Here is a 113,789-nt window from a genome sequence, read left to right as displayed (position 1 = left end):
TCCAGGAGAAGTTCGACTACCAGTACCCGTTCAAGAAGTACGACCAGCTCTTCGTGCCCGAGTTCAACGCGGGTGCGATGGAGAACGCGGGCGCGGTGACCATCCGCGACCAGTACGTGTTCCGTTCGAAGGTGACGGACGCCGCGTACGAGGTGCGCGCCGCCACGATCCTGCACGAGCTGGCGCACATGTGGTTCGGCGACCTGGTCACCATGGAGTGGTGGAACGACCTGTGGCTGAACGAGTCGTTCGCCACCTACGCCGAGGCCGCCTGCCAGGCCGACGCGCCCGGCTCCAAGTGGCCGCACTCGTGGACCACGTTCGCCAACCAGATGAAGACCTGGGCGTACCGGCAGGACCAGCTGCCGTCCACGCACCCGATCATGGCGGACATCAGCGACCTGGACGACGTGCTCGTCAACTTCGACGGCATCACGTACGCCAAGGGCGCCTCGGTGCTCAAGCAGCTCGTCGCCTACGTCGGCCAGGACGCGTTCTTCCAGGGCGTGCAGGCGTACTTCAAGCGCCACGCGTTCGGCAACACGCGCCTGTCGGACCTGCTGGGCGCGCTGGAGGAGACCTCCGGCCGCGATCTGAAGACCTGGTCGAAGGCGTGGCTGGAGACGGCCGGCATCAACGTCCTGCGCCCGGAGATCGAGACGGACGCCGAGGGAGTCATCACGTCCTTCGCCATCCGCCAGGAGGCCCCGGCGCTTCCGGCCGGTGCGAAGGGCGAGCCGACGCTGCGCCCGCACCGCATCGCGATCGGCGCCTACGACCTCGACGCCGGCGGCAAGCTGGTGCGCGGTGAGCGCGTCGAGCTGGACGTGGACGGCGAACTGACGGCCGTGCCGCAGCTCGTCGGCAAGCGCCGCCCGGCGGTGGTGCTGCTCAACGACGACGACCTGTCGTACGCCAAGGTCCGCCTCGACGAGCAGTCGCTGGCCGTCGTCACCGAGCACCTGGGCGACTTCACGGAGTCGCTGCCGCGCGCGCTGTGCTGGGCGTCCGCCTGGGACATGACCCGGGACGCGGAACTGCCGACCCGGGACTACCTGTCGCTGGTGCTGTCCGGCATCGGCAAGGAGTCCGACATCGGCGTCGTGCAGTCGCTGCACCGCCAGGTGAAGCTGGCCATCGACCAGTACGCCGCCCCGACCGCCCGGGAGGCGCTGCTCACCCGCTGGACGGAGGCCACGCTGGCCCACCTGCGGGCCGCCGAGGCGGGCAGCGACCACCAGCTGGCGTGGGCGCGCGCGTTCGCGGCGACGGCGAGGACGCCGGAGCAGCTGGACCTGCTGGACGCCCTGCTGGACGGCACGCAGACGATCGAGGGCCTGGCCGTCGACACCGAGCTGCGCTGGGCGTTCGTGCATCGGCTGGCGGCCGTCGGCCGGTTCGGCGGCTCGGAGATCCAGAGCGAGTACGAGCGGGACAGGACGGCCGCCGGTGAGCGGCACGCCGCGACCGCGCGTGCCGCCCGCCCGACCGAGGCGGCCAAGGCGGAGGCCTGGGAGTCGGTCGTGGAGTCCGACAAGCTGCCGAACGCCGTGCAGGAGGCGGTCATCGCGGGCTTCGTCCAGACCGACCAGCGCGAGCTGCTGGCGTCGTACACGGAGCGGTACTTCGAGGCGCTCAAGGGCGTCTGGGAGTCCCGCTCGCACGAGATGGCCCAGCAGATCGCGGTCGGCCTGTACCCGGCGGTGCAGGTGTCCCAGGAGACGCTGGACCGCACGGACGCCTGGCTGGCCTCCGCCGAGCCGAACGCGGCCCTGCGGCGGCTGGTCTCGGAGTCCCGCTCGGGCGTCGAGCGGGCGCTGAGGGCGCAGGCGGCGGACGCGGCGGCGGCCGAATAGCCGAAAACCCCACCAGTACGCTCCCGGGGGCGCCCGCGCAGTGCGGGGCGCCCCCGGGAGCGTTCGGCGCGCCCGCACCGCCCCGCGTGCGCGCAGCGGCTGCCCCGGGTGGTTCAGGCGCGGGTGCCCGCCGCCGTGTGCAGGGACGTGAGGACGGTGCCGACGGCGGCTCCCTCTCCCGCTCCCCTGCGCACGGCCGCGACGACGTGCCGGACGGGGCGGTCGGCGTGCAGTTCGCGCATCACCACCCCGTCCCGCGGCACGGCCGCCATGCGCGGCACCAGGGCCACGCCCATGCCCGCCTCGACCATCGCGAGGATTGCCGTCCAGCCCGCCGCCGCGTGGGCCTGGTCGGGCCGGAACCCGGCCGCCTCGCAGGCCCCGCGCGTGATGTCGGACCAGGGCCCGCTGCCACCGAAGATCCACGGCTCGGCGGCGAGGTCGGCCAGCCGCAGCCCGTCCGCGCGGGCCAGCGGGTGGTCGCCGGGCAGCGCGACGTCCAGCGGGTCGGCGAGGAGCGGGACACGGGTGAAGCGCGGGTCCACGGCGCTCGGCGCCTGCGCGGCCAGCGACAGCGCGAGGTCCACCTCACCGGCGGCCAGCAGCTCGTACGCCTCCTGCGCCTCGGCCTCCCGCACCCGCACCGCGATCCGGGGGTGCGTCGCCCGCAGCGCGGTCACGGCCGGTACGACGAGGGCGGGCACGGCCGTGGAGAAGGCGCCGACCCGCACCTCGCCGGCCTCCCCGTGGACGTAGGCCGCCAACTCGGCGTCGGCGCGTTCCAGTTGCTCGAACACCGCCTCGGCGTGCCGCAGCACCAGCCGGGCCGCGTCGGTCAGCCGGACCCGTCTGCCCTGGGCCCGGAGCAACTCCACCCCGAGCTGTCTGGAGAGGTTCGTCAGCTGCTGGGAGACGGCGGACGGCGTCATGCGCAGCGCCTCGGCCGTCGCGGTCACCGTGCCCCGTTCCCGCAGCGTCCGCAGGATCTGCAGCTTGCGGATGTCCCAGTCGGCCATGGCGGCAACCTATCCGCGGGCGGCCCCCGTCACCGGCGCGGCCCCGCCCCCGTGGCCGCACCGAGGACGACGCCGCCGAGGATCAGTGCCATGCAGCCCGCCTGCGCCCAGCCGGTCGGCTCGGCGAGCAGCGCCCAGGACAGCAGGGCGACGCACACCGGCTGGAGGTAGTAGACGACCCCGGCGCGGGACGGGCCGATCAGGGAGATCGCCTTGTTCCAGGCGAAGAAGGCGATGGCGGACGAGGCGACACCGACGTAGAGGAGGGGCAGGACGGTGTCCGGGGTCGGGCTGAAGCCACCCTGGACGGCGAGGCTGACGCCCTGGGCGGGCAGCAGCAGGGCCGTGCCGAACAGGAAGGTGGTGAAGAGGAACCCCGCTCCGTCCAGACCGGCGGGCCTGCGGCGCAGCAGGGCGCTGTACGACCCGAAGCAGCAGGCGGCGGCGATCATCCACAGGTCGCCGGCCGAGAAGGACGCCCCGCCCGAGACCAGCAGGAGCACGCCCGCGCAGGCGACGAGCAGCCCGGCGACCCGGCGGGCGCCGAGCCGTACGCCGCCCGCCCGCTCGAAGACCGCCATCAGCACGGGGGACGCCGCCATGATCATGCCCATGGTGGCGGCGGGGGTGGTGACGCCGGCCTGGTTGACGAGAGTGTTGTAGACGGTCACGCCGAGCAGGGAGGCGAGGAGCACGAAGCCGAGGTGGCGCCGGATCAGCGCGCGTTGCCGCCAGGCCCGCCGGGCGCCGAAGGGGGCGACGGCCGCAAGGGCCACCACCCAGCGCCAGAACGCGTGCTGGACGGGCGGCACGCTGTCGCCGAGGGCCCGGGAGGTGACGAAGCTGCCGGACCAGACGAGGGTGGCGAGTACGGCGAGCCCGATACCGAGGGCGACGGGGGCGGGGGGAGTGTGAGCGGGGGTGTGAGCGGGGGTGGTGCTGGTCCGGGGGGCGGCTACGGCCACGGAGGTCCTTTCGGCAGGCGACGATCGCGGTGGAACTACCGTCGCAGCGCCGAACCCGTCAGGTCCATCGAATCTTTTCGACCGTTCTTTGAAGGAGAACTGAAAGGTACGGAGGGCTCGGCCGCCTTCGCGCGCTGCGCGAGCTGACCCGCGGCCGTCGCCCCGAACGCGAGCGCCATGCCCGCCAGTTGCACCGGCGTCAGCGCCTGTCCGAGCGCCGCCCAGCCGACGACGGCGGCGGTCAGCGGCGAGAGCGGGCCGAGGAAGGTGACCTGGGTGGCGGAGAGCCGGCCGATGCCGCGGAACCAGAGCCAGTACGCCACCGCCGTGTTGGCCAGCGCCAGGTAGAGGTAGCCGCCGATCGCCGGGCCGTCCAGCGCGGGCGGGGCCCCCTCGGCCAGGAGGGCGAGCGGTGCGATGAGCAGGCCGCCCGCGGTCAGCTGCCAGCCGGTGAGCGCGAGCGGGCCGACGCCGTCCGGGCGGCCCCACCGCTTGGCGAGGACGGTGCCGGCCGACATGGCGGCGGTGGACGCGAGGGCCGCCGACACGCCAAGCGCGTCCAGCGCCCCGGCCGCCCTCAGCACCACGAGGCTGACGCCGAACGCGGCGGCGACGCCGGTGAGCACGGATCGGGTGGTGGGCCGCTGCCCGAGCAGCAGCGCCGACAGCCCGACGACGAACAGCGGGCCGACCGAGCCGACCGCGGCGGCCATACCGCCCGGCAGCCGGTACGCGGCGAGGAACAGCAGCGGGAAGAAGGCCCCGATGTTCAGCGCGCCCAGCACCGCCGCCTTCCACCACCAGACGCCGCGCGGCAGCACCCGGGCGAGGGCGAGCAGCAGCAGGCCGGCGGGCAGCGCGCGCATCAGCCCGGTGAACAGGGGCCGGTCGGCCGGCAGGAACTCGGTGGTCACGGCGTAGGTGGTGCCCCAGGAGACGGGGGCGAGGGCGGTGAGCGCGATGAGGGCGGGGCGACCGGCGGCCATGGGGCTCCCTTTCGGGAAAGCGAAGGAGACTAAGCTCAGTGGTAAGTAGCTTAGCCCTAAGCAAGTTTCCGTCAACCTACTTTCTTGCGGCCGAGCGGAACCGGTTCGATACTCATGCCATGACTGAACGCCCCGAGCCGCGCAAGGACCCCGTCGACGCGATCGTCGACCAGTGGGCGGCGGTGCGGCCCGACCTGGACACGGCGGCCATGGAGGTGTTCGGCCGCGTCTTCCGGCTCGCCCGCGCGATGGGCGACCGGATGGAGAAGGCGTACGCGCGCTTCGGGATCTCCCGCGGGGAGTTCGACGCCCTGGCCACACTGCGCCGCTCCGGCGAGCCCTACACGCTCTCCCCCCGGCAGCTGTCGGCCACGCTGATGCTCACCACCGGCGGCATGACCGGCCGCCTCGACAAACTCGAACGGGCCGGACTGCTGCGCCGCTCCCCCGACCCGCACGATCGCCGGGGACTGCAGGTCACGCTCACCGACCGGGGACTGGAGCTGATCGACGAGGCGGTCGGCGCGGGCCTCGCCGCCCAGACGGAGGCGCTGTCCGTCCTCGACGACGAACGGGCCGCCCAACTGGCCGCTCTGCTGCGGGACCTGCTCGCCGGCACCGAGAAGTAGGCGGGAGCGGACGCGCCGAGGGCGCCGGTCCCCCTACGCGCACGCGCCGGCGTGCGTACACAGGGGGACCGGCGCCCTCGGTGAAGCTGAGGCGAGCCGTCAGGCCTTGGCGTCGGCCTTGGGCCGGGTCTTGATGTTGCGGGAGGTCACGCGGTGCTCCTCCTTGGACCTGTCCAGGACCATGACCAGGGCCGCGATGACCGCGAACAGCGCGATCGGGGCCACGACGTAGAGGCCCAGCGTCTCGACGACGCTCAGGCGCGGGCCGGGGTCGTCACCGTCGTCGCGGGTCAGCGCGAGCGCGGGGGACGACATGAGGAGCATCATCAGCGTCGTACCGGCTGCCAGGGCGCCGGCGCGCAGGGCGTTCTTCTTGTCCACGGTGCAAAGTTAGCGAACGGCCGGAGGGGCCGCGCGCCCGGGGTGCCGTACGGGGTCCGTGAGCGGCCTCCGGACCGGCCGCTCAGTCGCCGGCGCGGTCCCGTACGACGTCGATCAGGGCGTGCAGCCGGGGCGAGGCGGCCAGGTCCTCCAGGGTCACCGGTCGGCCTTCGGCGTCGGCGACGGGCAGGCGCCAGTTCGGGTACTGGTTCCAGGTACCGGGGATGTTCTGCGGCCGGCGGTCGCCGACGGCGTCCGGGAGCCAGACGCCGGCCATGCGGGCGGGGGTGCGCAGCAGGAAGCGGTGGACGGCCTGGATGCCGGCCTCCTCGGCGGGGGCACCGGTGTCACCGCCGGTGCCGTGCAGCAGACCGAGCCGCGCCAGTACGTCCAGCCATTCCGCCGTGTCCGCCGACGCCTCGGCCCGCTCCTCCTCCAGCGGACGGCCGAGCAGGCCGAGCCGGTCGCGCAGTTCGACGTGTTCGCCGGTGAGGCGGGCGGCGGTGGGCGGCAGGTCGTGGGTGGTGGCGGTGGCCAGGCAGTCGGCGCGCCAGCGTTCGGGCGGCAGGGGGCGGCCGTCGCCCGCCCAGTCGCGCTCGAACCACAGCACCGACGTGCCGAGCACCCCGCGTTCGCGCAGCGCCTCGCGCACGCCGGGTTCCACGGTGCCCAGATCCTCGCCGATCACCACGGCGCCGGCCCGGGTGGCCTCCAGGACGAGGACGGCGAGCATCGCCTCGGCGTCGTAGCGGACGTAGGTGCCCTCGGTGGGCGGGTGCCCCTCGGGGATCCACCAGAGCCGGAACAGGCCCATGACGTGGTCGACGCGCAGGGCCCCGGCGTAGCGGAACAGGCCCCGCAGCAGACGCCGGAAGGGCGCGTAGCCGGAGTCGGCCAGGCGGTCGGGGCGCCAGGGCGGCAGCCCCCAGTCCTGACCCCGGGCGTTGAAGGCGTCGGGCGGTGCGCCCACCGACATGCCGACCGCGAAGTACTCCTGCTGCGACCAGGAGTCGGCGCCCTGCGGATGCACGCCCACGGCGAGGTCGTGGACGATCCCGACCGGCATGCCCGCCTCGCGGGCGGTGCGCTGGGCGTCGGTGAGCTGGGTGTCGGCGAGCCAGGTGACGCGGGAGTGGAAGTCGACGCGGTCCATCAGCTCACCGCGGGCCCGGTCGGTGTCGGCCGAGCGGGGGTCGCGCAGGCCCTCGGGCCAGCTGCGCCAGTCGGAGCCGTGGACCTCGGCGAGCGCGCACCAGGTGGCGTGGTCCTCCAGGGCCGTGCCCTGTTCGGCGAGGTAGTCGCAGTAGGCGGCGCGGCGGCCGGGGCCGAGGGGGACCTCGCTAAGCAGTTCGAGGGCCTCGCGCTTGAGCTCCCACACGGCGTCCCGGTCGATCAGGGCACCCTTCTCCAGCACGGCCTCGCGCAGCCGTCCGGCCCGTTCCCGCAGGGCCCGGGCGCGTTCGTGGCCGGTGAGGTACGCGAACTCGGGCACGTCCTCGATCCGCAGGTGGACGGGGTCGGGGAAGCGGCGCGAGGAGGGCCGGTACGGGGAGGGGTCGGTGGGGGCGCCGGGAACGGCCGCGTGCAGCGGGTTGACCTGGACGAACCCGGCGCCGAGGGCACGCCCGGCCCAGGCGGCCAGTTCGCGGAGGTCGCCGAGGTCGCCCATGCCCCACGAGCGGTGGGAGAGGAGGGAGTAGAGCTGGACGAGCAGCCCGTAGGAGCGCCCCGCGGGGGCGGGCAGCCGGGCGGGCGCGACGATCAGGTGGGCCTGGGCACTGCGGCCGTCGGGCGCGGTGGCGGTCAGGTGGTGGACGCCGGGCGGCAGCCGCCCGGCGCCGTCCCGGGTCTCACCCTGCTCGGTGACGACGCGCAGCCGGGTGCCCTCGGGCAGTGCGGTCAGGGCGGCCGGTGTCGCGCCGTCGCTCCAGGCGACCACGGTGGGCGGCAGCAGGCGTTCGCGCAGCACGGACTCGCGGGCGGCGAGCGCGGCGCGTACGGCCTCCGGCGTGCCCGTCTCCACACCGAGGGCGGCCAGTGCCAGGGTGACGGCGGTGGCCGAGGCGGTGACGGTACGGTCCGGGGACGGGCTGTAGGAGGTGGCGACGCCGTGCAGGTCGGCGAGCCGGGTCAGTTCCTCGGGGAGGTCCTCGGTGGGTGGCTCGGCCGGCCGGGCTGCTGGCATCTGTGACCTCTACGACCTCGTGGGTTCCGGGACGGCGAAGGAGGGGCCGCCCTGCTCCGGCACGTCCGCCGTGAGTTCGGGCGAGGACTCGCTGGTCAGCGGTACGGCGTCGGCGAACGGCGACTCGCTGGTGAGGGGCTCGGCGTCGGGCAGCGGCGGTTCGCTGGTGAGCGGGGCCTCGGCGCAGCTGCCGGTGGCGCCGAAGACGCAGTAGTGCGGGGTGTCGGAGACGGCGGAGGGCTCCGCCCAGGGGGTGGACGGCTCCGCCACGGGTTTGGACGGGGCCGGGAGCAGAAGCGGTGCAAGTGCAGCCACGGGGGTCTCCTTCGTGAAGCTTTGTGGATCGTCGTCGAGCGTCGTCGGGCTCTGTCGAGCTTCGTCGACTTTCGCCGAGCACGCTTTTGGCGGGTTACGGCAGCCCTACCCAGTCCGCGCGAGGACAGACACCCCAGCACCCACATCGTGCTCCTGGTCACACTCCACCCCTGCGAACTCTCGTCGAATCCGGGCAAAACAGTCACCTAACCCGTTCGGCGATCACGCAAACCGGTCATGCGGGCGAGCGTCGTTGACACGTTCACCACACGGGTGGTGGGCTCACTCGTGACACAGACGTGACCCGGACGTGACCCAGGCGGCCGCGGACGCCGGGCGACGACCGGGAGGGCCCGTGCCCGTGCAGCCACGGCACAGGAGGAGGGCGGCCGCCCTCGCGATCGCCGTCCTGGCCGGAACACCGGGGCCCGCGGCTGCCCTGGCGACGGCACCCGCCGTGCTGGCCGGTCCCGGCCAGGGTGCGAGGGCGGATGCGGCGTCCCCCGGCCGGGAGACCACCGGCGACGTGAAGGTCTGGCCGCGCCCGCAGTCCCTGCGGGCGAACGGCGCCGCGGTGCCGGTCACCGACGACGTCGCACTGATCACCGACGCGGCGGCGGACCCGTACGCCGTCGAGGCGCTGCGCGCGCTGCTGCGGAAGGCGGGCGCGCGCCGGATCACGACCCCGGCGGCCGACGGGCGTCCGCCTGCGGGTGCGCTGGTGGTGCGCGCGACGACGGAGGAGTCCCAGAGCGGCTCCCGGCCGGGCCCGCCGTCGGGCGGCTCCCCGGACGGGCTGCCCTCGGGCGGATACCGCCTGAGCGTCGGCCGCGGCACCGTGACCCTCGCCGGGGCCGGCCCGGACGGGCTGTTCCACGCCGTGCAGACGCTGCGGCAGCTGGTGCGGCCGGACGACGGCACCCTGGCGGCGGTGGTGGTCCGGGACTGGCCCGGCACCGCCGCACGCGGTATCGCGGAGGGCTTCTACGGCACCCCCTGGACGCACCGGCAGCGCCTGGCTCAGCTGGACTTCCTGGGCCGCACGAAGCAGAACCGCTACCTCTACGCCCCCGGCGACGACCTCCACCGGCAGGCCCGCTGGCGCGAGCCGTACCCGGACGGGCAGCGGGCGCGCTTGCGGGAACTGGCCGAGCGGGCCCGCCGCAACCACGTCACTCTGGCCTGGGCGGTGTCACCGGGCCAGGCGATGTGCTTCTCCTCGGACACGGACGTACGGGCGCTGACGCGCAAACTGGACGGAATGCGGGAGCTGGGCTTCAGCGCCTTCCAGCTGCAGTTCCAGGACGTCAGCTACAGCGAGTGGCACTGCGACGCGGACGCGGAGCGGTTCGGGTCGGGAGCCGAGGCGGCGGCACGGGCGCAGGCCCACGTGGCGAACGCGGTGGCCGCGCACCTCGCCGAGCACCACCCGGACGGCACCCCCGAGCTGACGGTGATGCCGACCGAGTACTACCAGGACGGGACGACCCCCTACCGCCGTGCGCTGGCCGGCGCCCTGGACGAGCGGGTCCGGGTGGCGTGGACCGGCGTGGGCGTGGTGCCCCGGACCATCACGGGGCGCGAACTGGGCGAGACCCGCGAGGCGTTCGCGCACCCGCTGGTCACCGTGGACAACTACCCGGTCAACGACTACGCCCCCGGCCGTCTCTTCCTGGGCCCCTACCAGGGCCGTGAACCGGCGGTGGCGACCGGTTCGGCGGCGCTGCTCGCCAACGCGATGGAACAGCCGACGGCGTCCCGCATCCCCCTCTTCACCAGCGCCGACTACGCCTGGAACCCGCGCGCCTATCGCCCCGAGGAGTCCTGGCGGGCCGCGATCGACGATCTCGCCGCCGGCGACGGCCGCCTCGAGGAGGCGCTCACGGCGCTCGCCGGCAACGATGCGTCCTCGGTCCTCGGCACCGAGGAGTCGGCGTACCTGCGGCCGCTGATCGAGGCGCTGTGGGACGAGCGCCCGACGGGCGGCGACACGGCGGCGGAGCGGCTGCGCGCGGAGTTCGGAGTACTGCGCGAGCTGCCGGACCGGCTCGGCGGCGACGGGCGCGCCACCGGCCTCGCCGCCGAGGTCGCCCCCTGGTCCGAGCAGCTGTCCCGCTACGGCGAGGCGGGGACGGCCGCGCTCGACATGCTGCGCGCCCAGCGCACCCGTGACCCGGCGGCGGCCTGGACGGCGTACCGGGACCTCGGTGCGCTGCGCGAACGGCTGGGGTCGGCCCGGGTGACGGTCGGTGACGGCGTGCTGGAGCCCTTCCTGCGGCGGGCGCAGCAGGCGTACGAGGCGTGGGCGGGCCTGGACCACGAGCCTGCCGGGCGCACCGGCGGTGCGGACGACGGCCGTACGCTGCGCTTTCCGCGCACCCGCTCCCTGGCGGCGGTGACGGTACTGGCGGAGCCCGGCACGCGCGGGGACGTGGAGATCCGGGTCCCCGGCGGTGACTGGCGGCGGATCGGTGCGCTGGACGCCAGCGGCGCCACGGAACTGACCGTGCGGCGCGACGCCGGAGCGGTCCGCGTCACCGGCCCGGACGCCTCCCGGGTACGGCATCTGGTGCCGTGGTTCGACGACACGGTCGACGCGTCGCTGGAACTGCCGGACGGGAAGGCGGACGCGGAGCAGGACACCGGGGCCGACGCGGAGACGGACCCGACGGCGCATGCGAGGGGGGACGCGGCGACGGACGGGGAGATCGGCGGCACCGAGCGGCTGACGGCCCGGCTCGGCTCCCTGCGGCCGGCGGACGTCCGCGGCACCCTCACGGCGAAGGCGCCGGAGGGCGTGGCGGTCCGCGTCCCCGAGGACCCGCTGACCCTGCCCCGCGGCCAGGAGGTGGCGGTCCCGGTGGAGGTGGAGCTGGCGCCGGACGCCCCGGCCGGGTCGTACGAGGTCCGGCTCGCGTTCGGCGGCACGACCCGCACCCTCACCGTCCACGCCTTCCCGCGCACCGGTGGCCCCGACCTGGCCCGCTCCGGCACGGCACGCTCCTCGGCCGACGAGACGCCGGACTTCCCGGCGTCGGCGGCGATCGACGGCGACCCCGCGACGCGCTGGTCGTCCCCGGTCGACGACGGCGCGTGGTGGCAGGTGGAGCTGGCACGGCCGGTGCGGCTCGGGCAGGTCGTGCTGCGCTGGCAGGACGCGTACCCGTCCGCGTACCGCGTCCAGGTCTCGGCGGACGGCCGCCACTGGCGTACGGCGGCGTCGGTGCGGGACGGGCGGGGCGGCCGGGAGGCGCTCCGGATGGACGAGAAGGACGTGCGGTACGTGCGCGTGCGGGGCGAGAAGCGGGCCACGCGGTACGGGTACTCGCTCTGGTCGGTGGAGGCGTACGCGGTCGCGGAGTGAACGACCGCGTAGGCCTCTTCGGCGGTGCGTTCCCCCGTCCGGCCACCACCCGGCCACCACCCGGCTATTCACTCAGTACATGTACTTGGTGAATACTGGTCGCCATGAGCACCCGTCACATCCTGCTGGGGCTGCTCGCCTCGGGGCCGAGCCATGGCTACGACCTGAAGCGGCGCCACGACGAACGCTTCCCCCAGGCCCGTCCGCTGGCCTACGGACAGGTCTACACGACCCTGCAACGCCTGGTCCGCGACGGTCTCGCGGAGGTCGACGGCACCGCGTCGGACGGCGGCCCGGAGCGGACCGCGTACCGCGCGACGGACGAGGGCGCGCGCGAACTGGCGCGGTGGGCGGGCGAGATCACACCGCCCGCGCCGTTCGTGACGAACGAGATCTTCGCCAAGGTCGTCGTCTCGATCCTCACCGGCGGTGACGCGGGCGCCCATCTGCTGGCCCAGCGCGCCGCCCACATGGGGCGGATGCGGGAGCTCACGGCGGTCAAGACGGCCCCGGGCACGGACCTGACGACCGTGCTCTCGGCCGACTACGCCCTCAACCACCTGGACGCCGACCTCCGTTGGATGACCACCACGGCGGCCCGGCTCACCACCCTGACCGCGGAGGTCCGCACGGCATGAGCAACGGGGAAACGAACGGAACCACGGCGGGGCCGCTGCTCGCGGCCCGCGACCTGGTGAAGTCCCACGGCAGGACGGACGCCCTGCGCGGCGCCTCGGTCGAACTGCGGGCCGGCGAGATCCTCGCCGTCACCGGGGCCAGCGGCAGCGGGAAGTCGACGCTCCTGCACTGCCTGGCCGGCATCGTGCGGCCGGACGCCGGGTCGGTGACGTACGGCGCGGAGCGGCTGGACCGGCTGCCGGAGAAGCGGCTGAGCGAGCTGCGGCGCACCGACTTCGGGGTGGTCTTCCAGTTCGGGCAGCTGATCCCGGAGCTGACGGCGCTGGACAACGTGGCGCTGCCGCTGATGCTGGCCGGTACCGGCCGCACCGAGGCGCGGGCGCGGGCCGGGGAGTGGCTGGAGAGATTCGGGGTGCGCGGGCAGGAGGAGCTGCGGCCGGGTGAGATGAGCGGCGGGCAGGCGCAGCGGGCGGCGCTGGCCCGCGCGCTGGTCACCGGGCCGAAGGCGGTGTTCGCGGACGAGCCGACCGGGGCGCTGGACTCGCTGGCGAGCGAGCAGGTGATGACGGCGTTGGCGCACACGGCCCGGGAATCGGGCACGGCGGTGCTGCTGGTCACGCACGACGCCCAGGTGGCGGCGTACGCGGACCGCGAGGTCCAGCTGCGGGACGGTGCCGTGACGCCACTGGAGGTGACGGCGTGAGCACGGTCGTTTCGGACGTCCGGCTGGCCCGGCAGCTCGTGCGCGGGTCGGACCGGCGGGAGTGGTGGCGGATCATGCTGACGGCGGCGGGCGCGGCCCTCGCGACGGGCTTCGCGCTGGCGGCGGTCACGCTTGCGTCCCTGCGGGGAGGCGTGCGCGTCTCCGTCGGCCACGGCCTGCTGGATCAGCCCGGTACCCGGGCCGGGGTGATCGTCAGTCTGCTGCTGTTGCTGGTGCCGGTGCTGGGCTTCCTCGGCCAGTGCGCCCGGATCGGCGCCGTGCACCGCGACCGACGGCTGGCCGGGCTGCGGCTGGCCGGGGCGACGCCCTGGCAGGTGCGGCGGATCGCGGCGCTGGAGACCGGGCTCGCGTGTCTGGCGGGTTCGGCGGTGGTGACCGTCTTCTCGGTGCTGCTCCTGTTGCGGGTGTGGAGCCGGCCGACCGCGCTGACCTGGGCGGGCATCGCACTGGTCGCCGTCGGCGTGCCGGTGCTGGGCGCGGTGGCGGGGGCGCTGGCGCTGCGCCGGGTGGTGGTGTCGCCGCTGGGCTGGGTACGCCGGGCGCGCCCGACGACGGGCCGTGGCCCGGGGCTCCTCTTCCTTGCCGCGCTCCTGCTGGTGGCGGTGATGGCGCCGCTCGCCGTGACCACGACCGGCGCCGGTTCGGGCGGGCGGGACCACCGGCAGGGCCCGCTGACCGTCTTCGCCCTGGTCATCGCGGTCGGCGCCGGAGCGGTGTGGCTGTCCGGGGCGACCGCGCGGCTGACCGGACGGCTGCTCGCCGGCCGGGCCCGGAGCGCGGCGCCGCTGATCGCGGCGGAACGGCTGCGCGCCGACCCGTGGGCCCCGGCCCGCACGCACGCCGCGGTACTGCTCGTGACGGTCGCCGGTACGGCCTTCCTGTGCGTCCGGCACGCGATGCTCATCGAGCTGCGCTCCCGGGAGCAGCACCTCGGCGCCGACCTGGACTACTACACCACCGGCCTCGGCCTGGCCGGCGCCGCCGTCCTCGTCGCCCTCGCGATCACCCTTTCCGGCCTCGCCGTGGGCACCGCCGAGTCCCTGACCACCCGCCGCCGGGCCCTGGCCGCCCAGGTCGCGGCGGGGGTGCCGCGTACGGTCCTGAACCGGGCCCTGCTGCTGGAAACCGCCGTCCCGCTGGCGCCCGCCCTGCTGCTGGCCGGTGCCGGAGGCCTGACGGTCGGCGTCTGGTACTCCGCGCTCAGCAGCGACGGCTCGATTCCGTGGGCAGCCCTGCTGGTCGCACCCGCCGTGTACGCGTCGTGCCTGCTGGCGGCGGCGACGGCACTACCGCTGCTGGGTCGCTCGGTACGGCCGGGGGAGCTGCGGTACGCGTGACGGCGCCCGGTTCCGAAAAGCGTGAGCAGTTGGTGGGAAAGTGTCATGCGGGCGCTCGGATGAGCGGGGTGAGGACAGTGGGGGTGGGAGTGTTCACGGTTTGGGGGCGGTGGGTGGGGTGAGGGAGGTCGTGAACTGCCGCCAGGCTTCCGGCCCGAGGTGGAGTATCGGGCCATCGCCGGGGGCAACTTTGGAGTCACGAACGCCCACAGTCTCCGCCACGTTGAGGGCGACCTCGACGCATTCACCAGAGGTGTTGCTATAGCTGGACTTCACGAAGTCGAATTCGTACACCGGTCAAATCTCCTGTCGGATGGCCTCGATGAGGCGAGTGGAGTCACGCTGAGCAAGGCCCCGTCGGGCCGTGCGATCGAAGAGGTCGCCGTACTCGCTGCTCGCCGCTTCGTTCTCCACCCACACGCTGGACGCGATGGTGTCGGCCTGGACCACATCCACCGCCTCGGTTTCATTGAACGACAAGATCGTGAACGGACCCGTGATACAGGGGTGACCCCCAGCATGGAACGGTAGGACTTGAAGGCGGACATTCTCCAGCTCGGCGACTTCCAGGAGCCGTTCGAGCTGTCCTCGCATCGTCGCAGACCCGCCGATCAACTGCCGCAACGCCGCCTCCCAGACGACGGCATACACCTCAAGCGGGCGCTCACCCACCAAACGATCCTGCCGACGCATCCGGATGTCGACGATCCGCTCGATCTCCGCAGGGTCCTCCCAGGAGCCGACGCCTTCACTGACCGCCAGCGACCGCGCGTATTCAGGGGTCTGGAAAAGACCCGGCACAAGCGAGAGCTGCCATGTGCGTACGCGGCTGGCAGCGTCTTCCATGGCGAGGTACTCGGTCAGCGCGCCAGGGTGCGGGGAGTCCTGCCACCACCCCTTCGCCTTGCGCCTCTCACGGTCCAGCCCGGCCAGTTCCAGTAGCTGGGCCACGGCTGTCCGGTCGGCCCCATAGAACTCGCACAGCGCCCGGATATCCGGATCACGCATCGGCACCCAGCCGCGCTCCATCTTGACGATCTTCGAGTTGGTCGCGCTGATGACCTCGGCTGCCTGCTGCTGGGTCTTGGCCGCAGCGTCCCGCAAGCGCAGGAGTTCACCACCGAGCCTGCGCCCGAGCACAGTTGACGTCCGATTCCCGAGTTGCGTGGTTCGAGTCACTCCCACATGGTGCCGGACTCGAAGCCATGGAGACGTCACGGAGACAAATGTCTCCGAACCAGTTGCACCTACGACACACGGGCCACTACGTTCAGTATCCAGCCGCTCACTCTGTGGCCCGCTCCGGGCGGAAGTGCACCGCCCTGCCATCACGGCGGTGCGGCAGAGCCACCGCCCCCAATCAGGAGGCACCTCTCCATGACAGAACCCGTGCCCTTGCCCGTGCCGCTCCTCCACGAGGACCGCCTCGACTACACCCCCACCCAGCGCAGCGTCCCCCTCGCCCGGCGCCGGACCGCGCGGCTCGTGGCCGAGTGGGGGCAGCCGGGCCTCGCCGGGGACATCGCCCTCGTCGTCTCTGAACTGATGACCAACGCCCTGCTGCACGGCAGCCTCCGGGGCCGGCTCATCCGCGTACGCGTCACCCACAGTCACCGCACCCTGCGGGTCGAGGTCAGTGACCCACGGGGTGAGCGGCTGCCGAGCCCGCGCCCGGCCGGGGGCGTCGACGAGCAGTTCGGGCGGGGACTGCAACTGGTCGGGGCGCTGGCCGACCGGTGGGGCTGGGAGCCGCGGACCGTCGGCAAGACCGTGTACGCCGAGTGGGACATCCCCACGCCCACCGGAGCGGTGGCAGCCCGTTTCGAGGAACGCGCCCGTCACGCCGCCCGGACCAGGGAAGGCGCACAACTGGAACCATCAACGATCGCCCGGGCGAGAAGGCGTGGCCGGACGGAACCCGGGGGCGCGTCATCCAGTGGCTCACGCGTGTCTGCCTGTCACAGCGCCCTGCACGGTGGCTCGCTTCCCCACAGGGCCTGGCCGTCGGCGCCCACCGCGAGGGCCGTGCCCGCCCCGACGGCTCGCCGCCCCCCTCCCCCCAGCCACGCCGGCGCCGGCGCCGGCGAACGGACGACGCCACTCCCGTCCTCATGGTCGTCGAGGTCACCTCGTGCGACTCGGACACCGAGCCGCTGAAGAACCGGGTGCGCCGACCCACCGCCCGGCCCCCCGGCATGCGGAGACCCGGACCGTCAGGCTGAAATGCCGTCGATCCGGGCCATCGCGTCCTCCGCGCCGTACGGCTGCAAGTACGGCAGCCAGCGCGGGTCCCGGTGGCCCGTGCCGATGATGCGCCAGGCCAGACCGGTGGGCGGGGCGGGTTTGTGGCGCAGGCGCCAGCCGATCTCGCCGAGGTGCCGGTCGGCCTTGACGTGGTTGCAGCGGCGGCAGGACGCCACGACGTTGTCCCACGCGTGCAGGCCCCCGCGACTGCGCGGGACGACATGGTCGACGCTGGTGGCGACGGCGCCGCAGTACATGCAGCGGCCCCCGTCGCGCGCGAAGAGCGCCCGCCTGGTGAGCGGGACGGGCCCCCGGTAGGGAACGCGCACGAATCGCTTGAGCCGGACCACGCTGGGTGCGGGCACGGTGACGGTCGCACTGTGCAGGTAGGCGCCGGACTCCTCAAGGCATACGGCCTTGTTCTCGAGAACGAGGACGAGCGCGCGGCGGAGCGGTACGACGCCGAGTGGCTCGTACGACGCGTTGAGAACCAGGACATGCGGCACGGATGCCTCCTTGTACGCCGGCGGCGCGTGGCTCGCGCCGGGACGATCCGTAGTCAGTCTCCCCTCATGGCTGGTGGAAGCGCCACCATGTCCCGGTAACGGGCTGGGAGTGTTTTCGACCACACGGGCCGCGTCCCCGCGACCGTGACCAGTTCAGGCGCGGGTGAGTACCGTCTCTCCCGCCCTTTTCGGGCCGGTCCGTGTCCGGTGCCCCGTTAGTGTGGTGCATCTGCCCGTCCGGTGACCTTTCCGTGACCTTGGACCGGACCTTCGGCCGGACCCGTGAGGACGGGCCGCCGCACCTGGAGGTATCCGCCGTGTCCCTGTCAGCCGCCGTCCTGCCGGCCGCCGGTTCGTCGCCTTCCCCGTCGCCGTCCCCGACGGCCCCGGCGGTGCCCTCGCTCCAGGACGCCCAGAAGAGCGCGACGAACGCCGCCGGGTGGGTCGAGGAGAACTGGTCGACGTGGCTCGCGATCGGGCTGCGGGTGCTGCTCATCGTGGTGATAGCGGTAGTGCTCCGGGCGGTGGTGCGGCGGTCGATCACCAAGCTGGTGGACCGGATGAACCGCAGGGCCGGGACAGGCGCCAGCACCGCGCTGAGCGGCCTGCTGGTCAACGCCGAGCGGCGCCGTCAGCGCTCGGAGGCCATCGGCTCCGTACTGCGCTCGGTGGCCAGCTTCCTCGTCCTCGGCACCGCGGGCCTGATGGTGCTCGGCACCTTCCAGATCAACCTGGCCCCGCTGCTCGCGTCCGCCGGTGTCGCCGGCGTGGCGATCGGCTTCGGCGCCCGCAACCTGGTCACCGACTTCCTCTCCGGCGTCTTCATGATCCTGGAGGACCAGTACGGCGTCGGTGACAGCATCGACGCGGGCGTGGCCTCCGGCGAGGTCATCGAGGTCGGGCTGCGGGTGACCAAGCTGCGCGGCGACAACGGCGAGATCTGGTACGTCCGCAACGGCGAGGTCAAGCGGATCGGCAACCTCTCCCAGGGCTGGTCGACGGCCGGCGTGGACGTCACCGTCCGCTCCGACGAGGACCTGGACAGGGTGAAGGAGACCATCGCCGCCGTCGGCGAGCGGATGAGCAAGGAAGAGCCCTGGAACGAGATGCTCTGGGGCCCCATCGAGGTGCTCGGCCTGGACTCCGTACTGCTGGACTCCATGGTGGTGCGGGTGTCCGCGAAGACCATGCCCGGCAAGTCCCTCACCGTCGAGCGCGAGCTGCGCTGGCGCGTCAAGCGGGCCTTCGACGCGGCCGACATCCAGATCGTCGGCGGTCCGGAGCTGCCGGGTCAGGCGGGCGCGGCCCCCGACCCGACGGCCGGCGTCGCGGCTCCGTCGGCGTACGCGAGCACCGTGTCGCCGCAGTCCATCGCGGCGTCCCCGATCCCCCCGACGAGCACCACCAAGTAGCGGGCCCCGCGCTCGCGCCGCCCCCGAGGTGACGACCGCGTCGCCTCGGGGGCGGACGGTCTCTTGACGCCCCCGACCCGGCGGCCCTACGTTTCTCAGCCAACAGGAAACTTTCCTAACAGACACTGCCCGCGGCCCGGGGACGGGCAGTGGACTTCCCCCACCGCACACTGAAAAGCTGAGCGGCCGAGAGGCAGGTGTGGACACGCATGGCAGGAACCGCCGGCACGCCGGGCACCCCGCGCGTCCTGCGCGCCATGAACGACCGGGCCGCCCTGGACCTCCTGCTGGAGCACGGGCCGCTGTCCCGCACCCGGATCGGCAAGCTCACCGGCCTGTCCAAGCCGACCGCCTCCCAGCTGCTGGCCCGCCTGGAAGCGGCCGGGCTCGTGCTGGCCGGCGGCACCACGGAGGGCCGCCCGGGCCCGGGCGCCCAGCTCTACGAGGTCAATCCGGCCGCCGCGCACGCCGCCGGGCTCGACGTCACTCCGGACCGCGTCCTCGCCGCGGTCGCCGACGTGACGGGGCGCACGATCGGCCGGTACGAGCTGCCCACCCCGGGCAGGCGCGCCGCCACCCCCGTCGTCCGGCAGGTCACCGACGCCCTCGACGGCGCGGTGAAGGCGGCCGGACTCGTCCGGGACGACGTCCGCCGCCTCGTCGTCGGCACCCCGGGCGCCTTCGACCCGGGCACCGGACGGCTGCGCTACGCCTCCCACCTGCCGGGCTGGCACTCCCCCGCCCTCCTCGACGAACTCGCCGCCGCCCTGCCGATGCCGGTCGAGTACGAGAACGACGTGAACCTCGCCGCCGTGGCCGAGCAGCGCCTCGGCGCGGCCCGGGGCCACGAGGACTTCGTCCTGCTGTGGAACCAGGAGGGCCTGGGTGCCGCCCTGGTCCTCGGCGGCCGGCTGCACCGCGGCTGGACCGGCGGCGCGGGCGAGGTCGGGTTCCTGCCGGTGCCGGGCGCCCCGCTGGTCCGCAAGGTCAGCCGTACGGGCAGCGGCGGCTTCCAGGAGCTGGCCGGTTCCCAGGCCCTGCCGCAACTGGCCCGGGAGCTCGGCGTCGCCTCCGTGCCCTCCGGCTCGCACCCCGAGGCCGCCGCCGCCCTGATCGCCCGCGCCGCGCGGAGCGAGGACGACAACGACCCGCACCGCCGGCTGCTCCGGACCTACGCCACCCGCCTCGCCACCGGTCTCGCCTCCCTCGTCTCCGTCCTGGACCCCGAGCTGGTGGTCCTGAGCGGTACCTCGCTGACCGCCGGCGGTGAGGCGCTGCGCACCCTGGTCCAGGACGAACTGGAGGAGCTGGCCGCGTCCAGGCCCCGGCTCGTCGTCGGTGACGTGACCGGGCATCCCGTACTGCGCGGCGCGCTGGAGAGCGCGCTGGCGACCACCCGCGACGAGGTCTTCGACACCTCTCGCTGAAGCACCCCGCGCACGCTCCCCTCCTTCCCGACCTCGCCCCAGGGAGATCCGCCATGCCCGGAATATCCAGAAAAGCGGCCCTCGCGGTCGCCGCCTCAGCCTCCCTCAGCCTCCTCGCCACCTCCTGCACCGGCCAGTCGGACACCGGCGCCACGGACGACCCGAACGCCGAGACGACCATCACCTTCTGGCACGGCTGGAGCGCCCCCGCCGAGGTGGAGGCCGTACAGGCGAACGTGGACCGCTTCGAGAAGGCGCACCCCAACATCAAGGTGAGGGTCGTCGGCAACATCAACGACGACAAGCTCAACCAGGCCCTGCGCGCGGGCGGTTCGAAGGGCCCGGACGTGGTGTCGTCGTTCACCACCTCCAACATCGGCAAGTTCTGCTCCTCGGGCGCCTTCCTGGACCTCAAGCCCTTCATCGAGAAGTCGAAGCTCGACCTGGACGCGCTCATCCCGAAGCCGATGCTGGACTACACGCAGTTCGAGGGCACCCGCTGCGCCCTCCCCCTGCTCGGCGACGCCTACGGCCTCTACTACAACAAGGACGCCTTCGAGGCGGCCGGGATCAAGGCACCGCCGAAGACCTGGTCCGAGTTCACCGAGGTGGCGAAGAAGCTCACCGAGCCCAAGGGCGACGGCTACGAGCAGCTCGGCTTCATGCCGAACTACCACGGCTACGAGACGGTCGTCGACCACTACATGTCCCAGTGGGACCACTCCTACTTCGACGAGAACGGCAAGTCGAACGTGGCGAAGGACCCGGCCTTCGCGGAGATGTTCAGGTACCAGAAGAAGCTCGTCGACGACCTCGGCGGCTTCGAGAGGCTGGAGAAGTACCGCAACACCTTCGGCGACGAGTGGGGCGCCGAACACCCCTTCCACACCGGTCGGGTGGCCATGCAGCTCGACGGCGAGTGGCGGCTCGGCATGGCGCAGGACGCGGGCGTGGGCTTCGAGATCGGCACCGCGCCGATGCCCGTCGCCGACGACGAGGCGGACGAGTACGGCAAGGGCTTCCTCTCCGGCACGGTCATGGGCATCGCCCCGCGGAGCGAGAAGCAGAACGCCGCGTGGGAGCTGGTGAAGTACATGACGACCGACACCGGGGCCGTCGTCGCCTTCGCCAACGCCATCCGCAACGTGCCCTCCACCCTCCCGGCCCTGAAGTCGCCCGACCTGAAGACGGACCCGGCGTTCAAAACCTTCCTGGACATCGCCCGGCACCCCGAGTCGAACACCCCGCCGGCCTCCGTCAACGGCTCCACGTACCAGCTGACGCTCCAGGACTTCGGCTACCGGTACGAGTCGGGCAAGGTGAAGGAGAAGGACCTGAAGGCCGGGCTGGAGAAGACCGCCGCGCAGATCGACCGCGACATCGAGCAGACGAAGTAGCGGTCCATGACGTTCATGACCGCGAACACTCTCCGCGCGAAGCGCCGGTCCTCGGCGCTTCGGACGGCGGCCTTCATGTCACCGTGGATCGTCGGGTTCGGTGTCTTCTTCGCCTACCCCATGGTGTCCACCGGGTACTTCTCGCTGATGAGGTACGACGGCTTCGGTGTCCCCGAGTTCCGGGGCCTGGACAACTGGGCGTACGTCTTCCGGGACTACCCGCTCTTCTGGCCGGCCCTGCGCAACACCCTGTGGCTGGTCCTGGTGATGGTGACCTGCCGGGTCGTGTTCGGACTCGGGATCGGCCTGCTCGTCACGAAGATCAGGACCGGGGCCGGTGTCTTCCGCACCCTCTTCTACCTGCCCTACCTCGCCCCGCCGGTCGCCGCCACGCTGGCCTTCGTCTTCCTCCTCAACCCCGGCACCGGCCCGGTCAACTCCGTGCTGGAAGGCCTGGGCGGGCCGGCGCCGGGCTGGTTCACGGACTCCGCCTGGTCCAAACCGGCGCTGACCGCGCTCGCGCTGTGGGGCGTGGGCGACCTCATGGTCATCTTCATGGCCGCGCTGCTCGACGTGCCGAAGGAGCAGTACGAGGCGGCCGAGCTGGACGGGGCGTCGGCCTGGCAGCGGTTCCGGTTCGTGACGCTGCCGAACATCTCGCCCATCGTGCTGTTCGCCGTGGTCACGGGCGTGATCCAGACGATGCAGTACTACACGCAGCCGCTGGTCGCCGGGAAGGTCGCTTCCGGGATCATCGGCGGCTCCGGCCAGTCCTTCGAGCCGGGCTACCCGGACAAGTCGACCCTCACCCTCCCCCAGCTCGTCTACAACCTCGGCTTCCAGCGCTTCGACTACGGCTCCGCCTGCGTGGTCGCACTCGTGCTGTTCGCACTGGCCATGGCGTTCACGGCGCTGCTGATGCGCCGCCGGGGCGGTCTCCTCCAGGCAGGTGAACGATGACCCGGGTACGGGAACGGCCCGTGGTGGCCGGTACGCCCCCCACCGAGCAGCGCGCCGCCCGCCGCCGTGTCCTGCTGGAGTGGATCGCCGTCCACTCCCTGGGCGTCGCCGCCGCCCTCTTCTTCACCCTGCCGTTCGTGTTCGTGGTCCTCACCTCCCTGATGAGCGACCAGCAGGCCCTGACCCGCGACCTGTGGCCGCACACCTGGGAGTGGGGCAACTACCGCACGGTGCTGGACACGCCCGGCTTCCTCACCTGGTGGAAGAACACGCTGCTCTACGCGGGGCTCGGCACCGTCCTGACCGTGGTGTCGTCGGTCCCGGTGGCGTACGCGCTGGCCAAGTTCCGTTTCCGGGGCCGGCATCTGTCCCTGATGCTGGTGATCTCGATGATGATGCTGCCCCCGCAGGTGGTCATCATCCCGATGTACCTGTTCTGGGCGAAGCAGCTCGACCTGTCCGGCACACTGTGGCCGCTGATCATCCCGATGGCGTTCGGCGACGCCTTCTCCATCTTCCTGCTGCGGCAGTTCCTGCTGACCATCCCGGACGAGTACCTCGACGCCGCGAAGGTGGACGGCTGCGGGGAGCTGCGCACCCTGCTGAGGGTCGTCCTGCCGATGGCGAAGCCGGGCATCGCCGCAGTGGCCCTCTTCCAGTTCTTCTACGCCTGGAACGACTACTTCGGACCGCAGATCTACGCCTCCGAGAACCCCGGCGCCTGGACCCTCTCCTACGGCCTGGAGTCCTTCAAGGGCGCCCACCACACCGACTGGAACCTCACCATGGCCGCGACCGTGCTGGTCATGGCCCCCGTGATCCTCGTGTTCTTCTTCGCGCAGAAGGCGTTCGTCGAGGGCGTCACGCTGACCGGAGTCAAGGGATGAGCAAAGGGTTGATGACTGCATGAAACTCACCGTGGTCGGCGGCGGTTCGACCTACACGCCCGAACTCGTCGACGGCTTCGCCCGGTTGCGGGACACCTTGCCGGTCGAGGAGCTCGTCCTCGTCGATCCGGCGCCGGACCGGCTGGAACTGGTGGGCGGCCTCGCCCGCCGTATCCTCGCCCGGCAGGGTCATGACGGCCGGATCGTCACCACCTCCGACCTGGACGCGGCCGTGGACGGCGCCGACGCCGTACTGCTCCAGCTGCGCGTCGGCGGCCAGGCGGCCCGCGAGCAGGACGAGACCTGGCCGCTGGAATGCGGCTGCGTCGGCCAGGAGACGACCGGCGCGGGCGGCCTGGCCAAGGCGCTGCGCACCGTGCCGGTGGTGCTGGACATCGCCGAGCGGGTCCGCCGCGCCAATCCGGACGCCTGGATCATCGACTTCACCAACCCGGTCGGCATCGTGACCCGCGCCCTGCTCCGGGAGGGGCACCGGGCGGTCGGCCTGTGCAACGTGGCGATCGGGCTCCAGCGCAAGTTCGCCACGCTGCTCGGGGTGGCACCCGCCGACGTCCACCTGGACCACGTGGGCCTCAACCACCTCACCTGGGAGACCGGCGTCCGCCTCGGCGGCCCCGAGGGCGAGGACGTCCTGCCCCGGCTGCTGGCCGAGCACGGGGACGCGGTCGCCGCCGACCTCCGCCTGCCCCGCCCCCTCCTGGACCGCCTGGGCGTCGTCCCCTCCTACTACCTGCGCTACTACTACGCGCACGACGAGGTCGTCGACGAGTTGCGCATCAAGCCGTCGCGGGCCGCCGAGGTGGCGGCGATGGAGCGGAAGCTGCTGGAGATGTACGGCGACCCGGCCCTGGACGAGAAACCCGCCCTGCTGGCGAAGCGGGGCGGCGCCTACTACTCGGAGGCGGCCGTGGACCTGGCCGCCGCCCTGCTCGGCGGCTCGGGCTCCCCCTGCCAGGTGGTGAACACGTACAACCGGGGCACATTGCCCTTCCTTCCCGACGACGCGGTGATCGAGGTGCCGGCGGCGGTGAGCCCGAAGGGCGCCGCTCCGCTGCCGGTGCCGGCCGTGGACCCGCTGTACGCGGGGCTGATGGCGAACGTGACGGCGTACGAGGACCTGGCCCTGGACGCGGCCCTGCGCGGCGGCCGGGACCGGGTGCTGCGGGCGCTGCTCGCCCACCCCCTCGTCGGTCAGTACGGGTACGCCGAGCGGCTCACCGACCGGCTGGTCGCACACAACCGGGAGCACCTGGCGTGGGCCTGACCGCGAGCCTGCTCGCCGTCGACGCGGGCAACAGCAAGACCGACGTGGCCGTGGTGACGGCCGGCGGGGAGGTCCTCGCCACGGCCCGCGGCGGGGCCTTCCGGCCGCCCGCCGTGGGCGTCGAGCGGGCGGTGGACGCCCTCGGGGAGACGGTGGCGCGGGCCTTCGCCGCGGCGGGCGTCAGCTCCGTCGAGCACGTCTCGGCGTGCCTGGCCAACGCCGACCTGCCCGTGGAGGAGGAGCGGTTGGCCGCCGCGCTGCACGCGCGCGCGTGGGGTGCGCGTACGGACGTACGCAACGACACGTTCGCCGTCCTGCGGGCGGGCGTCGACGAGCCGCTCGGTGTCGCCGTCGTGTGCGGGGCGGGCGTCAACTGCGTCGGCATGCGCCCCGACGGCCGCACCGCCCGCTTCCCCGCCATCGGGCGCCTCTCCGGTGACTGGGGCGGCGGCTGGGGGCTGGCCGAGGAGGCGCTGTGGCACGCGGCGCGGGCGGCGGACGGGCGCGGGGAGCCGACGGAACTGGCCCGTGCCCTGCCCGCCCACTTCGGGCTCGGCTCGATGTACGCCCTGATCGAGGCCCTGCACCTGCGGCACATCCAGCCCGTCCGGCGCCACGAGCTGACCCCCGTGCTGTTCGCCACGGCGGCAGGCGGCGACCCGGTCGCCCGGTCCGTCGTGGACCGGCAGGCGGACGAGGTGGCCGCCATGGCCACGGTCGCGCTGACCCGGCTGGACCTGCTGGCGGAACGGACGCCGGTCCTGCTGGGCGGCAGCGTCCTGGCGGCCCGGCATCCGCAACTCGACGACCGGATACGGGAGCTGCTGGCGGCCGGCGCCCCCAAGGCCGTACCGCGAGTGGTGACGGCACGGCCGGTGCTGGGCGCGGTGCTGCTGGGGCTCGACCGGGCGGGGGCGGCGCCCGGGGCCCACGCGCGAGTGCGTGCGCACTTCGCCGTCTGAGGCCCCCGGGAGGGCCCCGTGAGGCCCTGAGAGTCCCTGTGAGGTCCCGTGAGGCCCCGTGAGGCCGGGTCCCGGAAGTCCCGGTCTCCGGGAACCGAGCCGGTTCCGGTGGCGTATTCATGGGCAGGGGTGGTGCGTTGCACCGGTTCGGAGGACCGGTGCGGAACACCGGATCCCGGCAGCGGGTCCTGGCACCGGATCTCGGCGGGCGGTCCCGGCACCGGGCGCGGTTCAAGATCGGGTGAAGTCCCGTGCGGATACCGGTGCGGGCAGCGATACTTGCGGTGACGGATGACCATGGGGGAGGTCAGCAGTGAACCAACCGCCGAAGGGCAGCGCGGCGCCACCGCAGGGCACGGTCGTGCCCGCCCTGCCCGCCGTACCACCGCAGCCCGGGCCGGGGCCCCGGCGGCGGCCGGGCGGCGCCCCCGCCGGGCCGCCGCCCGCGGAACCCCGCCGCACCGCGTTCGCCGAGGGCCTGGACCGGCTGCGCGCGGCGGCCGTCACCGAGCCGGGGCGGCTGCGGATCATCGGCGCGCTGCTCGCCGCGCTCGTCGTCGCCTTCGGCGCCGTCACCGCCTGGCAGATGAACGAACGGTCCCAGGCCGCCGCCGACGTGCTGCACCGCAGTCAGCCGCTCACCTCCGACGCGGCCGACATCTACCGCTCCCTCGCCGACGCCAACACCGCGGCCTCCAGCGGGTTCCTGGCCGGCGGCCAGGAGACCAAGGAGTCACGGGACCGGTACGAGAAGGGCGTCCGCACCGCCGCCGAAGGGCTCGTGAGGGCCGCCGCCGACGCCGACGCCGGCTCCCCCTCCAGAACGACCATCACCAAGCTCAACCGCCTCCTGCCCGAGTACAAGGGCCTCATCGAGCGCGCCCGCACCTACAACCGCCAGGGCTTCCCGGTCGGCGGCGCCTATCTGCGCTACGCCAACGAGAAAATGCAGCAGGAGATGCTCCCGGCGGCGGAGGATCTCTACAAGACGGAGAACCGCCGGCTGCGCGCCGACTACGCCGACGCCAGGCCCTACCCCTGGGCCGCGCTGGCCCTCGGCGTGCTCGCGCTCGCCGCGCTGGTCTGGGCGCAGCACCGCAACTACCGGCGCACCAACCGGGTCCTCAACCACGGCCTGGTCGCCGCCACCACCGCCACCACGGTCGTCCTGCTCTGGCTGGCCGTCGGCCACAGCGTCGCGCGGTCGAACCTGGGCGACTCCTACGACCACGGCGTGCGCTCGCTGAACGTGCTGCACGACGCGCGCATCGCCTCCCTCAAGGCCCGGGGCAACGAGAACCTCACCCTGGTGGCGCGCGGCGCGGAGACGAAGAAGGTCGGCGACGAGACGTTCGACGCCTACGACTTCGAGTTCGAGAGGAACATGGACGCGCTCGGCAAGGGTCTGGCGGAGGCCGCCCGGCTCGCCGACGACGAGGCGGGCGAACGGCCGGTCGCGGCGGCGAACGGCAACATGGCCGAGTGGAAGAAGCGCCACGACTCGGCCCGCGAGCAGGACGAGAACGGCAACTACCAGCAGGCGCTGGACCTGGTGATCGGCGGCAAGGACAGCGGCGTCGAGCCCACGGTCGAGTGCTTCGACGGCGTCGACACCTCGCTGGCCGCCGCCCTCGGCCACGAGGAGCGGGAGTTCGAGCGGGCGGCGGGCGACGGCCTGGACGCGATGGGCTACCTTCCGCAGGGCGCCGGCGTCCTGGCCGGGCTCGGCGCGGCCGGCGCGCTGCTGGGCATCGGCCGCAGGCTCTCGGAGTACCGGTGAGGCGGCGCGCGGACCCGCCCGGCGAGTGGGAAGGAGTACCCGTGGAAGGAGGAGCGAGGATGCGTGCACGACGACTGCGGGCCGGCCTGAGGGGCTGGGGCGGCGTGGGGGCGATGGCCGTCGCCTGTGCCCTCGCCGTGCTCTTCGCGCTGCTCCTGCCGGTGGTGCGGTCCCACGGCGAGGACGGCGGCACGGGCACCGGCGGCCACGGCGTCGCCCACGGCAGCCAGGCGCGCGCCGCCGAGGAGTGCACGGACCCGGAGAAGCAGACCCTGTCCCCGGACGACGCCGACGGTCCCACCATCGACGAGATCCAGAACCGCGAGGGCGCGAAGCGCAAGCTGATCGTCGGCGTCGACCAGAACAGCTACCGCTGGGGCTACCGGGACCCCAACAGCGGCGGCGACGCCGAGCTGGAGGGGTTCGACATCGACCTGGTGCACCGCATAGCGGAGGACATCCTCGGCGACCCGGACGCCGTGCAGTTCAAGGCGATCCCCACCGACCAGCGCATTCCCGCGATCCAGGACGGCCGGGTCGACATGGTGGTCCGCACGATGACCATCAACTGCGACCGCCTGGAGGACGTCGCCTTCTCCGCTCCCTACTTCAAGACCGGCCAGCAGGTGCTGGCGCCCAAGTCCTCGGACGTCACGGGGTACGACGAGACGCTGGCCGGCAAGAAGATCTGCACGGCCGCGGGCTCCACGGCGTTGAGCACACTGGAGCAGGACCGGAAGGACGGCAGGCTCGCCGCCGACGCCGACCTGAGCACCACCGTGCCCAACCAACTGGACTGCCTGGTACGGCTCCAGCTGGGCGAGGTCGACGCGGTCGTCACCGACGGCGCGCTCGCCGCGAGCCAGGCCGCCCAGGACCCCACGGTCGAACTGCAGGGCGACGCGTTCACCACCGAGTACTACGGCGTGGCGATGAAGAAGGACGCCGACGATCTGGTACGCCGGGTCAATCAGATCCTCGTGGAGTGGCGCGCGGACAAGGCCGAGGGGTGGCGGCACTCGTACGAGGAGTGGCTGTCGGAGACGATGGGCGACGCGGCGAAGTCACAGCCGCCGAGCCCGCCGCAGTACCTGCGCACGAGCTGAGGGACCGCCGCACCGCAGGAAGACGAGCACGCACAAGTCCGCGACAGCGAGGGGTGATCGATGGGCGACACGGGACCCACCGGGCCGGTGATGGACCGGGACGAGGTGGACCGTGCGCTGGCGCGGCTCGGCGCGGAGCACGAGGCGGTCGAGACCTCGCTCCTCGCCCTCCAGGACCACGCGGGCCGCAGACTCCTCGAAGGCGCCGAGCTCACGGGCGTGACCGGCGAGCGCTGGGCCGCCGCGGAGGCGTCGATCACGCTGCTGTGGACCTACTTCGACGCGTACTCGGGCGCGCTGCGCACGGCCAGGGAGATCCGCTCCCGGCGCCGCTGGTCCAGCCGCGAGGACCTGGCCGAGCTGACCGAGCTGCTGCGCGGCGAGGCCGTCACAGTGGCCGGCAGCGCCACCGCCACGGCCGGCGCGCCCACCCTGACCGGCGGTCCGGGCCGGCTCAGCGAGCGCTACTCGCTGGCGGCACTGGTCGACCGGATGAACCAGCTCTACGCGTCCTCCCTCGACATGGTGGTCGCCGCCGACGCGGTGTGGTCGGCACTGCCCGCGCGGATCGATTTACTCGCCGCCGAGCTCCAGCGCACCCGCCGCCTCGCGCACTCCGTGGGCGTCCGCCCCGGCGAACACCCGGCCGGTGACGACCTGGAGCGGATCACCCGCACTCTGACGAGGCTGCGCGAGCGGGTGGTGTCCGACCCGCTCGCCTTCTGGCTGCCCGCCGAGGGCAGTTCGGCGCCGGGCGGCGGCCGGCCGGACACCACGGTGTACGACCGGGAAGCGCGCGCCCTGGAGGACGTGCGCCGCGAGATCGACGCCGTGCTGGCGGTGCGCCAGGACGCGGAGCAGCGGATCGTGCGGCTGCGGGACGTGCTCTCCCGCGCGGACCGCACGCTCGCCGAGGCCCGCACCGCGCGCGGCGAGGTGCTGGCGAAGATCGCGGCGACGGAGGTGCCGGTCGTCAGCGGGCCGCCGACGGTGCTGCAGGAGCAGCTGGCGGCGGCCGCCGAGTACCGCAGACACGCGCAGTGGCACCGCCTGTCCCCGCTCCTGGAGTCCCTGGAGGAGAAGGCGGAGGACGAACTGCTGCGCGCCCGTGAATCGCTGACGGCGGTCACCGCACCCCTCGCGGTCCGCGCGGAGCTGCGCGGCCGCCTCGACGCGTACAAGGCGAAGGTGGCCCGGCTCGGGTACGCCGAGGATCCCGAGCTGGTCGAGAAGTACGAGAAGGCGCGCCGCATGCTGTGGAGCGCGCCCTGCGACCTGCGCGTCGCCGAGCAGGCCGTGCTGCGCTACCAGCGCGCGGCGGCCGACCTGCTCGGCTCGGCCCCGCGGGTGCCCGGTCAGGGCGGGCCGGTGGACCGCACGGGGCCCGGCGTATGAGCGACAAGGGGGAGGCAGCGTCATGAGTGAGGCACAGCGGACGTGTCAGCGTCCCGGCTGCGGCGGGACCTACGAGGACATGGGCGGCGGCGAGCTGTACTGCGACACGTGCGGTCTCGCGCCGGTCGTCGCCTCCAACGGCATGGTGGGCTCGACGCCGACCGGGGTCACGGGCGGCGGCAAAGGGTCGCGCGGCTCGGCGGGCAGCGGGAGTTCCCGGTCCGGCAGCCGCAGTTCGCGTACGTCGTCGCAGTCGTCGAAGTCCCGGCGCTCGGTGTCGGGACGGCTCTCGCGGTCGGTGTCGGGACGGTCGACGGGCCGGTCGGTGTCGGTGCGCAGCTCGGGTTCCCCCGCCGGCTCCTCCGCGCGCGGGCGCCTCGGCGCCGGCCTGGTCGAGGTCCCGGCGATCCCGCGGCCCGACCCGCGCGCGATGGTCCTGGACAACCCCGAGGTGCCGGAGCGGAAGCGATTCTGCTCGCGCTCGGACTGCGGGGCGCCGGTCGGGCGGGCGCGTGGCGAACGGCCGGGGCGCACGGAGGGCTTCTGCACCAAGTGCGGCCACCCGTACTCGTTCGTGCCCAAGCTGAAGGCCGGGGACGTGGTGCACGGCCAGTACGAGGTGGTGGGCTGCCTCGCGCACGGCGGGCTCGGCTGGATCTACCTCGCCGTGGACCGGGCGGTATCCGACCGCTGGGTGGTCCTCAAGGGCCTGCTGGACACCGGCGACCAGGACGCGATGGCGGCGGCCATCTCCGAGCGCCGGTTCCTCGCCGAGATCGAGCACGCCAACATCGTGCGGATCTACAACTTCGTCGAGCACCTCGACCAGCGCACCGGCTCCCTCGACGGCTACATCGTCATGGAGTACGTCGGCGGCAAGTCGCTCAAGGAGATCGCCAACGCACGGCGCTCTGCCGAGGGCAGGCGCGACCCGCTGCCCGTCGAGCAGGCCTGCGCGTACGGCATCGAGGCGCTGGAGGCGCTCGGTCACCTGCACAGCCGCAACCTGCTCTACTGCGACTTCAAGGTCGACAACGCCATCCAGACCGAGGACCAGCTCAAGCTGATCGACATGGGCGCGGTGCGCCGGATGGACGACGAGGAGTCCGCCATCTACGGCACGGTGGGCTACCAGGCGCCGGAGGTCGCCGACGTCGGCCCGTCGGTGGCGTCCGACCTGTACACCGTCGGCCGCACCCTCGCCGTGCTCACCTTCGACTTCCAGGGCTACACCAACGTATACGCCGACTCCCTGCCGGACCCCGACACCATCGAGGTCTTCCGGCGGTACGAGTCGTTCTACCGGCTGCTGGTGCGCGCCACCGACCCCGACCCGGCCCGAAGGTTCGCCTCCGCGCAGGAGATGGCGGAGCAGCTGACGGGTGTGCTGCGCGAGGTCGTCTCGCTCCAGTCGGGCCGCGCCCGGCCCGCCGTGTCCACGCTGTTCGGGCCGGAAGTCAGGGTGACGGACACCGAGTTGTTCCCGCCGCTGGACGGCGACGTGTCACTGCTGGGTGCCCGGGTGCCGGGTACGAGGAGGCGTGGCACCGCCTCGGCGCCCGCTCCGCTGCCGGGCGGCGCGGGCACCGGTCCCGCGTTGCCGGGCGGGACGAGCGCCGCGGTCGGTGCGCCGGGCGGAACGGGCCCGGGTGTCGGGGCGCCCGGCGGGCCGGGCACGGGGCTCGGTGCCTCCGGCGGGGCGGCCACAGCGCTCGGCGCGCGATCCGGCGGAGCGGGGGCGAGCACCGCGCCGCCGGGTGCGGTGAGCGCGGCCGGAGCGATCGGCGGGGTCGGGGCGATCGGTGGCCCCGGAGCGATCGGTGGGCCCGGCGGGTCCGGCGGGTCCGGCGGGGTCCACGCCGGTGCCTCCGGCCTCGTCAAGTCGGCCGACGCGCCCACCGCCGCCCTCGCGCTGCCGGTGCCCCGAGTCGACGCGGGCGACCCCAACGCGGGTTTCCTCGCGGGCCTCATGGCGTCCGCGCCGGGTGAGCTGCTGACCGCGCTGGCCTCCGCACCGGCGCCGTCGACCGAGACCCGGCTGCGGCAGATCCGGGCCCGGCTGGAGCACGGCGACGCGCCCGGCGCGCTGGAGCGGTTGGAAGGTCTGGAGGACGAGCGTCCCGACGACTGGCGGGTGGTCTGGTACCGGGGGCTGGCCGCGCTGGTGACCGGGGATCACGAGGTCGCCGCGCTGGCCTTCGACGCGATCTACGACGCCTTCCCGGGCGAGATCGCGCCCAAGCTGGCGCTCGGCCTGTGCGCGGAGGTGCTGGGGCAGCTCGACAACGCGGCCGAGTACTACCGCCTGGTGTGGTCGTCCGACCCGAGCCATGTCAGCGCCGCGTTCGGGCTGGCCCGGGTGCAGCTCGCGGGCGGCGACCGGACCGGTGCCGTACGGACGCTGGAGTCGGTGCCGGAGTCGTCCATCCACTACACCGGCGCGCGCGTGGCGGCCGTACGGGCTCGGCTGCGGCAGCGCGCGGCGGGGGCGGGCGACGTGGCCTTCCTGGACGATCTGGTCGCCTCCGCGCGACAGGTCGAGGCCCTGGACGTGTACGGTCTGGATCCGGCGCGGCGCGAGCAGCTGTCGGCCGAGGTCCTCGGCTGCGCGCTGGACTGGGTACTCTCCGGAGGTCGGGGTTCCGTCCCTCCCGCCGCCGGGGGACGGACGCTGCTCGGCAGCGGCCTGGACGAACGCGGCCTGCGTTTCGGGCTCGAGCGTTCGTACCGCACGCTGGCTCGGCTGGCGCGAGGCGGCGAGGAGAGGATCGACCTGGTGGAACGTGCCAATCGTTACCGCCCCCGGACGTGGGTGTAGTTGATGTCGCAGATGCCCCAGCAGGCCGCTGTGCCGAAGTGCCCGAGCTGCGAGGAACCCCTCGAGTCGGGCGACCGTTTCTGCGGTGCGTGCGGATACGACCTGTCCGCCGTGCCCGCGCGGCCCGACGACAGCCCGACGATCGCCATGAACGGCTCGGTGCCCCCGCCGTCTTCGCCGCCGGAGGGCGTGGACTGGCCCGTGGCCCGGGACTCGGACGGCTCGGGCCGGCCCGCCCCGGCGCACGCGGCGGCCGAGGTGCCGGGCACCGACTCGGGCGGCTCCCCGCTGCCCCCGGTCCCGCCGGCCCCACCGGCCCCACCGGCCGCCCCACCGACGCACGCGGCGCCGCCGGAATCACCCGCGCCCGGCGTGCGGTTCGACCAGGCCGACCGGGCCGACCGGCCGCGGGAGCCCGAGGAGTACCCGCTGCAAGCGCCCGACCCGCGACTGGCCACCGATCCGCAGGCCCCCACCGATCCGCAGGCCCCCGCCGGACCGGCGGCACCGGTGCCGGCCGCGGGCGACAAGGTGTGCGTGGCCTGCCGCGCGGGACGGGTCGACGACGACGGCTACTGCGAGAACTGCGGACACGCCCAGCCCCGCGAACGCGACCACATGGAGCAGGAGTCGGGCCCCGTCGCCGCGGTCAGCGACCGCGGTCTGCGCCATCACCGCAACGAGGACGCGTTCTCCGTCGGCTGCACCGCGCTGCCCGACGGCGCCCCCGCGACCGTGGCGATCGTCTGTGACGGCGTGTCCTCCGCGACCCGCCCCGACGACGCCTCGCTCGCCGCGTCCCGGGCGGCCGGCGAGTCCCTGCTCACCGCCCTGCCGCGCGGCACCCACCCGCAGCAGGCCATGCACGACGCCATCATCGCCGCGTCGCACGCCGTCAACGCCCTGGCGGACGAGCCCGCCACCGCCCGTGAGCAGGCCCCGCACCAGAACGCGCCCGCCTGCACCCTGGTCGGCGCCGTGGTGGCGTCGGGACTGCTGGTCGTCGGCTGGGTCGGCGACAGCCGCGTCTACTGGGTGCCGGTCGACCGGAGCACCCCGCCCGCCCGGCTCACCGAGGACGACTCGTGGGCCGCGCAGATGGTCGCCGCCGGACTGATGAGCGAGGCCGAGGCGTACGCCGACGAGCGCGCCCACGCGATCACCGGCTGGCTCGGCGCCGACGCCTACGAACTGGAGCCGCACACCGCGTCCTTCAAGCCGGACCGCCCAGGCGTGGTCGTGGTCTGCACGGACGGCCTGTGGAACTACGCCGAGTCCGCCGAGGAGATGGCCGAGGCCATGCCCCTCGACGCCGCCGCGCGCCCGCTGCACAGCGCCCGCGTCCTGGTCGGCCACGCCCTGGACGGCGGGGGCCACGACAACGTAACAGTGGCCCTCCTGCCGTTCCCGGCCCCGCCCCAGGGGGCAGGATCGGCCTGAGGCCCCCGCACGGTACGGGTACGCACGCGGGGCGGTCTCGCGGACCGCAGGGGGCGGTCCGCGCCGGCAGCCAGACACCCCACCACCGTGGGGACGTAGAGGGGGATGCGATCCGGCATGGCCAATTTCTCGAAGTCGAACGTGCCGCAGTTCTCGGTGGACGTCTACCAGAACGAATACCTGCCCGAGGGCGGCCGCGAGGTCAATGCCATCGTGACGGTCACCGCGACCGGCGGCGGCACGATCGGGAGCGCGGTCGCCGCGCCCCACCTGTACTCGCCGGGCCAGGGCCCGTCCGCGGCCGTGGCGGTCATGGTCGACTGCTCGGGCTCGATGGACTACCCGCCCACCAAGATGCGCAACGCCCGCGACGCGACGGCCGCGGCGATCGACACCCTGCGCGACGGCGTGCACTTCGTGGTGGTCGGCGGCACGCACGTGGCCAAGGAGGTCTACCCGGGCGGCGGCCGCCTCGCGGTCGCCGACGCCACCACCCGTGAACAGGCCAAGCAGGCACTGCGCAAGCTGAGCGCCGGCGGCGGCACCGCCATCGGCACCTGGCTGCGGCTGGCCGACCGGTTGCTGTCCACCGCGGACGTCGCCATCCGGCACGGCATCCTGCTCACCGACGGCCGCAACGAGCACGAGTCGCCGGAAGACCTCAAGGCGGCGCTCGACGCCTGCGCCGGACGGTTCACGTGTGACGCCCGTGGCGTGGGCACCGACTGGGAAGTGAAAGAAGTCACAGGCATCGCCTCCGCGCTGCTCGGCACCGCCGACATCGTCGCCGACCCGGCCGGCCTGGCCGCCGACTTCACGCAGATGATGGAGACGGCGATGGGCAAGGAGGTCGCGGACGTCGCCCTGCGCCTGTGGACCCCGGTCGGCACCACCGTGAAGTTCGTCAAGCAGGTCGCCCCCACGGTCGAGGAACTGACCGCCCGCCGCACCGAGGCGGGCCCGCGTGCCGGGGACTACCCCACCGGTTCCTGGGGCGACGAGTCCCGTGACTACCACGTCTGCGTGGAGGTACCGGCCGCGAACCTGGGCCAGGAGATGCTGGCCGCCCGCGTGTCCCTGGTCATCCCGGAGCCCGGGGACGCCTCCCGCCCGAGCGTGGCCGGGAGTGGGGAAGGCACCGTCCGAAACCTCGGCGCGCAGGGTCTCGTACGGGCCGTGTGGACGGACGACATGGCCGCCTCCACGTCGATCAACCCGCAAGTGGCCCACTACACCGGGCAGGCCGAACTCGCCCAAGTCATCCAGCAAGGGCTGGATCTGCGCAAAGCGGGAGACATCGACGGAGCAACGGCCAAACTGGGCCGGGCGGTCCAGCTCGCCGGAGCCTCCGGAAACGCGGATACCGCGAAACTGCTTGCGAAGGTGGTGGACGTTGTCGACGCGGCGGAAGGTACTGTGCGACTGAAAGCGAAGGTCGAGGAGGCCGACGAGATGACTCTCGAGACTCGGTCGACGAAGACTGTCCGTGTAAAGAAGTGACGCAGGACAACACACTCCACAAGCCCGCAAGAGGGGGAAGCTCCGACATGCCGACCTGCCCGAACGGACACCAGTCGGGTTCCGACGACTGGTGCGAGGTCTGCGGTCACCGCATGGCCGGTGCCGTCCCGCCCCCTCCCCCGCCTCCGCCCCCGGGCGGCGGCTACGGCTTCCCGCCGCCCGGCGGTCCCGGCGGCCCCGGTGGACCGGGCGGACCCGGCGGGCCGGGCGGACCCGGCGGCGGTCCCGGTGGTCCGGGTGCCGAACCGCAGCTGTGCCCGCAGTGCCGCACGCCGCGTGAGGGCGGGGCTCCGTTCTGCGAGGAGTGCCGGTGGAACTTCCTCACCAACACCGCCACCTCCTACACCCCGGCAGCCCCGCGCCCGCCGGCGTCCGGTGGCCCGGCACCGCACTTCCAGCAGCCGCCGTCGGGGCCGTCGTACGGCGGCGGCGACTCGTACGACTACCAGGGCTCCCGCCCGTCCCAGATGAACCGTCCCGCCGAGCCGATCCCACCGGGCCCGCCTTTCGGCGGCGACCCGTCGGGGCCTGGCCGTCCGGGCGGCGGCCCGGGTGGTCCGGGGAGCGGTCCCGGCGGTCCGGGGAGCGGTCCCGGCGGTCCGGGCGGTCCGAACCGGCCCTCTGACCCCTTCAACCCCGGCGGCCCTGGTGGCCCTGGTGGCCCTGGTGGTCCTGGTCGCCCGGGGAACGGACCGGGCGGCCCGGGTGGTCCGGGCGGTCCGGGCGGTCCGAATCGACCCTCTGACCCCTTCAACCCCGGCGGCCCCGGTGGCCCTGGTGGCCCTGGTGGCCCTGGTGGCCCTGGCAATGGTCCCGGCGGCCCGCCGTCCCCGCCCGGTTTCGGCACCGACCCGTCGCGGCCGGTTCCGCCGCCGCCCGGGCCCGTTCCGCCGTCGCCCGGCCCCGGGGGTGCCCCGCAGTCCTACCAGCAGTCCGGTCCGCCCGCCCCGCCCGCCTTTCCGCAGGAGACCAACCGTCCGCAGCAGGGCGGCCCGTCCTTCGGCGGCGGTGACGACGACTGGGTGCTCTCCCCGCCGTCGTCCACCGGACAGGGCGGACCCGGCGGCGCTCCCGGCGGGCCCGGCCCGGCCCAGGGCAGCGGCTACGACTACCCGCAGCCCGGTGCCACCCAGGCCCCGCCGCCCCCGCCCGGCGGCGGCTACGGGTTCCCGCAGCAGCCCCAGCAGCCGCAGCAGCCGCAGCGGCCCCAGCAGCCGACGACCTGGACGGCGACCATCGGCCCGGACCGCGACTACTTCATGGCCATGATGCAGCGCTCCGGTCCCGAGGCCGCGGGTCTGAACCTGCCCGCGTACTCGCCCGAGCAGCAGCGCGCGCTCACCGGCAACCAGATCACCATCGGCCGCCGCCGACACTCCACCGGCGACACTCCGGACATCGACCTGGCGGTGCCGCCGGAGGACCCGGGCGTCTCGCACCAGCACGCGGTACTGGTGCAGCAGCCGGACGGGAGCTGGGCGGTCGTCGATCAGAACTCGACGAACGGCACGACGGTCAACGGCGGCGACGAGCCGATCCAGCCGTTCGTGCCGGTGCCCCTTCAGGACGGCGACCGGGTGCACGTCGGCGCCTGGACGACGATCACGATCCGCCGGGGCCAGTAGCCGCTCCGTACGTCAGGTGAGCTCCGTACGTCAGGTGAACGGCCAGGCGTACGGGCCCTCCGGGTCGTCCAGCCACGCCCAGGCCCGTTCGCCGCTCACGGTGATCCCGTAGCGCTCGCGCTGCGGCGCGTCCTCACGGTCCCACAGGGCGTACGCCTCCTGCGGGTCGAGGCTGCCCCGGCCGAGTGCCAGCAGGAAGCGGAACAGGTCGTCCTCCCGGGCCCGGCGCGGCACCCCGCCCAGGCCCGGTGCCTCCGGATCGGACCGTTCCGCGCCGCGCAGCGGCACGAAGTAGGCGGGTGTGTGCAGGAAGCGCCCCTCGGCGTGCCCGGCGTCGTGGACCGTGAGGGCGACCAGGCCGGTGGCGAGCGGGGTCAGGATCCGGCCGCCGGGGCGGCACTGGGCGAGCCAGGCGCGCGGGATCGAGGGCAGCGTGCAGGTGGCGAGGATCCGGTCGTAGGGGGCGCGTTCGGGTACCCCGCGGGCACCGTCGCCCGTGACGACGGCCGGGTGGTACCCGGCGGTGGCCAGGTGCCGGCGGGCCGACTCGGTGATCTCGGGGTCCAGGTCGACCGTGGTGACCAGGTCGTCGTCGCCGAGCCGGTGGGCCAGCAGGGCGGCGTTGTAGCCGGTGCCGGCGCCGATCTCCAGGACCCGGTCGCCGTCTCTCACGCCTAGCTCCACCAGCATCATCGCCATCAGCGACGGCTGGCTGCTGGAGGAGAGCAGCTCCCCGTCGCGCAGCCGGGTGGCCAGCGGGGCGTCGGCGTAGGCGCCGTGCACCCAGCGCTCGCGGGCGTGCGGGTCGGGGTGCTCGCCCCACCGGCGCTCGTAACCGCCCCGGACGCCGACGTAGTAATAGGGGACGAACAGGTGGCGCGGGACCGCCACGAAGGCCTCCCGCCACACCGGGTCGGCCGCCCAGGCACCGCTCAGCTCGATCTCCCGCACCAGCTCCGCCCGCGCGGAGGCGGCGAGGCCGTCCAGATCCCGGTGCCCGCCCATGTCTACACAGTACGGGCCCGACACAGGGCGGTGGGAGGGGCGGCGAGACGGTGGTCGCGCTGGTCGGTGGTCGGTGGTCGGTGGTCGGTGGTCGGTGGTCGGTGGTCGGTGGTCGGTCCTAAGCCTCAAGTCCTATGTCCCCGCGTCTGAGACCATGGACGATGTGAATGAGATTCGGCGCGGCACGCTTCAGGAGCAGACCTTCTACGAGCAGGTCGGTGGGGAGGAGACCTTCCGCCGGCTCGTCCACCGTTTCTACGAGGGGGTCGCGGAGGACCCGATCCTGCGGCCGATGTACCCGGAGGAGGACCTGGGCCCGGCCGAGGACCGTTTCGCGCTCTTCCTGATGCAGTACTGGGGCGGCCCGACGACGTACAGCGACAACCGCGGTCATCCGCGGCTGCGGATGCGGCACGCCCCCTTCGCCGTGGACCGGGCGGCGCACGACGCCTGGCTGAAGCACATGCGCGTCGCCCTCGATGAGCTGGGACTCTCCGAGGAGCACGAGCAGACGCTGTGGAAGTACCTGACGTACGCGGCGGCATCGATGATCAACACCGCGGGCTGACCCAGCGGTTGACCGGGCCGGGCGGTTGACCGGGCCGGGCGGTCGACCGGCTGCCCGGTCAGCCGGGGCGGGCGTCGGGGTCAGCGCACGCTGAGGCCCAGCGCCCCGGTCCCCGCCCGGCGCAGGACGACGGATCCGTAGGGCGTGCGCAACCGCAGCCACGCGCCCGAGGAGAACAGCTTCGGCGCGGTGTCCGCGCCGGACGTCGCGGAAAGCCGCAGGAACCCCAGTGACTGTGCCGCGTGCACCGCCCGCACCGGCAGCCCGGTCTCCCCGACCGTCCGGGACCATATGTCCCGCCCGATCGCGTCCAGCTCGGTCCGGGTGCGCCGCTCGGGCGCCAGTTCCCCGGTGCGGGAGCGGAACTCCGCCACCGCCGCGGCGACCAGCGCGCGCAGGGCGTCCGGGGCGGGCAGCCCCGGCTCGGGCCGCCAGCCGCCGCGCGGGGGCAGCACACCGGCCCACGGGGGCCCGGTCACCGCTCCGGGAACGCCCGCGGTGGCCGCCGGTTCGTCCACCGTCTCCAGGAGTTCACCGGCGGACACGGTCACGTCCAGCGTGACGTCGAGGCCGTTCTCGTACGGCTTGGCCAGCCGCACCGCACGCACGGCCAGCACCTCGAAGGAGGGCGGCCGGCCGAAGACGGCGAGGGCGGTGCCGGCCGCCTGCAGGCGCACCGCCGCCGAGCGGTCGTAGTGGAGCAGGCGGGAGAGGAAGGCCACGAGATCCGCGGCCTCCCCCTCGTCGGCCAGGTGGAGGACCGTCATGCGGCGACGGCCCCCTCCTTGTCGTCCGTGTACTCCCGGAGGAACTCCCGTTCCTCCGCGGTGAGCCGGCGCGGCATCTGCGTCTCGAAGTCGAACGGCACGATCACCGTCGAGGCGCGGACGTAGACCTCGTCCCCGTCCTTGACCTCGTAGGTGAGCGTGAAGGAGGCGGCCCTTATCTCCGTGACCCACAGCTCGATGTCGACCGGGTGGTGCCGGTGGACGAGTTGCCGCTTGTAGTCGATCTCATGGCGTGCCACCACGGACCCCTGCTTGAAGTCTTTCTCCGGGCGGAACAGGAAGTCGATACGTGCCTCCTCCAGGTACCGGAGGAAGACCACGTTGTTGACGTGGCCGTACGCGTCCATGTCCGCCCAGCGCAGCGGGCAGCGGTAGATGTGCCGCAAGATCGATCAGCCCCGGGTCAGCTTCTTGTAGGTGGCACGGTGCGGACGCGCGGCGTCCGGTCCGAGCCGCTCGATCTTGTTCTTCTCGTACGAGTCGAAGTTGCCCTCGAACCAGAACCACTTGGAGTCGCCCTCGTAGGCGAGGATGTGGGTGGCGACGCGGTCGAGGAACCACCGGTCGTGGGAGACGACCACGGCGCACCCGGGGAACTCGAGAAGGGCGTTCTCGAGGCTGCCGAGGGTCTCGACGTCGAGGTCGTTGGTCGGCTCGTCCAGGAGGAGCAGGTTGCCGCCCTGCTTGAGGGTGAGCGCGAGGTTGAGGCGGTTGCGCTCACCGCCGGAGAGCACCCCGGCCGGCTTCTGCTGGTCCGGCCCCTTGAACCCGAAGGCGGAGACGTACGCCCGCGAGGGCATCTCCACCTGCCCCACGTTGATGTAGTCCATCTCGTCGGAGACGACCGCCCACAGCGTCTTCTTCGGGTCGATGTTCTCGCGGCTCTGGTCGACGTAGGAGATCTTGACGGTGTCGCCGACCTTGATGGACCCGGAGTCCGGCTCCTCGAAGCCCTGGATCATCTTGAAGAGCGTGGTCTTGCCGGCGCCGTTGGGACCGATGACCCCGACGATGCCGTTGCGCGGCAGCGTGAAGGAGAGATCGTCGATGAGGACCTTGTCCCCGAAGCCCTTGGTGAGGTTGTTCACCTCGACGACGACGTTGCCCAGGCGGGGGCCCGGCGGGATCTGGATCTCCTCGAAGTCCAGCTTCCGCATCTTGTCGGCCTCGGCCGCCATCTCCTCGTACCGCGCGAGACGCGCCTTGGACTTGGCCTGCCGCCCCTTGGCGTTCGACCGCACCCACTCCAGCTCGTCCTTGAGGCGCTTCTGCCGCTTGACGTCCTTCTGGCCCTCGACCTTGAGGCGGGTGGCCTTGGTCTCCAGGTACTTGGAGTAGTTGCCCTCGTAACCGTGCAGGCGGCCGCGGTCGACCTCGCAGATCCACCCGGCGACGTTGTCCAGGAAGTACCGGTCGTGGGTCACGGCCACGACGGTGCCCTCGTACTTGGCGAGGTGCTGCTCCAGCCAGTTCACCGACTCGGCGTCGAGGTGGTTGGTGGGCTCGTCGAGCAGCAGCAGGTCGGGCGCCTCGAGCAGCAGCTTGCAGAGCGCGACACGGCGCTTCTCACCGCCGGAGAGGTTCACGACGGGCCAGTCACCGGGCGGGCACCCGAGCGCGTCCATGGCCTGCTCGAGCTGGGCGTCGAGGTCCCAGGCGTTGGCGTGGTCGAGCTCCTCCTGGAGCTTGCCCATCTCCTCCAGCAGCGCGTCCGAGTAGTCGGTCGCCATCTGCTCGGCGATCTCGTTGAACCGGTCGAGCTTGCCCTTGACCTCGGCCACACCCTCCTGGACGTTCTCCAGGACGGTCTTCGCCTCGTTCAGCGGGGGCTCCTGCAGCAGGATGCCGACCGTGTAGCCCGGCGACAGGAACGCGTCACCGTTCGACGGCTGCTCCAGCCCCGCCATGATCTTCAGAACGGTCGACTTACCGGCGCCGTTCGGCCCGACCACACCGATCTTCGCGCCGGGCAGGAAGTTCAGGGTGACGTCATCGAGAATCACCTTGTCGCCGTGCGCCTTGCGCGCCTTGCGCATGGTGTAAATGTACTCAGCCAAGAGAAACCGTCCGGCAGCTTGATCAGGCAGTGGGCAGATACACCCCATCTTGCCGCACCGCCACCCCTGGGAGGAAACGCGTAAGGGGCGGGGCCCGTGACCTGGTGTTTCCCGGACGGCATCTGAAGACATGCCGGGGGCGCGCTGTGGCGGGCCAGAAGTGCTGCGGCGACAAGGCCGCGCCTGTCAGCGCTCAAGGGGGCGGGCTGCCTCCGGGCCGGCGTGCCGGCCGGATGATTCCGCTCCGGGAGTCGAGCCCGCGCGCCGCTGCCGCACCACGAATACCGCCGCGACGACCGAGATCGTCAGGAAGAACAGGGCACCCGCGCCCGACATCACCGCCAGTACGGCTGCCCCGCCGCCCCCGACATCAGCTTCACGGGCGACTACGTGAGGATCGTCCGCCTGGTACCGGACGGTCAGTGAGGTGCCGACAGAGGTCTTGCCGCCGCCGCTGCCCACCGGAAGGTCCGCCACCACGGTCCGCCCATCGGCCTCGAACCTGACCTGGCAGTGGCCCGCCATGCACGCGCCGCCCGTATGCAACGTCGCCCGAGTCCGCTTGCCGTCCTGGAGGGAGCGTAGGTGCTGGGCCGCCGGAGACATCACCAGCACCGACAGCGCGCCCAGCAGCAGGGCGAGCACCAGCGACCCCAGTAGGGACGCGCGAGGCCCCGGGCCACGGTTCTGCTGGTGCGCGCCGGAGGCACCTCCGCCTGCGCTCGATGCGTCGTCCAGGGCTCTCACCATCCGCTTCGGTTCGTGTCGAGGCGGTGTGCCACGTCTCGCACACGGGCCGCACTCACTGTCCGTGTTGCCGAACAGGGTAAGACAGGGGGCGTTCCGGCGGTCCGTGTGCCGTCAGGGTTGGGTCTTCCTGCGGAGGACCAGCAGGACCGCGCCGCCGATCACGACCAGGCCGATGGCCGCGCCGCCGATCAGGGGTGTCACACCGGAGCTGCCGGTTTCGGCGAGGTTGGGGTCCGGAGTGGGGGTGGGGGTGATGACCGTGGTGGGGACCGGTTCGCCGAGGGGGCGGGTGTTGTCGGCCAGTGCGGCGCTTCGGGTACGGCAGTCGAGGACGCCGGAGAAACGCTGTTCGAAGCCGGCCGGGCCGCGGACGGTGAAGTCGTAGGCGCGGTCCTCCGGCAGCGGGACCGTCACCGTCCGGGTCTCACCGGCCGCGATGGTGTACTCGTTGTCCAGGAGTTCGAAGGTGAAGGGTTCGTCGCCCTTGTTGAGCGCGGTGATGTCCAGAGCGCCCTCGGCGCAGTTCTTCCTCGCGGACAGGGCGGGTATCGCCCCCTGGTCGGCCCAGGTGGCGGTCGCCGTCGCCGCGACCGTGGACTCGCTGGAGCCGGCCAGGATCTGGGTCTGGCTGCGGCTCTCGGAGGCGAAGGCGCGGCCGACCGGGACGGTGGTCGAGGCCTGGACCGTCAGGTCGGCGGTGCCGGCCGGGGCGTCCTCGGGCACGTCGAAGAAGACCTGGGTGCCGTTGGTGACGGAGGTGACGGGCTCGCCCTTCTTGTCGACGATCCGCACCCCGCCCGCTGTGGCGTCAACCGGGGGCGTCACCGTCGCCCCGCCGGCGTTGGTGCGTACCGTCACCGGGCCGAGCCGCTCACCGGGGTGCCCCGAGACCGCGGGCGGGTCCAGGGTGAGTGACGCCGCGGGCTCGGCGAGGTCGCGGGCGTTCTTCTCCAGGTAGTCGGCGAGCCGCTCGGCCTGGGGGTCGACGGCGTCGACGTCGGTGTCGTCCGAGTAGCGCCAGATGGCGACCTGCGTGCCTGCCGCCGCGTCCTGCTCGGTGAGCCCACCGCGGACGCCCGCCTTCTTCGCGAGCGCGGCGAGATCGTTGACCTGGGGGTAGGAGTTCTGCAGGATCCAGCGGATGCGGCCGGCGTCCTTGTTGGTGCCCAGCGACGTGCCGCTCCACGGGGTCTCGTGGTACTTGGCGTCCTTCTGCGTCGGGTTCTGGATGTCGACGCAGTACGTCTGCAGCATGCCGCCGCCCTCGACGGACATCTCGAAGAGGCCGGCCGGCACCTCCTGGTCGCCGCCCTTCCCGTGGATGACCGCGACGCCGTGCGTCTTGAGGCCTCCTATGGTGGCCGTCGCCCCGCCCTGGCCCTGCGCCCCCGCGTTCTGGGCGGCGGCTGCCGGGCCGGCACCGGACACCACACCCGCGGCGGCGAGCACGGACACCAGTGCCGCGGTGGCGATGCGCGCCGTCCCTCGGCCGGGCAGAGACAACGCGGTGAGCGAAGAAAACACCAAATTCCCCTTCGAGCAGGACCCGTTGGCGTGGGGGGCACGGTCCCACCAGCAGAATCAGCAGCCCCACTGGGCTCGTTCGGCATCCTAAGGACCTGACACACCGTGTCTGCCGGTGATGTCCGTCCACGCGGTGATCCGACTCGGAATCGTTATCGCCGACAGGGTCGGTGAGCAGGGCTTATCGACAAATCCACCCGGGACGAGGCGGGGCGCATTCGCCGATAAGCCGTACCTCGGTCAGTCCCGGCGGGCCGTCGGCGTCATGCCACCGCGGCGGCGGGTTCCGGCCGCTGTCCGCTGGAGTCCGCTTCGCCCGACTCCCCGGCCGGTGTCTCCCAGTTGGGCTCCTGCTGCGGTGGGGAGGCCGCCGTGTCCGCCCTGCCGGCGCGCCGGAACGCCGCCGTGCCGCGCGCGAGGTCGTGACCGATCGCCACCGCGTCGATGTCCGCCGACGTCCGGTTCTGCCCCTCGCGCACGTCCGTGCGCACCTTCAACCGGCCCTGGACGATGACGGGTTCGCCCACCGCCAAGGACGCCGAAGCGTTGGCGGCGAGCTGCCGGTTGGCCCAGACCGTGAAGAAGTTGGTGTGGCCGTCCGTCCACGCGCCCTTCTCGCGGTCCCAGTAGCGCGCGGTGACCGCCAGCCGGAACCGTGCCGACGGTCCGTTCGCCAGGTCCCGGAACACCGGCTGCGTGGCCACGTTGCCCACGGCGCAGATCATCGTCTCGTTCATCGCGAGTCCTCCCTCCCGTACGGGCGCGTCCCGTACGGCTGCGTCTGGCGCGGTCGGCGTCGCGTTCCCGTACGTCGCCGCTGCCGCTGCCGTGGCGATCACGTCCGTCGCGATCGCCGCGAGGCCAGACTGCCTCCGTCGAGGCCGGACCACTTCGGGCTGTGGACCGTCCTCCCGCCTGTGGAAAACTCCGTCACCCGTCGGGGAGGCCCCCGCCCCGGCTCCCGGCTCCCGGCTCCTGGCTCCCGGCTTCCGGCTTCCGGCTTCCGGCTTCCGGCTTCCGGCTTCCGGGCGGCAACGATCCTCACGGCCCGGTCCGTCGGCCCTCCCGGCCCTGCCTCGCCGCGGCCCCGGCCGTCTACCTGGCCGCGGCACCCGCCCCCGTGACCCGCCCGTACTGCTCCCGCACCTCCCGGTACCGCAGCAGTTCCGCCGCCAGCGGGTCCAGCACCCTGGCCCGGCCGCACCCGGCGGCCGCCTCCCGCAGCAGGCGTTCCGCCTCGTGGCCGTAGCGCCGTGCCGGTCCGCGTGCCGCGATGCGGCAGCTCCACTCGATGAGGGGACCGCCGATGATGCCGGCCAGCATCAGCAGCACCGGCACGCCCAGGTTGGGCGGCAGGAAGCCGATGATCTGGCCCAGCAACCACAGGCCTCCCACCACCTGCAGCAGGGTCATGGCCGCCTGGGCCAGTACGGCCACCGGCCACCAGCCCGGCCGCGGCGGGCGCCCCGGCGGCAGCCCCGTGCGCACCGCCAGCTCGTCGAGGGCCTCGGGCAGCCCCTGGGCGCCGCGGACGGCCGCCTCGCGCATCGCCTGCGCCCAGGGTGCCGGCAGCCCGGCCGACGCCCGGTCGGACACCGTACGCACGGCCTGCTCGACGCGCTGACGGGCCGTGGCCTCCTCGTCCGCCTGGGCGCGCAGCGAGAGCCGGCCCGTGGGGGGTTCGCGCCGGTCGTGGTACCAGCGCCACAGCCGCAGCCAGGGCGTGCCGCAGGCGCGGTTGGCGTTGCGCAGCCAGGCGCGTTCGGCCGCCTCGCCCGCCGCGGTGGCACCCACCGCGTCCGCGAGCCGGTCCGCGAACTCGTCCCTGGCCTCCTCGCTGAGCCCGGTCCGCCGCCCGGTGACGTAGACGGGACGCAGGCGCCAGGCGGCGGCGTCCACGTCGGCCGCGATGCGGCGCGCCGGGGCCTGCCGCTCGGCGACGAACTGGCCGAGAACCTCGCGCAGTTCGCCGATGCCGTCCCCAGTCAGCGCGGACAGGGCCAGCACGGTGGCGCCGGGTTCGCCGTGCTCCCCCAGCGCGATGCCGTCCTCGTCGAGCAGGCGTCGCAGGTCGTCGAGGACCTGCTCGGCGGCCTCCCCGGGCAGCCGGTCGACCTGGTTGAGGACGACGAAGGTGACCTCCGCGTGGCCCGCCATCGGCCGCAGATAGCGTTCGTGGAGCACCGCGTCGGCGTACTTCTCGGGGTCGACGACCCAGATGACGGCGTCGACGAGTGCCAGGATGCGGTCCACCTGCTCGCGGTGCTGCACGGCCGCCGAGTCGTGGTCTGGCAGATCGATCAGGACCAGCCCGCGCAGCGGCGACTCGGCGTCCGGGTGCTGCAGTGGGCGGCGGCGCAGCCGGCCGGGGATGCCGAGGCGGTCCAGGAGGCTGGCCGCGCCGTCGCTCCAACTGCACGCGATGGGCGCCGCGGTGGTCGGCCTGCGGACGCCGGTCTCGGAGATCGTCACCCCGGCGAGCGTGTTGAACAGCTGGGACTTGCCGCTGCCGGTGGCACCCGCGATGGCGACGACGGTGTGCTGCCCCGAGAGCCTGCGCCGCGCGGCGGCCTCGTCCAGGACCCGGCCCGCCTCGGCCAGCGTGCCGGTGTCGAGCCGGGTGCGGGACAGGCCCACCAGTTCGCGCAGCGCGTCAAGCCGTGACCTGAGCTGCCCGTCGTACGCCAGAGGCATCAGGGCCGAGGGCCTGGCGGGCCTGCTCTGCACGACGGAGAAGTGCTCCGCCCCGCTGTTCTCGTCCACCCGCCGCGCGATCAGCCCGTCCCCCCAGGCGCCCTCCTCCTCGCCTCGAGGCCCGGACGAGCCGCCGGCCATGTCCTCCGTACGCTCTCCGGCTTCCGTACGCTCCTCGCGCTCGCGGTCGCGGTCGCGGTCGCGGTCCCAGTTCCCGTCCCGGTTCCGGCGGTCTCGGTCTCGGTCCCGGCCGTCTCGGTCCCGGCCGTCTCGGTCCCGGTTACCGTCTCGGTCTGACTCCCGCTTTCGGTCTCGGGCTGACTCCTGGTTTCGCTCTCGGTCTGACTCCCGGTTTCGGTCAGGGCCCGTACGGCGGGACGCACCGCCGTCCTGCACGCGCGCGTGGGAACCGCCCGCGCGTGCGCTCTCGTCGTTCTCGGCGTCCTGTTCCGGGCCCCGTCCGTCCCCGGAACCCGTCCGGCCCGTCCGGCCCGTCCGGCCCGCCCGTTCTGCCTGGTCTGCCTGGCCTGCCTGGTCTGCCTCCTCCGTCGTCTGGTCGGTGTGCTCGGTGGGGTCCTGGTCAGTGACGGCGGTCACCGGTCACCTCTCCTTCTGCAGTACGGACAGCGCGGCGATGAGTTCGGCCTGCGGCTCGGGATGGACCTCCAGCCCGTCGAGCGGCGCCAGCCGGCGTTCACGCTCGATGTGCAGGACCCGGTCCACGTGTTCGTCGAGCAGACGCCCGCCCCGGTCGCGCAGCCGCAGCGCGCCGTGGGCGCCGATCCGCTCGGCGAGCCGCTCCCCGGCGACGCGCGCCCGCCGCCCGCCCAGCAGGACGGTGGCGACCAGGGCGGCGATCACCCCCGGGTCCGGTGCCAGGCTCCGGTCGAGCTCGCGCACCTCCTCCTCGGCGTACTCCTCCAGCTCCCGCCGCCATCGCCGTACGGCCATCCCGATGCGGTGCTCGGCACTTTCCGGTGCCGGGTCGCGGTTGGCCAGTTCCGGGGCGGCGCCCGCCGGTTCACGCTGCCAGACCTCGTCGACGCGTTCGTCGGCGGCGGTGACGGCGCAGAGCAGCAGGGCGCTCAGGCTCTCCACCAGCGAGTCGAGGAGTTCCTCGGGGGAGCAGTCGAGGGGGAAGGACCGCCACCGCTTCAGCGCGTCCCCGGCGAGCACGGCGCCCGCCTGCAACCGCCCCCGTACGCGTGCGTGCTCGCCGTCGTACGCACCGTCGACGGCGGCGGTGAGGCGCAGCGCGGCGGCGTACTGCGCGGCGGCGGCGCCGGCCAGTTCGGGCATCCGGGACTTGAGGGAGTCCAGGATGCCGTGCGCCGTACGGGCCATGGCGTGGTGGCGGGCCTCGAGGTCCTGTGCCCGGTGGACGAGCCAGGCCCGCAGCGGCGCCACCGCGCTGGCCGGCAGCAGCCCGCCGCCCCAGGCCGACTCGGGCAGCTCGGGCACGGTGAAGCGGGGCACCTCGCCGAGCCCGGCCTTGGTGAGCAGCGCCCCGTACTGCCGCGACACTTCGGACACCACCTGGTGGGGCACCCGGTCGAGCACGGTGACCAGGGTGGCGTCGTACTCCTTGGCGGTGCGCAGCAGATGCCAGGGCACGGCGTCGGCGTACCGGGCGGCCGTGGTGACCATCACCCAGATGTCGGCGGCGCAGATCAGCTCGGCGGCCAGGACGCGGTTGTCGGCGATGAGGGAGTCGATGTCGGGCGCGTCCAGGAGGGCGATGCCGGGCGGCAGGGTGTCGGCGGTCTCGACGCGCAGTACGCGCGCGGGGTTCTCGCCGGGCAGGAGCAGGTCGTCGTCCGGTTCGCGGTGGGGTACCCACACGCGCGTGAGGTCGGGCAGCACCCGCATGCCGCTGAACCAGTGGTGGTCCTCCGGATGACACACCAGCACCGGTGTCCGGGTCGTGGGGCGCAGCACCCCCGCCTCGCTGACCCGGCGCCCTACCAGGGAGTTCACCAGCGTGGACTTACCGGCGCCGGTGGATCCGCCCACCACGGCCAGCAAGGGCGCTTCGGGCTCCTTCAACCGGGGCACCAAGTAGTCGTCGAGTTGTGCGAGCAGTTCGTCGCGGTTGGCACGCGCGCGTGGGGCCCCCGCCAGGGGCAGCGGGAAGCGTGCGGCCGCGACACGGTCGCGCAGGGCGGAGAGTGCGTCGAGCAACTGAGGCCGTACGTCCAAGGTCACCACATGTGAAGAATGCCCAATTTTAGGGGAATTCTGAAGCATATGAGCATGCCTGCGCGCCGACCGGACACTTCGGGCGGAAGGGATTACTGGGACGCAACGAGACTCCAGGCATAACGAGTGCACAACACCCGATGCGCGAGACGCCAAAAGCGATGCACGATTCGTACCTGCCTGCGATTATCAGGACCGCTTCACCGAACCTCCACATCGAGCCACGGAGGCGAAGCATCAGGGACATGGAGCCGGGAGCCCTATCCTTGTCCCCGGCAGCGTCACGGATCAGCCCACACCCGGGCACCACGACCGAGGCCACCACACCAGGCCCCCGTAGCTCAGTGGATAGAGCAGGCGCCTTCTAAGCGCTTGGCCGCAGGTTCGAGTCCTGCCGGGGGCGCCACTGCCCGTTTGGCGGGAGGGACAGTACGACGTGCGACTGCGCTGCGCGGTGCTCGACGACTACCAGCAGGTGGCGACCGAGATCGCCGACTGGTCCCCGGTCGCGGACGATGTGGATGTCTTGCCCTTCGACACCCATTTCGACGACGAGGACTCCCTCGCCGCGGCGCTCGCCGACGTCGACATCGTGGTCACGCTGCGCGAACGCGTACCCTTCCCCGGGTCACTGATCGCCCGGCTGCCCCGGCTGAAACTGATCATCGCCTCCGGTATGCGCAACAGCGTCATCGACTACGCCGCCGCGGACGCGCACGGCGTCACCGTGTGCGGCACGGCCTCCTCCTCGGCCCCGCCGGTCGAGCTCACCTGGGCCCTGCTGCTGGGCCTGGCCCGCGGCATCGTCCAGGAGGCCAACGCGCTGCGCGAGGGCGGCCCCTGGCAGCAGACTGTGGGCGCCGACCTGCACGGCCGCAGGCTCGGGCTGCTGGGCCTGGGCAAGATCGGCAGCCGGGTGGCCCAGGTCGGTCTCGCCTTCGGCATGCGGGTGAGCGCGTGGAGCCGGAACCTCACCCCGGAGCGCGCCGCCGAGGTCGGCGTCGATCTCGCCGGCTCCAAGGAGGAGCTGCTCGCGACGGCCGACTTCGTCTCCGTCCATCTGGCCCTCGGCGACCGGACCCGCGGCCTGCTCGGGCCCGCCGAACTGGCCCTGCTCAAGCCGACCGCCTACCTGGTCAACACCTCGCGCTCGGCGATCATCGATCAGGACGCCCTGCTCACCGCGCTGCGCGAGGGCCGCATCGCCGGCGCGGGCGTGGACGTCTTCGACACCGAGCCGCTGCCCGCAGGACACCCGATGCGGACCGCCCCACGCCTGCTCGCGACACCGCACCTCGGCTACGTCTCGCGCGCCAACTACGCCACGTACTACGGCCAGGCGGTCGAGGCGATCCAGGCCTACCTCGCGGGCTCGCCCGTACGCCGCCTGCCCGCATCCCCGGCTCCGGCTCCGGCTCCGGGGGCGAAGCCGGGGTCGGGCCCGGCTCCGGCTCCGGCTCCGGCTCCGGCTTCAGGTGGTCATGCGATTCCGACCCGGGCGGACTCCGCCGGGCGCCAGTAGGTTCCGCCGCTCCGGCGCAGGTGGTCCAGGTCCACCAGGTAGCGCCGGAGCGTGACATGGTCGACGTCGCCGTCCTCGCACCACGCCCGGAGCTTCTCGTCGACGACGCGCTCCGGGTACTCCACGCCGGGTGCGAAGGTCCGCTCGGCGATGTGCCGCAGCACCACCTTCTTGCGAGTCCAGCGCGCGGGGAGACGGACCAGCCGCCCGTCCTTGACGAAGGTCCGCACGATCATCCCGGCCGCCCGGTCGTCCTCACCCGCCCCAGGGTCCCCGGCGGTCTCCGCCGCCGGCCGGCCTGCGCGCGCCAAGTTCCTGAAGTGGTCATGCACGACGACGAGTTCACCGTCGGCCCCGGACGTCACCACACCCTGCTCCCGCAGTCGGCGCAGCGCGGCGGCCGTCTCCTTCGAGGACAGGTCGGCCGCCTCCGCCACCCGCTCGGCGCTGCCCGCCCCCAGGGCGACGGCCGCGAAGGCCCGCACCCGGCCCTCCTCGGCGAACAGGCCGGGCAGCGCGGACAGTGCGGACTGCGCGGAAGGGTCCGGCGCGTCGGTGAACCGGTGGGGTCGATCATCAGCCATGCCTGGAGGCTAGTGGACACTCCAGCGCGCGGTGGAGAGGTTTTCCGCCGCCGGCGCCCTCGCGTCGCCCCTGTCCAAAAAGGGTGATCTACACATTCCCCCCGTGACCCCTCCGCGACCTGCTGCGTTGGACCGGCAGTGCGGTGGCACGTCCCGCTGCCGTGCTCCCCGAGTCAGAAGGAGAACGTGATGTCTCGCATCGCGAAGGCCGCCGGCGTCGCACTCGGCGCCGGTGCCGTGGTGCTCAGCGGCACCGGCCTGGCCATGGCGGACGCAGGCGCCGAGGGCGCGGCCGTCGGCTCGCCCGGTGTCCTGTCCGGCAACGTCGTCCAGGTCCCGGTCCACGTGCCGATCAACCTGTGCGGCAACACCGTCAACGTGATCGGCCTGCTCAACCCGGCCTTCGGCAACGCCTGCGAAAACGGCGACGACGACAAGAAGGACGAGGGCGACAAGCACGGCGAGGACGGCAAGAACGGCGGCTACGGCGGCTGAGTCCCGTAGGCACCAGGAGAGCCCCGGCCTTCCCGGCCGGGGCTCTCCGGCTCTCCCCATGTCCGCGCCGTCGGCGCCCAGGCCAGGCCAGGCCAGGCCAGACCAGACCGCCCAGCGTCTACCGCTCAGAGCCGACCACCCACGGCCCGGCCGCTCGGGCCCGGCCGCTCAGGCGTAGCGGTAGATACGGCTGTGGTCCTCCAGCTCGTCCGGCGTCACGTCCCACGGCGGCAGCCTCTCGTGCCGTGCGACGATCCTGCCGCGCTGCGCGCTGCCCCGGCCGGGCGGCTCGGCGGGCAGGTAGCGGGCGCCACCGTGCCGGGCCTGCCAGCGGGACCACTGGAGGTCGACGAAGGCGTGGTGCAGCCAGAACACCGGGTCGTTGACGGACGCGCCGCCGACCATGGCACCGCCGACCCAGCGGTGCACGCGGTTGTGGTTGCGCCAGGAGACGCTGCCCCGGCCGGTCCCCCACCCCTCGAGCTTGTTGCGGAACCCCTCGCGGACCGTGGAGTCCCAGGGCGCGGTGTCGTACACCGGGTCGTCGAGGGCCCACTCCAGGTCGCTCTTGGTGGGCAGCTTGATGGGGTCGCCGGCCCGGCCGAGGTCCCGGGTGAGGTACTCGGTGTCGGTGACGTTCTCCTTGATGGTCCAGTTGCCCTCCGCGTGGGCGAAGGGCCCGGTGGTGACCCGGTGGTCGGAGCGCCGCCCGGTGCCGCCGAGGAGGTCGGCGCTCCAGGGCGCGGAGGTGGTGGCCCGGTCCTTCGTCCAGTCCCAGTACGGCACGGTGACCGACGGGTCGACCCGGCGCAGCGCGTCCTCCAGGTCCAGCAGGAACCGGCGGTGCCAGGGCAGGAAGGACGGTGCCATGTGCGCCGTACGCAGGCCGTCCTCGCCGTCGGAGACGTAGTACTCGATGTGGGTGCGCACGAACTCGTCGTACTCGCCGCGCCGTTTGATCTCCAGTAGCGCCTTGACGAACCGCCGCTTCTCGTTGCGGGTCAGCGTGCTGACGTCCTTACGCGTGTACGCCATGCCGCCCCCCGGAATGGTCCTGGCCGGCGGCCGCGGCCATGTCGCGCAGGTGCTCGCCCGGGCCGAGTTCGTCGACGGCACCGCGGGCCGCGGCGAGGGGGGTGGGGTACGACCGGTAGTGGTCGATCATGGTCAGCCAGCTGCCGTCGGCCCGGCGCATCAGGTGCAGCGGCCGGCCGTCCACCGTGACGTGCCAGGTGCCGGCACCGACGGCCCGGCCCGCGGCGGACCGGATGCCGCGGATGCGGCGGCCCCGGTAGGTCTCGTCGAACGCGGTGTTCTCGGTCTTCTCGTCGGCGTGCGGCTCGGGGCGCGCGGGCCCCGCCCCACGCCCGGTGGCGGCGGCCCCGGCGGCCGGGGAGGGCCGGGAAGCGGCGACCAGGGGTGCCAGCGTCACGGCCAGGGCCGGGGCGAGCAGCCCTCTCATCATCTGCCGCCGGGTGCCGAGCGGGGGCCCGACTCTCGCCGGGCCCGCCGCCTCCTGTTCCCGCTCCCGCTCCCGCTCCGCGCCGCTCGCTGCTCCGCCCGCGTTGCCGACCATGGCTCGCTCCTCGTCCGGTTCCGGTGGTCCGCACCGCTAACCGGCCGACGGGCTCCGCGGTCACCGCGCGCAGGGCCAGTCGGAGCACGGGCCGTACCCGCGCGGCGAGGCGCGCGGTGCGGGCTACAGCCCCGGTCCGACGCCCAGGTCCGCCACGGGTGCTGTCTGGACCACCGGGGCAAGCAGCCCGGCCTGCGGGAGCTTGGCCGCCGGCAGGCCGAGGGCCTCGGGGTTCGGCGTGGTGAGCGGGGCGTCCAGGGTCAGACCGGGCGCCAGGGTCCGCAGCTCGGCGGCGGGGGCGTCGAGGGCGGCGTGGTCGAAGTCGTCACCGAGGATGTGCGGCAGCGGCTGGCGCAGATCGGCGCCGGGCAGCCCGCCGTGCACCGGCAACTGCGGAAGCGTCCGCTCCGGCAGCAGCCGGCCCTCGACGTACCGCGGGCCCTCGGGCGCGCCGGCCGTCGGCACGGGCAGTTCGCCGGCCACCTCGGGCAGTTCCATGCCGAGGGCCGTCTCCGCGCCGCCCAGCGGTACCGGCACGGGGATCGCGCCGGCCGCGGCGGCGGGGCTCGCGGCTACGCCCACGGCTGCCGCGACCCCGGTGACGACGGCGGCCAGGGTTCGTCTGGTGGTCGACTTCATTTCAGGCACGGTCCCTTTCGAGAATGCGAGAAGAACGGCGAAAAGCGGGGCGGAATGACTCAGCCGCCCAGCGGGAGGCCACCGAGCAGGCCACCCGCGGAGTTCAGGTCGGTGGTCGCGCCCTTCACGGTGTGCAGCACGGAGTCCTCGTTCTCGGTGTCGAGCGCGTCCGACTGGTGCTTGAGCGGCATCACGTTGATGGGTTCGGCGGTGAGCGCGTTCACGGCGCCGTTGAGGCTGGTGGGCGTGATGTCGGCGGCGTCGTAGGCGAACGCGGGCGCGGCGGTGCCGGCGGCGGCCAGGGACCCGGCGACGACAGCGGCGGCCTTGAGGGACTTCATCGTGTTTCCTTTCTTCGGCAACTCGTGTCACCGGACGAAATGCTGACGCCGTACCTAACGATCTGCACCGGGCACGGAAACCCCACGTCCGGAAGACATATGAGATCTCCGGAAGGCGGAATGAAAAGAGAGGGGGAGAAGCGAGGGGAAGCGGGGGGAAGCGGGGGGAAGGGAGGCGGAGCGTGGGGGCTGGCGAGGGGAAGCGAGGGCCAATGGCGAAGGGCCGTTGCGCCACCCCGGCAGGGATGGCGCAACGGCCCGGAACGCGAACGCCGTGGCGTCAGGAGAGATTCGCCGGCAGCGGGTTCGCCGGTACCGCGGCCTCCGGCGCGGCGACCTCCGGCGTGGCGGCCTCCGGCGCGGCGACCTCCGGCGTGGCGGCCTCCGGTGCGGCCGGCAGTGCGGGCAGGCCGGCCAGGTCGGCGGCGGGCAGTCCGCTGCCTACCAGCGTGGCGGCGACGACGTTGACGACGCCGGTCACCACGTCCTCGGCGGCCGGGCCCACCTGATCGGCGGTTCCGGAGGTAGTGGCCTTGATCAGGGCGTCGATCTGCTTCTGCAGAGCGGCGTGGGCCTGGGCGGCCAGGTTGGCCGCCGCCGCGGCGTCGTCACTGCCCTGCGCCGCGACGGGAGCCGGCAGCGTGACCGGCGTCTCGGCCTCCGGCGCGGTCACGACCGGCGGCTGGGCCGGGGTGCTCGTGCCGGGGGTGGTGGTGCCGGGGGTGGTCGTCGCGGCGTCGGCGTCCGCGTCGGCCTTGGCGAGGGCGTCCTTGACGGCGGCGGCGAGCTTGTCCGCGTCCGTTGCGGAGAGCTGGCCGTCGTCCGCCTTGAGGACGGCGTTGAGCAGGTCGGTGACCGGCGTGAGCACTCCTCCCAGGCCGGCGAGGCTGCCGACCTGGCTCTGCAGTTCGGCCACGTCGGGCAGGGGTGCGTGGGACGCCGCGTGGGTGCGTTCCCGGACCGATTCGCCATCGGCCGCCATCACCGCCGGCCCGGAGAGGCCGATCAGTAGGCCGGCAGTGAGAGCGGTGGTGGCGATTCGCCGTGCGGGCAGACGCATGGGGGTTCCTTTCGGTGGTGCGTCGGATCTTGTGCCCACCGTGGAAGCGGCCGTCGCGCTCTGCAACCGAGCGGCGACCACACGTACTCGCTCGCCGCTCTCCTCTGTGGCGTCCTGCCTGGTGAGACGCCCTGTCAAGGCCTTCCGCCCGTGTCGGCTCCCGTACCCCCCATTCGGGGCAGCACACCGCCGTCCGTGCGGCAATGCGAACCGGCCGCCCGCGCGCGGAGGGACCGCGGCACGGACGGCCGGTGCGTGGGTTTCGAGCCGACGATCAGTCGTTCTCGCACTCGTTGCCGAACGCCGGGTTCAGCAGGCCGATGATGTCGACGGTGTTGCCGCAGACGTTGACCGGGATGTGGACCGGAACCTGCAGCACGTTGCCGGACAGGACACCCGGGGAGTGAGCGGCGGCGGCCTGCGCACCGGCGTCGGCAGCGGCGACACCGGCGGTGCCCGCCACCGCGGCGGCGGCGACGGAGGTCAGGGCCAGGCCCTTCGCGATACGCGACATGGAGAAGTGCTCCTTGGGGTTGACACAAACATCCGGGCGGGTGCCCGGCGCAGTGTCAACGCGTGGCACGCGCGTGAGTTGTGCCGCCAAAGGGGTGATCTCACGGGAGGCCGAGGTTCACGAATCCAACACACTTGCCCTGTTTCACCGTATTAGTACGGATAGCGGCTAGAGTTCCACTCCATCCGACGCATCCCTGTTTGCAGCCCTGCGGGACATCGGCCGAGGGCACTCTGCGAGAACTCCGAACGTGGTGGTGACCAGCAGGCCTGCCAGCTCGTTTCCCAGCAGGACGCGGCGCGCGCCGGCGTACGCCGCGTCGCGGCCGACGCCCTGCGGTGAGACGCGTTCCCGCCCCGTCCTGAGCATTGTCCGCGAGCGAGGAAACGCGCATGCACCTGCCACCGATCGACTCCCGGCCACGGATTCTGCACGTCACCCAGCCGGTGGACGGCGGCGTCGCCCGCGTCGTGACCGACCTGACGCGGGCTCAGCTCGCCGCCGGGCTGCGTGTCGTGGTCGCGTGTCCCGACGGGAGCCTCGCGGCCGGCCTTCGGTCACTGGGTGCCGATGTGCGGCACTGGCCGGCGACGCGGTCGCCGGGGGCGGCGCTGGCGGCGGAGGTCCGGCGGCTCGCCCGCGTGATCGCGGACGTACGCCCCGACCTGGTGCACGCGCACAGCGCGAAGGCCGGTCTCGCGGCCCGGCTCGCCGTACGAGGGCGGATCCCGACCGTGTTCCAGCCGCACGCCTGGTCGTTCGAGGCGGTAGGCGGGCCCACCTCGGCGCTCGCGCTCGGCTGGGAGCGGTGGGGGGCGCGGTGGGCGGCGCGGACGGTGTGCGTGAGCGAGGCGGAGCGGCTGCGCGGAGTGCGGGCCGGGGTCCGCGGACGGTGGACGGTGATCCCGAACGGCATCGACCTCGACCGCTTCCACGCCGGAGCCGTTGACGGCGTTGACGGCGTGGACGGCATGGACGGCATGGACGGCCTGCGCGGTGCGGAGGGAGCGGAGGACGCGGCCGGCGTGCGCGGTGCGGAAGACGCGTACGGCGCGGACGGCGGGGACGGCGCGGACGGCGTGTGCAGCGGGGAGGACGCGGCCGGCGTGTACGGCCCACACGGCACGCGCCCACACGGCACGCGCCCGCATGGCCCGCTGGTGGTCTGTGTGGGGCGGTTGTGCCGGCAAAAGGGGCAGGACGTCCTGCTGACCGCGTGGCGGTCGGTCCTCGCGCGGGTCCCGGGAGCCCGGCTGGCACTGGTCGGCAACGGCCCGGACCACGCGCGGCTCGTCGAACGCGCCTCGGCGTACGGATTCCTCGGCCACGTACCGCCCGCCCCGGCACGGCGGACCGGCGGCCCCGGCCCGGCATCCGGACCCCACGGCCACCCCGTCCCCGGTGAACGCACCTCCGTGTCCGTGCGGTTCACCGGCGCCGTTGCCGACGTGACGCCCTGGTACCGGGCCGCCGATCTGGTCGTGCTGCCGTCGCGGTGGGAGGGCATGGCGCTGGCGCCGCTGGAGGCGCTGGCCTGCGGGCGGCCCGTGGTGGTGACCGACGTGGACGGCGCCCGCGAGGGCCTGCCGTCCGCTCTCGTGCCGCACTGCCTGGTGCCGCCCGAGGACCCGGGGGCGTTGGCCGACGCCGTCGCCGGACTGCTGCTCGACGCTCCGCTGCGGGCGTCGCTCGGCCGCCGGGGGCGCGCGCACGTCCTGTCCACGCACGACGTACGGCACACGGCCGCGGCGATCGCGGCGGTGTACGACGAGCTCCTCGACGACGACGGCGGCGGCGGCGGACGGACGACCGGGCCGCGCTCCGCCGCCGACGACGGCCCGGCCACCGCGGATCCGCACCGGGGGCACGCGAGACCGCCGGCCGCTCCCCACCGCCTACCCGGCGAGAGGCCCGCAGTCGTGGGGCGGCCGGCCGTCGTGCCCATCGAGTACAGGGAGTCCACGCACCCGTGACCGCGGAAAGCACCGTCCCCACCCCCGCCGGCCAGCCGCGCGACCTCGGCTCCACCTTCCCCGTCTCGGTCCTGCCGCGGCGGGCCGGCGCCGCGGGCTTCCGGGTCCCCGCCGGGCGTTCCGCACCGCGGCCGGAGTCCCGGCTGCCGCTGTTCGTCGCGGACGGCACGGCCGCGGCGCTGCCGGGGGCGCTGGCCCTCACCGGCGCCCCGCACCAACCGCTGCTCGCGGCGCTGCTGGTCGCCGCCTCGCTGCTGCCGTCGCGTCCGCACCCTCCCCGGCGGCTGCCGGCCGTCCTGGACGAGCTGCCCGCCCTCTGCGGCCGGATCGCGGTGGTCTGGCTGGCGCTGGCGGCCCTCGTCGCGGCGTACGTCCCGGCGCACGCCCTGTCCCCCCGGACGCTGCTCCTCGGCTCCCTGCTGCACGCGGCGGCGGGCTGCGCCGGCCGGGGCGTCGTATACCGGCGGCACCGTACCGCGCTGCTGAACCGCCCGCGCGCGGCCCTCGTCGTCGGCCCGGCCGCGACCGCGCAGCGCGTGGCCTCGGCGGTGCTGCGCCACCCGCGCTGCGGGGTGCGTCCGGTCGGGATCGTCGCCGACGAACCGGGCGGCGTCACCGGCCTGCCCGTGCTGACCACGGGCGAGGAGGTGCGGCGGGCGGTCGTGCAGAACGGCGTGCGCGACGTACTGGCCGTGCATCCTTCCGTACCGACCCGGCAGGGCCCGTTGCTGCGGGCGCTGGCCGAGTCCGGCTGCGTGCTGTGGGAGGTCGACGCGGACGCCCCCGCGGACGCGGGCCGGGACCGGCTCGCCGGGTTCTCCTGCCGACGCCTGGAACCGGGGGAACGGCGGCCGGGCAGCGCCGGCAAGCGGGTGCTGGACGTGACGGTGTCCGGGGCGCTGTTGCTGCTGCTGAGCCCGTTGCTGCTGGCCTGCGCGATGCTGCTGCGGGTCGTCGGCGGGCCCGGCGTGCTGTTCCGGCAGGAGCGCATCGGCAAGGACGGCAGGCCGTTCACCCTGCTGAAGTTCCGCACCCACCGCCCGGCCGACGAGCACGAGTCGGCGACCCGGTGGAGCGTGGCGGACGAGCGGCGCATGCCGTGGTTCTGCCGCTTCCTGCGCCGCACGTCCCTCGACGAGCTGCTCCAGCTGTGGAACGTCGTCCGGGGCGACATGAGCCTCGTCGGGCCCCGTCCCGAACGACCGTACTTCGTGGCGCAGTTCAGCCGGGCCTACCCCGGTTACGCCGCCCGCCACCGGGTGCCGGCCGGCATCACGGGCCTGGCCCAGATCAACGGGCTGCGCGGCGACACCTCCATCGAGGACCGGGCCCGCTTCGACAACGCCTACATCGACGACTGGTCCCTGTGGCAGGACGTCTGCATCCTGCTGCGCACGGCCGTCGCGCTCGTGCGTCCCACGGGGAGCTGAACGAGGTGGCCCAGACCCTGCCGCCCCCGTGGTCCGCCGCGCGCGTACGGCGGCTGCTGCCGCCCGTGCTGGCCGTGGTCGCGGTCGTCGCGCTGCTCGGCCTGCCGTTCGCGGGGGGCGGCGGGGACGGCGGGGGCGGAGCCCCAGGCGGTGCGCATCCGGCCGACGCCATGTCCGCGCTGGTGGTGCTGTACTGCGCCGTCCGGCTCGTACGGGACCGGCGGCGCCCCCTGACCCGTACGGCGGCCGTGGTGCTGGGCCTGCCCGTGCTCCCACTGGCCGTCGCCGCCATGGGCGCGGTCACGCCGGGGGCCGGGCTCACCGGGCTCGGCCGGTACCTCCAGGTCTTCGTCCTCGTCCCCGCCGCCGTGCTGCTGCTCATCCGCGGCCGGGACGACGTACGGCTGCTCGCCTGGTCGATGGTGGGACTGGCGGTGTGGCAGGGGGCGGTCGGCGTGCACCAGTACGCCACCGGGACCGGCGCCTCGTACCAGGGCGAGCAGATCCGGGCCGTGGGCACCTTCGGACCGCAGGACGTGATGGGGATGGCGACCGTCGTCTCCCTGGGGCTGGTCTGCGCGGTCGGGCTGGCGCTGGGCCGGACGCCGGCGCGGCACCGGCTGCTCGCCACCGGGTGCGCGCTCGCCCTGCTGCTGCCGCTCGCCCTGTCCTTCAGCCGCGGGGCGTGGATCGCCACGGCGGTGACGTGCGCGGTCCAACTGCTGCTCGCCGGGGTGCGCAGGGCGCTGGCGGTGGGGGCGGCCGCGGTCGCGGCGGGGGCGGTGCTGGTGGGCGGGTTCGGGGTCGGTACGGCGATGCTCCAGGAGCGGGTCGGCAGCATCACGCAGGTCACCGACTCGCCCGACCAGTCCGTGACCGACCGCTACACGATGTGGGCGGCGGCGGCCGGCATGTGGCGCGAGCGGCCGCTCACCGGTGTCGGCCTGAAGGGTTTCCCCGAACACCGTGACTCGCACGCCTCGCTGGCGCTGTCCTCGGGCAGCGAGACCGACGGCGCGGGCGCGGGGTACCGCAGGCAGCCGCTGCTGTCCCCGCACAACATGTACCTGCTCGTCCTGGCCGAGCAGGGGCTGCTCGGGCTGCTCGCGCTGGCGGGGAGCTGGCTCGCACTCCTCGTCCTGGGACTGCGCGGGCTCCGGGCGGCCCGGCGCTCCGGGGAGGCGTCCGGGACGGACTGCGCGCTCGTCGCCTGCGGGCTGCTGACGTGGCAACTGACCGACTTCGCGTACGCCGACATCGGCGGACCCTCGACCGTACTGACGGCGGTGTGCTTCGGGCTGGCGGCCTGGTGGGCGCTCGAGGGCGGGGCCCGGTCCGTGTCCGTGCCGGCGTCGGCGTCGGCGTCGGCGTCGGCGTACGGAGGTGACTCCAGGGCGGAGCACGCGTCGGGGCCGGGGCCCAGGCCCGCCCCGGGGACCGGCTCCGCGGCCGGTACGGAGGAGGTACCGGCGCGATGAAGGTGACGCCCTTCCGGGCCGCGCGGTCTCCGTCCGTCCCGCCGGCCCGGATCGCCGCGCCGGACGCGGAGACCGCGCCGGACGCGGAGACCACGGCGGACGCGGAGGCCGCGCCGGACGCGGAGACCGCGCCGGACGCGGAGGCCGCGGCGGCGGGTGAGGGCCGGTCCTCCGGGGGCTTTCTCGCCCGGGCCGCGCTGCTCACGGCCGTGCTGTCGGTCGCGGGGTCGGTGCTCGGGCTGGCCCGGGACCAGGCACTGGCCCGGCTGTTCGGGGCCGGCGGCGAGACGGACGCCTTCCTGGTGGCGTGGACGGTGCCGGAGTTCGCCGCGACGCTGCTGATCGAGGACGGACTGGCCTTCGCGCTGGTCCCGATGTTCAGCCTGGCCCTGGCCCGCCGCGCGCGGGGCGCCCCCGGCGATCCGGTCCGGGCGCTGGTCGCGTCGACCCTGCCCCGGCTGGCGTCGGCCTTCGTCGCGGTCGGTGCACTGGTCGTCGTATGCGCCCCGCAGCTGGTGCGAGCACTGGCGCCGGGGCTGCCGGACCACGCCCTCGCCGTGGACTGCACCCGGCTCACCGCCACCTGCGTCGTCAGCTTCGGGCTGGCCGGGTACTGCAGCGCCGCGCTACGGGCGCACCGCCGGTTCCTGGCGCCGGCGGCGATCTACGTCGCCTACAACACCGGCATCGTCACCACCATGTTCGTGCTCGGCGGACGCTGGGGGGTGCGCTCGGCGGCCGCCGGGGTCGCGGCGGGCGGCACGCTGATGGTGGCGGCGCAGCTGCCGTCCCTGCTGCGGCAGTTGCGGCACCGGGACGGCGTCGAGCAGCCGGCGAGCACCGGGGACCAGACGCGTCCGCTGGCCCTCGCCCTGTTCAGCACCGTGCTGCTCTTCGCCCTGTGCCGCCAGTCCCAGGTCCTCATCGAACGGTTCCTCGCCTCCGGGCTCCCCTCCGGGGCCATCTCCCACCTGAACTACGCGCAGAAGGTGGCCCAGATCCCGATGACCCTGTCGCTGATGCTGTGCACGGTCACCTTCCCGGTGGTGGCCCGCGCGATGGCCGACGGCGACACCGTACGGGCCCGTGACCGCGTCGAACGGGACATGGCGCTGGCGGCCTGCCTGGTACTGCTGGGCACGGCCGCGCTCGTCGCCTGTGCGCCGCAGATGATCGAACTCCTCTTCCAGCGCGGTGCCTTCACGGCCGCCGACACGGCGGCGACCGCGGGCGTCATGCGCGTGTACGCGCTCGGGCTGCTCGGCCACACCGTGGTGGGCGCGCTGGCCCGCTCGTACTTCTCGGCGGGCCGCGCCAGTTGGTACCCGCTCGTCGCGATGGCCGTCGGCATCGCCGCCACGGCCGGCATCGGCGCCCGGGCGGTCGGCCCGTGGGGGGTGACCGGCATCGCGGCCGCCAACGCCGCCGGCATCACCGTCACCGCAGCCCTGCTGCTCGCCGGGATGGGGCCGCGCAGCGTTCCGGTCCGCGTCCGGCGCGTCCTGGGCGACCTGGTCAGGCCGGTGCCGGCGGCGGCCGGGGCGACCGTCGCGGGCGCACTGGTCGCGGACCGGCTCACCGTGCCGGCCGTCTCACTCGCCGCCGGCATGGCGACCGTCGTCGGCGTCTTCGTCCTGTCCGGTCTGGTCCTGCGCGTCCAAGGCAGCGCGCCGGCCCTCGATTTCGTCCGCTCCGTCACACGAAGGCTCCCGCATGGCCGCTTCCGCCCCAGTCCCGTCCCCCGGTCCCGCGACCGGTCCCGCGACCGTTCCCGCTCCCGGCGATTCCATTGACGTCCGCACACACACGGACACCGGCACCGGCACCGGCACCAGTACCGGAACCCGCACCAGCACCAGCACCAGCACCGAAGTTCACACCGGCCCCCGCGCCCCCATCCGCCCCGAAACCGTCCCCTGGATCGCGATGTACCACTCCGTCGGCGACTGTTCCGACGACCCGTACCGCATCACGGTCACGCCGGACCGACTGGACGCGCAGCTCGGCTGGGTGCGGCGGCGCGGGCTGCGCGGGGTGCCGGTCGGCGAGTTGCTGGCCGCCCGGGCCCGGGGCGAGGGCGGCGGCCTGGTGGGGCTGACCTTCGACGACGGGTACGCCGACTTCGCCGAGCACGCGCTGCCGTGCCTGCGCCGTTGGGGCTTCGGGGCCACCCTCTTCGTGCTGCCGGGCCGGCTCGGCGGCGACAACGCGTGGGACCCGCTGGGCCCGCGCAAGCCGCTGCTGACCGCCGACGGCATCCGGCACGCCGCCGCCGAGGGCGTCGAGATCGGCTCGCACGGTCTCACCCACGTGGATCTGACCAAGGCAGACGACGCCGCGCTGAAGGCCGAGACCACCGAAAGCAGAGCACTGCTCTCGGAGTTGATCAGTGCTCCGGTGACCGGGTTCTGCTACCCGTACGGCACGGTCGACGCCCGCGCCGCCGACGCCGTACGCGCCGCCGGCTACACCTACGCCTGCGCCATCGACCCCGGCCCGCTGACCGGCCCGCACGCCCTGCCCCGCGTGCACGTCGGGCAGCGGGACACGGCCGTACGCCTACTGCTGAAGACCCGGCTGCACCGCCTGCGCCGCCGTCCCGCGACGGGAGTGTGAGGTGAAGGCACTGCACGTCATCACCGGCCTCGGCGTCGGCGGCGCCGAGCAGCAACTGCGGCTGCTCCTGCGTCACCTCCCCGTCGACTGCGACGTCGTCACCCTCACCAACCCGGGCCCGGTCGCCGACGGTCTGCTGGCCGACGGCGTGCACGTCGTCCACCTCGGCATGACCGGCAACCGCGACCTGGCCGCACTGCCCCGCCTGACCCGCCTCATCCGCACCGGTGGCTACGACCTCGTGCACACCCACCTCTACCGCGCGTGCCTCTACGGCCGGCTCGCCGCACGTCTGGCCGGCGTCCGCGCCGTCGTCGCCACCGAACACTCCCTCGGCGACTCCCAGATGGAGGGCCGCCCGCTCACCCCCGGCGTCCGCGCCCTCTACCTGGCCGGGGAGCGGCTGGGCAGCGCCACGGTCGCCGTCTCCCCCACCGTCGCCGACCGGTTGCGGCGCTGGGGCGTGCCCGCGCCCCGCATCGAGGTCGTCCCCAACGGCATCGACCTGGCCCGCTTCCGCTTCGATCCCGTCGTCCGCCTGCGCACCCGCCGCCGCCTCGGCCTGCCGGACGGTGCGTACGTCGTCGGCGGCGTGGGCCGGCTGACCGCGGCCAAGCGGTTCGACGTCCTGGTCCGCGCCCTGGCCCGGCTCCCGGACGACTGCTGGCTGCTGCTGGTCGGCGGCGGCCCGGAGGAACACGTCCTGCGCCGCACCGCCCATGAGGCGGGGGTCGCCGACCGCGTCCTGCTCACCGGCGAACGCCCCTACGTGGCCGACGGCTCCCCCGGTCCCGACCTGCCGTCCCTCGCCTCCGCGATGGACGTGCTGGCCTCGCCGTCGCCGGAGGAGGCCTTCGGCCTGGCGGCGGTCGAGGGCCTGGCCGCCGGGCTGCCGGTGCTGTACGCCTCCTGCCCGGCGATCGAGGACCTGCCCCCCGCCGCCGCGCCCGCGGCCCGTCGTGTCACGGGCGGCGAGGAGGAGTTCGCCCGCGCCCTCGCCGAGGTCCGCGCGTCCGCCTGGCCGGGCCCCGGCCCGCGCACCGCGCCCGAGGCCGCCCGCCACTACTGCGTCACCCGCAGCGCCGCCCAGCTGATGGACGTGTACGCGACCACCCTCACGCACCCGTTGTCCCCGGCACCCCAGGGAGTCACCCCCGCATGACCGAGCCCCTCACCCAGTCCCCGGCCGAGCCAGAGGCGCAGAACGAGGCCCAGAACGAGGCGCAGAACAAGGTGCAGAACGAGGCCGACCGGCCCGCCCTCCCCCGCCGCGCGCTCAGCGCCGTTCACCGCTTCCTGCGTCGCCTCCGGTCCCTGCCGCCCTGGACCGCGCTCGCGGCGGGGGTCCTCGCCGGCGGACTGCTGGGCGCCGGTTACGGCCTGGTGACCAGCCCGCAGTACACGGCCACCAGTTACGTGGTCGCCGTCCCCACCGACGCGTCCGACCCGGCGTCCGCGCTGGGCTTCGCGCAGGCCTACGGCCGGGTCGCCACCCAGCTCGCGGTGCTCGGGGACGCGCAGATGCTGGCGGGCGTGCCGGTGGCGACGCTGGAGGAGAGCGTCCGCGCGGCGACCTCGCCGGACGCGCCGATGGTCTCGGTGACGGCCACCTCGTCCCGTCCCGGGGAGGCCGCCGACATGGCCGACGCGGTCGCCCGAGCCCTCACCAAGCACGCGGACGCCGCCGCCGACGACACCAACGTGGAGCTGCGGCAGTTCGCACGCGCCACCGAGCCCACGGAGGAGTCCTCCGCCCCGGCCGCCGTGACGGGGCTGGTGGGCGCGAGTGCGGGCGGTCTGCTCGGCGGTCTCGCGCTGCTGGTCCGCCCGCGCCGGGCCGGACGGGAGCCCGGTCGCGCGGCTGCGGCCGTGCCCGGACCCGCCTCGGCGGCGGACGTCCGCGGACAGCTGTGACGCACCCGCCGACGTACACGGGGACGTACACGGGGACGTACACGACCGAACTCGTCACCGACGAGCGCGGGTTCGCGGAGCTGGCGGCGGACTGGGGGCGGCTGTACCGCCGGTGCGCCGCCGCGACCCCGTTCCAGAGCCATGCCTGGCTGCACTCGTGGTGGCGGTCGTACGGCGGGCGCGGCCGGCTGCGGCTGCTGCTGGCCCGCGACGGCCGCGAACTGGTCGCCGCCGCACCGCTGACGCTCGTACGGTGTCCGGTGCCGGCACTGGTGCCACTGGGCGGGACGATCTCCGACTACGGGGACGTCCTGCTGGACGACGAACGCGGGGAGGACGCGGTGGCCGCGCTCACCGGGGCGCTGTCCTCCGCGGCCCGCACCGCCCTGATCGATCTGCGTGAGGTGCGGCCGGGCGCCGCCGCCGAGCGGGTCTACGACCACTGGCGCGGCCCCCGGCGCCGGGTGCCCGACTCCCTCTGCCTGGAGCTGCCCGGCGCCCCCATGGACGAGCTGGTCGCCCGGCTGCCCTCGGCCAAGAGCCGGCAGCGGGTGCGCGCCCGGCTGCGCAGGCTGGACGCGCTCGGCGTCAAGAGCCGGACCGTCCTCCCGGACGAGGTGGACGCGGCGCTGCGGCGGCTGCTGGAGCTGCACCGGTTGCAGTGGCAGGGGCGGAAGGTGACCGGTGAGCACCTGCGGACGCGGTTCCGCGACCACCTGGTGCGGGCGGTGGGTCCGATGGTGCGTTCCGGGGACGCGGTGGTCACCGAGTTCCGGATGGACGACGAGGTGGTGGCCGTGGACGTCACGCTGCTGTCGCGGCGGCTGGCCGGCGGCTACCTGTACGGCGCCCATCCCCGGCTGCGGGAGCGGAAGGCGGACGTGGCGGTGATGCTGCTGGACGCGTGCGCCGAGCACACCCGCGCCCCGGGGCGCGGCACGCTGAGCCTGCTGCGGGGCGACGAACCGTACAAACACCACTGGCGCCCGGAGCCGGTGCCCAACCAGCGGCTGCTGCTGGCCCGGCGGCGCACGGCCCCGCTGCTGTCGGTGGCCCTCTGCGACGTCGCCGCACGCCGTCGGGGCAAGGAACTGCTGCACCACCGGCAGGTGCGCAAGGAGCGCAACGAGCGCGAGGAGCGGAAGGAGCGCGACGGTGACGGCAGGACCTGACCGGCCCCGCCGCCACCGCCGCCCCCTCCCCCTCCGTCCCCTCCACCGCCGTCCCCTCCACCGCCGGCGGCTACTTGCCGCGCGAGTACCAGTCGAGGCGCATGCACAGCTTCCCGCCCAGCCAGTACTCGACCCAGTCGCCGAGTTCCAGCGGCGAGCAGCCGGCCGGCGGCTCGGTCGCGGCCGGCGGCACCGCGGGCACGGGTGGTGCGGTGGGCGTGGCCGGCTCCGGGGCCGTGGTGTCCGGCTCGTCGGTGCGGCCGAAGAGCACGGACCGGTAGACCGCGGTGGAGCGGGGGTTGTCGTCGCACTGCCACACGCCGTGCGGGCAGTAGTCGGTGAGCGTGTTGTACACGGGCTCGTGCTCGTCCATCCACGCGAGCATGCGCCGCATGTACTCGGCGTTGTCGCCGTTGCGGAAGAGTCCCCACTCGGGATAGGAGATGGGTTTTCCGTGGGCCTTGGCGAAATCCACGTGCGCCTGGAGTCCGTAGGGCTCCTTCACCTGTTCGTCGAACGCCATTCCGCGTGGCTGGTCGTACGAATCCATGCCGATGATGTCGACCGTGGAGTCGCCCGGATAGCACTGGGTCCAGGGAATGGCGTCCCGGCCGCGGCTCGGGGTGAAGTCGAACCGGAACTTCTGCCCCGGCACCGAACGCATGGTGGTGACGATCCTGTTCCAGTACGTCTTCCAGGCCTCCGGGTCCGGCCCGCACCGATGGGTGTACGTGGTGCCGTTCATCTCCCAGCCGAGCACGAGGACCGTGTCCGGGACGTTCAGCTCGACCAGCCGTTCGGCGAGGGCCCTGAAGTGGTGATCGAAGCGTCCGGCGGCGCCCTGGCGGAGCAGTTCGCGTACCTCCGCGTCGTCGACGCCCTCCTCGTTGCGCTCCAGCATGGGCACGTTGAGGACGAGCATCCTGTCGGCCTCGCGGGTGCGCCAGTCGGCCCACACGTCGAGGAAACCGGGGGCGCCCTCGATGTTGCTCCAGAGGTCGCCGGGCAGGTAGGTGTGGCCGACGCGCAGTTCGGCGCCGCCCAGCCAGTGGCTGAGCTGCGCCATCCGGGCCACGCCGCGCGGGCCGTAGTCGAGGTACGCGCCGAACGCGGGAGCGGCACCGGGTGCCCGGGCCGGGGCCGCGGGAGCCGTTGCGGGCGGAGCCGGCGCGGGTGGGGCCGGTTCGCCCGCGGCGACCTGGGGGCTCGCGGCCAGGAGCGCCACCGCCGCGATCACCGCCGCGACGCGTGCCGGCCGCCTGGACCGGGCCCGTGACTGCCGTACGGCCATTACCGGCTCCTTTCCTCGCCCCGAATTCGTTTCCGCTTACTGACACTCAGTCATATGAAATGCCATCACGCCACCGCCGCTACGGCTTTCGAGTGTGCCGATCGCCCGCACCGGTGACCCGATCGACTGCGAAGGAAGTTTCCCGTGCCGCTGTTCGACACCCGCGTCCCCGCCGTTCTGCTGCGGATCGACCGGAATCCCTTTCACCACGGAACGCTGGGTGCCGTGCGCTCGCTCGGCCGCGCGGGGGTGGACGTGCACGTGGTCGCCGACTGCGCGCAGAGCCCGGTCCGCGCCTCGCGCTATGTGAGCGGGCTGCACACTCCCCCGCCGCCCGGCGCGTCGCCCGCCGACATCGCGATGGTCCTGCGCCGCGTCGCCGCGCGGATCGCGCGTCCCGCCGTACTGATCCCGATGGACGACGCGTGCGCCGTCGCGGTGGGGCGGCTGCGGGCGGAACTGGCGCCCGCGTACCTGCTGCCCGACCTGCCGGGCGCGCTGCCCGAGCGCGTGGCCGACAAGGCGGAGCTGGCCGGCGTGTGCGCGTCCCTGGACGTCCCGCACCCCGAGACCCTGGTCCCGGACGGCCCGGCCGAGGCCGCCCGTGCCGCCTGGCGGCTGGGGCTGCCGGTGGTGGCGAAGTGGAGCCGGCCCTGGCTGATGCCCCCGGGCAGCGGGCTGCGCAGCACCGTGCTGGTGCGCTCGGCGCAGGAGGCCGGCGAACTGTACCGGCGGGCCGAGGAGGCGGGCAGCCGGCTGCTGCTCCAGGCGTTCCTGCCGCCGGGGCCGGACCGCGACTGGTTCTTCCACGGGTACGCCGACCGCACGGGCGCCGTCCGGGCGGGCGGTCCCGGCCGCAAGACACGCGCCAGACCGCGCGGTGCCGGTCTGACGGCGGTCGGCCGCTGGACGCCGAACCCGCGGGTGCAGGCGCTGGCCGAGCGGATCACCTCGGAGCTGGGCTACCGGGGCATCCTCGACCTCGACTTCCGTCGCTGCGGCACGACGGGCGGCTATCACCTGCTCGACTTCAACCCGCGTCCCGGTGCCCAGTTCCGGCTGTTCACCGACACCGCCGGGCTGGACGTCGTACGCGCCCTGCACCTGGACCTGACCCACCGTCCGCTGCCGGGCGGAGCGCCGCAGCCGGGGCGGGCGTTCGTCGTGGAGAACTACGCGCCGCTCAGCGCCCTGCGTCCGGCCCCCGACGGCCGCGAGCTGGCCTGGCACGCCCCGGACGACCGGGCGCCCGGCCGGGCCCTGTGGTCCCTGTGGGGGCGCCACGTGGCCGTCCGGCTGCTGGACCGCATGCGCCGCAAGGACGGCCGACCGCGCACGGGGGCACCGGCCCGCGCCCGCGTGGTACGCCAGGCGACCGCCCCCCGCCCCGGCCGCCCCGACCGCTCCGACCGCTCCGACCGCCCGGACGACGAAAGGGCGGGCAGCCGCTGACCCGGCGGGCACCACGACGCCCCCGGCGGACCGTGCGCGGTCGGCCGGGGGCGTCGGGTCGGGCGGGAGCCGGGGTCAGCGGCGGGACACGGTGCGGGCCCGCCGGTAGAGGATCGCGCCGCCGGCGATCAGCGCGGCACCGGCGACGGCGGCCGGCATGGCGGCCTCGCTGCCGGTCTCCGCGAGGACGGGCGGCTGCTCCCCCTGCGGAGCCGGCGGGGTCTCCTTCTCGCCGGCGGGCGGCGGGGTCTCCTCCTCGCCGGACGGCGGAGGCTCCTCTTCCGCCGCGGGCGGCGGCTTCTCCTCGCCGGGCGGCGTCGTGGGCGGCGTCGTGGGCGGTGTCGTGGGCGGCGGCTCCTCCTCGCCGTAGCCCGGGGGCTCCTCGGCCTGGTCGCAGGAGTTGCCGAAGACCGGGTTGAGCGCGGCGATCACGTCGACGGTGTTGCCGCAGAGGTTCACCGGCACGTCGACCGGCACCTGCGCGTCGTTGCCGGAGCCGACGCCGGGAGATCCCACGGCATGGCCGTCGGCGGAGGAGCCGGACGGGATCCGGACGTCCTCGACGTTCCCTCCGCCGTATCCGCCGTCCTGGTCCGGGCCGTAACCCGAGCCGTCGCCGTGGGGTGCTCCGTGGGATCCGGAGCCGGCGTTCTGCTCGTCCGAGCTGTTCTCGCACTCGTTGCCGAAGGCGGGGTTCAGCGCGGCGACCACGTCGACGGTGTTGCCGCAGGCGTTCACCGGTACGTCGACCGGCACCTGGAGGGCGTTGCCGGACGCGACGCCCGGCGAGTTCGTGGCGGCTCCGTCCGCATGCGAGTCGGCAAGGGCGGGGCTGCCGCACAGGGAAAGGATGCCCGTCGCGGCTGCTGCCGCGACCATCCCCCTGCTCAGGGTCTGTCGCACTCTGGTTGTCTTCCTGCTGGTAGAGGTGGCTGGGAACGGGCTGCAGAAAGGGGAAAAGCCGGCCCTGAACCAAACGAGTTGGCCAAGGCCGGCCGTGACGCAGCCGGTCGGTTCGGAACGACGTCAGTCGTTCACGCACACGTTGCCGAACGCGGGGTTCAGCAGACCAACAACGTTGACGGTGTTGCCGCACACGTTGACGGGCACGTGCACGGGGATCTGGACGACGTTGCCGGACAGGACGCCCGGGGAGCCGACAGCGGCACCCTCGGCGCCCGCGTCGGCGAAGGCCGGGGTGGCCATGCCGAGGGCCAGGATGGCGCCCGCGACGACAGCAGCGCTCTTCTTCATGAACTTTCCCTTCTCTGCGGTCATGCCTGAATGACGGCCGAAACCGCGCGAGCACAGCATTGACGGCTCGCACCATGACCTGCAGCCTGCAAACGAGGAATTGACAGCCGGAGAAACCACCGAACGTGAGACCCCGAGTAATTCACTCGTATGCCTCACGATCCGTTACGGCCGTACCCCCAGGAGAGCGACGACGTCATTCCGATCGCCCGGCGAAATACCGGCCCGGGAACGACCGGGCGGCCCACGGGGAAGTCAGCGGGCCGCCCGGACCGGGCGGGGTACGGCTCAGCCCTGGCCGCCCTCGCTGTTCGCCGACAGAACCGACAGGTCCTCCAGGACGTGCGAGATCGCGCCGTCCCGCTTGGCCTGCGTGGAGTTGTCCGCGCACTGCTGGGTCAGCTCGTCCGACAGGATCGGCACGTCCTGGATCGGGACGATGTTGATGACGGCGACGTTGACGTCCTCGACACCCAGGCACGGCTTGTTCAGCGTGCCCTCGACCAGCGAGAGCTGCGGGCTCATGTCGCCGTCGGTCGCCGAGTTGCCGAACGACGACGAGGCGCCGTTGCCGTTGGCCACGGCCGGTCCGTTGTCGTCCCCGATGGCCAGAGCCTGGGGAGCGGCAGCAGCGGACATGCCGATCACAGAAGCGGCAGCCGCCGCGGCGACCATTGCCTTCTTGAGCACTTCGCGTTCCTTTCGTCGTAGCGACGCACTGTCCTACGGCCTCATCAACCCGGTGGGGAGTGATTGGTTGCGGGCGTTCACCCGGTTGGCCCGCACGGGATCTCAAATCCCCTGGAAAGTCGCCGGGAAATCGCGGGGAAACACGGACCCGCACACATTTCCCGTTGTCCGCCGACGGAGTGAACGGGAGAAACCCGGCCGCGTACACGGAGTTGACCAGAGCGCTCCGGTGGACGGGGTTTTTCAGAAAGGACTGGCCAAATGATCAAGAAGGTAGTCGCCTACGCGGCGATCGCCGCCTCCGTCATGGGCGCCTCCGCTGCCGCGGCACCGCAGGCGATGGCGATCGGCGACGACAGCGGCCCCGTCTCCGCGAACGGCAACGGCGCCTCGCAGTACTTCGGCAACTCGGCGACGCACGGCAACATGAGCCCGCAGATGGCGCTCATCCAGGGATCCTTCAACAAGCCCTGTATCGCGGTCAGCGACATCCCGGTCAGCGTCATCGGCCTCGTGCCGATCCAGGACGTGCCGATCCTGTCGGACGAGCTGACCCAGCAGTGCGCCGAGAACTCCACGCAGAGCAAGCGCGACGGTGCGCTGGCGCACCTCCTGGAGGACGTCTCGATCCTGTCCTCGAACGGCGAGGGCGGCGAGGGCTGACATCGGCCGAGGGGCGGACCGCCGAGCACATCGGCGGTCCGCCCCTTTCGCCTGCCCGGCGCCGTGCCGCTCAGCGCCCCGGCGCCGCGTAGAGGGCGTCGATCTCGGCCGCGTACGCCGCCACCGCCGCGTGCCGTTTCACCTTCAGCGACGGGGTCAGCAGGCCGTTCTCCTCGGTGAACTCGCCCTCGACCAGCCGGAAGGCGCGGATCGACTCGGCCCGGGAGACGGCCGCGTTGGCGTGGTCGACGGCCTTCTGGACGTCGGCCCGCATCCGCTCGTCCCGTACGACCTCGGACATCGGGGTGTCGGCGGGCAGCCCCCGGACCGACAGCCAGTGCGCGACGGCGTCCGGGTCGAGGGTGATCAGGGCGGCGACGAACGGGCGGTTGTCGCCGACGACGAGGCACTGGGCGACCGGCGGGCGGCTGCGCAGGCGGTCCTCCAGGACGGCCGGGGAAACGTTCTTGCCGCCGGAGGTGACCAGGAGGTCCTTCTTGCGGCCGGTGATGGTGAGGTAGCCGTCGTCGTCCAGGGAACCGAGGTCGCCGGTGGCGAACCAGCCGTCGGTGAGGGCGGCGGCGGTGGCCTCCGGGTTGCCCCGGTAGCTCCCGAAGACGATGCCGCCCTTGACGAGCACCTCGCCGTCGTCGGCGATGCGCACGGCCGTGCCGGGGACGGGCGGGCCGACGGTGCCGGGGCGGGGGCCCAGCGGCGGGACGATGGTGGCGGCGGCGGTGGTCTCGGTCAGGCCGTAGCCCTCGTAGACCATGATGCTGGCGGCGTAGAAGAACAGGTTGAGTTCGCTCTCGAGCGGGGAGCCGCCGCTGATGGCGTAACGCATCCGGCCGCCGAGTTCTTTGCGGACGCGGCGGTAGACCAGCAGGTCGTACAGGGCCCAGCCGGCCCACAGGGCGGGCCCGGGGCCCTTGCCGCGGCCCAGGAACCGCTCCATGTGGGCTCCGCCGAAGCGGACGGCGAGGCGGTGGGCCCGTTCGAAGGAGGCGCCGCGGCCGAGCTTCTCGGCGGTCGCGCGGCCCGTGTCGTGGATCTTCTCGAAGAGGTACGGCACACCGACCAGGAAGGTCGGCCGGAACGTCTTCAGCGCGGGGCGGAGCTCGTCGGGCTTGATGCTCGGGAAGTGGCCGATCTCGATGCGGGCCAGCAGGCAGGCGATCTGGATGGTGCGGCCCAGGATGTGGGCGAGCGGGAGGAAGAGGAGGGTCGAGGCGGTCTGGCCGGTGACCTCCTTGAAGATCGGATGCAGCAGCTCGACCGTGTTGGCGGCCTCGGCGTGCAGGTTGGCGTGGGTGAGGACGCATCCCTTGGGGCGTCCGGTGGTGCCGGAGGTGTAGCAGACCGTCGCGACGGTGTCCGGGGTCAGGGCGGTGCGGCGCTTGGTGACCTCCTCGTCGCTCACCCCCAGGCCGAGGGCCGTGAGGTCGGTGAGCGCGCCGGCGTCGAGTTCCCAGGCGCGCGGGCGCTCGGGGTGGCCCGCGGTGCCGGCGACGACGGTCGCGGTGTTCGCGGCGGTCTCGGTGACCACGTGCCGGGCGCCGGAGTCGCGGACGATCCACTCGACCTGGTCGGCGGAGGAGGTGGCGTAGACGGGGACGGTCTGGCCGCCGGCGGCCCAGATGGCGAAGTCCAGGACCGTCCACTCGTAGCGGGTGCGGGACATGACGGCGACCCGCCCGCCGGGTTCCAGGCCGGCGGCGATCAGCCCCTTGGCCACGGCGGTCACCTCGCGGGCGAACTCCGCCGCCGTGACGGGCCGCCAGACACCGTTCACCTCGCGGCGCAGGACCACCGCGCCGGGGGCCTCGGCCGCGTTGGTGAACGGGATGTCGGCGGTACTGCCCGTGGTGGGGCGGGGCGCGAGGGGGGCGGTGCGGGCCTCGCGGACGGTGCCGTGCTCGTCCCTGACGGTCTCGGTCCTCGTGCGGGAGGCCAGGTCACCGCGCTGTATCGCCCGTTTCAGGTCCTTGCGTACGCCCATGGCGGCTCCCGGTCGCGGATCGGACTGACGTTCTGTCGTGTGCCCCTACGCTGCTTACTCCTGAGTAAACTTACCCAAGAGTAAGCATAGGTCAACGGGTCCGCCCCGAACTCGGCGCGTCAGGTCAGCCGGTCCGCCGTGCCGATCGCCTCGGCCAGGTCCCGGACGTCCTCGTCCTCCGTGCGGTCGGCCAGGGAGTCGGCGCGCTCGGCCAGTTCGCCGAGACCCGGCGCGCCCGGCAGGGAGCCGTGGCGGCCGTCGCGGCCGTAGCCGTTGCCGCCGCCTTCGGAGGAGCGCAGCGCGTCGGCGAAGTAGGCGGCGGTCGCCGTGACCCCCAGGCCGCGGTCCGCGCCCCAGACCGAGTCGTCGAGGGCCCCGGCCTCCAGGTCGCCGGACTCCTCGTGCGGGGCACGGGTGTCGGGGTCGAGCCAGCGGACGGTGGCGGTGGCGAGGTGACCGTCGGCGCCGGGACGGGTGCGAACGGCGTACAGCGCGGTGACCGTGTGGCCGGGGCCGACCTCGCCGCCGTCGACGCGGTCGTCGCGGAAGTCCTCGTCGGCGACCTCGCGGTTCTCGTAGCCGACGAGGCGGAACTCGGCGACCGTCTCCGGGTCGAAGGCGACCTGCGCCTTGGCGTCGCGGGCGGTCAGCTCGACGTGGCGCGGAAGCTGCTCGCAGAAGACCTCGCGGGCTTCCTCCGGGTCCGAGACGTACGTGGTGTGGCCGTCGCCCCGGTCGGCGAGGCGTTCCATCAGGGCGTCGCCGTAGTCGCTGCCCACGCCGACGCCGAAGAGGGTGATTCCGTGCTCGCGGCGGGCGTCCGCGATGCGTTCGAGGATGGCGTCCGCGTCGGTGTCACCGGTGTTGGCGAGGGCGTCGGAGACGAGGACGACACGGTTGGTGGCGCCCTCTCGGCGGCCCTCTACGGCGGTGGCGTAGCCGGTCTCGACGCCCGCGCCGAGGTTGGTGGAGTCGGTCGGCTCCAGGCTGCCGATCGCGTCGTGGATCCGGCCGCGGCGGTCGCCGAGCCGGGTCATCGGCAGTACGGTCTCGGCCTCGTCGCTGAAGGTGACGAGCGCCACCGAGTCGTCGTCGCGCAGTCGGTCGGTCATCGTGCCGAGGGACTGCTTGGCGAGGTCGAGCCGGCCGGGCTCGGCCATGGAGCCGGAGATGTCGATGACGAACGTGAGGGCGGCGGGCGGGCGTTCGCCCTCCTGCTCGGCGCCCCGGGTGGCCAGGCCCACGCGGACCAGCGACCAGTCCCCCTCGCCGGTGCGGGCGCCGTCGACGGTCACCGTGAAGCCGTCGCCGTCGGGGCGGTCGTAGTCCTGGCGGAAGCTGTTGACGAACTCCTCGGGGCGGATCGTCGAGCGGTCGGGCAGCCGGCCCTCGGAGAGGGTGCGGCGGGCGTAGCCGTAGGAGGCGGTGTCGACGTCGAGGGCGAAGGTGGAGAGGTGGTCGGGGGCGGGGGCGATCTCGCGGGAGTCACCGCTCTCCCCGGCGCCCCCCGTCTCGCCGCCGGACCCCCCGGTGGCCGTTCCGCCGTCGTACCGCTGTCCGCCCTCGCCGCGGGGGCGGTCGGGCGCGGGCATCGGGGCCGAGCCGCCCCGGGAGTCGGCAGCGGTCTCCTTGGTGCCGTGGTCCGCGTCGCCCCCGCCCCCGCAGCCGGTGAGCAGCAGGCCGCCCGCCGCCGTGAGCGCGAGCAGCGCGCCGATCGGCCTTCGTGTCCGGTACCGCTTCATCTTCCGTGCCCCCTGCTTCCGTTGACGCCGGTGTACGTGACTGTGACGGCGCGGCGGGGCGGAACGTGCGGTACGGGGAGTCACGGGTGCGTCTCGAAGCGGGCACGGCGGCGGGCCGCCGAGACCGGTGGGTGATCCTCCGGTGATCCGGGCGAGGCCTCGAGGGCTCCTGCCCCGTTCTCCGCGCCCCGCTCTCCGGTTGCGGGTCCCCGGACACGACGGGCACCGGCCCCGGACACGACGGGCACCGGCCCGGGCACGACGGGCACCCGGCCCCTAGGACACGATGTCCTTGCGGGCGAACCCCCGGAAGGCCAGGGCGAAGAGCACGAGGGCGTACGTCACCGACAGCGAGGTGCCCTGGATCAGGCGGGTCCAGTCCAGCTCGGGCCGGACCGTGTCCAGCCAGGCGTACTGCCAGTGCGCGGGCAGGAAGTCGCGCCAGTCGCCGAGGGCGGTCACCTCGTCCAGGACGTTGCCGATGATGGTCAGGCCGACCGCGCCGCCGACCGCGCCGAGGGGTGCGTCCGTCTTGGTGGAGAGCCAGAACGCCAGGGCGGCGGTGACCAGTTGTGAGACGAAGACGTACGCCACCGTGAGGGCGAGGCGCTCCGCCGCGGTGCCGGTGGGCAGGCTGCCGCCGGTGGGCAGCTCCAGCGGTCCCCAGCCGTAGGCGACCGAGCCGACGGCGAGCGCGACCAGCGGCAGCAGGACGATCGCGGCGAGACTGAGGATGAGGGCGACGACCAGCTTGGACCAGAGCAGGCGGGCGCGGGGCACCGGTGCCGCCAGCAGATAGCGCAGGGACGACCAGCCGGCCTCCGAGGCGACCGTGTCCCCGAAGAACAGGGCGACGGGCACGACGAGGAGGAAGCCGGCGGAGGCGAAGAGGTTCACCGCGGCGAAGTTCGCCCCCGACGCGGTGGCCGAGTCCATCAGGCTGACCTGGTTGTTCGCCCCGCCCGGCTCGCCGCCGATCCGGAACGCGACGAGCAGGACGAACGGCAGGGCGAACAGGATGCCGCCCATGACGAGCGTGCGGCGCCGCTTCAGCTGCCGGACCAGCTCGACCCGCACGGGCAGCGTCCGGCCCGCGCGGTAGCCGTCGGCGACCTCCTGGGGGCCGGCGGGCGCGGCGCCTTCGGCCAGCGTGCTCATGCCGGGTCTCCGATCAGGGTGAGGAAGGCGTCCTCGAGGCGCCGGTGGGGGCCCACCGACTCCACGGGCACGTCCAGGCGGACGAGTTCGGGGATCAGGTCCCGGGCCGATCCCCCGGTGCCGAGCCGGACCAGCAGACCGCCGTCGGTGGCGGCCGCCGAGGCCACCCCCGGCAGGGCGGCGACCTTCTCGGCGAGCGGCGCGTCCACGCGCGCGGAGGTGCCCACGAGCAGTGTGTCGCCGGAGCCGATGATCTCGCCGACCGGGCCGGCCTGGACCAGCCTGCCGTGGTCCATGACCACCAGATGGGTGCAGGTCTGCTCGACCTCGGCCAGCAGGTGGCTGGAGACGATCACCGTGCGGCCGGCCGCCGCGTAGCGGATCATCACCTCGCGCATCTCGCGGATCTGCGGCGGGTCCAGGCCGTTGGTCGGCTCGTCCAGGATCAGCAGGTCGGGCAGGCCCAGCATGGCCTGGGCGATGGCGAGCCGCTGGCGCATGCCCTGGGAGTAGGTGCGCACCGCGCGGGCGAGCGCGTCGCCGAGGCCGGCGATCTCCAGGGCCTCGTCGAGGTGGGCGTCCCCGGGCGGGCGTCCGGTGGCCCGCCAGTACAGCTCCAGGTTCTCGCGGCCGGACAGGTGCGGCAGGAAGCCCGCGCCCTCGACGAAGGCGCCGACGCGCGAGAGCACCGGTGCGCCGGGCGCGATGGCGTGGCCGAAGACGCGGACCTCGCCGCCGTCCGGCGCGATCAGGCCCATCAGCATGCGCAGGGTCGTCGTCTTGCCCGCGCCGTTCGGCCCGAGCAGGCCCAGCACCTGGCCCTTCTCCACCCGGAACGACAGGTCCCGCACGGCGTACCGGTCGGTGGACTTGGCGTACCGCTTGCTCAGGTCCGTGATCTGGAGCGGCACGTCGGCCAGCGCGGGGTCGGGCGGCGGCGCCGTGGTGCGGCGGCGGGCGGTCAGCAGCAGGGCCGCGGCGACCGCGGCTCCGGCGAGGGGCGCCCACCAGACCCAGGCGGGCAGTCCGGCCACCTGCCCGGTCCCGCCGAGTGCCGTCGGCACCCGCAGATCGCCCTTGAGGGAGACGGTGTACGTGGCGGGGGCGGCCGGCGAGGCGTAGCCGAGGTCGGTGGAGGACAGGACCAGGCGCAGCCGGTGGCCGCTCTCGATCTCGTGGTCGACGGCCGGCAGGGTGATCCTCACGTCCTTGCCCGCTCCGGCGTCCGCCACCCTGATGGGTGTGACCAGTTGGGAGGGGAGCACCTGCCGGCCGCCGCCGGGGGCGACGTCGTACACCTTGGCGAAGAGCACGGCCTCGTCGCGGGTGGACTTCACGTGGACGGTCGCCGTCGGGGAGCCGGTGATCTGGAGGTCCTCCCGGACGGGGGCCGACTCGAAGGCGGCGAACTGGCCGGGGAAGTCCAGGGAGACGCCGATGCCGAGCGAGGAGAGCCGGGACAGACCGCCGGAGCCGCCGATGCCGGGCAGCGCGGAGACGGCGGGCGGGCTGGCGCCGGCCGGGTTGTCGAAGCTCTGCTCGCGTCCGCGTAGTTCGACCGGGCGGAGTTCGCTGCCCAGACCGGGGTAGGAGTCGGCGCTCACGCCCTCCAGGCGGGTTTCGCCGTCACCGCTGCCGGAGCCGAGGGTGCGGCTGACGCGGAAGCCTGGGCCGGTGCCGGCCGACTCGTCGCCCTTCAGATAGCGGTCGAACCACGCGCCGACGCGGGCCTGGACCCGGTCGGTCTCCAGGTCGCCGCCGTCGTGGCCGCCGGAGATCCAGTCGACGGCCACCGGGGCGCCGTTGGCGCGGATCGCCTGCGCGGCCCGGTCGGCCTGGCCGAGCGGGAAGAGGGAGTCGGTCTGGCCCTGCATCAGCAGCGTGGGCACGTCGATGCGGTCGCCGACGGCCTGCGGGCTGCGTTCGTCGAGGAGGTCCACGGCCTCGGGGTCCGGCTGCCCGGACTCGGCGACCCGCTGGTACATGCGGCAGAGCCGGTCCTCGAACCGGTCGCAGCCGCCGCCCAGGTTGACGAAGAGGCCGGCCCACAGCTTCTTGAAGACCCCGTCCGGGAAGAGGGCGTCCGAGAGGCTCCAGTACGTTATGGCGGGGGCGATGGCGTCGACCCGCTCGTCGTGCCCGGCGGACAGCAGCGCGACCGCGCCGCCGTAGGAACCGCCGGCGATGCCCACCCGCGGATCGCCCTTCTCGTCCAGCCGGACCTGCGGCTGCTTCGCCAGCCAGTCGATCAGCCGGGACACGTCGGCCACCTCGCCGTCCGGGGCGTTCAGTCCGATCCTCCCGGTCGACTTGCCGAAGCCGCGCGCCGACCAGGTCAGGACCGCGTACCCGTCCTGCGCGAGGCTCTCCGCCTGCGCCCGTACGTCGGCCTTGCTGCCGCCGAAGCCGTGCGCGAGCAGGACGGCCGGGCGGCGGCCGCCGGAGCCCGCGGTGAAGTAGGAGGTGTCCAGGCGCACCCCGTCGCCCACGGCCACGACCCGGTCGGCGCGGTGCACCGCGGGCGGGTCGTCGCCGGCGACGGCCGTCCATGTCCCGGCGCCGGCGAGTACGACGACGGCGGCCGCGGCGGCGAGCATCCGCCGCGGCCCCCGTAGCAGCCCTCGCACGCGGGGCAGTCGAAGATCCATGCGTCAACGGTACGGGCCGCCGCCGACATCGGGGGCAGCCCCGGGGCTGAACCGCCGCCCCTCCCACGGAAGTACGGCGCCGGTGCCGCGTACCACGGGCGCGGTAGGGCGGCTCGGGCACCGGGCGGGCTCCGGTGACCGACGGCCCGGTGACGGCGAGGGCCTCCCGGAGCCGACGGACGGTGACGGACGGGCGGGCGCCCGGACGCCCGTCCGGTACGGCCGGGTGCACAAAAACCCTCGGGCCGGGGCGGAAAGCAGAACGGGAGCAGAACGGAAGCAGAACGGAAACGCGGCGGAGGGCGGGGCGGAAACGTCCCGCCGCCTGATGGCCGGACGCTGTCGGTGGGCCCCGGTAGAGTCATGCGCACAGGTGAATCACAGGAACACGGCAACGGGTGGGGACTCATGAAGCTGACATACACCGCCGCCTGGGTGGGGCTGACGGCGGCGGCGATGGTCGCGGCGACCGCGTGTGGCTCGGAGGGCGGCAAGACGGCCGCCGAGACCGCCGACAAGGCGGCCGACACGGCGGTGAGCAAGACCGACACGATCATGGCGGCGCTCTCGCGGGCCACCGACCGGACCGAGGAGGTCGGCTCCGCCGAGGTCAGGACGACGACCGACCTGGGCACCGGTGAGCCGATCGCCATGGACGGCACGTACTCCTGGGGCGACGGCTACGCCCTCGACGTCGAGATGGACGCCGAGGCCGCGCAGATGCAGGAGCTCACGGACTCCCCGACCGTGCGCACCCTGTTCGTGGACGGCGCCTACTACTACGACATCGACCCCCAGCCCGCCGGCCCGCTCGCGGGCAAGGAGTGGATGAAGATCGACGGGTCGGCCGTGTTCGGCGAGTCGGGTGCCGCCGCGATGAGCGGGGGCGGCGGCGGTGGCAGCCCGGCGGACTCCATGAAGGGCCTCAAGTACGCGAGCGACGTCGAGGACCTCGGCGAGGAGACCGTCAACGGCAAGCCCACCACCCACTACCGGGCCGTGCTCGACCAGGAGGACATGGGCAAGTTCAAGGAGGCCTTCAGCGGCGCCGACAGCCTGCTCAACTCGGCCTCCGGTGGCAGCTCGATCACGATGGACATCTGGGTGGGCGAGAAGGACCTTCCGGTGCGCCTGAAGCAGGAGTTCGGCGCCATGGAGGTCACCATGGACTTCGACAGGTTCGGCGCCACCAAGGAGATCGTGGCCCCGCCCGCCGGCCAGACCGGCGACCTCACGGAGGAAGTCAAGAACTCCGGAGTGCAGCAGGGCTGAGCGCACGCACGCCGGGCGCCCCCGCCCCACCCGGTGCGGTGGGGCGGGGGCGCCCGGCGTTTCGGGCGGCAGCGTCTCAGTGGTTGCGCGGGAAGCCCAGGTCCACGCCCGCCGGGGCGTCGGCCGGGTCCGGCCAGCGGGTGGTGACGACCTTGCCGCGGGTGTAGAAGTGCGTGCCGTCGTTGCCGTAGACGTGGTGGTCGCCGAAGAGGCTGTCCTTCCAGCCGCCGAAGGAGTGGTAGCCGACGGGGACCGGGATCGGCACGTTCACGCCGACCATGCCGGCCTCGATCTCCAGCTGGAAGCGGCGGGCGGCGCCGCCGTCCCGGGTGAAGATCGCGGTGCCGTTGCCGAAGGGGGAGGCGTTGATGAGCGCCACGCCCTCCTCGTAGGTCGCGGCGCGCAGCACGCACAGGACCGGGCCGAAGATCTCGTCCTGATAGGCCTTCGCCGTGGCCGGCACCCGGTCCAGCAGGGAGATGCCGATCCAGTGGCCGTCCTCGTGGCCGTCGACCGTGTAGCCGGTGCCGTCCAGGACGACCTCGCAGCCCTCGGCCGCCGCGCCGTCGACGTAGGACGCCACCTTGTCGCGGTGCGCCTTGGTGATCAGCGGGCCCATCTCGGAGGCCGGGTCGTCGCCGGGGCCGATCTTGATCTTCTCGGCGCGTTCGCGGATCTTCTCCACCAGTTCGTCGCCGACGGCACCGACGGCGACGACCGCGGAGATCGCCATGCAGCGCTCGCCGGCCGATCCGTAGGCCGCCGAGACGGCCGCGTCGGCCGCCGCGTCGAGGTCGGCGTCCGGCAGCACCAGCATGTGGTTCTTGGCGCCGCCGAGGGCCTGCACGCGCTTGCCGTTCGCGGAGGCGGTGGTGTGGATGTAGCGGGCGATCGGGGTCGAGCCGACGAACGAGACCGCCTTGACGTCCGGGTGCTCCAGGAGCCGGTCCACGGCCACCTTGTCACCGTGCACCACGTTGAAGACGCCGTCCGGCAGACCGGCCTCGGAGAGCAGTTCGGCGATCCTCACGGCCGCCGACGGGTCCTTCTCGCTCGGCTTGAGCACGAAGGTGTTGCCGCAGGCGATGGCGATGGGGAACATCCACAGCGGCACCATCGCCGGGAAGTTGAACGGCGTGATGCCGGCGACCACGCCGAGCGGCTGCCTGATCGAGGCCACGTCGACGCGGGTGGCGACCTGCGTGGACAGCTCGCCCTTGAGCTGCACGCTGATGCCGCAGGCCAGGTCGACGATCTCCAGGCCGCGCGCGACCTCGCCGAGCGCGTCGGAGTGCACCTTGCCGTGCTCGGCGGTGATCAGCTCGGCGATCTCGTCACGGTGCGCGTCCAGCAGCGCCCGGAACTTGAAGAGGACCGAGGTGCGCTGTGCCAGCGAGGACTGACCCCAGGTCAGGTACGCCTCCTTGGCGACGGCGACCGCGGCGTCCACCTCGTCGACGGAGGCGAAGGCGACCTTCGTGGTGATCGCGCCGGTCGCCGGGTTCGTCACCGGCCCGTACGTGCCCGAGGCGCCTTCGGCGGACTTGCCGCCGATCCAGTGGTTGACGATGTTCGTCATGACCGAGAACTCCTTCACAGATGGCGGCGACGGGTCGAGACGTGCCGTTGGTCCAGCTCACGGGCCGTGACCGGCGACGAACGGGTCGCGGCCCGCGCCGATCGGGTCGCGGTCACTGCCATGGGTCCATCCCAGCAGCCTGGCGCGCCGGGCGCGCCCGACACTGTGTATGCGGTTTGGGTGTCCGTGTAGACACGTGGGGCAGTGCCGGCGGCCCGTCCGGCGACGGGACGCGGGAACCTCCGGCGCGGGGGCGGTACGAGCGGGGAGTCGGCGCTCGAACTTCGCTCCTGCCAGGGCGAAGCGGCCTTCCCGCGCCGGAGGCGACTGAGGGGGGAGCGGTGCCGGCGGGAGCGGACCGCTCGGGCCCCCGGCGATCGGGGCGTGCGCCATCGCGTTCCCCTTCGTGCCCGTCGTTGCCTGCCCGCCGTTGTGTCTCCCCCGGTTTCTAGCCCCGCGCGTGCGACCTGTCAATGCTTTGTCCGGACATCCGGACGACATGCCGGACGGCATGGTCCGGATGGCGGCCCGTCCGCACGCCCGGGACCCTCCCGGCCGCCCAAGTCAACGCGCCGCGCCCGGACTCCGGCACAAGTCTTTGCCGCACTCGTGTCACAAAAGCGCGCCCCCTGTAACGCACGTCACACGCACTCGGCTCTTCCGTCACACGCGGGAACGGCCCCTGACCGCCCCGCACTCCACGTCGTTCACCCGGCACAGGCTTGGTGATCGCCAGCGCAGCGCCCGGCTCCCCCCGGCGGCCGTCCCCGGCCGCCGCCGCGGTGCGCGCGGGGAGGTGCGACTTGTGACCGACCGAAGGCTCTGGTCCTACAAGGACATCGCGGCCCACATCCGGGTACAGCCGGACACCGTGCGGTCGTACCGAAAGCACGGGCTGCTGCCCCCGCCCGACCACGTGGAGGGCGGAAAGCCGTACTGGTACGCGGACACGGTCCGGGCCTGGGTGGCGTCCCGGCCCCGCAACCGGAAGCGGTAGGCCGGCCCGCGGCCGGAAAACCGTTCGGTGCCCCACGGACACGTGGGGCACAGTGCCGCACATGAACTTCTCTCTGAAACCCGTCCTGACCGGCGACCGGACGGTACTCCGACCGTTCACCGAGGCCGATGCCGAACGCATGTGGGAGATCGTCAACGATGCCGAGGTCCGGCGCTTCACCGGCTCGCCGGGACGCGAACTCACCCCGGAGCTGCTGCGTACCTGGTACGGCTCCCGCGGCGCGCAGCGGGACCGGCTGGACCTGGCCGTCACCGATCCCGCCGACGGTGAACTGCTCGGCGAGGTCGTGCTCCACGAGTGGGACCCCGAAAGCCGTTCCTGCACCTTCCGCACGCTGATCGGCGCGCGGGGGCGCGGCCGGGGCATCGGCACCGAAGCGACCCGGCTGATCGTCGGGTACGCCTTCGAGGGACTCGGTCTGCACCGCGTCCAGCTGGACGCCTACGGCTACAACCGCCGTGCCCTGCGGGTCTACGAGAAGACCGGGTTCGTGGTGGAGGGCGTCCGGCGTGAGGTGGAGCGGCGCGACGGCGCGTGGGTGGACGAGGTGCTGATGGCCGTCCTCGACCACGAGTGGGCCGCCCACCGCGGACACCCGGGGGCCGCCGGCGCCCGTTCCGGAGCCGCTGTCACGGCTCGATGACCGTCACCCCGGCACCGGGCGCCGTCCCCATCGCGGCCAGGGCGGCCGGGACCTCGTCCAGCCCGATGGCGGACGTCACCAGCAGGTCGGGGCGGAGCGCCCCGGTGCGGACCAGTTCCAGCATCGGCGGATAGGTGTGCGCGGCCATCCCGTGGCTGCCGAGGAGTTCCAGCTCCAGGGCGACGGCGCGGGCCATCGGCACCGGCGTGGTGCCGGCCGGCGAGGGCAGCAGCCCGACCTGGACGTGCCGGCCGCGGCGGCGCAGGCCCATCACGGAGGCGGCGCAGGTGACGGGCGAGCCGAGGGCGTCGAGGGAGAGGTGGGCGCCGCCGCCGGTGAGGTCGCGGACCGCCGCGGCCGTGTCCGGTGTCCGGGCCGCGTCCACGCACTCCGCCGCGCCGAACGCGCGCGCCAGCTCCAGGGCCCGGGGCGACACGTCCACGGCGACGACCCGCGCGCCCGATGCCGCCGCGATCATCACGGCCGACAGGCCGACGCCGCCGCAGCCGTGCACCGCGACCCACTCCCCCGCCGCGAGCCGCCCCTGCCGCACCACGGCCCGGAACGCCGTGGCGAACCGGCAGCCGAGTGAGGCCGCCGTCGCGTACGACATGTCCTCGGGTACGGCGACGAGGTTGACGTCGGCGTGGTCGAGGGCCACGTAGCGGGCGAAGGAGCCCCAGTGGGTGAAGCCGGGCTGGGTCTGCCGCTCGCACACCTGCTGGTCGCCCGCCGCACAGGCCCCGCAGCTCCCGCAGGCGCAGACGAAGGGCACGGTCACCCGGTCACCGGGCCGCCATCCCGCCACCCGGTCGCCGGCCGCCTCGACGACCCCCGCGAGTTCGTGACCCGGTACGTGCGGCAGTGTGACGCCCGGATCGTGGCCCTGCCAGCCGTGCCAGTCGCTGCGGCACAGCCCGGTCGCCTCGACACGGACCACCACGCCGTGCGGGGCGGGCTCCGGGTCGGCCACCTCCCGCACCTCGGCGGGCTCCCCGAACCGCTCGAACACCACCGCACGCATCCGTCACCCTCACTTCCGTACCGGTCCGCACCGGCGTCACCGCTTCCCGTCACGCTTCTCACGGCAGGCTATGAGGTCTCATACCCCCTAGGGGTACAGTGGGGTACCCGTGGTCCACGCCGGACCACGGGTACCCGTGCACGAACGCCCCGACGAGGAGTAACGACATGACCGCCCAGACCGATACCCAGGGCTCCGTCACCACCGTCTACAAGGTGAGCGGAATGAGCTGCGGACACTGCGAGGGTGCCGTCTCCGGTGAGATCTCCGAGATCACGGGCGTCGGCTCGGTGCAGGCCGTCGCCTCGACCGGCGAGGTCACGGTCGTCTCCGAGGCGCCCCTGGACGACGAGGCCGTGCGCGCCGCCGTGGACGAGGCGGGCTTCGAGCTCGTCGGCCGGGTCTGAGTCCCAGCGGCCGCACGACAGCCACAACGGCCACGGCGCCCCGCAGTACCCATCGCCCCTCCGGCCGGGCCGCGCGCGGCCTGGCCGGCCCGTCTGGAGTCCGGACCATGACCAGCACCACCGCGTCCAGCACCACCGCGTCCAGCACCACCGCGTCCAGCACCACCGCTTCCGGCACCGACGCTTCCGGCACCGACGCTTCCGGCACCGGCGCGTCCGGCACCACGCCGGAGACCGCCCCGGGCGCCGGGCCGGGCGCCGGGCCGGACCTCGCCGAGGTCGAGCTGCTCATCGGCGGGATGACCTGCGCCTCGTGCGCGGCCCGCGTGGAGAAGAAGCTCAACCGTATGGACGGGGTCACCGCCACGGTGAACTACGCGACGGAGAAGGCCCGGATCACCCACCCGGCGACCACCGGCGTCGCCGACCTGATCGCCACCGTCGTCAAGACCGGGTACACCGCCGAGGAGCCCGCGCCGCCGCCGGAGCCCGTCGACGAGGCGCCCACCGACGAGGCGCCCCCGGAAGCCGCGGACACCCGGGAGCCGTCCGCGCTCCGCGAGCGCCTCGTCGTCTCGGTCGTCCTCGCCGCCCCCGTCGTGCTGCTCGCAATGGTGCCGGCACTCCAGTTCGACAACTGGCAGTGGCTCTCGCTCACCCTGGCCGCGCCCGTCGTCGTCTGGGGCGGCCTGCCCTTCCACCGCGCCGCCTGGACGAACCTCCGGCACGGCACGGCCACCATGGACACGCTGGTCTCGCTCGGCACCCTCGCGGCGTTCGGATGGTCGCTGTGGGCGCTGTTCCTCGGGGACGCGGGCATGCCGGGCATGCGCCACGGCTTCGACCTCACCGTCTCCCGCACGGACGGCGCCTCCGCGATCTACCTGGAGGCCGCCGCCGGGGTCACCGCCTTCCTGCTCCTCGGCCGCTGGCTGGAGGCCCGCTCCAAGCGCCGCGCCGGCGCCGCGCTGCGGGCGCTGATGGAGCTGGGCGCCAGGGACGTCGCGGTCCTGCGGGACGGGCGCGAGGTGCGGATTCCGGTGGCCCGGCTGGCGGTCGGCGACCGGTTCGCCGTACGGCCCGGCGAGAAGATCGCCACCGACGGGACGGTGGTCGAGGGCGCCTCGGCCGTGGACGCCTCGATGCTGACCGGCGAGTCGGTGCCGGTGGACGTGGGCGTCGGAGACACCGTCACCGGCGCCACGGTCAACGCCGGCGGCCGGCTCGTCGTCGAGGCCACCCGGGTCGGCGCCGGCACGCAGCTCGCCCGGATGGCGAAGCTGGTCGAGGACGCGCAGAGCGGCAAGGCCGAGGTGCAGCGGCTCGCCGACCGGATCTCCGGCGTCTTCGTGCCCGTCGTGCTGCTGATCGCGGTCGCCACCTTCGGCGGGTGGCTGGGTGCCACCGGCGACACGGTCGCCGCGTTCACCGCCGCCGTCGCCGTACTGATCATCGCCTGCCCCTGCGCCCTGGGGCTGGCCACGCCGACCGCACTGATGGTCGGCACGGGCCGGGGCGCCCAGCTCGGCATCCTCATCAAGGGCCCCGAGGTGCTGGAGTCCACGCGGCGGGTCGACACGGTCGTCCTGGACAAGACCGGCACCGTCACCACCGGCCGCATGACCCTGCACGGGGTGTACGCCGCCGAGGGCACCGACGAGGCGGAGCTGCTGCGGCTCGCGGGCGCCGTCGAGCACGCCTCCGAGCACCCCGTGGCCCGGGCGATCGCGGCGGGCGCCGAGGAACGGGTCGGCGCGCTGCCCGGAGTGGAGGACTTCACGAACGTCCCCGGGCGCGGCGTACGCGGGCGCGTGGAGGGCCGTGAGGTGACCGTGGGGCGCCTCCACGGCACTCTGCCGCCAGAGGTGTCCCGGGCCGGGGACGTGGCCGAGAGGGAGGGCCGTACCGCCGTCGTGGTCGGCTGGGACGGTGCGGCACGCGGCATCGTCACCGTGGCCGACACGGTCAAGCAGACCAGCGCCGAGGCGGTGGCCGAGCTGCGCCGGCTGGGCCTCACCCCCGTGCTGCTGACCGGCGACAACCGGCGCGTGGCCGAATCGGTCGCGAAGGCCGTCGGTATCGACGAAGTGATCGCCGAGGTGCTGCCCGAGGACAAGGTCGCCGTGGTGGAGCGGCTGCGGGCCGAGGGCCGTACGGTCGCCATGGTCGGGGACGGCGTCAACGACGCCGCCGCGCTCGCCACCGCCGATCTGGGTCTGGCGATGGGCACGGGGACGGACGCGGCGATCGAGGCGGGCGACCTGACGCTGGTGCGCGGGGACCTGCGGGTGGCCGCGGACGCGATCCGGCTGTCCCGGCGCACCCTCTCCACGATCAAGGGCAATCTCGTGTGGGCCTTCGGCTACAACGTGGCAGCGCTGCCGCTGGCCGCCGCGGGGATGCTGAATCCGATGATCGCGGGGGCGGCGATGGCCTTCTCCTCGGTGTTCGTGGTCACCAACAGCCTCCGGCTGCGGGCCTTTCGCTGAGCACGCGTTTCACGCAGGTCGTGGGGCGGTGCCTCTGGAGTCCGGCACTCACCTCACATAAGCTCTTCACAAGGCTCGCGCATCTTCCTTACGCTTGGGTCCCGCTCAACGTATCGGGGCTCTTGCGCATCTAACGGACATATGCAAGAGACGCAGATCACAGTGATGCGAACGTAACCATCGAAGGGGTTCAAAGGTCTAAGTTGGCGATGTCAGGCAGCGTCTTGGGGGGCGCCACCTGGCATCTGGGGATGTCTTGGGGGACTTTCCCAGAGCTGCGTTGCCGGGACACGTACACCGGGAAGCTTTGAGCGGCCCTCCCGGGCGTGCGCTGTCCCGGCAGACCGCACGAAGCACGACAGCACGACACGTACAACCGCACGGCGGGTTTTGCCCGTTGTGCTCAGTACAGCGATTCAGGCGCTGTCCTCACAGACGCCCGGCCGGATCCCGTGGGGGGAATCCGTACCGGGACATGGGAAGGCGCCCTGGTTCGTCGGCCCGTGGGGGGACCGGCGCCAGGGCGCCTTCTGCTGTCCACGTCACCCGCCCCCGTCACCCGCCTCCGCCACCCTCGCCCACTCCTGGGCACGGAAAAGTCCCGTACCACTCGAGGCGGCACGGGACTCCTCTGACGCGCTGCGGGGGTGCCTGGCGGCTCAGCGCTCCTCGACGGGCACGAAGTCCCGCTCGACGACACCCGTGTAGATCTGGCGCGGGCGGCCGATGCGGGAGCCCGGCTCCTTGATCATCTCGTGCCACTGGGCGATCCAGCCCGGCAGCCGGCCGAGGGCGAACAGGACCGTGAACATCTCGGTCGGGAAGCCCATGGCCCGGTAGATCAGGCCGGTGTAGAAGTCGACGTTCGGGTAGAGGCTGCGCGAGACGAAGTAGTCGTCGGAGAGCGCGTGCTCCTCCAGCTTCAGGGCGATGTCCAGCAGTTCGTCGGACTTGCCGAGGGCGGAGAGCACGTCGTGCGCGGCGGCCTTGATGATCTTGGCGCGCGGGTCGAAGTTCTTGTAGACCCGGTGGCCGAAGCCCATCAGGCGGACGCCGTCCTCCTTGTTCTTCACCTTGCGGATGAAGGAGTCGACGTCGCCGCCGGAGTCGCGGATGCCCTCCAGCATCTCCAGCACCGACTGGTTGGCGCCGCCGTGCAGCGGGCCCCAGAGCGCGTTGATGCCGGCGGAGATCGAGGCGAACATGTTCGCCTGCGAGGAGCCGACCAGGCGGACCGTGGAGGTCGAGCAGTTCTGCTCGTGGTCCGCGTGCAGGATCAGCAGCTTGTCCAGCGCGGCGACGACCGTCGGGTCGAGGTCGTACTCCTGCGCCGGCACCGAGAACGTCATGCGCAGGAAGTTCTCGACGTAGCCGAGGTCGTTGCGCGGGTAGACGAACGGGTGGCCGATCGACTTCTTGTACGCGTAGGCCGCGATCGTCGGAAGCTTCGCGAGCAGCCGGATCGTGGAAAGGTTGCGCTGGCGCTCGTCGAACGGGTTGTGGCTGTCCTGGTAGAACGTCGACAGCGCCGAGACGACCGATGACAGCATGGCCATCGGGTGGGCGTCGCGCGGGAAGCCCTTGTAGAAGTTCTTGACGTCCTCGTGCAGCAGGGTGTGCTGCGTGATCTCGTTCTTGAACGCGGTGAGCTCGTCGACCGTCGGCAGCTCGCCGTTGATCAGCAGGTAGGCGACCTCCACGAAGGAGGAGCGCTCGGCCAGCTGCTCGATCGGGTAGCCGCGGTACCGGAGGATGCCCGCCTCGCCATCCAGATACGTAATGGCGGATTTGTAGGCGGCGGTGTTGCCGTAACCGCTGTCCAGCGTCACCAGACCGGTCTGGGCGCGGAGCTTCCCGATGTCGAAGCCCTTGTCGCCGACGGTGCTGTCGATCACCGGGTAGGTGTACTCGCCATCGCCGTACCGCAGTACTACTGAGTTGTCGCTCACGTCTTCCCTCACCGACGTAGTGCCTCATCTTCGAGGTGCCCTGACTGTCTCTACCATCCCCCACTTGGCTCAGGAGAGTGCACTCGGGGTCGACCATCGGGCCTATTGGCGGCACTCAGTGCCGCCAACTTGCTCATCCTGCCCCCTCTCCTTCCCTTCCGGAAGTGCTCTGTGACCTTTGCGACTCGTTTGATCGATCATTTTTTTCACACGGGCCGAGAGGTTTACCGAAGGGTCTGCGGATCAGGCGCCCGCCAGCCGGAAGTCGAGCGCCGTGCAGCGCCGGCCTGCCGACACCGTGCGCACCGCCTGTCCGATCGCCTTGCGGGAACCGACGAGGACGACCAGCTTCTTGGCCCGGGTGACCGCCGTGTACAGCAGGTTCCGCTGGAGCATCATCCAGGCGCCGGTCGTCACGGGGATCACCACCGCCGGGTACTCGCTGCCCTGGGAGCGGTGGATGGTCACCGCGTAGGCGTGGGCCAGTTCGTCCAGTTCGTCGAATTCGTACGGAACCTCCTCGTCCTCGTCCGTCAGCACGGTGAGGCGCTGGTCCACCGGGTCGAGCGAGGTGACCACGCCGACGGTGCCGTTGAAGACACCGTTCTCACCCTTCTCGTAATTGTTGCGAATCTGGGTGACCTTGTCGCCGACCCGGAAGACCCGGCCGCCGAACCGCTTCTCCGGCACGTCCGGGCGCCCCGGGGTGACGGCCTGCTGGAGCAGCGCGTTCAGCGCGCCGGCGCCGGCGGGGCCCCGGTGCATGGGAGCGAGCACCTGCACGTCCCGGCGCGGGTCAAGACCGAACTTCGCCGGGATGCGCCGCGATGCGACGTCCACCGTCAGCCGCCCCGCCTCCTCCGTCTCGTCCTCGACGAAGAGGAAGAAGTCCTTCATGCCCTCGGTGAGCGGGTGCTGCCCGGCGTTGATCCGGTGCGCGTTCGTCACGACCCCCGACTGCTGGGCCTGCCGGAAGACCCGGGTGAGGCGGACGGCGGGGACGGGGCTGCCGGGAGCGAGGAGGTCCCGCAGCACCTCCCCCGCGCCGACGCTGGGCAGCTGGTCGACGTCTCCGACGAAGAGCAGGTGTGCGCCCGGGGGGACGGCCTTGACCAGTTTGTTGGCGAGAAGGAGGTCCAGCATGGACGCCTCGTCGACCACGACGAGGTCGGCGTCGAGCGGCCGGTCCCGGTCGTAGGCGGCGTCACCGCCGGGCTTGAGTTCCAGCAGCCGGTGGACGGTGGACGCCTCGGCGCCGGTCAGCTCGGCGAGTCGCTTGGCGGCACGGCCGGTCGGGGCGGCGAGCACCACCTTCGCCTTCTTGGCGCGGGCCAGCTCGACGATCGACCGGACGGTGAAGGACTTGCCGCAGCCCGGCCCGCCGGTGAGGACGGCGACCTTCTCGGTGAGGGCGAGCCTGACGGCGGCCTCCTGCTCGGGGGCGAGGTCGGCGCCCGTGCGCTGCCCGAGCCATCCGAGCGCCTTGTCCCACGCGACGTCCCGGAACCCAGGCATCCGGTCCTCGCCGGTGCGGAGCAGGCGGAGCAGCTGGGCGGACAGGGCCAGCTCGGCGCGGTGGAAGGGGACCAGGTAGACGGCGGTGACGGGGTCGCCGCCCTGCGGGTCCGGGACCTTCTCGCGTACGACGCCGGGGTCCTCGCCGCCCTCCTCCGGAGCGGCGGCGAGCTCGGCGAGGCACTCGATGACGAGCCCGGTGTCCACCTGGAGCAGCTTCACCGCGTCGGCGATCAGCTTCTCCTCGGGGAGGTAGCAGTGCCCCTGGTCGGTGGCCTGCGACAGGGCGTACTGAAGGCCCGCCTTCACCCGGTCCGGGCTGTCGTGGGGAATGCCGACGGACTGGGCGATCTTGTCGGCGGTGAGGAACCCGATGCCCCAGACGTCGGCGGCCAGCCGGTAGGGCTGGTTCTTCACGACGGAGATCGAGGCGTCGCCGTACTTCTTGTAGATCCGCACCGCGATCGACGTCGAGACCTCGACGGTCTGGAGGAAGAGCATGACCTCCTTGATCGCCTTCTGCTCCTCCCACGCGTCGGCGATCTTCTTGGTCCGCTTGGGACCGAGGCCGGGCACCTCGATGAGCCGCTTGGGCTCCTCCTCGATGATCTGGAGCGTGTCCACGCCGAAGTGCTGCGTGATCCGGTCGGCGAAGACCGGGCCGATGCCCTTGACCAGGCCGGAGCCGAGGTAGCGCCGGATGCCCTGGACCGTGGCCGGGAGCACGGTCGTGTAGTTCTCCACGTGGAACTGCTTGCCGTACTGGGGGTGCGAGCCCCAACGGCCCTCCATGCGCAGGGACTCGCCGGCCTGGGCGCCCAGCAGCGCGCCGACGACGGTCAGCAAGTCGCCGGCGCCTCTGCCGGTGTCGACGCGGGCGACCGTGTAGCCGTTCTCCTCGTTGGCGTACGTGATGCGTTCCAGGACGCCTTCGAGGGTGGCGAGCCGCCGTTCACCGGGAGCGCCATCGGACTGGTTGGGCATGATCCGACGGTACCGGTGGGGTGTGACAGTGCGTGCGGCGCGCTGCGGGCCCGACGCCGTGCGCGTCAGAGTCCGGCGAAGAGCCCGGCCAGCGGGGCGGGCGTGCGGGCCGGGGCGAGGGCCTCGACGAGGACACGACCGTAGTGGATCTTGCGGCCCTTCTTCGTGCCGAAGAAGCGGCGGAGCCGCTGCCGGTCGGTGCGGCCCCGCTGGGCGGGCTGGCGGAGGAAGGTCCGCAGGGGGCGCAGGTCGCCCTCCGCCTCGATGAGTTCCGTCACCCGCGCCTCGCCGAGCGCGCGGACGAGTTCGTCCTCCAGGTCGGCCGTACAGACGAAGAGGTCGTGCGGGGCCGCGTTCGCCCGGTCCAGGGCACGGACGTAGTAGCCGCGCTCCCGCTCGTCGCACAGGCCCGTGAGGCGGAGGTCCAGGCCGGACGGGCCGAGGAGGCCGGCGAAGCGGCCGACGCTCATCGCGCCGCCCATCGAGAGGACACAGACGCCCTCCGCCGCCAGATCCCGGCCCTGGCGCGCGGCCAGCGCGTCCACGGCCGCCGCGTCACTCGGCCCTTCGAGCAGGACGGCCGTACGGACGGACAGCCGTCCGGCGAGTTCGCGTGCGGGGCCTTCCGGGCCGCCCGCCGCCCACGCCGTGACCGCGTCCCGAAACGACCCCATGTCCGCCATGGGACGAGTCTCCGCCCTCGGCGGCCACCACGGTAGTGAATATCGTGGTTCCGGTCGACGCGCAGCCCGTCGGCTGCCACTCGCCACCGGCTGGACGCCCGGGTCGCCCGTGGTCTGGAGGGAACGGAACGCCGAGACCGCCGGCCCCGGGCAGGTCGTACTCGAATCAGACCCGTACCGGCGCCTGTCCTGCACCTGGCACACCTTCACGCCCGAGTGGGCGAGGGCCAACGGCGTCGGCGACGAGACCCTCGCCAAGCTCGCCGCCGAGCAGCGCTCGAAGGTCACGTTCGAGACCGAGGACCTCGGCGGGTCGGTGAAACTGACCGTCGTCCACGACGGATTCGAGCCCGGCAGCACCGCAGCACCGCAGCACCGCAGCACCGCAGCACCGCGGCACCGCGGCACCGCCCGCCAGATGATCCAGCACGGCCGGCCGGCCCTCCTCTCCAGCCTCAAGACGCTGCTGGAGACGGGCGACACGCTCCCGGAGCCCGCCTGGACTCCCGGGGGGTCCGCCTGGGCTGCCGGCCGGGCCGCCTGGGCTGCCGCCGGGCCGCTCGTTCAGCGGCGCAGGGCCGTCTCCCGGTGCATGTGCGACAGCTTCTCGGGATTGCGGACGGCGTAGAGGCCGGTGATGCGGCCGTCGTCGAAGCGGACCGCCATCACGGTGTCGAGTTCGCCGTCCAAGTGGACGATCAACGCCGGGTAGCCGTTGACCTGGGCCGGCCCCAGCGACACCGAGGCGGCGTTCTTGACCAGTCCGCCGAGCAGGAGGCGGGCCACCTTGCCGGCCCCGTTGACGGGCCGCAGGACGGCCTGCTTGATGCCGCCTCCGTCGCCGAGCAGGACGACGTCCGGGGACAGGACGTCGAGCAGGCCCTGTAGGTCGCCCGTCTCCACCGCCCGCTGGAACGCCGCGAGCGCCTGCCTGGACTCGGTCGCCGAGACCGCCCCGCGCGGACGGCGTGCCGCGACGTGGGCGCGGGCCCGGTGCGCGATCTGCCGGACGGCGGCCGGGCTCTTCTCGACGGCCTCGGCGATCTCGTCGTAGCCGAGGTCGAACACCTCGCGCAGCACGAACACCGCCCGCTCGGTCGGCGTCAGCGTCTCCAGGACCAGCATCATCGCCATCGACACGCTATCGGCCAGCTCGACGTCCTCGGCCACGTCGGGCGTGGTGAGCAGCGGCTCGGGCAGCCAGGAGCCGACGTAGGACTCCTTGCGGCGGCCGAGCGTACGCAGCCGGTTCAGTGCCTGGCGGGTGGTGATCCGGACCAGGTACGCGCGCCGGTCGCGCACCGTGCCGAGGTCGACGTCCGCCCACCGGAGCCAGGTCTCCTGCAGCGCGTCCTCCGCGTCGGCGGCCGAGCCGAGCATCTCGTAGGCGACGGTGAAGAGGAGGTTGCGGTGGGCGACGAAGGCCTCGGTGGCCGGGTCCGTGCCGTCACCGCCGCCGTCGCCGCCGTCACCACCCCTGCCGCCGTCACCACCCCTGCCGCCGTCACGGCCGCCGTCGCCATCGGCGGTGACGGCGGTGACGGCACGCCGGGCCGAGTCGTCCTGTGCGCGTCCGCTGCTCTCGCTCGTCACCGGCTTCTCCCGTTCGTCCTCGTCACCGGCTTCTCCCGTTCGTCGAATCCGACGGTGTCCCGCGCAGAGGACACCGGTCGCCGCGGTTCCGTGACACCCGTCGGCGGTGGCCTGGGTCACGCCGGTGGCACGTCACAGGGGGCGGGCCGCCGGCGTCTTGTGTTCGTCAGTGAGGCACCGAGAGCGAGGAAGAGATCATGGACACCCGATTCAACCTGTTCGAGAACGACTTCGGCGGCAGGTTCGCGAAGCGGTTCGCGGGCGCCGGGATGCTGGTGCACCAGTCGGCACTGCCGAAGTCCACGCAGGAACTGATGTCGCTGCGCGCCAGCCAGATCAACGGCTGCGGCCACTGCATCGACATGCACGTCAAGGAGGCCGCGGCCGCCGGTGAGAGCGCGGTGCGCCTCCACCTGGTCGCCGCCTGGCGCGAGTCCACGGTGTTCACCGAGGCCGAACAGGCCGCGCTGGCACTCGCCGAGGAGGGCACCCGGCTCGCCGACGCCCACCGGGGCGTGTCCGACGAGACGTGGGCGCGGGTGCGCGAGCACTACGACGACGACCAGGTCGCCGCGATGGTCTGCCTGGTCGCGCTGATCAACGCGGCCAACCGGCTCGCCGTGATCACACACCAGCAGGGGGGCTCGTACGAGGCGGGGATGTTCGAGGCCGCGATGAGCTGATCCTCGGGGGGCGTTGTCGCGGGGCCGGACCGGTACGTGGCCGTTGGGGCCGCCCGCTCTCCCCGGCCGCCCCGCACGCTTCTGCACGCTTCTCACCGGTGGTGGAGCGAGCCGAGTCGAGGGTGACCCGCAGGGTCGTCGGCGCAGCCGGCGCGACCGCGGGGAGCGCCCTTCACCCGGCTCGCGGAAGCACGACACCGGCCAGGAAGCGGGCGGTCCCACGGCCACCCGTCAACGGACGGCCGGCCCCCGGGCCTACGCGCCCCCCCGTACGCCGGGGGCCGGCCCCCGGGCCTACGCCCCCCGCACGCCGGGTCGCGAGCCGAGTCGCGGGCCAAGGCGCGAGCCGAGTCGCGGGCCGAGGCGCATGCCGGGTCACGATTGGGTTTCGGCTGCTCCGCACCCTCTTGCCACCACTCGTGTAATCGTTTCCAATCCTCCGTGTAATCGATTCCACAAGGAGGTGGAAACGGCGATGGCGAGTATCAAGGACGTCGCCGTCGAGGCGGGCGTCTCCGTCGCGACGGTCTCGCGTGTCCTCAACGGGCACCCGTCCGTCAGCCCGGGTGCCCGTACCCGCGTGCTGGCCGCCGTGGAGACGCTGGGCTACCGCCCGAACGCCGTCGCCCGGTCGCTGCGCACCGACCAGACCCGCACCCTCGGGCTGGTCATCAGCGACGTCATGAACCCGTACTTCACCGAGCTGGCCCGTTCCGTCGAGGAGGAGGCCCGCGCGCTCGGCTACAGCGTCATCATCGGCAACGCCGACGAGCGGCCCGATCTCCAGGACCACCACGTCACGACGCTGCTGGACCGGCGTATCGACGGGCTCCTCGTCTCCCCCACCGACGGCGGTTCGCCCAGGATGCTCGACGCCGCGCGGGCCGGGACGCCGATGGTCTTCGTCGACCGCTGGATCCCCGGCGTCGACGTGCCCGTGGTCCGGTCGGACGGGCGGGGCGCCGTCCGGGACCTCGTCGCCCACCTGCACGGGCTCGGGCACCGGCGGCTCGCCATCATCGCCGGGCCCGCCGCCACCACGACCGGACGCGAGCGCGTCGACGCCTTCCGCGAGGCACTCGGCGTGTACGGGCTCCCCCTGCCCGACGCCTACATCGGCCAGGGCGACTTCCAGGCGGAGAGCGGGCGCCGGGTCACCGAGGGGTTCCTCGACCTGCCCGAGCCGCCCGAGGTCGTCTTCGCCGCCGACAACCTGATGGCGCTCGGCGCGCTGGACGCCGTACGGGCGCGCGGGCTGCGGGTCCCCGAGGACATCGCGCTCGCCGCGTTCGACGACATCCCCTGGTTCGTGCACACCGATCCGCCCGTCACTGCGATCGCCCAGCCCACGGGCGACCTCGGCCGGGCCGCCGTGCGCGCGCTGGTCGACCGCATCGCGGGCCGGCCCGGCGAGTCCGTCACCCTCCCGGCGCGGCTGGTCGTCCGCCGCTCCTGCGGTGAGGCGGCCCCACAGGAAACCCCGTCCCCCTCCCCCGTACGAAGGAGTACGCCGTGAGCAGCCGCAGTCCGGACGAGTTGCTGCGCATCGAGGGCATCCGCAAGACCTTCCCCGGCGTGGTCGCGCTCGACAGCGTCGACTTCGATCTGCGCCGGGGCGAGGTGCACGTGCTCCTCGGCGAGAACGGCGCGGGCAAGAGCACCCTCATCAAGATGCTCTCCGGCGCCTACACGCCCGACGCCGGGCGGATCCTGGCCGGTGGCGAGGAGGTGCGCATCCACGGTGCGCAGGACTCCGAGCGCCTCGGGATCGCCACCATCTACCAGGAGTTCAACCTCGTCCCCGATCTGACGGTCGCCGAGAACATCTTCCTGGGGCGCCAGCCGCGCCGCCTCGGGATGATCGACCGGAAGAAGATGGACGCCGATGCCGAGGTGCTGCTGAAGCGGGTCGGCCTGAGCGTGTCGCCGCGTGCGCGGGTGCGTGAACTCGGCATCGCCCGGCTCCAGATGGTCGAGATCGCCAAGGCGCTCAGCCTCGACGCGCGCGTCCTCATCATGGACGAGCCGACCGCCGTGCTCACCTCCGAGGAGGTCGACAAGCTGTTCGCCATCGTGCGGCGGCTGCGCGAGGACGGTGTCGGGATCGTCTTCATCACCCATCACCTGGAGGAGATCGCCGCCCTCGGCGACCGCGTCACCGTCATCCGGGACGGACGCAGTGTCGGACAGGTGCCCGCCACCACACCCGAGGACGAGCTGGTACGGCTCATGGTCGGGCGGTCGATCGAGCAGCAGTACCCGCGTGAACGCGCCGACGCCGGTGCGGCGTTGCTCACGGTGGAGGGGCTGACGCGGGACGGCGTCTTCCACGACGTCGGCTTCGAGGTGCGCGCCGGTGAGGTCGTCGGCATCGCGGGCCTCGTCGGTGCCGGGCGGACGGAAGTCGTCCGGGCCGTGTTCGGCGCCGACCCGTACGACGCCGGGACCGTGCACGTCGCGGGCGACCGGCTGCGCCGGCACGACGTGAACGCGGCCATGGCGGCCGGTATCGGGCTGGTCCCCGAGGACCGGAAGGGCCAGGGGCTCGTCCTGGACGCCTCGGTAGAGGAGAACCTGGGGCTGGTCACCCTCCGGTCCACGTCCCGCGCCGGGCTCGTCGACCTCAAGGGGCAGCGCGCGGCGGCCGAGCGGATCGCCGGGCAGCTCGGCGTGCGGATGGCCGGGCTCGGACAGCACGTGCGCACGCTGTCCGGCGGCAACCAGCAGAAGGTCGTCATCGGCAAGTGGCTGCTGGCGAACACCAAGGTGCTCATTCTCGACGAGCCGACGCGCGGCATCGACGTCGGCGCCAAGGTCGAGATCTACCAGCTCGTCAACGAACTGACGGCGGCCGGTGCCGCCGTGCTCATGATCTCCAGCGACCTGCCCGAGGTGCTCGGCATGAGCGACCGGGTGGTGGTCATGGCACAGGGGCGCGTCGCGGGCGAACTCACCGCCGAACAGGCGACCCAGGACACCGTGATGGCGCTCGCCGTCAGTACGCCCCACAGCGACACTCCGCCCGGCGACACACCCCCCGGCGACTCCCCCGACAGCAACGGAACGGAGGCCTCCCGTGGCCACTGACACGCTCAAGAGCAAGCCGGGCGCGCGGGGCGCCACGGGCGGCCTGCGCCGCCTGCTGCTCGACAACGGCGCGCTGACCGCGCTGATCGTCCTCGTCGTCGCCATGTCGGCACTGTCCGGGGACTTCCTGACCGCCGACAACCTGCTGAACGTCGGCGTCCAGGCCGCCGTCACCGCGATCCTCGCCTTCGGCGTCACCTTCGTCATCGTCTCCGCGGGCATCGACCTGTCGGTCGGCTCGGTCGCCGCGCTGTCGGCCACCGTGCTGGCGTGGAGCGCCACCGAGGCCGGGATGCCGGTCGCACTGGCGGTAGTGCTGTCCGTCGCGACGGGCATCGCGTGCGGCCTGGTGAACGGCTTCCTCATCTCGTACGGGAAACTGCCCCCGTTCATCGCGACGCTCGCCATGCTGTCGGTGGGGCGCGGTCTGTCGCTCGTCATCTCGCAGGGCTCGCCCATCGCCTTCCCCGACTCCGTCTCCCACCTGGGCGACACGCTCGGCGGATGGCTGCCGGTGCCGATGCTGGTGATGATCGTCATGGGGCTCGTCACCGCCTTCGTCCTCGGGCGGACCTACATCGGCCGCTCCATGTACGCCATCGGCGGCAACGAGGAGGCCGCGCGCCTGTCCGGCCTGCGGGTGAAGCGGCAGAAGCTCGCCATCTACGCCTTCTCCGGGCTGTTCGCCGCCGCCGCGGGCATCGTGCTCGCCTCCCGGCTCTCCTCCGCGCAGCCGCAGGCCGCGCAGGGCTACGAACTGGACGCCATCGCCGCCGTCGTCATCGGCGGTGCCTCGCTCGCGGGCGGCACCGGCAAGGCGTCGGGCACGCTGATCGGCGCGCTGATACTCGCGGTGCTGCGCAACGGCCTCAACCTGCTGTCCGTGTCCGCGTTCTGGCAGCAGGTCGTCATCGGTGTCGTCATCGCGCTGGCGGTGCTGCTGGACACCCTGCGGCGCAAGGCGGGGGCGACCACGCCCGCGGCCGGGGCCGGCGGGGGCGGCAAGGGCAAGCAGGCGATGACGTACGTGATCGCGGCCGTGGTCGCGGTGGCCGTCGTCGGGGCGACCTCGCTGCTGCACAACGACTCCTCGGCCGGCAAGACGCGGAAGGTCGGTCTGTCGCTGTCCACGCTCAACAACCCGTTCTTCGTGCAGATCAGGGACGGCGCGGAGGAGCGGGCGGAGAAGCTGGGCGTGGACCTGACGGTCACCGACGCGCAGAACGACGCCTCCCAGCAGGCCAACCAGCTGCAGAACTTCACCAGCGGGGGCCTGTCCTCGATCATCGTCAACCCGGTGGACTCCGACGCCGCGGGCCCCTCGGTGCGCTCGGCGAACAAGGACGACATCCCCGTCATCGCCGTGGACCGCGGCGTCAACGACGCGAAGACGGCCGCGCTGGTCGCCTCCGACAACGTCGAGGGCGGTGAGCTGGGCGCCAAGGCGCTCGCCGAGAAGCTCGGCGGCAAGGGCACGATCGTCATCCTCCAGGGCCAGGCCGGCACCTCCGCCAGCCGGGAGCGCGGGGCGGGCTTCGCGGCCGGTCTGAAGGAGTACCCGGGCATCAAGGTCGTCGCCAAGCAGCCCGCGGACTTCGACCGCACCAAGGGCCTGGACGTGATGACCAACCTGCTCCAGGCGCACCCCGGCATCGACGGCGTCTTCGCGGAGAACGACGAGATGGCACTCGGCGCGATCAAGGCGCTGGGCTCCAAGGCCGGCAAGTCCGTGCAGGTCGTCGGCTTCGACGGCACCCCGGACGGGCTGAAGGCGGTGCGGGAGGGCACGTTGTTCGCGTCCGTGGCGCAACAGCCCAGGGAACTGGGCAGGATCGCCGTGGAGAACGCGTTGCGGGCGGCGGACGGCGAGAAGGTGGAGAAGATGGTGAAGGTGCCGGTGAAGGTGGTCACCAAGGAGAACGTGGCCGGCTTCGAGGGCTGACACGGGCGCGGGGCGGGCGGTCACGACGACCGTCCGCCCTCGTGGCCCGGTCCACTCGGATTCACTCGGATTCACTCGGTACACCCGGGCTCGCCCGGGGTTCACTCGGATTCACTCGGATCGGAGAGCGATTCATGTACGACTACGACCTCCTGGTCGTGGGATCGGCCAACGCCGACCTCGTGATCGGCGTCGAGCGGCGGCCGGGTGCCGGCGAGACGGTGCTCGGCTCCGACCTGGCCGTCCACCCGGGCGGCAAGGGAGCGAACCAGGCGGTCGCCGCCGCCCGGCTCGGCGCCCGTACGGTCCTGCTGGCCCGGGTCGGCGACGACGACTACGGCCGGCTGCTGCTGGACTCGCAGCGGGCGGCCGGCGTCGACACGGTCGGCGTGCTGGTGGGCGGGGCGCCGACCGGCGTCGCACTGATCACCGTCGACCCGTCCGGGGACAACAGCATCGTGGTCTCACCGGGCGCCAACGGCCGGCTGGCCCCCGGGGACGTCCGCGCCGCCGCGAGCCTCTTCCACGCGTCCCGGGTCGTCTCCGCGCAGTTGGAGATCCCGCTGGAAACGGTCGTGGAGGTGGTCCGGAGCCTGGCGCCGGACAGCCGCTTCGTGCTGAACCCGTCGCCGCCGCGCCCGCTCCCGCGCGAGGTGCTGGCGGCCTGCGATCCGCTGATCGTCAACGAGCACGAGGCGAAGGTGATCCTCGGCGACGCCTGCGTGAGCGAGCGCCCCGAGGACTGGGCCCGCATCCTGCTGGCCAAGGGGCCGCGTTCGGTGGTCGTGACCCTGGGCGCCGAGGGCGCGCTGGTGGCGTCCTCGTCCGAGGGTGTCGCCCGCGTCCCCTCCGTGAAGGTGGACGCCGTGGACACGACGGGCGCGGGCGACGCGTTCACCGCGGCGCTGGCCTGGCGGCTCGGCACGGGCGAGTCGCTCGCCGAGGCGGCGGCGTACGCGGCCCGGGTCGGCGCGGCGGCCGTCACGAAGCCGGGGGCGCAGGCGTCGTACCCGACGGCGGCACAGGCGGAGGCGCTGTGAAGCGGGCCGGCATACTCAACCGCCACCTCGCGGGCGCCCTCGCCGGACTCGGCCACGGCGACGGCGTCCTGGTGTGCGACGTCGGCATGCCGATCCCGGCCGGCCCACGCGTCGTCGACCTGGCCTTCCGTGCCGGAGTGCCGTCCTTCGCGGAGGTGGTGGACGGCCTGCTCGACGAGCTGGTCATCGAGGGGGCCACGGCGGCGACGGAGGTACGGAAGGCCAACGCGGATGCCGCCGCCCTGCTCGACGGGCACTTCCCCGCCATCGAACTCGTCCCGCACGAGCGGTTGAAGGAACTCTCGGCGGGGGCGCGGCTGGTGGTGCGGACCGGGGAGGCCCGTCCCTACGCGAACGTGCTGCTGCGGTGCGGGGTCTTCTTCTAGCCTCAGGCGGCGCTCACAGAGTTTCGAGCCACAGAGCTGCGAGGAGCTTCGAGGGAGCCCAGCCGACGACCGGGCCCCCTCGGGTTTCCCTCCCCCTCAGAACCCCCGCGATCCCCCCCCGGATCCCCCCAGATCCCTCGGGTCCCCCCACCGGGGTGTCCTGATGCCAAGTACGACCCGCGGACCGACGAAACGGTTGCACGGGTCGTCTGGATTTATTTCCCGGTCCCCGCGTACGCCGCGAACCGCGCCGCCGTCTCGGCCAGCACCTCCCGCCCGTCCCGTGCCCACAGCTCCTCGTTGAACAGCTCGACCTCGATGGCGCCGGTGTACCCGGCCGCCTCCACGTACCCCTTCCACTCCCGCATGTCGATCGCGCCGTCCCCGATCTGACCGCGGCCGTTGAGGACGCCCTCGGGCAGCGGGGTGGTCCAGTCGGCGAGCTGGAAGGAGTGGATACGGCCGCCGGTCCCGGCCCGGGCGATCTGCTCGGGCGCCCGGTCGTCCCACCAGATGTGGTACGTGTCGACGGTGACGCCGACCTGCCGGGCCGGGAAGCGTTCGGCGAGGTCCAGGGCCTGGGTGAGGGTGGAGACCACGCAGCGGTCGGCGGCGTACATGGGGTGCAGGGGTTCGATGGCGAGCCGTACGCCGTGCCGCTCGGCGTAGGGGCCCAGCTCGGCCAGGGCGTCGGCGATGCGTCCCCGGGCGGCGCGCAGGTCCTTGTCGCCGGCCGGGAGACCGCCCGAGACCAGGACGAGGGTGTCGGTGCCGAGGGTGGCGGCCTCGTCGACGGCGCGGCGGTTGTCGGCCAGGGCCTTCGCGCGTTCGCCCGCGTCGGTCGCCGTGAGGAAGCCGCCGCGGCACAGGGTGGTGACGGTCAGGCCCGCGTCGCGGACCAGCTTGGCCGCGGCCTCGACACCGTACGCCTGGACCGGTTCGCGCCACAGGCCGACGTTGCCGACGCCCAGTTCTCGGCAGGCGGCGGTCAGTTCGGGCAGCGAGAGCTGTTTGACCGTCATCTGGTTGACGCTGAAACGCGTCAGGTCGGGGGCCGTGTCGCTCACTGGTTCACTCCGTACAGGCTCAGCAGGTTCCGCATGCGCTCCTGCGCCAGCTTCGGGTCCGGGAACAGGCCGAGGCCGTCGGCGAGTTCGTAGGCGCGGGCGAGGTGCGGCAGGGAGCGGGCCGACTGGAGGCCGCCGACCATCGTGAAGTGGCTCTGGTGGCCGGCCAGCCAGGCCAGGAACACCACGCCCGTCTTGTAGAAGCGGGTGGGGGTCTGGAAGAGGTGGCGGGAGAGTCCGACGGTGGGGTCGAGGAGGGCGCGGAAGCCTTCCGTGTTCCCGGTGTCGAGGACGCGGACCGCCTCGGCCGCCAGCGGGCCCAGTGGGTCGAAGATGCCGAGCAGGGCGTGGCTGAAGCCCTGGTCGTCGCCGGCGATCAGCTCGGGGTAGTTGAAGTCGTCGCCGGTGTAGCAGCGCACGCCCTGCGGGAGTCGGCGGCGCAGGTCGATCTCGCGCTGGGCGTCGAGGAGGGAGACCTTGATGCCGTCGACCTTGTCGGGATGGGCGGCGATGACGTCCAGGAAGGTGCCGGTGGCCGCGTCGAGGTCCGCCGACCCCCAGTAGCCCTCGAGGGCCGGGTCGAACATCGGGCCGAGCCAGTGCAGGATCACCGGTTCGGTGGCCTGGCGCAGGAGGTGGCCGTAGACCTCCAGGTAGTCGTCCGGGCCCTGCGCGGTCGCGGCCAGGGCGCGGGAGGCCATCAGGATGGCCTGGGCGCCCGACTCCTCGACGACGGCGAGCTGTTCCTCGTAGGCCGCCCGGACCTCGGCGAGGGTGCCGCCGGTGAGCTGGTCGGTGCCCACGCCGCAGGCGATGCGGCCGCCGGCCGCCTTCGCCTCGGCCGCGGACCTGCGGATGAGTTCGGCCGCGCAGTCCCAGTCCAGGCCCATGCCGCGCTGGGCGGTGTCCATCGCCTCGGCGACGCCGAGCCCGTGGGACCACAGGTGGCGGCGGAAGGCGAGGGTGGCCTCCCAGTCGACGGCGGCGGGGCCGTCGGGCGTGGTGTCCGCGTACGGGTCGGCGACGACGTGCGCGGCCGAGAAGACCGTACGGGAGGTGAAAGCGCTTCCTGAGGAAAGGGGCAGGGGCTCGGCGCGGGGTGCGTAGGCGCGCAGGGTGCCGTCCGCGCCCGGCAGGTGGAGGGTCACAGCGCGATCTCCGGTACGTCCAGGCGGCGGCCCTCGGCGGAGGACTTGAGGCCCAGTTCGGCGAGCTGGACGCCGCGGGCGCCGGCCAGCAGGTCCCAGTGGTAGGGGGCGTCGGCGTAGACGTGGCGCAGGAACAGCTCCCACTGGGCCTTGAAGCCGTTGTCGAAGTCGCCGTTGTCCGGGACCTGCTGCCACTGGTCGCGGAAGACCTCGGTGGCGGGGATGTCCGGGTTCCAGACCGGCTTGGGGGTGGCGGAGCGGTGCTGGACCCGGCAGTCGCGCAGTCCGGCGACCGCGGAGCCCTCGGTGCCGTCGACCTGGAACTCGACGAGTTCGTCGCGGTTGACCCGCACGGCCCAGGAGGAGTTGATCTGGGCGATCGTGCCGCCGTCGAGTTCGAAGACGCCGTACGCGGCGTCGTCGGCGGTGGCGTCGTAGGGCTTGCCGTTCTCGTCCCAGCGCTGCGGGATGTGGGTGGTGGCGAGGGCCTGGACGGACTTCACCCGGCCGAACAGTTCGTGCAGGACGTACTCCCAGTGCGGGAACATGTCGACGACGATGCCGCCGCCGTCCTCCGCGCGGTAGTTCCAGGAGGGGCGCTGGGCGTCCTGCCAGTCCCCCTCGAAGACCCAGTAGCCGAACTCGCCGCGCACGGACAGGACGCGGCCGAAGAAGCCGCCGTCGATGAGGCGCTTGAGCTTGAGCAGGCCGGGGAGAAAGAGCTTGTCCTGGACGACGCCGTGCTTGATGCCCTTCGCGTGGGCCAGGCGGGCGAGTTCCAGGGCGCCGTCCAGGCCGGTGGCGGTGGGCTTCTCGGTGTAGACGTGCTTGCCCGCGGCGATCGCCTTCCTGATCGCCTCCTCGCGGGCCGAGGTCACCTGGGCGTCGAAGTAGATGTCCACGGCGGGGTCGGCGAGGACCTCGTCCACGTCCGTGGAGACGTGCTCCAGGCCGTGCCGCTCGGCCAGCGCCCGCAGCGCGTGCTCACGGCGGCCGACCAGGACCGGTTCCGGCCACAGCACGGTGCCGTCGCCGAGATCGAGGCCGCCCTGTTCGCGCAGGGCGAGGATGGAGCGGACGAGGTGCTGGCGGTAGCCCATACGCCCGGTCACACCATTCATGGCGATACGCACCGTCTTGCGTGTCACGTCATTCCCTTCGTACGGCGATACGGCTGCGATACAGCAGCGATACGAGCAGCGGTACAGCAAGCGCTTTCTATACTCAACGAAGCTAGCCTGTGGACGGTGGTCTGGACAAGACCGTGGTCCGGGTGAGTTGTTCGAGGGGGCGAACAACGGCGGATGGTGGCCGTAAGGTCACCTGGAACGGCCGGGACGGCCGGGACGGCGTACGGCACACAGGCGCGAGGCGGAGGACGAGGACATGACGGTGACACTGGCGGACGTGGCGGCCCGCGCCCAGGTCTCCCCGGCGACGGTGTCGCGCGTGCTGAACGGGAACTACCCCGTGGCCGCCTCCACCCGGGAACGGGTGCTGAAGGCGGTCGACGACCTGGAGTACGTCCTGAACGGTCCCGCGAGCGCGCTGGCGGCGGCCACGTCCGACCTGGTGGGCATCCTGGTCAACGACATCGCCGACCCCTTCTTCGGGATCATGGCCGGCGCGATCCAGTCCGAGATCGGCGGGCCGGGCGGCAGAGCGGGGGGCGAGAGACTCGCCGTGGTCTGCAACACCGGCGGCTCCCCGGAGCGCGAACTGACCTACCTCACCCTGTTGCAGCGGCAGCGGGCGGCGGCCGTGGTGCTGACCGGCGGGGCGATGGAGGACGCGGCGCACCAGTCGGCCGTGGCGGCGAAGCTGCGCAAGCTGGCCGAGGCCGGCACGCGGGTGGTGCTGTGCGGGCGGCCGCCGGCGCCGGACACCGGTGCGATCGCCCTGACCTTCGACAACCGCGGTGGCGGCCGGCAGCTGACCGAGCACCTCATCGGGCTCGGACACCGGCGGCTCGGCTACATCGCGGGCCCGGAGGAACGGACCACGACCCGGCACCGGCTGGAGGGCCACCGCGCCGCGCTCGCCGCGCACGGCATCGAGGAGGACCCCCGCTGGACGGTGCACGGCCGCTACGACCGGCAGTCCGGCTACGAGGCCACGCTCGAACTCCTGCGCAGGGACCCGTCCCTGACGGCCGTCGTCGCCGCGAACGACTCCGTGGCGCTGGGCGCCTGCGCGGCGCTGCGCGACTCCGGGCTGCGCATCCCGGACGACGTGTCCGTGGCCGGCTTCGACGACCTGCCGTTCAGCATCGACGCGGTACCCGCGCTCACGACGGTCCGGCTGCCGCTCGCGGAGGCGGGGGCGCGGGCCGGGCGCATCGCGATGGGGCGGCAGGACGCGCCGCCCGGGGGGATCGCGACGGTGCGGGGGGAGTTGATGGTGCGGGGGTCCTCCGGAGGGCCGCGGGAGTGAGCGCGCCGTCGGTCTCCCGGCGCCCCGCGTCGGCGTGGGCCCGGCGGGGGCTGCCGCCCCCCACACGCCCTCGCACCCCCGCTTCGGCCCGGACGGCCTCGTCCTCGGACGCCGGACCGGCTGAGCCGGCCCACCCGGCGTCGGCGTGTGCGGCCGTGCGCCCACGGGACGGCGACACCCGGCTGACGGGGAGGAATGCGCAAGGCCGGGGCGGGTACGCTCCGTGGTCATGAAGCTGGCGTTCTCCACCCTCGGTGTCCCCGGCCTGCCCCTGACCGACGTACTGGGGCTCGCGACCGCGCACGGTTACCACGGTGTCGAGCTGCGCGCCCACCCGGAGGAGCCGGTACACCCGGGCCTGACCTCCGGGGAACGGGCCGCGGTGGCGGCCGGTTTCAAGGAGGCGGGCGTGGAACTGCTGGGCCTCGCGGGGTACGCGCGCGTCGCCGCGCCGGGAGCCGACGACGCCGTGATCGCCGAGATCCGCACCCTTCTCGACCTCGCCCGCGACCTGGGCGCCCCGTACGTCCGGGTCTTCCCCGGCGGCGGCACCGGGCAGAGCCCCGAGGAGGCCGACGCCACGGCGGCCCGGCGGCTGGGCACGGCCGCCGAGTACGCCACCGGACTGGGCGTGCGCATCCTCCTCGAGACCCACGACTCGCACCGCACCGGCGCCGACGCGATGCGCGTCCTGGGCCTGGTCGGGCACCGCCAGGTCGGCGCCCTGTGGGACGTGATGCACACCTGGCTGGGCGGCGAGCAGCCCTCGGAGAGCTACCTGGCCCTCGCCCCGCACCTCGGCTACGTCCAGGTCAAGGACATCGCCTCCGCCGACGACACCCTCCCGCTGCCGCTGGGCGCCGGCGTACTGCCGCTCACCGAGGTGGTGGACGTCCTGTCCCGCCACGGCTGGGACGGCTGGCTGTGCTGGGAGTACGAGAAGCGGTGGTACGAGGCGGCCTCCCCGTTGCCGGAACTGCTGGACGCGGGGCGCGAGCACCTCACCCGGCTGCTCAGCGAGGCGGCGTGAGGGTGGGCGCCGGCCCGGGAGCCGACGCCGGCGTCCGCGTCGGACCGGAGGCCGGCGTCCGCCTCCGCGTCGGATCGGAAGTCTGCGTCCGCGGGGACGACGCGGACCGCACGCGGCGCTCCAACCGCTCCCGGCACCGCGGCCACTCCGCCGCCGTGACCGAGTAGATCGCGGAGTCGCGCAGCCGGCCCTCCTCGCCCGGCGCCCAGGAGCGGGACCAGTTGCGCAGCACGCCCTCGAAGCGGGCGCCGGCCGACTCGATCGCAGCGCGGGAGCGGTCGTTGCGGGCGTCGGTCTTCAGGTCGACCCGTGAATTCCGGGCGGGCCGCGACCTCGTCCGGCGGTCGCGTCCACCGACTTTCGAATACCCGGCCGAACGGGGAACCCCGCCCCCTCCGCGCCCGTCCAATCCGCACGCTGCCGGACGAGTCCGCGCGGTGCGGTGTCGGCCTCGCTGCCGGCTGCGACCGCTGACCACCCTCTCCGCCGTACCGCGGCCGGCAGCGCGTCGCCGTCGGCGCGCCCCCTCCCTTGCGCCGACGGCGGCCCCTGCGGCCCTCTCTCCGCCGCTTCGGGCGACTCCTGTGCGCTCCCTTGACTGGCAGAAACTTCCCGGATATTGGTGACTCCTTGGAAGTTTCCTTCAGCACCTCTCCAGCGATTCCCCAGCGGATCACTCCGGAAGGAGCGCACGTGCACCTCAGCAGCACGGCCGGCACGGGAAGCACCGCACAGCCCTCCAGACGTACCGTCCTCACCGCGACCGCGGTCGTCACCGCGGCCCTGGCGGCCGGCGGCGGCACCGCGTACGCCGACGCCCGCCGGCCCGACGACGACAAGCTCCGGGCCCTCATCTCCCGCATGACGCTGGAGGAGAAGGTCGGCCAGCTCTTCGTCATGCGGGTCTACGGCCACTCGGCCACCGACCCCGACCAGGCCGACATCGACGCCAACCTGAAGGAGATCGGCGTCCGCACCGCGGCCGAGCTGGTCGCCAAGTACCGGGTCGGCGGCGTCATCTACTTCGCCTGGGCGCACAACACCCGCGATCCGCACCAGATCGCCGGCCTGTCCAACGGCATCCAGCAGGCCTCCCTGGAGCTGCCGCGCGGCCTCCCGGTGCTCGTCTCCACCGACCAGGAGTACGGGATAGTGGCCCGCGTGGGCCGGCCGGCGACCCTCTTCCCGGGCGCGATGGCCGTCGGGGCGGGCGGATCGCGCTCCGACGCCCGCACCCTCGGCCGGGTCGCGGGCGCCGAGCTGCACGCGATGGGCATCCGCCAGGACTACTCCCCCGTCGCCGACGTGAACGTCAACCCGGCCAACCCCGTGATCGGCGTCCGGTCCTTCGGTGCCGATCCGGAGGCGGTGGCGGAGCTGGTGGCCGCCGAGGTGACGGGGTACCAGCGCTCCGGGGTCGCAGCGTGCGCCAAGCACTTCCCCGGGCACGGCGACACCGCCACCGACAGCCACACCGGCCTCCCGGTCATCACCCACAGCCGCGAGCAGTGGGAGGAACTGGACGCCCCGCCCTTCCGCGCGGCCATCCGCGCCGGCATCGACGCGATCATGACCGCCCACCTCGTGGTCCCGGCGCTCGACGATTCCGGCGACCCGGCCACCCTCTCCCGCCCCATCCTCACCGGCATCCTGCGCGAGGAGCTCGGCTACGACGGGGTCGTGGTCACCGACTCCCTCGGCATGGAGGGCGTACGCACCAAGTACGGCGACGCACGGGTGCCGGTGCTGGCGCTGAAGGCCGGCGTCGACCAGCTGCTCAACCCGCCGCACCTGGACCTCGCCTGGAACGCGGTGCTGACGGCCGTACGGGACGGTGAGCTCACCGAGGCGCGGCTCGACGAATCGATCCTGCGCGTGCTGCGGCTGAAGGCGAAGCTGGGCCTGTTCCGGGACGCCTACACCAGCCGACGGGACGTCGACCGCACCGTCGGCACCCGGGGGCACCTGGCCGCGGCCGACCGGATCGCCGAGCGGACCACCACACTGCTCGTCAACGAGGGGCCGTTGCTGCCGCTGTCGCGCCGCGAGCACCGCAAGGTGCTCGTCGTGGGCGCCGACCCCGCCTCCCCCTCGGGCACCACCGGACCGCCCACGGGCGTCCTCGCGGGCGAACTGACGGAGCTGGGCTTCACGGCCACCGCCCTGTCCACGGGCACCGCGCCCTCCGCCGCCCTCATCGACCGCGCGGTCGCGGCGGCCGGGGGCGCCGACGCGGTGGTGGTCGCCACGTACAACGTCACCGCGGCCAGTAGCCAGCGCACGCTGGTCGCACGGCTGCTGGAGACGGGGAAGCCCGTCGTCGCGGTCGCCGTCCGCAACCCCTACGACGTGGCCCGGCTCCCGGACGTCCGCGCCTTCCTCGCCGCGTACTCCTGGACCGACGTCGAGGTCCGGGCGGCGGCCCGGGTGATCGCGGGGCGGGTACGGCCGCGCGGCAGGCTGCCGGTGCCGGTGGTGCGGGCGGACGATCCGGCGAAGGTGCTGTACCCCCTCGGGCACGGGCTGTCCTACCGGTCGTAGGACGTAGCGCGGCCTACGCCGCGCGCCGGGGGCGCGCCCCCGTCACCCGTGCGCAATGCACCCCGCGCGTCTGGCGTGCCCCGCTGCGGCGGGTCACGCTGGACCGGGGATCCGGGGGGATGGCGATGCGTGAGAGATGGGCTGCGGGGGTGCTCTGCGCCCTGTCGGCGCTGTGCGCCGTACTGCTGACGGGCTGCCAGAGCCCTGCGGGCCTGGCGGACGGGGACAGCGGCGGCGGTGGCACCGGCAGCGGCGCGAACGGCGGCGGGGGGACCGGGCCCGGCTCGGCGCCGGCCGCCGTCCGGCCCTCCGGGTACGGGGCGGTGTTCCTGGCGATCGACGAGTGCAGCTCGTTCGGGACGGTCAGCTTCACCGAAGTCCCGTGCGACAGCGAGCGGGCGGCGGCGCGGGTCGTGGCCCGGGAGGACGGCCGTGCGGGCGACGGGCCGCCGTGCCCCGCGACCACCGACTTCGTACTGCACATCAGCGAACAGCGCCCCTCCGCCGACGAGGACGGCGACGGGGCCGTGCCACGGGGCTACGCCTGCATGCGGGGGCTCCGGCCGCCGCACCCCGGTGACCCGGGCGGCGGGGGCGGCCCGCGCACCATCGTCGGCGACTGCGTCCACGACGCCGGGGACGGCAAGGTCCGCGAGACCGCGTGCGACGGCAAGGGCAAGAAGAAGCCGCAGTTCAAGGTGGTCGAGGCGGTCGCCGTACGGGCCGACTGCCCCGCCTCGACCGGCCTCTACGTCCGCCTCGGCGGCGAACGGCCGGTGGGCTGCGCCCGGCCGCTGTGAGCGTCCGGAGACCGGAGCGGCTCAGCGGCGGCCGGGCGCGGTCACCGTCCTACGGGCGCAGCGCCGGCTCGCGCTGCACGTCCCGCTTGTCCAGCTTGGCGTCGAACGTCGCCAGCGGCTCGGCCGCCGACGGGTCCTCCTGGACCTTGGCTGAGGCGACGCCCGCCCAGTCGAGGATGCGGGCCGTGGCGAGGGCCTTCTCCTCGGGCACCAGACCGGCCACGTTGGCGCCGTGGTTCATGCCGGGCGCGGTGAGGACGTAGGAGTCACGCGCGCCGTGCCCGAGACGGAAGGGCTCGGCACCCCACGGGTCGTTCTCGCCGTACACGAACAGCATCTGGTCGGCGTTGTGCCGCACCCAGCGGTCGACGTCCCGCATCGCCCACGGCTCGAACCTCATCGGGATCGAGCGTGGCACGAAGTTGCGCGGCGGCTGGTAGCCGTAGCGGATGTACTTCTTCTCGATGTGCGGGAAGTGGATCGTCGGCGCGCCCAGCTGCGTGCCCGCCTGGTAGTAGTACGGCGTGTACGGGGCCAGGCCCTGGTCCGTGTAGAAGGAGAAACCGGAGATCGTGTCGATGGAGTTCCAGATCTCGTCGTCCGTCGCGTTCTTCGCGTCGGCCGGGATGTCGGCGCAGTCCTTCACGGTGCTGTACTGCCAAAAGCCCCAGACGTAGTCGAGGACGACGGCCTCGTAGGCGCGGTCCAGGCTGCCGACGGTGTCGAAGGTGTAGCCCTCCTCGGCCGCGTACGCCTCGTACTTCTTCTTGAGCGGCGCCCGCCGCACCAGCGCCTCGCGCTGCACGCCGTTCAGCCGGTCGCGGCACTCCTCGGTGCCTACCCGGGCGAAGAAGCGGTCGTAGGCCCGGTCCTCGCGGTTCACCACGTCGTTGGGGGCGACGTAGGCGACGACGCCGTCCATGTCGCGCGGGTAGAAGCGCTCGTAGTAGGTGGCGGTCATGCCGCCCTTGGAGCCGCCGGTGGAGATCCAGTTCTCGGAGTAGACCGGCTTGAGCGCCTTGAAGATGCGGTGCTGGTCGCTCGCGGCCTGCCAGATGTCCAGCTTGGACCAGTCGGCCGGCTCGGGCCGGGACGGGGTGAAGTAGCGGTACTCCATGGAGACCTGGTTGCCGTCCACGATCTGGGTCGGCTCGCGGCGGCCGGGGTTGGTGGAGACGCTGTAGCCGCCGGTGTAGAAGACCGTCGGGCGGTTGACGTCCTTGTGCAGCACGGTGATCCGCTGCTGGAACGTGCCCTTGGACGGGCGCCGGTGGTCGACCGGCTGGGTGTAGTTGAGGACGAAGAAGCGGTAGCCGGTGTACGGCTTCTCCTCGATCAGGCTCATGCCCGGTATGGACAGCAGCCGGTCCTTGATGTCGACGGCCTTCGGCTCGGCGGCGGTGGCCGCGCCCGCCGTGCTGACGGTGCCTATGAGCACCACGAGCGCCAGCAGCCATCTGAGCGCCTTGCGCATGCACCCTCCCTGTGAAACGGATGTGCGCCGGAAGCTATCGGAGCAAGTCACCCGCACACCAGGGGAGATCGGAGATTGGCTGCCGGGAGCCGGTTCAGCAGAGGATCCAGCCGGAGCTGACCGAGCCCCGGGACACCTCGCCCCGCACCCACACGCAGCGCTTGCCGGCGTGCACGGTCACCGGCCCCGCCCGGTAGGCGTACCGCCCCGAGTCCACGACCGGACGGCTGCCGCGCGCCTGCACGCTGACGGACATCGGCCGCCTGGTCCCGGGCTTCTTGGGGACGGTGACGGCGCACATGTAGCCGCCGCGCTTGTAGACGAGGACGGACCCCGTGGAGAACGGCAGCGTGCGGACCTTGCGGCCCGGGCACGCCGCGGCGGCCTGTGCCTCGTGCGGCATCGCCACGGCGAGCAGTCCGGCCGCGGTCAGCACGGCCGTGCCGAGCGCCAGCCGCCGGCGTATCGCGGCAACACCCTTGTCCACTGCGGTCCCCCTCCGTCCGCGACGCGCGGCGCTACTGACCCACGACGCCGCCGACGTACGGATGTACGGACGCACGGCGTGTGTCGAATGGTTGCGCGGACATCACCGCAGGACACCGACCGGCTCCTCCGGTTCGGCCGCCCCGACGAACGTCCGCCACAGTCGCGCGTACCGCCCGCCGAGCGCCAGCAGTTCGTCGTGCGTGCCGTCCTCGGCGACCCGGCCGTCGTCCATGACGACGACGCGGTCGGCGCGGGCGGCGGTGGTCAGCCGGTGCGCGACGACGAGCGTCGTACGGCGGCCCGCGATGCGGTCGGTGGCCTGGTTGACCTGCGCCTCGGTGGCCAGGTCCAGGGCCGCCGTCGCCTCGTCGAGGAGCAGTACGTCGGGGTCGACCAGCTCGGCGCGGGCCAGCGCGATCAGCTGCCGCTGCCCGGCGGAGAGGTTGCGGCCCCGCTCGGCGACCTCGTGGAGGTAGCCGCCCTCCAGCGTGGCGATCATCTCGTGGGCGCCGACCGCCCGCGCCGCCGCCTCCACCTCGGCGTCGGTGGCGTCCGGGCGGCCGTAGGCGATGGCGTCCCGGACGGTGCCGGGGAAGAGGTACGCCTCCTGCGGGACGACGCCCAGGCGGTGCCGGTACGCGGTGAGGTCGAGGTCGCGCAGGTCCCGCCCGTCGACGGTCACCCGTCCGCCCGTCGGGTCGTAGAACCGGGCCACCAGTTTGACCAGCGTCGACTTGCCCGCGCCGGTCTCGCCGACGAAGGCGACGGTCTGCCCCGCGGGGACGTGCAGGTCGATGCCGGTGAGCGCCGCCTCCGCCTCGTCGGCGCCCCCGTACGTGAAGTGCACGTCCTCGAACGCGATCTCGCCGCGCAGGGAGGTCACGCCGGACGGCTTCTCCGACGCCCGGGTCGAGGCCGGCTCCCGCAGCAGTTCCTGGATGCGGCCGAGGGAGACGGACGCCTGCTGGTAGCCGTCGAAGACCTGGGAGAGCTGCTGGACGGGCGCGAAGAACAGGTCGATGTAGAGCAGGTACGCCACCAGCGCACCGGTCGTCAACGTCGCGGCGTCGATCCGCGCGCCACCGACGATCAGCACGGCGGCGGCCGCCGCCGAGGACAGCAGCTGCACGAACGGGAAGTAGACCGAGATCAGCCACTGGCCCCGGATACGGGCCTGCCGGTAGCTGTCGCTGCGCTCGGCGAACCGCCGCCCGCCGTCGTGCTCGCGCCGGAAGGCCTGCACGATCCGCAGTCCGGCCACCGACTCCTGGAGGTCGGCGTTGACCGAGGAGACCCGTTCCCGGGCCAGCTCGTACGCCTTCACGCTGGCCTTGCGGAAGAAGTACGTGGCGATGATCAGCGGCGGCAGGGTCGCGAAGACCACGAGCGCGAGTTCCACGTCGATGACCAGCAGGGCGACCAGGATGCCGAAGAAGGTGACGACCGAGACGAAGGCGGTGACGAGTCCCGTCTGCAGGAACGTCGACAGCGCGTCCACGTCCGTCGTCATCCGGGTCATGATCCGGCCGGTCAGCTCGCGCTCGTAGTAGTCGAG

At 73.2% G+C, this 113,789-nt stretch carries 95 protein-coding genes, 1 tRNA gene and 3 pseudogenes (2 of these 99 running past the window's edge); 51 read left to right on the top strand and 48 right to left on the bottom strand.

The window, feature by feature from the left end:
• Positions 1-1,856 carry the 3' portion of an aminopeptidase N gene (gene pepN, locus ACZ4V1_RS01745; protein WP_468328044.1) on the top strand. Its footprint begins 718 nt before the window's first position, so the window shows 1,856 of its 2,574 coding nt (coding positions 719-2,574); its start codon lies off the left edge, out of view; the stop codon is at positions 1,854-1,856.
• Positions 1,857-1,969: 113 nt separating this feature from the next.
• Here the strand turns inward: pepN and ACZ4V1_RS01740 are convergent, their stop codons facing one another.
• The 3 genes from ACZ4V1_RS01740 to ACZ4V1_RS01730 are packed head-to-tail and all read right to left on the bottom strand — an operon-like array spanning position 1,970 to position 4,823.
• Positions 1,970-2,872: a LysR family transcriptional regulator gene (locus ACZ4V1_RS01740; RefSeq protein ID WP_468328042.1), complete on the bottom strand. Its 903-nt coding sequence runs from the start codon at positions 2,870-2,872 to the stop codon at positions 1,970-1,972.
• A 29-nt stretch (positions 2,873-2,901) separates the two neighbouring features.
• Entirely contained in the window at positions 2,902-3,837 is a 936-nt protein-coding gene (locus ACZ4V1_RS01735; RefSeq protein WP_468328040.1) for a DMT family transporter, read from the bottom strand.
• Positions 3,838-3,872: 35 nt separating this feature from the next.
• Positions 3,873-4,823, bottom strand: coding sequence for an EamA family transporter (locus ACZ4V1_RS01730; RefSeq protein ID WP_468328038.1), 951 nt, complete (start codon positions 4,821-4,823; stop codon positions 3,873-3,875).
• A gap of 119 nt (positions 4,824-4,942) precedes the next feature.
• Here ACZ4V1_RS01730 and ACZ4V1_RS01725 point away from each other — a divergent pair, with 119 nt between their 5' ends.
• Complete coding sequence (locus tag ACZ4V1_RS01725) at positions 4,943-5,452, top strand: MarR family winged helix-turn-helix transcriptional regulator (protein WP_468328036.1); 510 nt, start codon at positions 4,943-4,945, stop codon at positions 5,450-5,452.
• Between the two features lie 99 nt (positions 5,453-5,551).
• On the opposite strand, the gene ACZ4V1_RS01720 is transcribed toward ACZ4V1_RS01725, so the two are convergent.
• The 3 genes from ACZ4V1_RS01720 to ACZ4V1_RS01710 form a co-directional block, all read right to left on the bottom strand.
• Positions 5,552-5,833 (bottom strand): hypothetical protein, encoded by a 282-nt coding sequence (locus ACZ4V1_RS01720; protein ID WP_468328034.1) that lies wholly within the window; start codon positions 5,831-5,833, stop codon positions 5,552-5,554.
• An 82-nt stretch (positions 5,834-5,915) separates the two neighbouring features.
• Positions 5,916-8,018, bottom strand: coding sequence for a 4-alpha-glucanotransferase (gene malQ, locus ACZ4V1_RS01715; RefSeq protein ID WP_468328032.1), 2,103 nt, complete (start codon positions 8,016-8,018; stop codon positions 5,916-5,918).
• A 9-nt stretch (positions 8,019-8,027) separates the two neighbouring features.
• Complete coding sequence (locus tag ACZ4V1_RS01710) at positions 8,028-8,333, bottom strand: hypothetical protein (protein WP_468328030.1); 306 nt, start codon at positions 8,331-8,333, stop codon at positions 8,028-8,030.
• 361 nt (positions 8,334-8,694) lie between these two features.
• On the opposite strand from ACZ4V1_RS01710, the gene ACZ4V1_RS01705 reads away from it, so the two are divergent.
• From ACZ4V1_RS01705 to ACZ4V1_RS01690, 4 genes are all read left to right on the top strand, one after another.
• The gene (locus ACZ4V1_RS01705; protein ID WP_468328909.1) at positions 8,695-11,697 is read left to right on the top strand and encodes a beta-N-acetylglucosaminidase domain-containing protein; all 3,003 of its coding nucleotides are present in this window, start codon (positions 8,695-8,697) and stop codon (positions 11,695-11,697) included.
• Between the two features lie 104 nt (positions 11,698-11,801).
• A complete protein-coding gene (locus ACZ4V1_RS01700; protein WP_468328028.1) occupies positions 11,802-12,335 on the top strand; it encodes a PadR family transcriptional regulator in 534 nt (177 codons plus the stop codon).
• Entirely contained in the window at positions 12,332-13,039 is a 708-nt protein-coding gene (locus ACZ4V1_RS01695; protein WP_468328026.1) for an ABC transporter ATP-binding protein, read from the top strand. Before ACZ4V1_RS01700 ends, ACZ4V1_RS01695 begins: the two co-directional genes overlap by 4 nt.
• Complete coding sequence (locus tag ACZ4V1_RS01690) at positions 13,036-14,397, top strand: ABC transporter permease (RefSeq protein ID WP_468328024.1); 1,362 nt, start codon at positions 13,036-13,038, stop codon at positions 14,395-14,397. Before ACZ4V1_RS01695 ends, ACZ4V1_RS01690 begins: the two co-directional genes overlap by 4 nt.
• A 93-nt stretch (positions 14,398-14,490) precedes the next feature.
• On the opposite strand, the gene ACZ4V1_RS01685 is transcribed toward ACZ4V1_RS01690, so the two are convergent.
• A complete protein-coding gene (locus ACZ4V1_RS01685) occupies positions 14,491-14,691 on the bottom strand; it encodes a DUF397 domain-containing protein (RefSeq protein WP_468328022.1) in 201 nt (66 codons plus the stop codon).
• A gap of 3 nt (positions 14,692-14,694) precedes the next feature.
• Positions 14,695-15,576 (bottom strand): DUF5753 domain-containing protein, encoded by an 882-nt coding sequence (locus tag ACZ4V1_RS01680; RefSeq protein ID WP_468328020.1) that lies wholly within the window; start codon positions 15,574-15,576, stop codon positions 14,695-14,697.
• A gap of 198 nt (positions 15,577-15,774) precedes the next feature.
• On the opposite strand from ACZ4V1_RS01680, the gene ACZ4V1_RS01675 reads away from it, so the two are divergent.
• Positions 15,775-16,554 carry an ATP-binding protein gene (locus tag ACZ4V1_RS01675; protein ID WP_468328018.1) on the top strand — a complete coding sequence of 260 codons (780 nt, stop codon included), beginning with the start codon at positions 15,775-15,777 and terminating at the stop codon, positions 16,552-16,554.
• A 56-nt stretch (positions 16,555-16,610) separates the two neighbouring features.
• Here the strand turns inward: ACZ4V1_RS01675 and ACZ4V1_RS01670 are convergent, their stop codons facing one another.
• Positions 16,611-17,147, bottom strand: coding sequence for an HNH endonuclease (locus ACZ4V1_RS01670; protein ID WP_210962055.1), 537 nt, complete (start codon positions 17,145-17,147; stop codon positions 16,611-16,613).
• Between the two features lie 317 nt (positions 17,148-17,464).
• Here ACZ4V1_RS01670 and ACZ4V1_RS01665 point away from each other — a divergent pair, with 317 nt between their 5' ends.
• From ACZ4V1_RS01665 to ACZ4V1_RS01600, 14 genes are all read left to right on the top strand, one after another.
• Positions 17,465-18,559, top strand: a complete 1,095-nt coding sequence (locus ACZ4V1_RS01665) for a mechanosensitive ion channel family protein (RefSeq protein WP_468328016.1) — start codon at positions 17,465-17,467, stop codon at positions 18,557-18,559.
• 209 nt (positions 18,560-18,768) lie between these two features.
• Positions 18,769-19,986, top strand: a complete 1,218-nt coding sequence (locus tag ACZ4V1_RS01660) for an ROK family transcriptional regulator (RefSeq protein WP_468328014.1) — start codon at positions 18,769-18,771, stop codon at positions 19,984-19,986.
• Between the two features lie 53 nt (positions 19,987-20,039).
• Positions 20,040-21,383 (top strand): ABC transporter substrate-binding protein, encoded by a 1,344-nt coding sequence (locus ACZ4V1_RS01655; RefSeq protein ID WP_468328012.1) that lies wholly within the window; start codon positions 20,040-20,042, stop codon positions 21,381-21,383.
• Positions 21,384-21,398: 15 nt separating this feature from the next.
• Positions 21,399-22,343, top strand: a complete 945-nt coding sequence (locus tag ACZ4V1_RS01650; RefSeq protein WP_468328010.1) for a carbohydrate ABC transporter permease — start codon at positions 21,399-21,401, stop codon at positions 22,341-22,343.
• On the top strand, positions 22,340-23,230 hold the full coding sequence (locus tag ACZ4V1_RS01645; RefSeq protein WP_468328008.1) for a carbohydrate ABC transporter permease: 891 nt from the start codon (positions 22,340-22,342) through the stop codon (positions 23,228-23,230). The genes ACZ4V1_RS01650 and ACZ4V1_RS01645 overlap by 4 nt, the downstream gene beginning before the upstream one ends.
• A gap of 19 nt (positions 23,231-23,249) precedes the next feature.
• A complete protein-coding gene (locus ACZ4V1_RS01640) occupies positions 23,250-24,515 on the top strand; it encodes a 6-phospho-beta-glucosidase (RefSeq protein WP_468328006.1) in 1,266 nt (421 codons plus the stop codon).
• Positions 24,506-25,477, top strand: coding sequence for an N-acetylglucosamine kinase (locus ACZ4V1_RS01635; RefSeq protein ID WP_468328004.1), 972 nt, complete (start codon positions 24,506-24,508; stop codon positions 25,475-25,477). Before ACZ4V1_RS01640 ends, ACZ4V1_RS01635 begins: the two co-directional genes overlap by 10 nt.
• A 313-nt stretch (positions 25,478-25,790) precedes the next feature.
• Positions 25,791-27,257 carry a hypothetical protein gene (locus ACZ4V1_RS01630; RefSeq protein WP_468328002.1) on the top strand — a complete coding sequence of 489 codons (1,467 nt, stop codon included), beginning with the start codon at positions 25,791-25,793 and terminating at the stop codon, positions 27,255-27,257.
• Positions 27,258-27,316: 59 nt separating this feature from the next.
• Positions 27,317-28,363 carry a glutamate ABC transporter substrate-binding protein gene (locus ACZ4V1_RS01625; protein WP_468328000.1) on the top strand — a complete coding sequence of 349 codons (1,047 nt, stop codon included), beginning with the start codon at positions 27,317-27,319 and terminating at the stop codon, positions 28,361-28,363.
• A gap of 60 nt (positions 28,364-28,423) precedes the next feature.
• Complete coding sequence (locus ACZ4V1_RS01620; protein ID WP_468327998.1) at positions 28,424-29,758, top strand: coiled-coil domain-containing protein; 1,335 nt, start codon at positions 28,424-28,426, stop codon at positions 29,756-29,758.
• Positions 29,759-29,780: 22 nt separating this feature from the next.
• Positions 29,781-32,576, top strand: a complete 2,796-nt coding sequence (locus ACZ4V1_RS01615; RefSeq protein WP_468327996.1) for a serine/threonine-protein kinase — start codon at positions 29,781-29,783, stop codon at positions 32,574-32,576.
• A gap of 3 nt (positions 32,577-32,579) precedes the next feature.
• Positions 32,580-34,016 (top strand): PP2C family serine/threonine-protein phosphatase, encoded by a 1,437-nt coding sequence (locus ACZ4V1_RS01610; protein ID WP_468327994.1) that lies wholly within the window; start codon positions 32,580-32,582, stop codon positions 34,014-34,016.
• A 117-nt stretch (positions 34,017-34,133) separates the two neighbouring features.
• Positions 34,134-35,516 carry a vWA domain-containing protein gene (locus ACZ4V1_RS01605; RefSeq protein WP_468327992.1) on the top strand — a complete coding sequence of 461 codons (1,383 nt, stop codon included), beginning with the start codon at positions 34,134-34,136 and terminating at the stop codon, positions 35,514-35,516.
• A gap of 47 nt (positions 35,517-35,563) precedes the next feature.
• A complete protein-coding gene (locus tag ACZ4V1_RS01600) occupies positions 35,564-37,162 on the top strand; it encodes an FHA domain-containing protein (RefSeq protein WP_468327990.1) in 1,599 nt (532 codons plus the stop codon).
• Positions 37,163-37,192: 30 nt separating this feature from the next.
• Here the strand turns inward: ACZ4V1_RS01600 and ACZ4V1_RS01595 are convergent, their stop codons facing one another.
• Positions 37,193-38,167 (bottom strand): methyltransferase domain-containing protein, encoded by a 975-nt coding sequence (locus ACZ4V1_RS01595; RefSeq protein WP_468327988.1) that lies wholly within the window; start codon positions 38,165-38,167, stop codon positions 37,193-37,195.
• A 154-nt stretch (positions 38,168-38,321) separates the two neighbouring features.
• Here ACZ4V1_RS01595 and ACZ4V1_RS01590 point away from each other — a divergent pair, with 154 nt between their 5' ends.
• Positions 38,322-38,735, top strand: a complete 414-nt coding sequence (locus ACZ4V1_RS01590) for a globin (protein WP_468327986.1) — start codon at positions 38,322-38,324, stop codon at positions 38,733-38,735.
• Positions 38,736-38,815: 80 nt separating this feature from the next.
• Here ACZ4V1_RS01590 and ACZ4V1_RS01585 read toward each other — a convergent pair whose 3' ends face one another.
• From ACZ4V1_RS01585 to ACZ4V1_RS01550, 8 genes are all read right to left on the bottom strand, one after another.
• Positions 38,816-39,502 (bottom strand): DUF8185 domain-containing protein, encoded by a 687-nt coding sequence (locus ACZ4V1_RS01585; RefSeq protein ID WP_468327984.1) that lies wholly within the window; start codon positions 39,500-39,502, stop codon positions 38,816-38,818.
• Positions 39,499-39,909: an acyl-CoA thioesterase gene (locus ACZ4V1_RS01580; RefSeq protein ID WP_468327982.1), complete on the bottom strand. Its 411-nt coding sequence runs from the start codon at positions 39,907-39,909 to the stop codon at positions 39,499-39,501. Before ACZ4V1_RS01580 ends, ACZ4V1_RS01585 begins: the two co-directional genes overlap by 4 nt.
• A 6-nt stretch (positions 39,910-39,915) precedes the next feature.
• Complete coding sequence (ettA, locus tag ACZ4V1_RS01575; protein ID WP_468327980.1) at positions 39,916-41,580, bottom strand: energy-dependent translational throttle protein EttA; 1,665 nt, start codon at positions 41,578-41,580, stop codon at positions 39,916-39,918.
• Positions 41,581-41,766: 186 nt separating this feature from the next.
• Positions 41,767-42,225, bottom strand: a complete 459-nt coding sequence (locus ACZ4V1_RS01570) for a hypothetical protein (protein WP_468327978.1) — start codon at positions 42,223-42,225, stop codon at positions 41,767-41,769.
• 216 nt (positions 42,226-42,441) lie between these two features.
• Positions 42,442-43,854 carry a Cys-Gln thioester bond-forming surface protein gene (locus ACZ4V1_RS01565; RefSeq protein ID WP_468327976.1) on the bottom strand — a complete coding sequence of 471 codons (1,413 nt, stop codon included), beginning with the start codon at positions 43,852-43,854 and terminating at the stop codon, positions 42,442-42,444.
• Between the two features lie 263 nt (positions 43,855-44,117).
• Positions 44,118-44,591, bottom strand: a complete 474-nt coding sequence (locus ACZ4V1_RS01560) for a single-stranded DNA-binding protein (protein WP_468327974.1) — start codon at positions 44,589-44,591, stop codon at positions 44,118-44,120.
• A 358-nt stretch (positions 44,592-44,949) separates the two neighbouring features.
• Positions 44,950-46,689 carry a YfjP family GTPase gene (locus tag ACZ4V1_RS01555; protein WP_468327972.1) on the bottom strand — a complete coding sequence of 580 codons (1,740 nt, stop codon included), beginning with the start codon at positions 46,687-46,689 and terminating at the stop codon, positions 44,950-44,952.
• Between the two features lie 459 nt (positions 46,690-47,148).
• Positions 47,149-48,756: a dynamin family protein gene (locus tag ACZ4V1_RS01550; RefSeq protein WP_468327970.1), complete on the bottom strand. Its 1,608-nt coding sequence runs from the start codon at positions 48,754-48,756 to the stop codon at positions 47,149-47,151.
• 321 nt (positions 48,757-49,077) lie between these two features.
• Here ACZ4V1_RS01550 and ACZ4V1_RS01545 point away from each other — a divergent pair.
• Together ACZ4V1_RS01545 and ACZ4V1_RS01540 are read left to right on the top strand one after the other, a co-directional pair.
• A tRNA-Arg gene (locus ACZ4V1_RS01545) sits at positions 49,078-49,153 on the top strand.
• A 30-nt stretch (positions 49,154-49,183) separates the two neighbouring features.
• On the top strand, positions 49,184-50,269 hold the full coding sequence (locus ACZ4V1_RS01540; RefSeq protein ID WP_468327968.1) for a D-2-hydroxyacid dehydrogenase family protein: 1,086 nt from the start codon (positions 49,184-49,186) through the stop codon (positions 50,267-50,269).
• Here the strand turns inward: ACZ4V1_RS01540 and ACZ4V1_RS01535 are convergent.
• The gene (locus ACZ4V1_RS01535; protein WP_468327966.1) at positions 50,227-50,853 is read right to left on the bottom strand and encodes a DUF2087 domain-containing protein; all 627 of its coding nucleotides are present in this window, start codon (positions 50,851-50,853) and stop codon (positions 50,227-50,229) included. The genes ACZ4V1_RS01540 and ACZ4V1_RS01535 overlap by 43 nt on opposite strands.
• A gap of 189 nt (positions 50,854-51,042) precedes the next feature.
• Between ACZ4V1_RS01535 and ACZ4V1_RS01530 the strand changes: the two genes are divergently transcribed.
• Complete coding sequence (locus ACZ4V1_RS01530) at positions 51,043-51,348, top strand: chaplin (protein WP_468327964.1); 306 nt, start codon at positions 51,043-51,045, stop codon at positions 51,346-51,348.
• A 168-nt stretch (positions 51,349-51,516) separates the two neighbouring features.
• Here ACZ4V1_RS01530 and ACZ4V1_RS01525 read toward each other — a convergent pair whose 3' ends face one another.
• From ACZ4V1_RS01525 to chpG, 6 genes are all read right to left on the bottom strand, one after another.
• Positions 51,517-52,383 carry a tyrosinase family protein gene (locus tag ACZ4V1_RS01525; RefSeq protein ID WP_468327962.1) on the bottom strand — a complete coding sequence of 289 codons (867 nt, stop codon included), beginning with the start codon at positions 52,381-52,383 and terminating at the stop codon, positions 51,517-51,519.
• A complete protein-coding gene (locus ACZ4V1_RS01520) occupies positions 52,367-52,924 on the bottom strand; it encodes a tyrosinase family oxidase copper chaperone (RefSeq protein WP_468327960.1) in 558 nt (185 codons plus the stop codon). Before ACZ4V1_RS01520 ends, ACZ4V1_RS01525 begins: the two co-directional genes overlap by 17 nt.
• 123 nt (positions 52,925-53,047) lie before the next feature.
• Complete coding sequence (locus ACZ4V1_RS01515; RefSeq protein WP_468327958.1) at positions 53,048-53,563, bottom strand: hypothetical protein; 516 nt, start codon at positions 53,561-53,563, stop codon at positions 53,048-53,050.
• A 59-nt stretch (positions 53,564-53,622) separates the two neighbouring features.
• A complete protein-coding gene (locus tag ACZ4V1_RS01510) occupies positions 53,623-53,904 on the bottom strand; it encodes a hypothetical protein (RefSeq protein ID WP_468327956.1) in 282 nt (93 codons plus the stop codon).
• 280 nt (positions 53,905-54,184) lie between these two features.
• Positions 54,185-54,964: a hypothetical protein gene (locus ACZ4V1_RS01505; RefSeq protein WP_468327954.1), complete on the bottom strand. Its 780-nt coding sequence runs from the start codon at positions 54,962-54,964 to the stop codon at positions 54,185-54,187.
• Positions 54,965-55,238: 274 nt separating this feature from the next.
• Positions 55,239-55,478, bottom strand: coding sequence for a chaplin ChpG (gene chpG / locus ACZ4V1_RS01500; RefSeq protein ID WP_121747058.1), 240 nt, complete (start codon positions 55,476-55,478; stop codon positions 55,239-55,241).
• A gap of 392 nt (positions 55,479-55,870) precedes the next feature.
• On the opposite strand from chpG, the gene ACZ4V1_RS01495 reads away from it, so the two are divergent.
• The 8 genes from ACZ4V1_RS01495 (at position 55,871) to ACZ4V1_RS01460 (ending at position 66,061) form a co-directional block, all read left to right on the top strand.
• The gene (locus tag ACZ4V1_RS01495; RefSeq protein WP_468327952.1) at positions 55,871-57,451 is read left to right on the top strand and encodes a glycosyltransferase; all 1,581 of its coding nucleotides are present in this window, start codon (positions 55,871-55,873) and stop codon (positions 57,449-57,451) included.
• Positions 57,448-58,881: an exopolysaccharide biosynthesis polyprenyl glycosylphosphotransferase gene (locus ACZ4V1_RS01490; protein WP_468327950.1), complete on the top strand. Its 1,434-nt coding sequence runs from the start codon at positions 57,448-57,450 to the stop codon at positions 58,879-58,881. The genes ACZ4V1_RS01495 and ACZ4V1_RS01490 overlap by 4 nt, the downstream gene beginning before the upstream one ends.
• Before the next feature lie 5 nt (positions 58,882-58,886).
• On the top strand, positions 58,887-60,359 hold the full coding sequence (locus ACZ4V1_RS01485; RefSeq protein ID WP_468327948.1) for an O-antigen ligase family protein: 1,473 nt from the start codon (positions 58,887-58,889) through the stop codon (positions 60,357-60,359).
• A complete protein-coding gene (gene murJ / locus ACZ4V1_RS01480; protein WP_468327946.1) occupies positions 60,356-62,152 on the top strand; it encodes a murein biosynthesis integral membrane protein MurJ in 1,797 nt (598 codons plus the stop codon). Before ACZ4V1_RS01485 ends, murJ begins: the two co-directional genes overlap by 4 nt.
• Positions 62,153-62,285: 133 nt before the next feature.
• Positions 62,286-62,975 (top strand): polysaccharide deacetylase family protein, encoded by a 690-nt coding sequence (locus ACZ4V1_RS01475; RefSeq protein ID WP_468327944.1) that lies wholly within the window; start codon positions 62,286-62,288, stop codon positions 62,973-62,975.
• A gap of 1 nt (position 62,976) precedes the next feature.
• Complete coding sequence (locus ACZ4V1_RS01470; protein WP_468327942.1) at positions 62,977-64,137, top strand: glycosyltransferase; 1,161 nt, start codon at positions 62,977-62,979, stop codon at positions 64,135-64,137.
• Positions 64,134-64,889 (top strand): YveK family protein, encoded by a 756-nt coding sequence (locus ACZ4V1_RS01465; RefSeq protein WP_468327940.1) that lies wholly within the window; start codon positions 64,134-64,136, stop codon positions 64,887-64,889. The genes ACZ4V1_RS01470 and ACZ4V1_RS01465 overlap by 4 nt, the downstream gene beginning before the upstream one ends.
• Entirely contained in the window at positions 64,886-66,061 is a 1,176-nt protein-coding gene (locus tag ACZ4V1_RS01460) for a GNAT family N-acetyltransferase (protein WP_468327938.1), read from the top strand. Before ACZ4V1_RS01465 ends, ACZ4V1_RS01460 begins: the two co-directional genes overlap by 4 nt.
• Before the next feature lie 70 nt (positions 66,062-66,131).
• Here the strand turns inward: ACZ4V1_RS01460 and ACZ4V1_RS01455 are convergent, their stop codons facing one another.
• On the bottom strand, positions 66,132-67,352 hold the full coding sequence (locus tag ACZ4V1_RS01455; RefSeq protein WP_468327936.1) for a glycoside hydrolase family 26 protein: 1,221 nt from the start codon (positions 67,350-67,352) through the stop codon (positions 66,132-66,134).
• A gap of 144 nt (positions 67,353-67,496) precedes the next feature.
• Between ACZ4V1_RS01455 and ACZ4V1_RS01450 the strand changes: the two genes are divergently transcribed.
• A complete protein-coding gene (locus ACZ4V1_RS01450) occupies positions 67,497-68,804 on the top strand; it encodes a carboxylate--amine ligase (protein WP_468327934.1) in 1,308 nt (435 codons plus the stop codon).
• A gap of 75 nt (positions 68,805-68,879) precedes the next feature.
• Here ACZ4V1_RS01450 and ACZ4V1_RS01445 read toward each other — a convergent pair whose 3' ends face one another.
• The 3 genes from ACZ4V1_RS01445 to rdlA all read right to left on the bottom strand — a co-directional run bounded on the left by ACZ4V1_RS01445 (position 68,880) and on the right by rdlA (position 70,748).
• Positions 68,880-69,683 (bottom strand): chaplin, encoded by an 804-nt coding sequence (locus tag ACZ4V1_RS01445; protein WP_468328906.1) that lies wholly within the window; start codon positions 69,681-69,683, stop codon positions 68,880-68,882.
• 147 nt (positions 69,684-69,830) lie between these two features.
• Positions 69,831-70,058: a chaplin ChpD gene (gene chpD, locus ACZ4V1_RS01440; protein ID WP_468328903.1), complete on the bottom strand. Its 228-nt coding sequence runs from the start codon at positions 70,056-70,058 to the stop codon at positions 69,831-69,833.
• Between the two features lie 288 nt (positions 70,059-70,346).
• On the bottom strand, positions 70,347-70,748 hold the full coding sequence (gene rdlA / locus ACZ4V1_RS01435) for a rodlin RdlA (RefSeq protein ID WP_468327932.1): 402 nt from the start codon (positions 70,746-70,748) through the stop codon (positions 70,347-70,349).
• 261 nt (positions 70,749-71,009) lie between these two features.
• On the opposite strand from rdlA, the gene rdlB reads away from it, so the two are divergent.
• Positions 71,010-71,411, top strand: coding sequence for a rodlin RdlB (gene rdlB, locus ACZ4V1_RS01430; protein ID WP_468327930.1), 402 nt, complete (start codon positions 71,010-71,012; stop codon positions 71,409-71,411).
• A gap of 70 nt (positions 71,412-71,481) precedes the next feature.
• Here rdlB and ACZ4V1_RS01425 read toward each other — a convergent pair whose 3' ends face one another.
• From ACZ4V1_RS01425 to ACZ4V1_RS01410, 4 genes are all read right to left on the bottom strand, one after another.
• Entirely contained in the window at positions 71,482-73,410 is a 1,929-nt protein-coding gene (locus ACZ4V1_RS01425) for an AMP-dependent synthetase/ligase (protein ID WP_468327928.1), read from the bottom strand.
• Positions 73,411-73,529: 119 nt separating this feature from the next.
• On the bottom strand, positions 73,530-75,152 hold the full coding sequence (locus ACZ4V1_RS01420) for a vWA domain-containing protein (RefSeq protein WP_468327926.1): 1,623 nt from the start codon (positions 75,150-75,152) through the stop codon (positions 73,530-73,532).
• A 276-nt stretch (positions 75,153-75,428) separates the two neighbouring features.
• On the bottom strand, positions 75,429-76,310 hold the full coding sequence (locus ACZ4V1_RS01415) for an ABC transporter permease (protein WP_468327924.1): 882 nt from the start codon (positions 76,308-76,310) through the stop codon (positions 75,429-75,431).
• Positions 76,307-78,958, bottom strand: coding sequence for an alpha/beta fold hydrolase (locus ACZ4V1_RS01410; RefSeq protein ID WP_468327922.1), 2,652 nt, complete (start codon positions 78,956-78,958; stop codon positions 76,307-76,309). Before ACZ4V1_RS01410 ends, ACZ4V1_RS01415 begins: the two co-directional genes overlap by 4 nt.
• A 408-nt stretch (positions 78,959-79,366) precedes the next feature.
• Here ACZ4V1_RS01410 and ACZ4V1_RS01405 point away from each other — a divergent pair, with 408 nt between their 5' ends.
• Entirely contained in the window at positions 79,367-80,230 is an 864-nt protein-coding gene (locus ACZ4V1_RS01405; RefSeq protein ID WP_468327920.1) for an SCO4651 family lipoprotein, read from the top strand.
• A gap of 76 nt (positions 80,231-80,306) precedes the next feature.
• On the opposite strand, the gene mmsA is transcribed toward ACZ4V1_RS01405, so the two are convergent.
• The 3 genes and pseudogenes from mmsA to ACZ4V1_RS01390 form a co-directional block, all read right to left on the bottom strand.
• Entirely contained in the window at positions 80,307-81,809 is a 1,503-nt protein-coding gene (mmsA, locus tag ACZ4V1_RS01400; RefSeq protein ID WP_468327918.1) for a CoA-acylating methylmalonate-semialdehyde dehydrogenase, read from the bottom strand.
• Between the two features lie 14 nt (positions 81,810-81,823).
• Positions 81,824-82,027 (bottom strand): annotated as a pseudogene (locus tag ACZ4V1_RS01395) (hypothetical protein); the annotation flags it as partial.
• Positions 82,023-82,140: pseudogene (locus ACZ4V1_RS01390) on the bottom strand (5-deoxy-glucuronate isomerase); the annotation flags it as partial. The pseudogenes ACZ4V1_RS01395 and ACZ4V1_RS01390, both read right to left, overlap by 5 nt.
• Before the next feature lie 474 nt (positions 82,141-82,614).
• Here ACZ4V1_RS01390 and ACZ4V1_RS01385 point away from each other — a divergent pair.
• Positions 82,615-82,806, top strand: coding sequence for a helix-turn-helix transcriptional regulator (locus ACZ4V1_RS01385; protein ID WP_073723204.1), 192 nt, complete (start codon positions 82,615-82,617; stop codon positions 82,804-82,806).
• Between the two features lie 61 nt (positions 82,807-82,867).
• Positions 82,868-83,470 (top strand): GNAT family N-acetyltransferase, encoded by a 603-nt coding sequence (locus ACZ4V1_RS01380; RefSeq protein ID WP_468327916.1) that lies wholly within the window; start codon positions 82,868-82,870, stop codon positions 83,468-83,470.
• Here the strand turns inward: ACZ4V1_RS01380 and ACZ4V1_RS01375 are convergent.
• Positions 83,457-84,494, bottom strand: coding sequence for a zinc-dependent alcohol dehydrogenase family protein (locus tag ACZ4V1_RS01375; protein WP_468327914.1), 1,038 nt, complete (start codon positions 84,492-84,494; stop codon positions 83,457-83,459). The two genes, ACZ4V1_RS01380 and ACZ4V1_RS01375, sit on opposite strands and share 14 nt — an antisense overlap.
• Before the next feature lie 167 nt (positions 84,495-84,661).
• Between ACZ4V1_RS01375 and ACZ4V1_RS01370 the strand changes: the two genes are divergently transcribed.
• Both ACZ4V1_RS01370 and ACZ4V1_RS01365 read left to right on the top strand, forming a co-directional pair.
• The gene (locus ACZ4V1_RS01370) at positions 84,662-84,901 is read left to right on the top strand and encodes a heavy-metal-associated domain-containing protein (protein WP_468327912.1); all 240 of its coding nucleotides are present in this window, start codon (positions 84,662-84,664) and stop codon (positions 84,899-84,901) included.
• A 107-nt stretch (positions 84,902-85,008) separates the two neighbouring features.
• Positions 85,009-87,390, top strand: coding sequence for a heavy metal translocating P-type ATPase (locus ACZ4V1_RS01365; RefSeq protein ID WP_468327910.1), 2,382 nt, complete (start codon positions 85,009-85,011; stop codon positions 87,388-87,390).
• A 659-nt stretch (positions 87,391-88,049) separates the two neighbouring features.
• On the opposite strand, the gene ACZ4V1_RS01360 is transcribed toward ACZ4V1_RS01365, so the two are convergent.
• From ACZ4V1_RS01360 to ACZ4V1_RS01350, 3 genes are all read right to left on the bottom strand, one after another.
• Positions 88,050-89,339, bottom strand: coding sequence for a citrate synthase (locus tag ACZ4V1_RS01360; protein WP_055417006.1), 1,290 nt, complete (start codon positions 89,337-89,339; stop codon positions 88,050-88,052).
• Between the two features lie 243 nt (positions 89,340-89,582).
• Positions 89,583-91,838 (bottom strand): SF1B family DNA helicase RecD2, encoded by a 2,256-nt coding sequence (recD2, locus tag ACZ4V1_RS01355; RefSeq protein ID WP_468327907.1) that lies wholly within the window; start codon positions 91,836-91,838, stop codon positions 89,583-89,585.
• A gap of 65 nt (positions 91,839-91,903) precedes the next feature.
• The gene (locus ACZ4V1_RS01350; protein WP_468327905.1) at positions 91,904-92,521 is read right to left on the bottom strand and encodes a TOPRIM nucleotidyl transferase/hydrolase domain-containing protein; all 618 of its coding nucleotides are present in this window, start codon (positions 92,519-92,521) and stop codon (positions 91,904-91,906) included.
• A gap of 109 nt (positions 92,522-92,630) precedes the next feature.
• On the opposite strand from ACZ4V1_RS01350, the gene ACZ4V1_RS01345 reads away from it, so the two are divergent.
• Entirely contained in the window at positions 92,631-93,149 is a 519-nt protein-coding gene (locus ACZ4V1_RS01345) for an SRPBCC domain-containing protein (RefSeq protein ID WP_468327903.1), read from the top strand.
• Here ACZ4V1_RS01345 and ACZ4V1_RS01340 read toward each other — a convergent pair.
• Positions 93,086-94,114 carry an RNA polymerase sigma-70 factor gene (locus ACZ4V1_RS01340; RefSeq protein ID WP_468327901.1) on the bottom strand — a complete coding sequence of 343 codons (1,029 nt, stop codon included), beginning with the start codon at positions 94,112-94,114 and terminating at the stop codon, positions 93,086-93,088. The two genes, ACZ4V1_RS01345 and ACZ4V1_RS01340, sit on opposite strands and share 64 nt — an antisense overlap.
• A gap of 197 nt (positions 94,115-94,311) precedes the next feature.
• Here ACZ4V1_RS01340 and ACZ4V1_RS01335 point away from each other — a divergent pair, with 197 nt between their 5' ends.
• From ACZ4V1_RS01335 to rbsD, 6 genes are all read left to right on the top strand, one after another.
• The gene (locus tag ACZ4V1_RS01335) at positions 94,312-94,797 is read left to right on the top strand and encodes a carboxymuconolactone decarboxylase family protein (protein WP_468327899.1); all 486 of its coding nucleotides are present in this window, start codon (positions 94,312-94,314) and stop codon (positions 94,795-94,797) included.
• Between the two features lie 475 nt (positions 94,798-95,272).
• The gene (locus tag ACZ4V1_RS01330) at positions 95,273-96,313 is read left to right on the top strand and encodes a LacI family DNA-binding transcriptional regulator (protein ID WP_468327897.1); all 1,041 of its coding nucleotides are present in this window, start codon (positions 95,273-95,275) and stop codon (positions 96,311-96,313) included.
• Entirely contained in the window at positions 96,310-97,884 is a 1,575-nt protein-coding gene (locus ACZ4V1_RS01325; RefSeq protein WP_468327895.1) for a sugar ABC transporter ATP-binding protein, read from the top strand. Before ACZ4V1_RS01330 ends, ACZ4V1_RS01325 begins: the two co-directional genes overlap by 4 nt.
• The gene (locus ACZ4V1_RS01320; protein WP_468327893.1) at positions 97,874-99,826 is read left to right on the top strand and encodes an ABC transporter permease/substrate-binding protein; all 1,953 of its coding nucleotides are present in this window, start codon (positions 97,874-97,876) and stop codon (positions 99,824-99,826) included. Before ACZ4V1_RS01325 ends, ACZ4V1_RS01320 begins: the two co-directional genes overlap by 11 nt.
• A gap of 134 nt (positions 99,827-99,960) precedes the next feature.
• Complete coding sequence (locus ACZ4V1_RS01315) at positions 99,961-100,866, top strand: ribokinase (protein ID WP_468327891.1); 906 nt, start codon at positions 99,961-99,963, stop codon at positions 100,864-100,866.
• Positions 100,863-101,252: a D-ribose pyranase gene (rbsD, locus tag ACZ4V1_RS01310; protein ID WP_468327889.1), complete on the top strand. Its 390-nt coding sequence runs from the start codon at positions 100,863-100,865 to the stop codon at positions 101,250-101,252. The genes ACZ4V1_RS01315 and rbsD overlap by 4 nt, the downstream gene beginning before the upstream one ends.
• A 215-nt stretch (positions 101,253-101,467) precedes the next feature.
• On the opposite strand, the gene ACZ4V1_RS01305 is transcribed toward rbsD, so the two are convergent.
• The 3 genes from ACZ4V1_RS01305 to ACZ4V1_RS01295 are packed head-to-tail and all read right to left on the bottom strand — an operon-like array spanning position 101,468 to position 104,615.
• Positions 101,468-102,274, bottom strand: a complete 807-nt coding sequence (locus ACZ4V1_RS01305; RefSeq protein ID WP_468328900.1) for a sugar phosphate isomerase/epimerase family protein — start codon at positions 102,272-102,274, stop codon at positions 101,468-101,470.
• Between the two features lie 41 nt (positions 102,275-102,315).
• Positions 102,316-103,467, bottom strand: coding sequence for a dihydrodipicolinate synthase family protein (locus ACZ4V1_RS01300; protein ID WP_468327887.1), 1,152 nt, complete (start codon positions 103,465-103,467; stop codon positions 102,316-102,318).
• Positions 103,464-104,615: a Gfo/Idh/MocA family protein gene (locus ACZ4V1_RS01295; protein WP_468327885.1), complete on the bottom strand. Its 1,152-nt coding sequence runs from the start codon at positions 104,613-104,615 to the stop codon at positions 103,464-103,466. Before ACZ4V1_RS01295 ends, ACZ4V1_RS01300 begins: the two co-directional genes overlap by 4 nt.
• A 238-nt stretch (positions 104,616-104,853) precedes the next feature.
• Here ACZ4V1_RS01295 and ACZ4V1_RS01290 point away from each other — a divergent pair, with 238 nt between their 5' ends.
• Entirely contained in the window at positions 104,854-105,900 is a 1,047-nt protein-coding gene (locus ACZ4V1_RS01290) for a LacI family DNA-binding transcriptional regulator (RefSeq protein WP_468327883.1), read from the top strand.
• A 229-nt stretch (positions 105,901-106,129) separates the two neighbouring features.
• Positions 106,130-106,930 (top strand): sugar phosphate isomerase/epimerase family protein, encoded by an 801-nt coding sequence (locus ACZ4V1_RS01285; protein WP_468327881.1) that lies wholly within the window; start codon positions 106,130-106,132, stop codon positions 106,928-106,930.
• Here the strand turns inward: ACZ4V1_RS01285 and ACZ4V1_RS01280 are convergent.
• A pseudogene (locus ACZ4V1_RS01280) lies at positions 106,914-107,243 on the bottom strand (GNAT family N-acetyltransferase); the annotation flags it as partial. The gene ACZ4V1_RS01285 and the pseudogene ACZ4V1_RS01280 overlap by 17 nt on opposite strands.
• Before the next feature lie 380 nt (positions 107,244-107,623).
• On the opposite strand from ACZ4V1_RS01280, the gene ACZ4V1_RS01275 reads away from it, so the two are divergent.
• Entirely contained in the window at positions 107,624-109,471 is a 1,848-nt protein-coding gene (locus ACZ4V1_RS01275) for a glycoside hydrolase family 3 protein (protein WP_468327879.1), read from the top strand.
• 125 nt (positions 109,472-109,596) lie between these two features.
• The gene (locus ACZ4V1_RS01270; protein WP_468327877.1) at positions 109,597-110,271 is read left to right on the top strand and encodes a hypothetical protein; all 675 of its coding nucleotides are present in this window, start codon (positions 109,597-109,599) and stop codon (positions 110,269-110,271) included.
• A gap of 49 nt (positions 110,272-110,320) precedes the next feature.
• Here ACZ4V1_RS01270 and ACZ4V1_RS01265 read toward each other — a convergent pair whose 3' ends face one another.
• From ACZ4V1_RS01265 to ACZ4V1_RS01255, 3 genes are all read right to left on the bottom strand, one after another.
• Entirely contained in the window at positions 110,321-111,745 is a 1,425-nt protein-coding gene (locus ACZ4V1_RS01265; protein ID WP_468327875.1) for a S28 family serine protease, read from the bottom strand.
• 94 nt (positions 111,746-111,839) lie between these two features.
• The gene (locus tag ACZ4V1_RS01260; protein WP_468327873.1) at positions 111,840-112,232 is read right to left on the bottom strand and encodes a hypothetical protein; all 393 of its coding nucleotides are present in this window, start codon (positions 112,230-112,232) and stop codon (positions 111,840-111,842) included.
• A 102-nt stretch (positions 112,233-112,334) separates the two neighbouring features.
• On the bottom strand, positions 112,335-113,789 hold the final stretch of the coding sequence (locus ACZ4V1_RS01255; RefSeq protein WP_468327871.1) for an ABC transporter ATP-binding protein. The gene runs 2,286 nt beyond the window's last position; the window shows 1,455 of its 3,741 coding nt (coding positions 2,287-3,741); its start codon lies beyond the right edge, outside the window — the gene reads right to left on this strand; its stop codon occupies positions 112,335-112,337.

The sequence above is a fragment of the Streptomyces sp. NPDC028991 genome (genome assembly GCF_055564775.1).
The sequence above is the reverse complement of the archived record's forward strand: the minus strand, read 5'-3'. Positions and strand labels throughout refer to the sequence as shown.

Coding starts and splice junctions, on each gene's coding strand:
- ACZ4V1_RS01740 (WP_468328042.1), bottom strand. CDS start 2,872: ATGGCCGACTGGGACATCCGCAAGCTGCAGATCCTGCGGACGCTGCGG.
- ACZ4V1_RS01730 (WP_468328038.1), bottom strand. CDS start 4,823: ATGGCCGCCGGTCGCCCCGCCCTCATCGCGCTCACCGCCCTCGCCCCC.
- ACZ4V1_RS01725 (WP_468328036.1), top strand. CDS start 4,943: ATGACTGAACGCCCCGAGCCGCGCAAGGACCCCGTCGACGCGATCGTC.
- malQ (WP_468328032.1), bottom strand. CDS start 8,018: ATGCCAGCAGCCCGGCCGGCCGAGCCACCCACCGAGGACCTCCCCGAG.
- ACZ4V1_RS01700 (WP_468328028.1), top strand. CDS start 11,802: ATGAGCACCCGTCACATCCTGCTGGGGCTGCTCGCCTCGGGGCCGAGC.
- ACZ4V1_RS01695 (WP_468328026.1), top strand. CDS start 12,332: ATGAGCAACGGGGAAACGAACGGAACCACGGCGGGGCCGCTGCTCGCG.
- ACZ4V1_RS01675 (WP_468328018.1), top strand. CDS start 15,775: ATGACAGAACCCGTGCCCTTGCCCGTGCCGCTCCTCCACGAGGACCGC.
- ACZ4V1_RS01660 (WP_468328014.1), top strand. CDS start 18,769: ATGGCAGGAACCGCCGGCACGCCGGGCACCCCGCGCGTCCTGCGCGCC.
- ACZ4V1_RS01655 (WP_468328012.1), top strand. CDS start 20,040: ATGCCCGGAATATCCAGAAAAGCGGCCCTCGCGGTCGCCGCCTCAGCC.
- ACZ4V1_RS01650 (WP_468328010.1), top strand. CDS start 21,399: ATGACCGCGAACACTCTCCGCGCGAAGCGCCGGTCCTCGGCGCTTCGG.
- ACZ4V1_RS01645 (WP_468328008.1), top strand. CDS start 22,340: ATGACCCGGGTACGGGAACGGCCCGTGGTGGCCGGTACGCCCCCCACC.
- ACZ4V1_RS01640 (WP_468328006.1), top strand. CDS start 23,250: ATGAAACTCACCGTGGTCGGCGGCGGTTCGACCTACACGCCCGAACTC.
- ACZ4V1_RS01625 (WP_468328000.1), top strand. CDS start 27,317: ATGCGTGCACGACGACTGCGGGCCGGCCTGAGGGGCTGGGGCGGCGTG.
- ACZ4V1_RS01620 (WP_468327998.1), top strand. CDS start 28,424: ATGGGCGACACGGGACCCACCGGGCCGGTGATGGACCGGGACGAGGTG.
- ACZ4V1_RS01615 (WP_468327996.1), top strand. CDS start 29,781: ATGAGTGAGGCACAGCGGACGTGTCAGCGTCCCGGCTGCGGCGGGACC.
- ACZ4V1_RS01610 (WP_468327994.1), top strand. CDS start 32,580: ATGTCGCAGATGCCCCAGCAGGCCGCTGTGCCGAAGTGCCCGAGCTGC.
- ACZ4V1_RS01605 (WP_468327992.1), top strand. CDS start 34,134: ATGGCCAATTTCTCGAAGTCGAACGTGCCGCAGTTCTCGGTGGACGTC.
- ACZ4V1_RS01600 (WP_468327990.1), top strand. CDS start 35,564: ATGCCGACCTGCCCGAACGGACACCAGTCGGGTTCCGACGACTGGTGC.
- ACZ4V1_RS01595 (WP_468327988.1), bottom strand. CDS start 38,167: ATGGGCGGGCACCGGGATCTGGACGGCCTCGCCGCCTCCGCGCGGGCG.
- ACZ4V1_RS01590 (WP_468327986.1), top strand. CDS start 38,322: ATGGACGATGTGAATGAGATTCGGCGCGGCACGCTTCAGGAGCAGACC.
- ACZ4V1_RS01585 (WP_468327984.1), bottom strand. CDS start 39,502: ATGACGGTCCTCCACCTGGCCGACGAGGGGGAGGCCGCGGATCTCGTG.
- ACZ4V1_RS01560 (WP_468327974.1), bottom strand. CDS start 44,591: ATGAACGAGACGATGATCTGCGCCGTGGGCAACGTGGCCACGCAGCCG.
- ACZ4V1_RS01555 (WP_468327972.1), bottom strand. CDS start 46,689: ATGGCCGGCGGCTCGTCCGGGCCTCGAGGCGAGGAGGAGGGCGCCTGG.
- ACZ4V1_RS01535 (WP_468327966.1), bottom strand. CDS start 50,853: ATGGCTGATGATCGACCCCACCGGTTCACCGACGCGCCGGACCCTTCC.
- ACZ4V1_RS01530 (WP_468327964.1), top strand. CDS start 51,043: ATGTCTCGCATCGCGAAGGCCGCCGGCGTCGCACTCGGCGCCGGTGCC.
- ACZ4V1_RS01525 (WP_468327962.1), bottom strand. CDS start 52,383: ATGGCGTACACGCGTAAGGACGTCAGCACGCTGACCCGCAACGAGAAG.
- ACZ4V1_RS01520 (WP_468327960.1), bottom strand. CDS start 52,924: ATGGTCGGCAACGCGGGCGGAGCAGCGAGCGGCGCGGAGCGGGAGCGG.
- ACZ4V1_RS01515 (WP_468327958.1), bottom strand. CDS start 53,563: ATGAAGTCGACCACCAGACGAACCCTGGCCGCCGTCGTCACCGGGGTC.
- ACZ4V1_RS01510 (WP_468327956.1), bottom strand. CDS start 53,904: ATGAAGTCCCTCAAGGCCGCCGCTGTCGTCGCCGGGTCCCTGGCCGCC.
- ACZ4V1_RS01505 (WP_468327954.1), bottom strand. CDS start 54,964: ATGCGTCTGCCCGCACGGCGAATCGCCACCACCGCTCTCACTGCCGGC.
- chpG (WP_121747058.1), bottom strand. CDS start 55,478: ATGTCGCGTATCGCGAAGGGCCTGGCCCTGACCTCCGTCGCCGCCGCC.
- ACZ4V1_RS01495 (WP_468327952.1), top strand. CDS start 55,871: ATGCACCTGCCACCGATCGACTCCCGGCCACGGATTCTGCACGTCACC.
- murJ (WP_468327946.1), top strand. CDS start 60,356: ATGAAGGTGACGCCCTTCCGGGCCGCGCGGTCTCCGTCCGTCCCGCCG.
- ACZ4V1_RS01475 (WP_468327944.1), top strand. CDS start 62,286: ATGTACCACTCCGTCGGCGACTGTTCCGACGACCCGTACCGCATCACG.
- ACZ4V1_RS01465 (WP_468327940.1), top strand. CDS start 64,134: ATGACCGAGCCCCTCACCCAGTCCCCGGCCGAGCCAGAGGCGCAGAAC.
- ACZ4V1_RS01455 (WP_468327936.1), bottom strand. CDS start 67,352: ATGGCCGTACGGCAGTCACGGGCCCGGTCCAGGCGGCCGGCACGCGTC.
- ACZ4V1_RS01445 (WP_468328906.1), bottom strand. CDS start 69,683: ATGGTCGCGGCAGCAGCCGCGACGGGCATCCTTTCCCTGTGCGGCAGC.
- chpD (WP_468328903.1), bottom strand. CDS start 70,058: ATGAAGAAGAGCGCTGCTGTCGTCGCGGGCGCCATCCTGGCCCTCGGC.
- rdlB (WP_468327930.1), top strand. CDS start 71,010: ATGATCAAGAAGGTAGTCGCCTACGCGGCGATCGCCGCCTCCGTCATG.
- ACZ4V1_RS01425 (WP_468327928.1), bottom strand. CDS start 73,410: ATGGGCGTACGCAAGGACCTGAAACGGGCGATACAGCGCGGTGACCTG.
- ACZ4V1_RS01420 (WP_468327926.1), bottom strand. CDS start 75,152: ATGAAGCGGTACCGGACACGAAGGCCGATCGGCGCGCTGCTCGCGCTC.
- ACZ4V1_RS01415 (WP_468327924.1), bottom strand. CDS start 76,310: ATGAGCACGCTGGCCGAAGGCGCCGCGCCCGCCGGCCCCCAGGAGGTC.
- ACZ4V1_RS01410 (WP_468327922.1), bottom strand. CDS start 78,958: ATGGATCTTCGACTGCCCCGCGTGCGAGGGCTGCTACGGGGGCCGCGG.
- ACZ4V1_RS01405 (WP_468327920.1), top strand. CDS start 79,367: ATGAAGCTGACATACACCGCCGCCTGGGTGGGGCTGACGGCGGCGGCG.
- mmsA (WP_468327918.1), bottom strand. CDS start 81,809: ATGACGAACATCGTCAACCACTGGATCGGCGGCAAGTCCGCCGAAGGC.
- ACZ4V1_RS01380 (WP_468327916.1), top strand. CDS start 82,868: ATGAACTTCTCTCTGAAACCCGTCCTGACCGGCGACCGGACGGTACTC.
- ACZ4V1_RS01375 (WP_468327914.1), bottom strand. CDS start 84,494: ATGCGTGCGGTGGTGTTCGAGCGGTTCGGGGAGCCCGCCGAGGTGCGG.
- ACZ4V1_RS01370 (WP_468327912.1), top strand. CDS start 84,662: ATGACCGCCCAGACCGATACCCAGGGCTCCGTCACCACCGTCTACAAG.
- ACZ4V1_RS01365 (WP_468327910.1), top strand. CDS start 85,009: ATGACCAGCACCACCGCGTCCAGCACCACCGCGTCCAGCACCACCGCG.
- recD2 (WP_468327907.1), bottom strand. CDS start 91,838: ATGCCCAACCAGTCCGATGGCGCTCCCGGTGAACGGCGGCTCGCCACC.
- ACZ4V1_RS01350 (WP_468327905.1), bottom strand. CDS start 92,521: ATGGCGGACATGGGGTCGTTTCGGGACGCGGTCACGGCGTGGGCGGCG.
- ACZ4V1_RS01335 (WP_468327899.1), top strand. CDS start 94,312: ATGGACACCCGATTCAACCTGTTCGAGAACGACTTCGGCGGCAGGTTC.
- ACZ4V1_RS01330 (WP_468327897.1), top strand. CDS start 95,273: ATGGCGAGTATCAAGGACGTCGCCGTCGAGGCGGGCGTCTCCGTCGCG.
- ACZ4V1_RS01315 (WP_468327891.1), top strand. CDS start 99,961: ATGTACGACTACGACCTCCTGGTCGTGGGATCGGCCAACGCCGACCTC.
- ACZ4V1_RS01305 (WP_468328900.1), bottom strand. CDS start 102,274: ATGACGGTCAAACAGCTCTCGCTGCCCGAACTGACCGCCGCCTGCCGA.
- ACZ4V1_RS01290 (WP_468327883.1), top strand. CDS start 104,854: ATGACGGTGACACTGGCGGACGTGGCGGCCCGCGCCCAGGTCTCCCCG.
- ACZ4V1_RS01285 (WP_468327881.1), top strand. CDS start 106,130: ATGAAGCTGGCGTTCTCCACCCTCGGTGTCCCCGGCCTGCCCCTGACC.
- ACZ4V1_RS01270 (WP_468327877.1), top strand. CDS start 109,597: ATGCGTGAGAGATGGGCTGCGGGGGTGCTCTGCGCCCTGTCGGCGCTG.
- ACZ4V1_RS01265 (WP_468327875.1), bottom strand. CDS start 111,745: ATGCGCAAGGCGCTCAGATGGCTGCTGGCGCTCGTGGTGCTCATAGGC.